This window comes from Arthrobacter sp. Y3223065, from assembly GCF_059090885.1.
Genome location: NZ_JBNHGC010000005.1, coordinates 56,513 through 170,128, shown reverse-complemented (window position 1 = coordinate 170,128; position 113,616 = coordinate 56,513). Strand labels below are relative to the sequence as shown.

The 113,616-nt window shown below is 65.4% G+C and carries 97 protein-coding genes, 2 tRNA genes, 5 pseudogenes and 2 riboswitches (1 of these 106 running past the window's edge); of the genes and pseudogenes, 44 read left to right on the top strand and 60 right to left on the bottom strand.

Translation table 11 applies throughout. The features are described from left to right. Positions 1-731 carry the 5' portion of a pyruvate dehydrogenase (acetyl-transferring) E1 component subunit alpha gene (pdhA, locus tag AC5RUK_RS14110; protein ID WP_494152558.1) on the bottom strand. It extends 454 nt beyond the left edge of the window, so the window shows 731 of its 1,185 coding nt (coding positions 1-731); the start codon lies at positions 729-731; its stop codon lies off the left edge, out of view. 150 nt (positions 732-881) lie between these two features. Beyond that, positions 882-2,036, bottom strand: a complete 1,155-nt coding sequence (locus tag AC5RUK_RS14105) for a histidinol-phosphate transaminase (protein ID WP_494152557.1) — start codon at positions 2,034-2,036, stop codon at positions 882-884. A gap of 72 nt (positions 2,037-2,108) precedes the next feature. On the opposite strand from AC5RUK_RS14105, the gene AC5RUK_RS14100 reads away from it, so the two are divergent. Next, on the top strand, positions 2,109-2,510 hold the full coding sequence (locus AC5RUK_RS14100; RefSeq protein WP_494152556.1) for a phage holin family protein: 402 nt from the start codon (positions 2,109-2,111) through the stop codon (positions 2,508-2,510). A 13-nt stretch (positions 2,511-2,523) separates the two neighbouring features. On the opposite strand, the gene AC5RUK_RS14095 is transcribed toward AC5RUK_RS14100, so the two are convergent. Together AC5RUK_RS14095 and AC5RUK_RS14090 are read right to left on the bottom strand one after the other, a co-directional pair. After that, positions 2,524-3,996 carry a hypothetical protein gene (locus tag AC5RUK_RS14095; protein WP_494152555.1) on the bottom strand — a complete coding sequence of 491 codons (1,473 nt, stop codon included), beginning with the start codon at positions 3,994-3,996 and terminating at the stop codon, positions 2,524-2,526. A gap of 37 nt (positions 3,997-4,033) precedes the next feature. Next, positions 4,034-4,348 carry a hypothetical protein gene (locus AC5RUK_RS14090; RefSeq protein ID WP_494152554.1) on the bottom strand — a complete coding sequence of 105 codons (315 nt, stop codon included), beginning with the start codon at positions 4,346-4,348 and terminating at the stop codon, positions 4,034-4,036. A 155-nt stretch (positions 4,349-4,503) separates the two neighbouring features. Between AC5RUK_RS14090 and purB the strand changes: the two genes are divergently transcribed. Together purB and AC5RUK_RS14080 are read left to right on the top strand one after the other, a co-directional pair. Then, positions 4,504-5,916 carry an adenylosuccinate lyase gene (gene purB, locus AC5RUK_RS14085; protein WP_494152553.1) on the top strand — a complete coding sequence of 471 codons (1,413 nt, stop codon included), beginning with the start codon at positions 4,504-4,506 and terminating at the stop codon, positions 5,914-5,916. A gap of 161 nt (positions 5,917-6,077) precedes the next feature. Then, positions 6,078-6,151 (top strand) — tRNA-Met (locus AC5RUK_RS14080). Positions 6,152-6,388: 237 nt separating this feature from the next. Here the strand turns inward: AC5RUK_RS14080 and AC5RUK_RS14075 are convergent. Beyond that, complete coding sequence (locus AC5RUK_RS14075) at positions 6,389-6,709, bottom strand: hypothetical protein (protein ID WP_494152552.1); 321 nt, start codon at positions 6,707-6,709, stop codon at positions 6,389-6,391. Between the two features lie 466 nt (positions 6,710-7,175). Between AC5RUK_RS14075 and AC5RUK_RS14070 the strand changes: the two genes are divergently transcribed. Continuing rightward, positions 7,176-7,832, top strand: coding sequence for a 4a-hydroxytetrahydrobiopterin dehydratase (locus AC5RUK_RS14070; protein WP_494152551.1), 657 nt, complete (start codon positions 7,176-7,178; stop codon positions 7,830-7,832). Positions 7,833-8,359: 527 nt separating this feature from the next. Here the strand turns inward: AC5RUK_RS14070 and AC5RUK_RS14065 are convergent. Then, positions 8,360-9,058 carry a maleylpyruvate isomerase family mycothiol-dependent enzyme gene (locus AC5RUK_RS14065; RefSeq protein WP_494152550.1) on the bottom strand — a complete coding sequence of 233 codons (699 nt, stop codon included), beginning with the start codon at positions 9,056-9,058 and terminating at the stop codon, positions 8,360-8,362. A gap of 315 nt (positions 9,059-9,373) precedes the next feature. Here AC5RUK_RS14065 and AC5RUK_RS14060 point away from each other — a divergent pair, with 315 nt between their 5' ends. From AC5RUK_RS14060 to catC, 4 genes are all read left to right on the top strand, one after another. Next, on the top strand, positions 9,374-10,759 hold the full coding sequence (locus AC5RUK_RS14060; protein ID WP_494152549.1) for an MFS transporter: 1,386 nt from the start codon (positions 9,374-9,376) through the stop codon (positions 10,757-10,759). A gap of 129 nt (positions 10,760-10,888) precedes the next feature. After that, the gene (locus AC5RUK_RS14055; protein ID WP_494152548.1) at positions 10,889-11,833 is read left to right on the top strand and encodes a LysR substrate-binding domain-containing protein; all 945 of its coding nucleotides are present in this window, start codon (positions 10,889-10,891) and stop codon (positions 11,831-11,833) included. Further along, entirely contained in the window at positions 11,830-12,933 is a 1,104-nt protein-coding gene (locus tag AC5RUK_RS14050) for a mandelate racemase/muconate lactonizing enzyme family protein (RefSeq protein WP_494152547.1), read from the top strand. The genes AC5RUK_RS14055 and AC5RUK_RS14050 overlap by 4 nt, the downstream gene beginning before the upstream one ends. 23 nt (positions 12,934-12,956) lie before the next feature. Next, on the top strand, positions 12,957-13,235 hold the full coding sequence (gene catC, locus AC5RUK_RS14045) for a muconolactone Delta-isomerase (protein WP_494107236.1): 279 nt from the start codon (positions 12,957-12,959) through the stop codon (positions 13,233-13,235). Here the strand turns inward: catC and AC5RUK_RS14040 are convergent. The 6 genes and pseudogenes from AC5RUK_RS14040 to benA all read right to left on the bottom strand — a co-directional run bounded on the left by AC5RUK_RS14040 (position 13,228) and on the right by benA (position 20,637). Then, entirely contained in the window at positions 13,228-16,104 is a 2,877-nt protein-coding gene (locus AC5RUK_RS14040) for an ATP-binding protein (protein ID WP_494152546.1), read from the bottom strand. The two genes, catC and AC5RUK_RS14040, sit on opposite strands and share 8 nt — an antisense overlap. Positions 16,105-16,162: 58 nt before the next feature. Next, on the bottom strand, positions 16,163-16,990 hold the full coding sequence (locus AC5RUK_RS14035) for a 1,6-dihydroxycyclohexa-2,4-diene-1-carboxylate dehydrogenase (RefSeq protein WP_494107234.1): 828 nt from the start codon (positions 16,988-16,990) through the stop codon (positions 16,163-16,165). Then, positions 16,990-18,033: an FCD domain-containing protein gene (locus AC5RUK_RS14030; RefSeq protein ID WP_494152545.1), complete on the bottom strand. Its 1,044-nt coding sequence runs from the start codon at positions 18,031-18,033 to the stop codon at positions 16,990-16,992. The genes AC5RUK_RS14035 and AC5RUK_RS14030 overlap by 1 nt, the downstream gene beginning before the upstream one ends. A 65-nt stretch (positions 18,034-18,098) precedes the next feature. After that, positions 18,099-18,485, bottom strand: a pseudogene (locus tag AC5RUK_RS14025) (2Fe-2S iron-sulfur cluster-binding protein); the annotation flags it as partial. A gap of 196 nt (positions 18,486-18,681) precedes the next feature. Beyond that, the gene (gene benB, locus AC5RUK_RS14020) at positions 18,682-19,218 is read right to left on the bottom strand and encodes a benzoate 1,2-dioxygenase small subunit (protein WP_494107232.1); all 537 of its coding nucleotides are present in this window, start codon (positions 19,216-19,218) and stop codon (positions 18,682-18,684) included. Positions 19,219-19,254: 36 nt separating this feature from the next. After that, on the bottom strand, positions 19,255-20,637 hold the full coding sequence (gene benA, locus AC5RUK_RS14015) for a benzoate 1,2-dioxygenase large subunit (RefSeq protein WP_494107231.1): 1,383 nt from the start codon (positions 20,635-20,637) through the stop codon (positions 19,255-19,257). Positions 20,638-20,967: 330 nt separating this feature from the next. Here benA and catA point away from each other — a divergent pair, with 330 nt between their 5' ends. Together catA and AC5RUK_RS14005 are read left to right on the top strand one after the other, a co-directional pair. Then, positions 20,968-21,852 (top strand): catechol 1,2-dioxygenase, encoded by an 885-nt coding sequence (gene catA, locus AC5RUK_RS14010; RefSeq protein WP_494152544.1) that lies wholly within the window; start codon positions 20,968-20,970, stop codon positions 21,850-21,852. Between the two features lie 111 nt (positions 21,853-21,963). Continuing rightward, positions 21,964-23,247 carry a benzoate/H(+) symporter BenE family transporter gene (locus AC5RUK_RS14005; protein WP_494152543.1) on the top strand — a complete coding sequence of 428 codons (1,284 nt, stop codon included), beginning with the start codon at positions 21,964-21,966 and terminating at the stop codon, positions 23,245-23,247. Positions 23,248-23,764: 517 nt separating this feature from the next. Here the strand turns inward: AC5RUK_RS14005 and AC5RUK_RS14000 are convergent. Further along, positions 23,765-24,175, bottom strand: a pseudogene (locus tag AC5RUK_RS14000) (acyl-CoA dehydrogenase family protein); the annotation flags it as partial. A 111-nt stretch (positions 24,176-24,286) separates the two neighbouring features. Here AC5RUK_RS14000 and AC5RUK_RS13995 point away from each other — a divergent pair. The 3 genes from AC5RUK_RS13995 (at position 24,287) to AC5RUK_RS13985 (ending at position 27,503) form a co-directional block, all read left to right on the top strand. Then, positions 24,287-24,360, top strand: a tRNA-Met gene (locus tag AC5RUK_RS13995). Positions 24,361-24,721: 361 nt separating this feature from the next. Further along, a complete protein-coding gene (gene betT, locus AC5RUK_RS13990; protein WP_494107228.1) occupies positions 24,722-26,986 on the top strand; it encodes a choline BCCT transporter BetT in 2,265 nt (754 codons plus the stop codon). A gap of 82 nt (positions 26,987-27,068) precedes the next feature. Then, positions 27,069-27,503 (top strand): acyl-CoA thioesterase, encoded by a 435-nt coding sequence (locus tag AC5RUK_RS13985; RefSeq protein WP_494152542.1) that lies wholly within the window; start codon positions 27,069-27,071, stop codon positions 27,501-27,503. 128 nt (positions 27,504-27,631) lie between these two features. Here AC5RUK_RS13985 and rlmN read toward each other — a convergent pair whose 3' ends face one another. Next, positions 27,632-28,849, bottom strand: a complete 1,218-nt coding sequence (rlmN, locus tag AC5RUK_RS13980) for a dual-specificity RNA methyltransferase RlmN (RefSeq protein WP_494152541.1) — start codon at positions 28,847-28,849, stop codon at positions 27,632-27,634. A gap of 148 nt (positions 28,850-28,997) precedes the next feature. Between rlmN and AC5RUK_RS13975 the strand changes: the two genes are divergently transcribed. Beyond that, positions 28,998-29,480 carry a pyrimidine dimer DNA glycosylase/endonuclease V gene (locus AC5RUK_RS13975; protein WP_494152540.1) on the top strand — a complete coding sequence of 161 codons (483 nt, stop codon included), beginning with the start codon at positions 28,998-29,000 and terminating at the stop codon, positions 29,478-29,480. Positions 29,481-29,584: 104 nt separating this feature from the next. Here AC5RUK_RS13975 and AC5RUK_RS13970 read toward each other — a convergent pair whose 3' ends face one another. The 3 genes from AC5RUK_RS13970 to AC5RUK_RS13960 form a co-directional block, all read right to left on the bottom strand. Then, entirely contained in the window at positions 29,585-30,805 is a 1,221-nt protein-coding gene (locus tag AC5RUK_RS13970) for an aminotransferase class I/II-fold pyridoxal phosphate-dependent enzyme (protein ID WP_494152539.1), read from the bottom strand. Between the two features lie 7 nt (positions 30,806-30,812). Further along, a complete protein-coding gene (locus AC5RUK_RS13965) occupies positions 30,813-31,238 on the bottom strand; it encodes a universal stress protein (RefSeq protein ID WP_494152538.1) in 426 nt (141 codons plus the stop codon). 104 nt (positions 31,239-31,342) lie between these two features. Beyond that, a complete protein-coding gene (locus tag AC5RUK_RS13960; protein WP_493989905.1) occupies positions 31,343-31,546 on the bottom strand; it encodes a hypothetical protein in 204 nt (67 codons plus the stop codon). Positions 31,547-31,759: 213 nt separating this feature from the next. On the opposite strand from AC5RUK_RS13960, the gene AC5RUK_RS13955 reads away from it, so the two are divergent. Beyond that, positions 31,760-32,218, top strand: a complete 459-nt coding sequence (locus AC5RUK_RS13955) for a VOC family protein (protein WP_494152537.1) — start codon at positions 31,760-31,762, stop codon at positions 32,216-32,218. Between the two features lie 229 nt (positions 32,219-32,447). Next, the gene (locus AC5RUK_RS13950; RefSeq protein WP_494152536.1) at positions 32,448-32,888 is read left to right on the top strand and encodes an arsenate-mycothiol transferase ArsC; all 441 of its coding nucleotides are present in this window, start codon (positions 32,448-32,450) and stop codon (positions 32,886-32,888) included. 53 nt (positions 32,889-32,941) lie between these two features. On the opposite strand, the gene AC5RUK_RS13945 is transcribed toward AC5RUK_RS13950, so the two are convergent. Together AC5RUK_RS13945 and AC5RUK_RS13940 are read right to left on the bottom strand one after the other, a co-directional pair. Beyond that, positions 32,942-34,243 carry an MFS transporter gene (locus AC5RUK_RS13945; protein WP_494152661.1) on the bottom strand — a complete coding sequence of 434 codons (1,302 nt, stop codon included), beginning with the start codon at positions 34,241-34,243 and terminating at the stop codon, positions 32,942-32,944. A gap of 298 nt (positions 34,244-34,541) precedes the next feature. Beyond that, complete coding sequence (locus AC5RUK_RS13940; RefSeq protein WP_493989909.1) at positions 34,542-35,081, bottom strand: TetR/AcrR family transcriptional regulator; 540 nt, start codon at positions 35,079-35,081, stop codon at positions 34,542-34,544. A 102-nt stretch (positions 35,082-35,183) separates the two neighbouring features. Here AC5RUK_RS13940 and AC5RUK_RS13935 point away from each other — a divergent pair, with 102 nt between their 5' ends. The 4 genes from AC5RUK_RS13935 to AC5RUK_RS13920 all read left to right on the top strand — a co-directional run bounded on the left by AC5RUK_RS13935 (position 35,184) and on the right by AC5RUK_RS13920 (position 39,976). Further along, positions 35,184-36,689, top strand: a complete 1,506-nt coding sequence (locus AC5RUK_RS13935) for an MFS transporter (RefSeq protein ID WP_494152535.1) — start codon at positions 35,184-35,186, stop codon at positions 36,687-36,689. Positions 36,690-36,776: 87 nt separating this feature from the next. Beyond that, a complete protein-coding gene (locus AC5RUK_RS13930) occupies positions 36,777-37,133 on the top strand; it encodes a metal-sensitive transcriptional regulator (protein ID WP_494152534.1) in 357 nt (118 codons plus the stop codon). Positions 37,134-37,173: 40 nt separating this feature from the next. Then, positions 37,174-37,398, top strand: coding sequence for a heavy-metal-associated domain-containing protein (locus tag AC5RUK_RS13925; RefSeq protein ID WP_493980104.1), 225 nt, complete (start codon positions 37,174-37,176; stop codon positions 37,396-37,398). Positions 37,399-37,525: 127 nt separating this feature from the next. Beyond that, positions 37,526-39,976 (top strand): heavy metal translocating P-type ATPase, encoded by a 2,451-nt coding sequence (locus AC5RUK_RS13920; protein ID WP_494152533.1) that lies wholly within the window; start codon positions 37,526-37,528, stop codon positions 39,974-39,976. 69 nt (positions 39,977-40,045) lie between these two features. Here AC5RUK_RS13920 and AC5RUK_RS13915 read toward each other — a convergent pair whose 3' ends face one another. Together AC5RUK_RS13915 and AC5RUK_RS13910 are read right to left on the bottom strand one after the other, a co-directional pair. Further along, a complete protein-coding gene (locus AC5RUK_RS13915) occupies positions 40,046-40,321 on the bottom strand; it encodes a DUF2277 domain-containing protein (RefSeq protein WP_493989913.1) in 276 nt (91 codons plus the stop codon). A 181-nt stretch (positions 40,322-40,502) separates the two neighbouring features. Next, a complete protein-coding gene (locus tag AC5RUK_RS13910; protein ID WP_494107220.1) occupies positions 40,503-41,858 on the bottom strand; it encodes an MFS transporter in 1,356 nt (451 codons plus the stop codon). A gap of 347 nt (positions 41,859-42,205) precedes the next feature. Here AC5RUK_RS13910 and AC5RUK_RS13905 point away from each other — a divergent pair, with 347 nt between their 5' ends. After that, the gene (locus tag AC5RUK_RS13905; protein WP_494152532.1) at positions 42,206-42,883 is read left to right on the top strand and encodes an NADPH-dependent F420 reductase; all 678 of its coding nucleotides are present in this window, start codon (positions 42,206-42,208) and stop codon (positions 42,881-42,883) included. Here the strand turns inward: AC5RUK_RS13905 and AC5RUK_RS13900 are convergent. Continuing rightward, a complete protein-coding gene (locus tag AC5RUK_RS13900; RefSeq protein ID WP_494152531.1) occupies positions 42,867-43,871 on the bottom strand; it encodes an EamA family transporter in 1,005 nt (334 codons plus the stop codon). The genes AC5RUK_RS13905 and AC5RUK_RS13900 overlap by 17 nt on opposite strands. A 108-nt stretch (positions 43,872-43,979) precedes the next feature. On the opposite strand from AC5RUK_RS13900, the gene AC5RUK_RS13895 reads away from it, so the two are divergent. Beyond that, positions 43,980-44,528, top strand: a complete 549-nt coding sequence (locus AC5RUK_RS13895; protein ID WP_494152530.1) for a CGNR zinc finger domain-containing protein — start codon at positions 43,980-43,982, stop codon at positions 44,526-44,528. A gap of 47 nt (positions 44,529-44,575) precedes the next feature. On the opposite strand, the gene AC5RUK_RS13890 is transcribed toward AC5RUK_RS13895, so the two are convergent. The 5 genes and pseudogenes from AC5RUK_RS13890 to AC5RUK_RS13870 form a co-directional block, all read right to left on the bottom strand. Next, the gene (locus AC5RUK_RS13890) at positions 44,576-45,457 is read right to left on the bottom strand and encodes a DUF4261 domain-containing protein (protein WP_494152529.1); all 882 of its coding nucleotides are present in this window, start codon (positions 45,455-45,457) and stop codon (positions 44,576-44,578) included. 43 nt (positions 45,458-45,500) lie between these two features. Beyond that, a complete protein-coding gene (locus AC5RUK_RS13885; RefSeq protein ID WP_494152528.1) occupies positions 45,501-45,929 on the bottom strand; it encodes a hypothetical protein in 429 nt (142 codons plus the stop codon). 102 nt (positions 45,930-46,031) lie between these two features. After that, positions 46,032-46,643: a hypothetical protein gene (locus AC5RUK_RS13880; RefSeq protein WP_494152527.1), complete on the bottom strand. Its 612-nt coding sequence runs from the start codon at positions 46,641-46,643 to the stop codon at positions 46,032-46,034. Positions 46,644-46,652: 9 nt separating this feature from the next. Continuing rightward, positions 46,653-48,185, bottom strand: a complete 1,533-nt coding sequence (locus tag AC5RUK_RS13875; protein ID WP_494152660.1) for an MATE family efflux transporter — start codon at positions 48,183-48,185, stop codon at positions 46,653-46,655. Between the two features lie 105 nt (positions 48,186-48,290). Then, positions 48,291-49,175, bottom strand: a pseudogene (locus AC5RUK_RS13870) (MFS transporter); the annotation flags it as partial. A gap of 189 nt (positions 49,176-49,364) precedes the next feature. Here AC5RUK_RS13870 and bcp point away from each other — a divergent pair. Beyond that, the gene (bcp, locus tag AC5RUK_RS13865; RefSeq protein WP_494152526.1) at positions 49,365-49,829 is read left to right on the top strand and encodes a thioredoxin-dependent thiol peroxidase; all 465 of its coding nucleotides are present in this window, start codon (positions 49,365-49,367) and stop codon (positions 49,827-49,829) included. 125 nt (positions 49,830-49,954) lie between these two features. Here the strand turns inward: bcp and AC5RUK_RS13860 are convergent, their stop codons facing one another. Next, on the bottom strand, positions 49,955-51,223 hold the full coding sequence (locus AC5RUK_RS13860) for an MFS transporter (protein WP_494152525.1): 1,269 nt from the start codon (positions 51,221-51,223) through the stop codon (positions 49,955-49,957). Positions 51,224-51,318: 95 nt separating this feature from the next. Between AC5RUK_RS13860 and AC5RUK_RS13855 the strand changes: the two genes are divergently transcribed. The 3 genes from AC5RUK_RS13855 (at position 51,319) to AC5RUK_RS13845 (ending at position 53,036) form a co-directional block, all read left to right on the top strand. Continuing rightward, entirely contained in the window at positions 51,319-52,416 is a 1,098-nt protein-coding gene (locus AC5RUK_RS13855; protein ID WP_494152524.1) for a WD40/YVTN/BNR-like repeat-containing protein, read from the top strand. 12 nt (positions 52,417-52,428) lie between these two features. After that, on the top strand, positions 52,429-52,731 hold the full coding sequence (locus AC5RUK_RS13850; RefSeq protein WP_494107213.1) for a MoaD/ThiS family protein: 303 nt from the start codon (positions 52,429-52,431) through the stop codon (positions 52,729-52,731). 83 nt (positions 52,732-52,814) lie between these two features. Further along, on the top strand, positions 52,815-53,036 hold the full coding sequence (locus AC5RUK_RS13845) for an Rv3202a family protein (RefSeq protein WP_494152523.1): 222 nt from the start codon (positions 52,815-52,817) through the stop codon (positions 53,034-53,036). Between the two features lie 83 nt (positions 53,037-53,119). Here AC5RUK_RS13845 and AC5RUK_RS13840 read toward each other — a convergent pair whose 3' ends face one another. Then, complete coding sequence (locus AC5RUK_RS13840; RefSeq protein ID WP_494152522.1) at positions 53,120-53,659, bottom strand: DinB family protein; 540 nt, start codon at positions 53,657-53,659, stop codon at positions 53,120-53,122. A gap of 36 nt (positions 53,660-53,695) precedes the next feature. Here AC5RUK_RS13840 and AC5RUK_RS13835 point away from each other — a divergent pair, with 36 nt between their 5' ends. Beyond that, a complete protein-coding gene (locus AC5RUK_RS13835) occupies positions 53,696-54,280 on the top strand; it encodes an LOG family protein (protein WP_494152521.1) in 585 nt (194 codons plus the stop codon). A gap of 113 nt (positions 54,281-54,393) precedes the next feature. Here AC5RUK_RS13835 and AC5RUK_RS13830 read toward each other — a convergent pair whose 3' ends face one another. The 3 genes from AC5RUK_RS13830 to AC5RUK_RS13820 form a co-directional block, all read right to left on the bottom strand. Beyond that, positions 54,394-55,380, bottom strand: coding sequence for an ABC transporter substrate-binding protein (locus tag AC5RUK_RS13830; protein WP_494152520.1), 987 nt, complete (start codon positions 55,378-55,380; stop codon positions 54,394-54,396). Positions 55,381-55,596: 216 nt separating this feature from the next. Then, entirely contained in the window at positions 55,597-57,288 is a 1,692-nt protein-coding gene (locus tag AC5RUK_RS13825; RefSeq protein ID WP_494152519.1) for a long-chain-fatty-acid--CoA ligase, read from the bottom strand. Between the two features lie 115 nt (positions 57,289-57,403). Beyond that, positions 57,404-58,090 carry a transglycosylase family protein gene (locus AC5RUK_RS13820; protein ID WP_494152518.1) on the bottom strand — a complete coding sequence of 229 codons (687 nt, stop codon included), beginning with the start codon at positions 58,088-58,090 and terminating at the stop codon, positions 57,404-57,406. A 370-nt stretch (positions 58,091-58,460) separates the two neighbouring features. Here AC5RUK_RS13820 and AC5RUK_RS13815 point away from each other — a divergent pair, with 370 nt between their 5' ends. Beyond that, on the top strand, positions 58,461-58,655 hold the full coding sequence (locus AC5RUK_RS13815) for a DUF2795 domain-containing protein (RefSeq protein ID WP_494152517.1): 195 nt from the start codon (positions 58,461-58,463) through the stop codon (positions 58,653-58,655). Here the strand turns inward: AC5RUK_RS13815 and AC5RUK_RS13810 are convergent. Both AC5RUK_RS13810 and AC5RUK_RS13805 read right to left on the bottom strand, forming a co-directional pair. Then, on the bottom strand, positions 58,652-59,173 hold the full coding sequence (locus tag AC5RUK_RS13810; protein ID WP_494152516.1) for a metallophosphoesterase family protein: 522 nt from the start codon (positions 59,171-59,173) through the stop codon (positions 58,652-58,654). The two genes, AC5RUK_RS13815 and AC5RUK_RS13810, sit on opposite strands and share 4 nt — an antisense overlap. Positions 59,174-59,195: 22 nt before the next feature. After that, positions 59,196-59,816 carry a LysE/ArgO family amino acid transporter gene (locus AC5RUK_RS13805; protein WP_494152515.1) on the bottom strand — a complete coding sequence of 207 codons (621 nt, stop codon included), beginning with the start codon at positions 59,814-59,816 and terminating at the stop codon, positions 59,196-59,198. A 70-nt stretch (positions 59,817-59,886) separates the two neighbouring features. Here AC5RUK_RS13805 and AC5RUK_RS13800 point away from each other — a divergent pair, with 70 nt between their 5' ends. From AC5RUK_RS13800 to AC5RUK_RS13785, 4 genes are all read left to right on the top strand, one after another. Beyond that, a complete protein-coding gene (locus AC5RUK_RS13800; protein ID WP_494152514.1) occupies positions 59,887-60,786 on the top strand; it encodes a LysR family transcriptional regulator ArgP in 900 nt (299 codons plus the stop codon). Positions 60,787-60,952: 166 nt separating this feature from the next. After that, positions 60,953-62,473, top strand: coding sequence for a succinyl-CoA:acetate CoA-transferase ScpC (gene scpC / locus AC5RUK_RS13795; protein ID WP_494152513.1), 1,521 nt, complete (start codon positions 60,953-60,955; stop codon positions 62,471-62,473). A gap of 145 nt (positions 62,474-62,618) precedes the next feature. Further along, positions 62,619-62,728: riboswitch (TPP riboswitch) on the top strand. Between the two features lie 29 nt (positions 62,729-62,757). Continuing rightward, complete coding sequence (locus AC5RUK_RS13790; RefSeq protein ID WP_494152512.1) at positions 62,758-62,895, top strand: hypothetical protein; 138 nt, start codon at positions 62,758-62,760, stop codon at positions 62,893-62,895. Next, the gene (locus AC5RUK_RS13785) at positions 62,879-64,255 is read left to right on the top strand and encodes an NtaA/DmoA family FMN-dependent monooxygenase (protein WP_494152511.1); all 1,377 of its coding nucleotides are present in this window, start codon (positions 62,879-62,881) and stop codon (positions 64,253-64,255) included. The genes AC5RUK_RS13790 and AC5RUK_RS13785 overlap by 17 nt, the downstream gene beginning before the upstream one ends. Before the next feature lie 18 nt (positions 64,256-64,273). Here the strand turns inward: AC5RUK_RS13785 and AC5RUK_RS13780 are convergent, their stop codons facing one another. The 3 genes from AC5RUK_RS13780 to AC5RUK_RS13770 all read right to left on the bottom strand — a co-directional run bounded on the left by AC5RUK_RS13780 (position 64,274) and on the right by AC5RUK_RS13770 (position 66,465). Then, positions 64,274-65,101, bottom strand: coding sequence for an oxidoreductase (locus tag AC5RUK_RS13780; protein WP_494152510.1), 828 nt, complete (start codon positions 65,099-65,101; stop codon positions 64,274-64,276). A gap of 10 nt (positions 65,102-65,111) precedes the next feature. Next, complete coding sequence (locus tag AC5RUK_RS13775) at positions 65,112-66,185, bottom strand: hypothetical protein (RefSeq protein WP_494152509.1); 1,074 nt, start codon at positions 66,183-66,185, stop codon at positions 65,112-65,114. A 136-nt stretch (positions 66,186-66,321) separates the two neighbouring features. Continuing rightward, entirely contained in the window at positions 66,322-66,465 is a 144-nt protein-coding gene (locus AC5RUK_RS13770) for a hypothetical protein (protein ID WP_494107199.1), read from the bottom strand. 206 nt (positions 66,466-66,671) lie between these two features. Here AC5RUK_RS13770 and AC5RUK_RS13765 point away from each other — a divergent pair, with 206 nt between their 5' ends. After that, positions 66,672-67,484 (top strand): SGNH/GDSL hydrolase family protein, encoded by an 813-nt coding sequence (locus AC5RUK_RS13765; protein ID WP_494152508.1) that lies wholly within the window; start codon positions 66,672-66,674, stop codon positions 67,482-67,484. A 261-nt stretch (positions 67,485-67,745) separates the two neighbouring features. Then, the gene (locus AC5RUK_RS13760; RefSeq protein WP_494152507.1) at positions 67,746-69,323 is read left to right on the top strand and encodes an amino acid permease; all 1,578 of its coding nucleotides are present in this window, start codon (positions 67,746-67,748) and stop codon (positions 69,321-69,323) included. A 57-nt stretch (positions 69,324-69,380) separates the two neighbouring features. Here the strand turns inward: AC5RUK_RS13760 and AC5RUK_RS13755 are convergent, their stop codons facing one another. Both AC5RUK_RS13755 and AC5RUK_RS13750 read right to left on the bottom strand, forming a co-directional pair. Then, complete coding sequence (locus AC5RUK_RS13755) at positions 69,381-71,843, bottom strand: zinc metalloprotease (RefSeq protein ID WP_494152506.1); 2,463 nt, start codon at positions 71,841-71,843, stop codon at positions 69,381-69,383. 13 nt (positions 71,844-71,856) lie between these two features. Further along, entirely contained in the window at positions 71,857-72,618 is a 762-nt protein-coding gene (locus tag AC5RUK_RS13750; RefSeq protein ID WP_494152505.1) for a peptidoglycan-binding protein, read from the bottom strand. A 303-nt stretch (positions 72,619-72,921) separates the two neighbouring features. Further along, positions 72,922-73,023, top strand: a riboswitch (glycine riboswitch). Between the two features lie 148 nt (positions 73,024-73,171). On the opposite strand from AC5RUK_RS13750, the pseudogene AC5RUK_RS13745 reads away from it, so the two are divergent. From AC5RUK_RS13745 to AC5RUK_RS13730, 4 genes and pseudogenes are all read left to right on the top strand, one after another. Continuing rightward, a pseudogene (locus AC5RUK_RS13745) lies at positions 73,172-73,569 on the top strand (glycine dehydrogenase (aminomethyl-transferring)); the annotation flags it as partial. A gap of 46 nt (positions 73,570-73,615) precedes the next feature. Continuing rightward, positions 73,616-74,002 (top strand): glycine cleavage system protein GcvH, encoded by a 387-nt coding sequence (gene gcvH, locus AC5RUK_RS13740; protein WP_494152504.1) that lies wholly within the window; start codon positions 73,616-73,618, stop codon positions 74,000-74,002. Between the two features lie 8 nt (positions 74,003-74,010). Next, the gene (glyA, locus tag AC5RUK_RS13735; protein ID WP_494152659.1) at positions 74,011-75,324 is read left to right on the top strand and encodes a serine hydroxymethyltransferase; all 1,314 of its coding nucleotides are present in this window, start codon (positions 74,011-74,013) and stop codon (positions 75,322-75,324) included. An 8-nt stretch (positions 75,325-75,332) separates the two neighbouring features. Further along, positions 75,333-76,748 (top strand): L-serine ammonia-lyase, encoded by a 1,416-nt coding sequence (locus tag AC5RUK_RS13730; RefSeq protein WP_494152503.1) that lies wholly within the window; start codon positions 75,333-75,335, stop codon positions 76,746-76,748. 56 nt (positions 76,749-76,804) lie between these two features. Here AC5RUK_RS13730 and AC5RUK_RS13725 read toward each other — a convergent pair whose 3' ends face one another. The 8 genes from AC5RUK_RS13725 to AC5RUK_RS13690 all read right to left on the bottom strand — a co-directional run bounded on the left by AC5RUK_RS13725 (position 76,805) and on the right by AC5RUK_RS13690 (position 88,371). After that, the gene (locus tag AC5RUK_RS13725) at positions 76,805-77,839 is read right to left on the bottom strand and encodes an AAA family ATPase (protein ID WP_494152502.1); all 1,035 of its coding nucleotides are present in this window, start codon (positions 77,837-77,839) and stop codon (positions 76,805-76,807) included. A 568-nt stretch (positions 77,840-78,407) separates the two neighbouring features. Continuing rightward, complete coding sequence (locus tag AC5RUK_RS13720) at positions 78,408-79,559, bottom strand: thermonuclease family protein (protein ID WP_494152501.1); 1,152 nt, start codon at positions 79,557-79,559, stop codon at positions 78,408-78,410. Between the two features lie 560 nt (positions 79,560-80,119). After that, positions 80,120-81,307, bottom strand: a complete 1,188-nt coding sequence (locus AC5RUK_RS13715) for an acetyl-CoA C-acyltransferase (RefSeq protein ID WP_494152500.1) — start codon at positions 81,305-81,307, stop codon at positions 80,120-80,122. Positions 81,308-81,444: 137 nt separating this feature from the next. After that, complete coding sequence (locus tag AC5RUK_RS13710; protein ID WP_494152499.1) at positions 81,445-81,621, bottom strand: hypothetical protein; 177 nt, start codon at positions 81,619-81,621, stop codon at positions 81,445-81,447. A 216-nt stretch (positions 81,622-81,837) separates the two neighbouring features. After that, entirely contained in the window at positions 81,838-82,866 is a 1,029-nt protein-coding gene (locus AC5RUK_RS13705) for a beta-keto acid cleavage family enzyme (RefSeq protein WP_494074412.1), read from the bottom strand. Positions 82,867-83,199: 333 nt separating this feature from the next. Next, positions 83,200-84,351 (bottom strand): saccharopine dehydrogenase family protein, encoded by a 1,152-nt coding sequence (locus AC5RUK_RS13700; protein ID WP_494152498.1) that lies wholly within the window; start codon positions 84,349-84,351, stop codon positions 83,200-83,202. A gap of 118 nt (positions 84,352-84,469) precedes the next feature. After that, positions 84,470-86,296 (bottom strand): hydantoinase B/oxoprolinase family protein, encoded by a 1,827-nt coding sequence (locus AC5RUK_RS13695; protein WP_494152497.1) that lies wholly within the window; start codon positions 86,294-86,296, stop codon positions 84,470-84,472. After that, positions 86,293-88,371 (bottom strand): hydantoinase/oxoprolinase family protein, encoded by a 2,079-nt coding sequence (locus AC5RUK_RS13690; protein WP_494152496.1) that lies wholly within the window; start codon positions 88,369-88,371, stop codon positions 86,293-86,295. The genes AC5RUK_RS13695 and AC5RUK_RS13690 overlap by 4 nt, the downstream gene beginning before the upstream one ends. Positions 88,372-88,570: 199 nt before the next feature. Here AC5RUK_RS13690 and AC5RUK_RS13685 point away from each other — a divergent pair, with 199 nt between their 5' ends. From AC5RUK_RS13685 to AC5RUK_RS13675, 3 genes are all read left to right on the top strand, one after another. Then, a complete protein-coding gene (locus tag AC5RUK_RS13685) occupies positions 88,571-90,091 on the top strand; it encodes a class I adenylate-forming enzyme family protein (protein WP_494074415.1) in 1,521 nt (506 codons plus the stop codon). Positions 90,092-90,215: 124 nt separating this feature from the next. Continuing rightward, positions 90,216-90,788, top strand: coding sequence for a TetR/AcrR family transcriptional regulator (locus AC5RUK_RS13680; protein ID WP_494074416.1), 573 nt, complete (start codon positions 90,216-90,218; stop codon positions 90,786-90,788). Between the two features lie 116 nt (positions 90,789-90,904). After that, positions 90,905-91,312, top strand: a complete 408-nt coding sequence (locus tag AC5RUK_RS13675) for a nuclear transport factor 2 family protein (protein ID WP_494074417.1) — start codon at positions 90,905-90,907, stop codon at positions 91,310-91,312. A gap of 152 nt (positions 91,313-91,464) precedes the next feature. Here the strand turns inward: AC5RUK_RS13675 and AC5RUK_RS13670 are convergent. The 5 genes and pseudogenes from AC5RUK_RS13670 to AC5RUK_RS13650 form a co-directional block, all read right to left on the bottom strand. Beyond that, positions 91,465-91,744, bottom strand: a pseudogene (locus AC5RUK_RS13670) (IS110 family transposase); the annotation flags it as partial. 249 nt (positions 91,745-91,993) lie between these two features. Then, positions 91,994-93,199: a cytochrome P450 gene (locus AC5RUK_RS13665; RefSeq protein WP_494074418.1), complete on the bottom strand. Its 1,206-nt coding sequence runs from the start codon at positions 93,197-93,199 to the stop codon at positions 91,994-91,996. A 616-nt stretch (positions 93,200-93,815) separates the two neighbouring features. Then, on the bottom strand, positions 93,816-95,042 hold the full coding sequence (locus AC5RUK_RS13660; protein ID WP_494152495.1) for an alkene reductase: 1,227 nt from the start codon (positions 95,040-95,042) through the stop codon (positions 93,816-93,818). Positions 95,043-95,192: 150 nt separating this feature from the next. Continuing rightward, entirely contained in the window at positions 95,193-96,365 is a 1,173-nt protein-coding gene (locus AC5RUK_RS13655; RefSeq protein ID WP_494152494.1) for a cytochrome P450, read from the bottom strand. Positions 96,366-96,441: 76 nt separating this feature from the next. After that, positions 96,442-97,983 (bottom strand): APC family permease, encoded by a 1,542-nt coding sequence (locus AC5RUK_RS13650; protein WP_494152493.1) that lies wholly within the window; start codon positions 97,981-97,983, stop codon positions 96,442-96,444. 379 nt (positions 97,984-98,362) lie between these two features. Here AC5RUK_RS13650 and AC5RUK_RS13645 point away from each other — a divergent pair, with 379 nt between their 5' ends. Both AC5RUK_RS13645 and AC5RUK_RS13640 read left to right on the top strand, forming a co-directional pair. Beyond that, the gene (locus AC5RUK_RS13645) at positions 98,363-99,133 is read left to right on the top strand and encodes an SDR family NAD(P)-dependent oxidoreductase (RefSeq protein ID WP_494074421.1); all 771 of its coding nucleotides are present in this window, start codon (positions 98,363-98,365) and stop codon (positions 99,131-99,133) included. 138 nt (positions 99,134-99,271) lie between these two features. Beyond that, positions 99,272-100,129, top strand: a complete 858-nt coding sequence (locus AC5RUK_RS13640; RefSeq protein ID WP_494074422.1) for an SDR family NAD(P)-dependent oxidoreductase — start codon at positions 99,272-99,274, stop codon at positions 100,127-100,129. A 293-nt stretch (positions 100,130-100,422) separates the two neighbouring features. Here AC5RUK_RS13640 and AC5RUK_RS13635 read toward each other — a convergent pair whose 3' ends face one another. The 4 genes from AC5RUK_RS13635 to AC5RUK_RS13620 form a co-directional block, all read right to left on the bottom strand. After that, positions 100,423-101,151 (bottom strand): glucose 1-dehydrogenase, encoded by a 729-nt coding sequence (locus tag AC5RUK_RS13635; RefSeq protein WP_494074423.1) that lies wholly within the window; start codon positions 101,149-101,151, stop codon positions 100,423-100,425. Beyond that, a complete protein-coding gene (locus AC5RUK_RS13630; protein ID WP_494074424.1) occupies positions 101,144-101,578 on the bottom strand; it encodes a hypothetical protein in 435 nt (144 codons plus the stop codon). The genes AC5RUK_RS13635 and AC5RUK_RS13630 overlap by 8 nt, the downstream gene beginning before the upstream one ends. 305 nt (positions 101,579-101,883) lie before the next feature. After that, on the bottom strand, positions 101,884-102,726 hold the full coding sequence (gene purU, locus AC5RUK_RS13625; protein ID WP_494152492.1) for a formyltetrahydrofolate deformylase: 843 nt from the start codon (positions 102,724-102,726) through the stop codon (positions 101,884-101,886). Between the two features lie 2 nt (positions 102,727-102,728). After that, positions 102,729-103,844, bottom strand: a complete 1,116-nt coding sequence (locus AC5RUK_RS13620; RefSeq protein WP_494074426.1) for an aminomethyl transferase family protein — start codon at positions 103,842-103,844, stop codon at positions 102,729-102,731. Between the two features lie 397 nt (positions 103,845-104,241). Between AC5RUK_RS13620 and AC5RUK_RS13615 the strand changes: the two genes are divergently transcribed. Then, complete coding sequence (locus AC5RUK_RS13615; RefSeq protein ID WP_494152491.1) at positions 104,242-105,765, top strand: APC family permease; 1,524 nt, start codon at positions 104,242-104,244, stop codon at positions 105,763-105,765. Between the two features lie 1,538 nt (positions 105,766-107,303). Here the strand turns inward: AC5RUK_RS13615 and AC5RUK_RS13610 are convergent. The 4 genes from AC5RUK_RS13610 to AC5RUK_RS13595 form a co-directional block, all read right to left on the bottom strand. After that, the gene (locus AC5RUK_RS13610) at positions 107,304-108,842 is read right to left on the bottom strand and encodes an APC family permease (protein ID WP_494152490.1); all 1,539 of its coding nucleotides are present in this window, start codon (positions 108,840-108,842) and stop codon (positions 107,304-107,306) included. A gap of 843 nt (positions 108,843-109,685) precedes the next feature. Further along, on the bottom strand, positions 109,686-110,918 hold the full coding sequence (locus tag AC5RUK_RS13605) for an NAD(P)/FAD-dependent oxidoreductase (protein ID WP_494152489.1): 1,233 nt from the start codon (positions 110,916-110,918) through the stop codon (positions 109,686-109,688). A 12-nt stretch (positions 110,919-110,930) separates the two neighbouring features. Continuing rightward, positions 110,931-111,248, bottom strand: a complete 318-nt coding sequence (locus AC5RUK_RS13600) for a 2Fe-2S iron-sulfur cluster-binding protein (protein WP_494024041.1) — start codon at positions 111,246-111,248, stop codon at positions 110,931-110,933. A gap of 521 nt (positions 111,249-111,769) precedes the next feature. Next, positions 111,770-113,317: a purine-cytosine permease family protein gene (locus tag AC5RUK_RS13595; protein ID WP_494152488.1), complete on the bottom strand. Its 1,548-nt coding sequence runs from the start codon at positions 113,315-113,317 to the stop codon at positions 111,770-111,772. Positions 113,318-113,616: the final 299 nt, after the last annotated feature.

The following is a 113,616-nucleotide window of genomic DNA, read 5'->3' as shown; positions in this document are numbered from 1 at the left end:
CGGATACCCGGGAAGCCGTAGCCGGTGGCACGGTTGGAGAGCGGAACGCGGGACTGGACTTCCGTGGGAACGGAAATGGCCCAGTGGTTGTTCTGGCAGAAAAACACCACCGGTGACTGGTTGGAGGCGGCGAACACCATCGATTCGTGCACGTCGCCTTCGGAACTGGCACCGTCGCCGAAGTACGCAACAGCCACGCCGTCGTCGCCGTCGCGCTGGATGCCCATGGCGTAGCCCACCGCGTGCAGCACCTGGGCGGCCAGCACCAGCGTGTAGAGATGGAAGTTGGCCTCCTGCGGGTTCCAGCCGCCCTGGCTGACACCCCGGAACAGCTTGAGCACGTGTGACAGGTCCAGCCCGCGGGTCAGGGCGACGCCGTGCTCCCGGTAGGTCGGAAACACGTAGTCTTGCGGTTGCATGGCGCGCCCTGAGCCGATCTGCGCCGCCTCCTGGCCGAGCAGAGGAGGCCAGAGCAGCAACTGCCCCTGCCGCTGCAACGCGGTGGCTTCCTGGTCGAACCGGCGGATCAGCGCCATGTCGCGGTACATCCCGCGGAGCGCTTCGCCGTCGAGGTGGGACGCGTAGGGGCTGAACTTGGCGTCCTCGCGGATGGTCCCGTCCGGGGCCATCAGCTGCACCAGCGGGGGCGCGTCCGCAGGGTCGCTGGCCACCAGCGACTGCTCCAGTTCTTCGATGTCGAATTCCGAGGCGGGCAGGTGCTCAGCGCCCATACGAACTCCTCGCCGATCCGCTGCCCTGCGGCAGAGATCTTCGCTGTTCATATATGCCGGACCGGGAATACATTCCTGGCCCGGCATATATCTGTCGTTTATCTCGTCCTAGCCTAATGGCAGGTGCGGCGCCGGCCGGTGATATTACCGTTAGGAAACGCCCGGTCCGTTTGTATAGTTCTCACAGAGCGCCAGGAAGCGGCTGTTGGCTTCGACTTCGCCGATGCTGACCCGCACGCCCTCGCCTGCGAAGGCACGCACGGACAGTGCCTGCCGACCGGCCAGCTCTGCGAACTCCTGCGCCCGGTCACCCAGCGGCAGCCAGACGAAGTTGCCCTGCGTCTCCGGGATCTTCCAGCCGAGCATGTTCAGCCCGGCGACCACGCGGTCCCGTTCGTCGACGAGGCTTTGTACCCTTTCTACAACTTCGTCGTAATGGCGCAGCGAAGTGATGGCCGCATGCTCGGCCAGGCTCGACACCGCGAACGGGGTGGCCGCTACGCGCAGATGCCGGGTGATCTCCGGCTGCGAAATGGAATAGCCCACCCGCAGGCCGGCCAGTCCGTGCGCCTTGGAGAAAGTCCGGAGCACCACCACGTTGGGGTACTTCTTGTACATGGCTACGCCGTCCACCACCTCGGGGTCGCGGACGAATTCCGTGTAGGCCTCGTCGATCACCACGATGATGTCGTCCCGCACGCTGCGGACGAAGCCTTCCACGTCCGCCGCGGTCAGCGCCGGTCCGGTGGGGTTGTTCGGCGTGCACAGCAGGATGACCTTGGTCCGGTCGGTCACGGCCTCCAGCATGGCTTCCAGATCATGCGACCCGTCGGACCGGTTTGGGATCTGCACGCTGCGGGCACCGGAGAGTCCGACCATGATCGGGTAGGCCTCGAAGGACCGCCACGCGTAAATCACTTCGTCCTCGGTGCCGTCCTCGTGCTGTCCGGCAAACGTCTGCAGGATCTGCACCAGGGCGCCCAGGCTTCCGGCGCCGGTGACCACGTCGTCGGCGGGGACATCCAGGAACCGGCCGAGTTCGGTCCGCAGCGCCGTGCACAACGGATCGGGGTAGCGCATGATGACCGCCGTCTGCGCGTTCACGGCTTCCAGCACTGCGGGCAACGGAGGCAGCGGGTTTTCGTTGGAGGACAATTTGTAGGACTGCAGTCCTTGGATTGCAGCCGGCGGTTTGCCGGCAGCATATTTGGGCAGCCTGTCGAGCACCGGCCGGGGGTGGATCCGGACCGACGCACCTGCTGCCGGAACCGCAGCTTCCTTGATGGGGTTCTCAGGAGGAGTCATGCCTTAAAGGATACGTGCGCCGGTGACGGGGTTTTCCGCGCCACGGCGGGCCGGATGTGGCAGCATACACGCATGGGAAAGTTCATTGTGCGGGTCGCCGTTAACGCGCTGGCGCTCTGGGTGGCAAGCTGGATCCTGCCCGGCCTGGCCATCGAGGCCTCCGCTGCGGCCGACGTCGCAGGCAACGAGTCCTTTGGCACGGTGCTGGCGTACCTGTTCATCGGCCTGATCTTCGGTTTGGTCAACGCCATTGTCCGGCCAATCATTTCCATCCTCTCGCTGCCCGTCACCATCCTGACGCTGGGCCTGTTCACCATCGTGATCAACGCGCTGATGCTCGTGCTGACGGCCTGGCTGTCAAGCTTCACGCCGGTTGAGTTCGTCGTCGATTCCTTCTTCTGGACGGCGATCCTCGGCTCGCTGATCATCAGCTTGGTCTCGCTGGTGGTGGGCACGCTGACCCGCACCCGCTGATTCCCGGCAGCACTTACCCGTGCCCGCCCCGACCCTCCGCCGGCGGTGCCTTCCGGTTGCCCGGGGCGCCCGGGCGGGACGGCTTTGACCCGTTCGGCTGCGAACGGCGCAGGGTGAACAGATGCTGCCTGGCGGTGCCGCCGGCGAGCGCTGCGCCAAGGAATGCTGTTGCGTCGCGCACCGACGGATCCGGACTCGCGTCGATGTTTCCGGCCGCCCGCACATAGTTCCCGAGATCATGCCCGGGTCCCAGCCCGGCGCCCTCGCCTTCAGGGGTGGCCACAGGGTCGGTCAGGGTCACGGTGACCTGTTCGCGACGGTCCGGATTCGGTCTGGCGTCGGCGCCCGGCACCCAGTCCTGGGCGTGCTCCAGGTGAACGCTCCGGACGCCCGGGCCGGCGTTGATGCCGGCCACCGGCGAGCCGGCCGTGAGGACGAAGCCCACGTTGTGGTCGGCCAGGAAGGCCGGATCGGCGGCAAGGTTCATGGCGTGGATGCCGCCTTGGCTGTACCCGACCAGCACCACCAAATCCTCCGCGCCGGCGCCGGCTCTCTCGAGGGCCTGCGACACTGCGGTCGAGACAAACGGGCTCCCGCCGGCGACCGCTTCGGCGATGCCGGTCTCATCGAACGGGTTGGCTGTTGCCTCGGCCGAGCCTGCGGCCTGGGTGCCCGGCAAGGCGACCACCCACCGCTTCCGGCCGCCGGGGGAGGACACTTCGAGCACCTCTACGGTGCCCTCGCCGGCGCGGTCCGCGATAGCTGTCCGGTGGAGCAGCCCTGCCAGGGAAGCCGGTGCGGGATCGATGTCTACGGCCGCTGCGGCCGCGCGTTCAACCTCGATGTCGCTGACCCGGAGCAGTCCGGCCTGCTGCGCCGCGGAGACCAGCAGCGGGGCCACGTGTTCCGTGGCCGGGTTGTTCCACGGGCCGCCCTGCCGGCCATCCCGCAGCAGCATCCCCGCTGCCGGGCCTCCCAGCGCTCCTGCCAGGGCTGCCGGGAACTGGCCGAGCAGCCATTCGCCTCCCGCCCGGGTCGGCCGGCCCTCGTTGGCGGCAAGGCCGAGGGGAACTGTCAGCCACCAGGTGGCCGAGTCGACCGCCTGCAGTCCGGCGGAGACGGCCTGCTCGGTGGCCAGGTAGGTTCCGTGTGCCAACCGCACCTTTCCGGCCAAAGCTCCGGCGCTGTCCGCAAGGGCCGCCAACGATCCCGCAGCGGTTGAGACGGCCGCTTCAGCCGCCAGCCTCTCCGGCAGCAATGTCCAGCGCGGATCGGCCAGCAGCATTTGCACCGACAGGAGCTGGCGCCACAGGTCGCCGATGGTAGCGGCAGCCGACTCCAGTCGGATTGCTGCAGACGTCAGCTCCTGCCACTCAAACGCGACGCCGCCGATGCCGCCGGCAACCCGATAGCCGGCGTACCGGCGGTGCCCGGTGCCGCCTTCCCACCACCGGGCTCCTTCGGGCAGCCAATCGGCGTCAGCCACCGGGCGTCACCAGCACAGTGCGTCCTGGTCCCGGCAGTCACGGCCGGGGGCCGCACAAAGCGGCGGCCGCCGTTTGTGCCGCGCCGGCAGCCGCTTCTGCCGCGCGGACCGCGGCTGCCGCGAGCCTCAGCAGTTCTGCCGCCTCCGCCATCCCGGTGCGGTACTCGTACAGCCGCGCCCTGAAGGCCTTGCCGGCCGGCGAGACCCATGCAGCAGCTGCGCCGGCCAGATCCGCCCGTACGGCCAGCAGTTCCTGCTCACAGGAAAGCAGCCGGCCCGGGGCCAGCCCCCATTCCGGGTCCGGCGGGCCGCCTAACCCGGCCTCCGCCGTCGCCGTTTGCCAAAACATCACCGTGGCCTCCTTTGCTCCTCGACTTCCGACGCTAGGTCCGGCGTCGCCTGCGATGCCCGACGTAGGACGGCCATGTGCACGAGGGAGGTCGCAGCGCCGCTGTGCAGGCGAAGTCACGCAGGAAGCGGCGGCAGTGGACATGGAAGAATGGGGCCATGGCTGAAACTTCCCGTGTTCCCTTGGCAGAAGTCACCCCCGCTATCGCACTCGGTCCGTTGGACGGGCGGTACCACCAGGCGGTTGCGCCCCTGGTCGATTACCTCTCCGAAGCCGCGCTGAACCGCGACCGCGTGCATGTTGAGGTGGAGTGGCTGATCCACCTGGCCGGCCAGTCCGTCCCGCCGGGGGCGGGACCGCTGACCGAGGAGCAGCAGTCGGCGCTGCGCAAGATCGTCACCGACTTCGACGGTAATGCCGTGCGCGAACTGGCCGAGATCGAGGCCGTCACCGTCCACGATGTGAAGGCCGTGGAGTACTTCATTGGCCGCCGGCTTAGCCAGATGGGCATCGAGAACCTCACCGCCATGGTGCATTTCGGCTGCACGTCGGAGGACATCAACAACCTCTCCTACGCCGTGGGCGTCAAGGGAGCCGTGGAACAGGTGTGGCTGCCGGCCGCCCGCGCCCTGGTCGAGCAGTTCTCGGCCATGGCCCGGGAATATCGTGACGTGCCGATGCTCTCCCGCACCCACGGACAGCCTGCCACCCCCACCACGCTCGGCAAGGAGTTGGCGGTCACCGCCCATCGCCTCACCCGCCAGCTGGACCGGATCGCGCGCACCGAGTACCTGGGCAAGATCAACGGGGCCACCGGCACGTACGCTGCGCACTACGCTTCGGTTCCGTCGGCGGACTGGCAGGCCGTTGCGAAGACCTTCGTGGAGGGCCTGGGCCTGACCTGGAATCCGCTGACCACGCAGATCGAGTCGCACGACTGGCAGGCCGAGCTCTACTCCGACATGGCCCGGTTCAACCGGATCCTGCACAACGCCTGCACGGACATCTGGAGCTACATCTCCATCGGCTACTTCGCGCAGATCCCCGTGGAGGGAGCCACCGGCTCGTCCACCATGCCGCACAAGGTCAACCCGATCCGCTTCGAAAACGCCGAAGCCAACCTGGAGATCTCCAACGGCCTGCTGGACACGCTGGCGGCCACGCTGGTCACCTCCCGCTGGCAGCGCGACCTCACCGACTCGTCCTCGCAGCGGAACATCGGTGTCGCCTTCGGGCACTCGCTGCTGGCCATCTCCAACGTTGCCAAGGGCCTGGACCGGCTCAGCGTGCCGGCAGACGTGCTGGCCGCGGACCTGGACCAGAACTGGGAGGTGCTCGGCGAGGCCATCCAGATGGTCATGCGCGCCGAGGCCATCGCCGGGGTCGAAGGCATGGAGAACCCCTACGAGCGGCTGAAGGAGCTCACCCGCGGCCACCGCGTCGACGCCGAGCGCATGAAGGAGTTTGTCTCCGGCCTCGGCCTGTCCCCGGATGCCGAGAACCGCCTGCTCGCGCTGACCCCGGCCAATTACAACGGCATCGCCGGCAAGCTGGTGGACCACCTGCACTGACCCTCCGCTGGTTCTGCCAACGACGGCGGCCGGTCGCCTTCCGCGGGGAAGGCGACCGGCCGCCGTCGGGGCTCAGGAGCACGGCCGATCCCCCGGGTCTAGTGATCCGTCTCACCAAATTCGTCGTTTGTTCACCGGGGGGTCTAGAGTCGTTACTACGCCGCGGGGTGGAGCAGTTCGGTAGCTCGCCGGGCTCATAACCCGGAGGTCGTAGGTTCAAATCCTACCCCCGCAACGAATGAAGGCCCTCTGACTAGGGATTATCCCGGTCAGGGGGTCTTTCTTTTTGGTTGGATACTATTCGCCTCCGGTCTAGACTCCGGTCAGGTTTGAGTGGCCCAGCAAGGCGCTGTATCAAAATGCTCGGCGACCTTGTGTATGCGGAGATGCAGCAATAAGAATCAGGCTCGGTTCCTAATGACGACGATCAGGTCTAGGAACAGGGCTGAGGGTGCGTGGTGGCCGCCATGACCTACCGCTCCGGTAGTTTTGTCTTCCAAGGGTGCCCCTCGGGCAGTCCTACCCTCGGGTCGACGGCGAGTTCGCGGTACTGCCTCGGGAGCATCACAGGGATACTGTCCGTCGGCGTGCCAAGCATATCCCAGCGGTCCTCATAGGACAGGACTGTCTCAAACCGGACACGAGCCTGACCAAGCGGCGTATTGCGCGTCCCGGGACGCGCACTCGGGTCAATAAGCCAGTTCATGTGCCCGATCCAGGCCGCGGCTGCCACATGATCCCTCGGGACGATGAAGGTCCGGGGCGCCGCGGTCGGGACGTCCTGATCGAGCATGACCAGTGCGTACCACTCGTGCTGGGAGAGCAATGGCTGCTGCGAGTTCACATGAGTGGCCATCGCTCACCGGCGGCCTTTGATCTGATCGACTTGACCTGCATCTCGATGGTCTGCCGCTCGGGCCCTTCTGTCTGGACTGCGAGGATGTCGGTCCGCTCCAGCCCGTCGCGTGTGAGCGCTGCCGCCCAGCCGTGCCGCGAGAGCACCGAGCAGGCCCAAAGCTCCCCCGCGCTCTTGGCTCAACAGTGCATACGTGCGGGTCGCCCGGCGATGGTCCGGACACCTGTCTTGGACCGAGTAGGTGAATCACCATAACTACAGGCGCCCGATATCGTTGCATACAGCAAGCCTCTGACCGAGCTGAATACCGCAACCCGGGCAAGTCGGAGAGGTCGGATTCCCTCGGCATTCCAGATACTTGGGGAGGCCCCAACCCATAGCTCGAAACCCAGAGGAGAAAGTTATGCCAGCAAGAGAGGTTTTGAACCAGGAGCAAATCCAAGCAAATCTGACCCAGTTGCCGGAATGGCGCTACGGTTTGGGTGCTTTGCGGACCGCAATTAGATGTGAATCATCCGCAGCTGCCTTGGACTTGCTTTCCACCATCGGCGAGCTGGCACAGGAATCCGATCACCACCCTGATGTGGACTGGCGGTACGACACATTGTTCATCACGCTCACTTCGCACGATGCCGGAGACAGGGTGACGGCGCGTGACGTGACGCTGGCCCGCTCGATATCGAGGCACGCCCAAGCCACTGGTGTCACGCCCCTCCCGGAACTCTTGCGTACGGTGGAGATAGCCATAGACACAGATGCCCCGGAAGCCATCTCGGAAGTTTGGCGAACTGCACTGGGCTACAAGATGCATGAAGACGGAAGCCTGATCGATCCCTATGGCAGGGGTCCGGCCATTTGGTTTCAGGAGTCCCAGAGTCCCAGCGTGAATCGTTTTCACCTGGACGTCACTGTCCCCTTTAGCGAAAGCGCCCCGACTCTGGATGCTTTGGTAAGCGTTGGTGCAACACTCGATGATGAACATGCGCCCATGTGGGTGGTGGCCACTGATGCCCAAGGCAACCGGCTATGCATCAGTACTGAGGCCGGACGCGGCGACTAGAGGGGGTAAACCCACCCTGCTTCGGCCAGGGGCCGCAGCCTGACCCGGCCACCCCGGCAGCTGCCCGCGCCGCCGTCGATCGCCCGGCTGCTGAGAATCGGGGCAGGACCAGGCCGTCACCCGAAAACAAAGCCGTGCAGAGATTGCAACGAAGTGGCGTGAGGCAACTAGCTTCCATGACGTCGGATATCAGCGTTTGGACAGGGGCCTCGAAAGGGGCGCAGCGATTTGCCGCTTGAAGGGGTCCCCTGCCCGTGATGGAGGAAAACGGAGCGCCCTGACACCCAGGCATCACTGCCGTCCGCCTCCTTACGCACGGCTGACAGGAGCTGGCGCCGGACGTCGATGCCCTACCTAATGGATGTGAAAGACGACCTGGATCACCTGATTCACGTCCGGAACTTACGCGACAATCCTGGGCGGCCACGCTTTGGAGAGGTCCGGAAGTCGGGCTTAACCCGGCGGTTCTACCACTATGTAGCCTGCCGAGCAAAAGGTAATCCCCGCCGCGCTCAGGCTCAGCCTGCTCACCAGGACGGCAGTACCGGCACCGGTCCGTCCGCCTGAATGTGTTCGGGGTTTCGGCGAGCCAGCCACTGGAGTAGTCCCTCGCGGTCCGATACAACGCGAAGGCCGCCGTCACCGATCACCCATTCGTCGCGCTCTTCGGTCACCAGCGTCATCCCCGGCGCATCCTTAGCGCGCAACGAACGCACCACAGCTTCGAGGGCATTCAACAGCGAGTCTGGGTCAGCCTCCTCGAGTGTCCACGCAGTATCCAAGTCGTGGTGATGCACTACCACCTCGGCGATTCGAAGCGCCACGATGGACGTGGCAGGGATTACCTTGCCGTTCACCTGCACTTCAAGGGCAGCTAGCTCCCCGCCCAGATGCTGGGCCTGCTCCGCGAAGTTTCGAACGGACTCTCGCAGCTCCCAGATGAGCTCATCCCTCGGCAGGGCCGCCAGAGCGGAGATAGCGGCGGAGCGGTCCTCGCTTGAGGCGTACATCTGGCGTTCCTCACCGGATATGGCCCAATCAATGAGCTTCGCCAGGGCCCGGCCGTTGGATGCGACGTGCGCGACGACATCAGCCCGGGTCCACCCCTCGCACAGCGAGGAAACAGTCATCTCCTCGTCAGAAAAGGACGCGACGGTAGCCAGGAACATGTCGGTTTCCCTGCCCAGACGCGACAGGTCGGAGTGCAGGCGTGCGGGATTGATCATCCCGCCAGCCTAGCCGTGGGCTCGTATTCAAAGCCACCGTCCTGTTGCGCTGTTCCATATCAAGATCGTATGAATTGATTCGGCCGGTGTGGGCACCCCGCCCAGCCCAGCGAAGCCGCCAATACATAAGAATTTGCAACCTAGAACACCTTTCTAAGACCGCTGGAGATATAAATACCCCCCGGGCGGAAGTCCGGGCATTTACCTCATATGTCCTGGGTCACACCTCTGTCAGGCTGAAGATGCCCGGAGGGGGCTGTCGGTTGAACCTGCGCCGGCGCCTCCGCACTTGACCCAGAGAGGACTTGGGGACCAATGACGCAACCGCATGCCGTTATCGCCGAAAATCCACGAAAAGAGGCACGCACCGCAAATTGGGTAGCCTTCATCATCTGCACAGCCCTATTGTTCGACGGGTACGACCTGGTCATTTACGGCACGGTACTGCCGGGGCTGCTCGCTGACTCCAGTCAGATCGGATCGTTTGATGCAGCCACAGCGGGTGTCCTCGGGTCCTGGGCCCTCATTGGGGTACTCGTAGGCTCACTGATCTGCGGTGCCATTGGCGACTTCTTTGGCCGGCGCCGGTTGATGCTGTTGGGCATCGCCTGGTTCTCACTCGGCATGTTCATCACAGCACTGACCACGACCGTGCCTGCTTTCGGCGCCATGCGCTTTGTGACCGGGCTCGGCCTAGGCGTGGTCATCGCCACCGCCGGTGCCACCATGGCTGAGTTCGCACCTGCAGGAAGGCGGCAGTTTTACAACGCTATTGTGTATTCCGGAATCCCGGCAGGCGGAGTCTTCGCATCCATCATGGGCATACTGCTCCACAACAGCATCGGCTGGCGCGGACTGTTCATGATTGGCGCCCTACCGCTCGTTATCCTCCTACCCATTGCTTGGTTTAAGCTCCCTGAATCGCCGCGCTGGCTGCTGGCCCGGGGCCGCGAACAGGAAGCCCTCGCCGCCTCGCAGCGCACCGGTGTCCCCCTCCTCGAAGAGCGGGTGATCCTGGAAGTTGGTGCCGCACCCCAGAAGTCCGGCTTTGCGGCGGTCTTCTCCCGGCAGTTCATTGTGGCTTCCATCCTGCTGGGCCTGATGTCATTCTGCGGCCTCCTGCTGACCTACGGGCTCAACACGTGGCTGCCTAAAATCATGGAGGGCTACGGCTATGGGCGGACCTACGCCCTGTTCTTCCCGCTTGCGCTGAACCTCGGTGCAGTGGTGGGCGGACTGCTCGCTTCTCGCCTGGCGGACAAGAGCCACCCCCAGCGAATCATTGCCGCCACATTCGGACTTGCTACCATCTCGCTGGCACTGATGACATTCAACTTTCCGTTGCCGATGCTTTTTGCCTTCATCGCTGTTGCAGGCGTTGGAACTTTGGGCACCCAGGTGCTCGTGTACGGATTCCAGTCCAACTACTTCACCACAAATGCCCGGGCGGCCGGCGTCGCATGGTGCGCCAGCGTGGGCCGGCTCGGCGGAGTGCTGGGTCCGATCATCGGTGGCTGGTTGGTCGCTGCGGGCATCGGCGGGTCCACCGCCTTCTATCTCTATGGTGCGGTGGCTCTCATCGGCGCCGTCGTTACCGTCCTGGTCCCCCACCAGCGCCGGCTGGAGGAAGCTGAGCACAAAGTAGAGGAGATCGCCGGAGGCCGGCGGGAGCCAAGCCTGACTTCGAACCCGCGCAAGTAGCTGGCTCTGGCCACCTAGCCCGATTGAGCTTTCAAAATGTACCAGTAAGGCTTTTTATGGCTATTCTATGAATCAATCTTCGTTCAGGGCAGCGGGCAGGAACGGTCAACGCAGAAGGGTGGCACTACGGTGGAAATCCGGCAGCTCAGCTACTTCATTGCGGTTGCCGAGGAGCGGCATTTCGGCCGGGCGGCCAAGCGCCTGCACATGGCACAGCCACCCCTTTCGCAGCAAATCCGCCAGCTGGAAGATCAGCTCGGAGTGCGGCTTTTCAACCGCACCACGCGCAGGGTGGACCTCACGGCAGCGGGACAGCTCCTGCTTGACCGCGGACGACAGATCGTCAATGACGTTGAGACGCTGACGGCGGACGTCTACCAGGTAGGCAAGGGTGCCACCGGCGTCCTCCGGGTGGGCTTCTCGGGGTCAGCAACCTACGGTGTCATGCCTCAGATTGCCCGCCTTGCCAATGAGGTCCTCCCAGGCTTGTCCCTTGCCCTCAACGGCGAAATGCTCACGCCCTCTATGGAGGCAGGCTTGCGCGACGGAACGCTGGACGCGGCGATGCTGCGACCCCCGGTCGCTTCCCAGGAGATCGACTACCGCGTCGTAGCCCAGGATTCGCTCGTCGTTGCCCTGCCTTCGTTCAGCGCCCTGGCAGAAGACAAGACCGTGGCGATGCATGAACTGCAGGACCAGGATTTCATCTCCTATGCGCCAGAGTCCGTGCTCTTCCGCATTACGTCAGACCTGTGCCGCCAGGCAGGCTTCCAGCCACGGATCACCCAAGTTGTAGGTGAGACCTCCACGATGCTGGCATTCGTGGCTGCCGGGGGCGGTGTAGCGATCATGCCGTCCAGGGTGCGGGCGTTCCAGCTCGATGGGGTTACTTACCGGGAGATCGAAAACGCCCCGCCCGTGGAGCTCGCTGTCGCTTGGATGCGCGGGCACCGCTCAGCACTGTTAAACAACTTTCTGGACGTCGTGGTGGCCGCTACTGCGGGACCGTCGACGGCCGCTGCATTGCCCGACCCGGTGTCGTTTCCCACTGATGAAAGGCTTTCCTCTCCATGAAGATCGCAGCCATTGATGCGATTCCATACTCGATCCCCTATCGCCATCCGCTGCATTTCGCGTCCGGTTCCGTTAATGACGCAGACCATGTCCTCGTCAGGCTTCGCACGGACGACGGGGTGGTGGGGACCGCCGACACGCCACCGCGGCCCTACACCTACGGTGAGACGCAGAAGTCCATCGTTGCGGTGGTGCAGGATGTTTTCGCCCCGCAACTGATCGGCGTCGACATCTTTGACCGGGAGAAAATCCAGGAGATCCTTTACCGGACGATACACAACCAGACTGCCAAGGGCGCGGTGGACATCGCGCTGTGGGACGTTATTGGCAAGACCCTCGGGCAGCCGGTGACGAAACTGCTGGGCGGATACACCGACTCATTGCGGGTTTCCCACATGCTCGGTTTTAAGCCTGCACAGGAATTGCTGGCGCTGGCCCTGCAGTTCCGAGAGATGCACGGAATCAACACGTTCAAGCTTAAGACCGGCCGACGTCCGCTTCACCTCGATATCGAGGCCGCACGGGTTTTGCGCGAAGGCCTTGGTGAAGACGCAGAGCTGTACATGGACGCCAACCGGGGCTGGTCAGCCAACGAGGCGGCCGAGGTACTGCGCCGCACGGCGAACCTGGGTTTTCAGTTCCTTGAGGAACCGGACGACGCCCGCGAAGTCCTGGGCCGGCGCCGCCTCGTGACGAACTCCCCCATACCCATAGCCGCTGATGAATCTGCCCCCAACCTCGGCGAGGCCGCCCGGGAAATCCTTACCGGCGGGGCAAACCTGCTGGCGGTAAAGACGGCCCGTTCGGGTTTTACTGAAGCCGCCAAAATTGTTGGGATGGCCGAGGGCATGGGCGTCGACGTCTACATTGGCAATCAAATTGATACCCAGGTCGGTACGGTCGCCTCGGTGGTCTTCGGCGCCGCATTCGCGCATACGGCCAAACGGGCCGCGGAGCTGTCAAACTACCTGGACATTGAAGATGACCTGCTGGCCGAGCCCTTGACCATTACTGGCGGGCGCATCCATGTCCCCGAAGGCCCCGGGGTGGGTACCGCCATTGACGAGGACAAGCTTGCGCTTTACCGCACCGATCGATAGCCCCCTTCCACAGAGAGGAACCCGTGAAGTACCTGGTCCACATGGACGTAACACTGCCCGCCGACCTGCCTGCCCCTGAAGCCGCCGAGATTAAGGCCAAGGAAAAGGCGTACTCCCAGCAACTGCAGCACTCGGGCAAATGGCCGGAAATCTGGCGCGTGGTGGGCGAATATGCCAACTATTCCATCTTCGACGTCGATTCCAACGACGAACTCCATGAGATCCTGCAGAACCTGCCCCTGTTTCCCTACATGGACATTTCGGTAGTGCCGCTCGCCAAGCACCCCTCAGACGTCAAGTAGGCACCCGAGTAGGCATCACCGCAGGCCGGGTTTCCGGGTCAGTCCTTGTCCGGAACCCGGCGGCGAGTTCGCTGCGGGAACGGATGCCCATTTTCCGGTAGAGCCGCGTCAGGTGGTACTGCACCGTCTTCTCCGCGAGGAACAGGGCACGGGCTGCCTCCTTATTGGTGGCCCCGGCCGCTACCAGCTCAGCCACCGCGTGCTCTTGGGCAGTGAGCTGGACGTGGTGATCGCTGACGGCACTGAGCACGGGGTCGGCCGGGTCGGGCAGGTTCCCGACGTCCAGACCGGTCGCCTTGAGCTCCCGGTCGCAGCGTTCCACATAGGTTGCCGCCCCAAGGGAGTCGTAAAGATCCCGGGCCGCACGCAGCACGGAGGAGGCCAGGCGCCGTTTGCCGGCCCGGCGCATGCTCTGCCCGAAGGCAAAACTTATCCGCGCCCGCAGATACGGCCGGTTCAGCCCGCGGATGTGTCTCAGGGCCGCCTCAAAGTGTTCCCTGGCCGTGTCGGGGTCCCCCTGTGCGGCCAGCAGCCGCCCCCTCGCCCACTCCATCCTTGCCAGGTCAGAGGGAACTTCCCGCTCGCGCTGCACGCCCTCGAAAGCCGTTAGGAAGGATTCTGCGGCGTCGAGCTGGTCAGTCATGACGAGGGCGTTGACGTACGTATCCTGCCACGGCCAGAAAGACACGCGGTTCTCCGTCCACGGGTCCAGCTCCGTTAGCGGCTGCAGAACGGCCAAAGCGCTTTCATAATCCGCCCTCGCCTCGTGGAAGCGGGCCCGGGCCAGGCTTGCCGGAACCTGCATGGCGCGGTAGGTCCCCGGCTGAACCGCCGCCTGCGAGACGTAGTATCGCGCCCGGTCCCAGTCGCCCCGCATGGACCAGAGCTCAGCGGCGGTCCAGTACAGCAGGGGTCGTATCAGCGGCATCCGCGATGTTTCAAGGCGCACGCTTGCGCGCGCTACTGTGGCGGCGGCCGCATCCCAGTTTCCTAGCACGAGGTGCGTGCGGGCCAGCCATGCCTCAGCCCACAGGGAAATCCGCAGCGATCCGCCGCGGTACTCGGTGGGGGCGGCGGACTCGAAATTCACCAGTGCCGACTCAACATTGTCGAGGCGCAACGCCAACCAGCCTGCCCCCATTTGAACCCGCTGCTTCTGGGCGTTCTCGGCAGCATGTGCAAAAGCCCGCTGGTAGGAGGCCTCCGCCTCTCCGATCCGACCCCGGGCATACAGGCCCAGGCCGTAGATGGCTTCTGACTCTATGTGGGCAGGGGTTCCCGGCTGCGTGAGCGCCATGGCGCGCTCGGCCCAGCCGGTGATCAGCGGGCCATCCCAGGACGCTACCCCGTGGAGGACGAGACGTTGTGCCACCTGCGCCGCGGCGGCGGGTTCACGTTGAGGGTTGCTGGTGCGCCAGGCCATTTCCAGCTGGGTCTGTGCACTGTCATTTTGGCCAGACACCGTGGACAGGTATCCCAGCACGGAGGAGCGGAGCGGCGAGGATGGCAAAGCATCCACGGCGGCGGCCCACATCTGCGCCTGGGCGACATTGCCGGAGCCAACGAGGGCATCCACAGCCCTGAGGAGCCGGTCGTTGCGGGAACGGATATCCAGTGAGAGCCGGGATGCGGAGAACAGCGCCGTTGAGACGTCCTGCCAGGCCCCCACCGTGGCCTGGCGGCGCGCGAAGTCCTCCAGCTCCACGGCCATGGACTCATCTGCGACGGGGGTCGCCGAGACCCGGTGGCCCAACCGTTCGCCCTCTAGTTCGACGGCTTCGGCAGCCAGCTGATGAAGCGCAATACGCCGGCTGGGAACAATTTGTTCGTAAATTGCTTCTGCCGAGCCGGGTTGAACGAATACTATGGCGGAACGCGCCTGGTCAACGGACAGTTCCAGCAGCCCGGCGCGGTGGCCTTCGTCGAGGACTTCCATGACGGGCGCAACCCCGCTGACCTGGGATACCTCGGCCAGGCCGGCGCTTCGCCCGAGCACGGACGCGGCCTCCGCGACGGATACGAGCCCGGGGGACGCCGCATTCAGGATGCTGCGCACCCTGGCTCGCACCCGGGACGTCGGCGGCAGGGTTGGAAACCACGACAGCCAGGTTTCTGCCGGCAGCTCGCGCAGCAGTTCCACGATTGGTTCCGGCAGGCCTTTGGTGTGCTGGACCAGACCGTGGGCTGCCGTCACGCTGAGGTCTATACCGAGCAAGCGCCGGGCGACTTCCTGGACCTGCTGCGGGGAAAGCGGCTCCAGGGGGATGCGCACCACTTGGTGGCCGGTGAGGAAATCGAGCACGCCAGCGGGGATGCGCGGAGCGTCGGCAGGGTTGAGTGTCAGCAGGAACAGGATTCGTTTGCCGTGCAGCCGTCGCATGACGAAGGTGAGGATGCGCAGGCTCTCCACATCCAGTTTGTGGACGTCATCGACGGCGACAACCACGCTCCCGTGGGACTGCAGCCCTTCGAGGTGTGTGCTGAGAGTCAAGGCGTAGTTGACCATTTGGCCGGTGGTGAGAGCTGCGACGGGCGCCGCAGGCAAGGCCGGGCCGCTGTCGTAACCCTTCGCCGAACGCAGCGGCGAAGTGAGCATGAGCTGGGAGTAACCGGCGAGGGCAAACTGTGCCTCCCATTCATCCCCCATAGCGGACAGCACCCGGATTCCACGCGCCACAGTATGGCAGTGTTCCACGAAGGAATTCAGCACGGCGGTCTTTCCGGACCCTGATGGGCCTGTGAGCACCACTGTGCCGACGTTGCCTTTGCGCACTGCGCGGAGGATTTCGAGGAGTTCCTCGAAGACCCGGGCCCGACCCACCAGCGGCGAGTCCTCCGTTATTTCGCCTTGGATGGACCCGGCAGTCATGCCGGCAAGTCTACCGGAGGGGGCCGTCTGGCCCTTGAAGCGGGGATTCAAGAGTGTCTTATCCCAAGTCCCCGCCGGCGACCGGCAGGATGCTCCCGGTCAGGTATGACGCTTCATCTGATGCGAGGAAGACAATGGGCGCCGCCTGTTCGTCCAGGGTGCCATAGCGCTTCATGAAGGAGGACTGCACGGTCTGGTCGACGATCACCTGGTACCAGGCCTTTTCCACCTCAGTTTCGGCGTCCGGCCCTCGCTTGACCTGGCGGGGAGGCGCCTCGGTACCGCCCGGGGCGGTCGCGACCACTCGGATGCCGCGCCCGGCAACTTCCATCGCCAACGCTTGGGTCAACGCATTGACGCCGCCCTTCGCCGCCGCGTACGGCACGCGGTGCAGCCCGCGGGTAGCCACCGAGGAAACGTTGACGATCGTGCCCGATCCCTGCTCCAACATTATTGGCAGCACGGCCCGGCAGCTCCAAAGGGTGGGAAAGAGCGAGCGGCGGATTTCCTTCTCAATCTTGTCTGCGTCGTATTCTTCGTATGGGCGGGCCCAGATGGTGCCACCGACGTTGTTTACCAGCACGTCCACCCGCCCGTGGGCGGCGACCGCCGCCTCCACGGCCTGCCACGCTCCCGCGAAGGTCTCAAGGTCAGCGGTCACGGACGTGGCCGAGCCTCCGGAACCGGCAGCCTGTGCGGCCTCATCGATACCGCTTGCCACCTCGTGGACGAGCTCGGCCCGGTCCACAAGGACGACAGCTCCGCCCTCGGCACCGATGCGCTGGGCAACCTTCTGGCCGATGCCTTGCGCGGCTCCTGTCACTACGGCTACCTTGCCGGAGTACCGGCCCGGGGTAAGGAATTGTCCCGCATATGGCGCTGCCATTAGCGGGCAGCCTTTGCGTCGATCGCACCGGCCATGGTCTCCTTCGCGTCACGTGCATGGTCGGTGATGACCTCACGCAGGCGCGCCCTGTCCTGGCGCTCGAAGGCGTCGACGATGTCAAGGTGGTCCTGGGTGACCCGGTTGAAAATCCGGGATCCTTCTTCTAGCGCCGCGGCCATCTGGGCGTGGACGTCGAGCCGGCGGTAGGACTCGAGAAGCATGGGGTTATCGCAGATCATGAAGAGGTATTCGTGGAACTCCTCGTTGGTGCGCGCGAACTCCTCCGGTTCCTTGATGGCCCCTGCATCGATTGAGCGTGTTGTCGCCTCGGCGAGCCGCCGGAACTGGCGTAGCTGCTCCTCGCTGAGCCGGCCCAGCATCAGCTCGCTTACTGCAAGCTCCAAACCCATGCGGGCATCCAGCTGGGCGAAACTGTCCTCCTTGCGGAAATTCACACGGCCGGTCTCCAGGGAAGAGACGGCCTCGCCGCGGCTCATCGTGTCGCCCTCGGTCTCGATCTTCTCGGCGGGTGCTGGTGCGCCCGTCTCGGCATCGCCGCCGGTGGTCTCCTTCGGGGCGAACCGCTCGAAGTAGAAGTTGGCAGGCTGGATGCCTTCGGCGTCCAGCCACTTAGAGACAGCATTGACCATGGGGGGCGGGCCGCACAGGTAGATGTCTACATCGCCCTCATTGAGGTGGGCGGGCTCGATGATCTGGGTGACATAGCCCGTGTGGGGGGCGGAGGTGCCAGGTTCGGAGGCAATGTAATCCCAAGTGAATCCCGGTAGCTTCGCCTCGTACTCCCGCAGCCAGTCCAAGCCGACGATATCTGCCTCCCGGGTTAGGCCGTAGATGAGATGGACCGGGGTGGCAGGCGGATTGCTGGAGAGCTTCTCGAGCATTGACAGCAGCGGGGCCAGGCCCGTGCCGCCTGCCAGGAGCAGCAGGGGGCGCTTAGGCTCACGCAGGAAGAATGAGCCGTAAGTGCCCGTGAATTCGATGGTGTCGCCCACTGCCGCCCTGTCGCGTAGGTACTCCGACATTGCGCCTGCGGAGTCACCCGCACCATGAAGGACGCGTCCTGCACCTCGGGGCCGCTGCTAAAGGAATAGGAGCGTTCGGCGTCAGTTCCAGGGACCTTGAGGTTGACGTACTGGCCCGGAAGGAAGGCCAGCGCGTCCCGGTTCTGCACCTCGAGGGTGAAGGACACTGTGCTATCCGAGTGCTTGTTGAGTTCCTTTATGGTTGAGGTGAAGGTGGTGGCGGCCGTTTTCGCGGATTCCGACGTGGCAGGGATCTGGATGGCCAGGTCTGACTCCGGCACAGCCTGGCATGTAAGCAGATAGCCCTTTTCGAGCTCCTCTTCGGTCATCGCGTCGTCAATGTAGTCCCCCGGGTCGAAGGAGCCGGAATCGCAGAATGCCTTGCAGGTGCCACAGGCACCGTCACGGCAATCTGACGGGATGTTGATGCGTGCCTTGTACGCGGCGTCCATGACTGTTTCGTAGTCGCCGACCTTAATGACTTTGGTTACGCCGTCCTCGAAGCTGAGGGCTACCTCGTGGCCCATGATTCCTCCTGTCTGAGCGGGCGCGTCGTCGCTACCCGGGAAAGTTGTTGTGTGAACGTTGGGCACAGCTTGCGAACCAGTCGGGGCCGGCGCCCGGCCGGTGCCGGCACCGGCGCGGCCCTCAGATCATGTAGACATCCACCACGTGGTGGATGTAGTCGTTCTTCAGGACGACCTTCTTCTTCAGAATCACTGGCTCCTCGGCACAGAGATCGATCGTGTAGTAGCTGGTTCCGAAGTACGTATCCGTTGTGTTGTAGCGGAAGTACAGGGTGAACCAGTTGAAGCGCACCTGCACCCGGCCGCGGTCGTGCTCCAGGATTTCGATATCAGTGATGTTGTGGCCGGTGCGCGGCTCCGGCAGTGAGGTGGCAGAGGACCGGTCCGTCTTGATCCGGAACACGCGGTCCTCGATACCGCCGCGGTTGTCGTAATAGATAAGGGAGATTTCGTTCTGCGGATCCTGGGTGAGCCGGTCGTCGACGTCCCACGCAGGCATCCAGAATTCGGAGTCCGGGTGGTAGCACTCGAGCCACTCGTCGAACTGGCGGTCATCCAGCAGGCGTGCTTCCTTGTACAGGAAGGCCCGGACGGTTTCGAGCGTGGCAATCTCCTCGGCGGTCTTGAGTGCCGTGGCGGTTTGGGTCGGGTTGGTCATAGTGTTATCCACTCTTTCTGGCTCCACGTGGGCTGGTCAGGCGGTGACGGGAACTGCGTCCAGGGCGGAGCGCTCCTCCTCTTTCAGGGCCCGGTCCATGACTTCCTTCCAGTACCCGTGCTGGATCGGGTACAGTCCTTCATCCTCTGTGCGCACGCCGGAGGCGATCACCCTGGACATGCCCAGCGCCCGCGCCTGTTCGTCGGGGCCGGCGATCTCATGGGTGGAGCCACGGGTCATGTCGTTCCAAGGTGCTGCAGTGGCCCAGTAGGTCTTGTTGCAGGACCTGAATTCCTCAAGGTCGTCGGGAGTGGCCATGCCGGTGGCGTTGAAGAAGTCCTCGTACTGGCGGATGCGCTTGGACCGGTTCTCTTGGGATTCGCCCTTGGGGGCTATGCAGTAGATCGTGACCTCGGTCTGGTCCGCCGAGATGGGGCGGAAGTGGCGGATCTGCGAGGAGAACTGGTCCATGATGTAAACATTCGGGTACAGGCAGAGGTTCCGGGAGATGTTGATCATGAAGTTGGCCATCTCCTCGCCGTACTTCGCGCACAGCTCGTCGCGACGGTCCCAGAGCGGGCGATCCTCCGGGTTGGTCCATTCCTGCCAGAGCAGCAGGTGGCCGTGGTCGTAGGAATAGAAACCGCCCTTGACCTTGCCCCATTTGCCGGCGTCCATGGCCTTGGTCTTGTTGGCGGAGTCGCCGGCGCTGCGGCGGGCGGTGGTGGCAGCGTAGTTCCAGTGCACGGCTGTGACGTGGTAACCGTCGGCCCCGTTCTCCGCCTGCACCTTCCAGTTGCCGTCATAGGTGTAGGTGGACGACCCGCGCAGCACCTCCAGGCCCTCCGGGGACTGGTCCACGATGGAGTCGATTACTTTGGTGGCGTCGCCCAAGTGCTCTTCGAGCGGGAGGACGTCAGCTTTCAAGGAGCCGAAGAGGAAGCCGCGGTAGGACTCGAAGCGGGCGACTTTGGTGAGATCGTGGGAGCCTTCTTTATTGAAGGTCTCCGGGTAGCCGGCATTGCGCGAGTCTTTTACCTTCAGCAACTCCCCGGAGTTCTTAAACGTCCAGCCGTGGAACGGGCAGGTAAACGTGGTGCGGTTGTCCGTCTTGCGGCGGCACAGCATCGCACCGCGGTGCGAACAGGCGTTAACGATGCAGTTGAGGTTTTCGTCCTTGTCACGGGTAATCACCACGGGAGTGCGACCGATGTAGGTGGTGAAGTAGTCCCCCACGTTGGGAATCTGGGACTCGTGGGCAAGGTAAACCCAGTTCCCCTCGAAGATGTGTTTCATTTCCAGTTCAAAAATGTCCTGGTCAGTGAAGATTTCGCGCTTGGCCCGGATGACGCCGTTCTCACGGTCGTCGATTACAGCGTCGGCAAGGACCTCGCGGACATGGGTCAGGTTCTCGGTCATGGCGTGCTCCTCCATTGGAGAGTGCTGGACGGATGGGCGGAGATCCGGGGCGAGGCTGAGGCGCCTGCGGCGGACGTTGTCAGCCAATTCTTGCGCCTCGTGACTGTCCTCACATCAGGCAAACACCTAGGGTCGACCAAGGGTGCATTTATGTATCGATAATGACAAAAAACTACCCAAATCAATATTTGTAGCGTCCTTATGCCAAGCCTACGATGAGACAGACGTCACGTGATGCCGCGTCGCCGCAGGTGCATGCTCCGCCTGCGCTACGCGGCGGGTGCAGGAACCCTTCCTGTCCCCTATCTGATGAGGAAGGTGAATACCACCATGACTGAGACCCAAGCGGATACCCGTAATGAGAACGAGGGAACTGCCGTTGAGGCCGGCTCAAAGGCGACCGAGCGCTTCGCCACCTCAGGCAAGCTCGCGCAGCTGGATGTGCCGAAGGAAAGAGTGAGCCTCCTGGCGGGGGCGCTGATCAGGGCCGCCAACGACATCGTCGTCGAGCACCAGGTCACCTATGAGGAGTACAACGCGCTCAAAGCTTGGCTGATCAAGGTGGGCACGGACGGGGAGTGGCCCCTGTTCCTCGACGTGTGGCTCGAGCACACTGTGGAGGACGTCAATTCACAGGACCGTCCCGGCACCGTGGGCACCATCGAAGGCCCCTACTACGTGCCCGGCTCCCCGGAACTCGAATCTCCGGCCACCGTCCAGATGCGCGACGATGAGGAGGGCACCCCGTTACGCTTCAGCGGCCGCTTCACAGACACGGCCGGCAACCCCATCCGGAATGCGCAGGTGGAGATCTGGCACGCTGACGCGGCCGGGTTCTACTCCCAGTACGCCCCGGGCCTGCCTGAGTGGCTTTTCCGCGCCACGGTAAAGGCAGATGACGATGGCCGCTTCGAAATCAACACGATGCGCCCTGCGCCTTACCAAATCCCTACGGACGGGGCCTGCGGTCAGCTGATCAGTGCAGCAGGCTGGCACGCATGGCGCCCAGCCCACATCCACATTAAGGTTTCGGCGCCCGGCTTCCAGTCTGTCACCCAGCAGCTGTACTTCCCCGGGGACCCCCACAATGCCGACGACATCGCTTCGGCAGTCAAGCCTGAGCTGATGCTCGACCCCCAGCCGCGTACGGACGGCGGCACTGGCGAGGAAGTCGTCTATGACTACGTCCTCGCCAAGGAAGGCCAGACCAAGTAACAAGCACCGCTCATTACCGGTGCAGGGGCCATGGCCCCTGCACCGAAGGCGCTCTGGGGATGCAAAACTCTGGGGCGCCTGTCTTTTTTGCCCATGCCGCCAGGAGCCAGAATGCCCCGATTCCGCCGTAACCCGCCCTTAACGACGTATGTGGCACACGCTGCGGCGCTGGCGCCCCAGCCTCTGCTGGAACGTCCGGAGTTCCGCCCGGCAGGGCCTCGCCAGGTCCTCCGCGACGTGAGCGTGCCCTACGCCGTTAACGGGCTAATCGGGCTCATCTTCACAGCCTCCGGGCCCATCGCGGTCACCCTGGCCGTCGGTGCCGCGGGGGGACTCACCCAGGGGCAACTCGCATCCTGGGTGTTTGGCATCCTTTTCTCCGGCGGCGCAGCGACCCTAATCATGTCACTCCTCTACCGCCAGCCCTTGGGTTTCGCGTGGTCCATCCCCGGCACGGTGCTCCTAGGCCCGTCACTTCAGCACCTGTCCTTTGCGGAGGTGGTTGGAGCGTTTTTCACCTCAGGTGTGCTTATCCTCGCGCTGGGCACCACTGGCGTGGTTCGCAGGATCATGGCTGCGGCCCCGATGCCGATCGTCATGGCGATGGTTGCCGCCGTGTTCCTGAGGTTCGGCACAGACATCGTTGCTTCGACCCAAGCGAATCCCGCAATAGCCGGACCGATGGTGGTGGCATTCTTGCTCCTCACCGCCGTACCCGCCCTAGGAAGGTTCCTTCCGCCGGTACTCGGCACCCTTGTCGCAGGGTGCCTGGCTGTGGCGGCAAGTGGCCAGTTCACCCCCGGAGAAGCCGGGCCGCTCCTGGCCGCCCCGATTTTCACCCCTCCCGAGTTCACATGGGCAGCCCAGCTCGAGCTGGTTGCTCCCCTGGCGCTCACAGTGCTGTTCGTTCAGAATGGCCAGGGCATTGCCGTTCTCCGCACTGCCAATCACCAGCCGCCCGTCAACGTTTTTGCTATTGCCTCCGGCGCTTTCTCCGTGCTCAATGCCGCATTCGGTGCGGTATCGGCGTGCGTGACCGGGCCCACCAACGCGTTATTGACTTCTTCGGGAACCAGGGAGCGCCAGTACACGGCCGCCGTTACGTACGGTGTTCTTGCCTTGGCCTGCGCCGCCCTGGCTCCCACCCTCACCAGGCTGATGCTCGCAACTCCCAAGGAATTTGTCCTCGCCCTGGGCGGCCTCGCCATGCTGCGGGCACTCCAGCAGGCCTTCGTGGCCGCCTTCGCCACCACCTTCACTTTGGGATCTCTGGTGACGTTCGTCGTGACCATCTCCGGCCTGAGTCTCTTCAACATCCACGCGGCCTTTTGGGGCCTGGTCATCGGCTACACCGTGTCCCGGCTACTCGAACCAGCAGACCATGTCAGGTCCTAGTGGGTGCCGTACCCCCAACTCCGAAATGACCAGCCAGCAATACCGCGGTCTCACAGTGCTCGCTCCAACACTTCAGCACCTGCCTTGGTGCATCAGGTCCGCGACGCTTCCCGGCGCTGCAGTGACAGGGCAAATGCACGCACCCGTGCTAACAGTAGCGGGACGTTCCCTCGCCGGCTTGGTGCCGAGCGCGACGGAAGTCTTCAGTCAGGGCGACATAGCTACCTCCGGGTGAGCAGCACAGTATTCCTAGAAGCCGCTCGTGCATTCCAACCCAGGCTTCGGGCACGTCTCAAGGAAGAGCTCTTCCACCGCGTCCGATTCCTCAGCACCGATGCATTGGGGGCGTCACCACGAATACATCCGCCTGGAACACCACCGAAAGAACCTCCATAAAGCTCGATGGCCTGCGCGCGGTGCAATACCGTGCTCAGGCCCTCGCGGCCTAGTTCTTACTCAGCCAGTCCGCCTTCCGGAACCCAGTTCAGCCTTCACGAAGCCCATCCATCAGATGTCCTTAACGGAAGGCCGGGATGCCCGTGAGCTTGTTGCCCAGGATCAGGGCATGGACCTCGTCGGCACCCTCATAGGTGCGCACCGATTCGAGATTGTTGGCGTGGCGCAGCGGTAAATAGTCCAAGGTAATACAATTGCCACCCAGGATGGTGCGCGCTTCCCGGCAGACCGCGATCGCCTCGCGGCAGTCGTTCAGCTTGCCCACCGAGATCTGATGGATATCCAAGATGCCGGCATCCTTCTTACGGCCAATGTGCAGGGCCAGCAGGAATCCCTTATTGATCTCCAAGGCCATGTCGACCAGCTTCTGCTGAGTCAGCTGGTAGCCGGCAAGGGGCTTGTCGAATTGCAGACGCTCCTGCGAGTACTTCAGGGCGACCTCGAAGGCGTCACGGGCAGCGCCCATGGCTCCCAGATGATGCCGTTCGCCGTCGTGCTTGAATGACAGGTTTCCTGGCGCGTGCGGTGACGCCCCTCACCAAATTTGTCGTTTGGAAACTGGGGGGTCTACAGTCAGAAACGCCGCAGGGTGGAGCAGTTCGGCAGCTCGCCGGGCTCATAACCCGGAGGTCGTAGGTTCAAATCCTACCCCCGCAACTACTAGTGGGACCCTTGCCTGTTTCAGGCCAGGGTCCCACTTTTTTGGCATACTCCCCTCGCTGGGGCGCCACCCGGACCACCGGACAGCGCCCGACTAGCGGGCCGAGGGCAACACGGGCAGCAGCCCTGGCCGCCGGCGCCAGGAGCACCGCATTGGCGGAGCCACGCCGCGGGTTTTCCCGGGAAGCAGCGTCCAGGCCGGGGTGGGGAGACGGAGTCGGGGGACCGGAAAAAATTGCTCCCCCACAGGTGGGCACGGACAGGCTTGGGAGGTCTACGCTGTTCACCGCCACGGTTTTTTGGGCGACGTGCCGCTGACGAGAGCGACAGGCGCCGCCCGCGAGAGAAGGAGAATCCGATGGCTAACGCCGAAGACGACGGCATCTCGAACAATGAGGCGCTGAAACCACTCGTCGAACGCAGTCGCTTCGGCGTGGCGGAACGGCGTAAATCCGCTGACGCGGATTCCGAGGGCAAGCGCCCGCCCATATCCAGCACGGAACTGAGCAAGGGGCCGGCCGAACTCACCGAGAACCGCGGCCCCCGGGTCAACTGGCGGGTCTTCATCATCTCGTCGGCGATCGTCCTGGCCTTCTCCATCTGGGCCATCATCGCCCCGGGCAACGCGGCCGGCACGATGCACACCATGGTCGGCTGGATCGCCACCAATCTGGGCTGGTTCTACGTCCTGACCGTCACCCTGGTCATTCTTTTCGTCCTGTGGGTGGCCCTCTCCAAGGAAGGCAGCGTCCGGCTCGGCCCCGACCATTCACGCCCCCAGTACAACCTGTTCACCTGGGTCGCCATGCTCTTCGCCGCCGGCGTGGGCATCGACATGCTCTTCTACTCCGTCACCGGCCCGATCACGCAATACATTTCTCCTCCCACCGCCGCACCCGAATCGGCGGAAGCCGCGCAGGACGCCGTCGTCTGGACGATGTTCCACTACGGCGTGGCCGGCTGGTCGATGTATGCCCTTCTCGGCATGGCGATGGGGTATTTCGCCTACCGGTGGGGCATGCCGCTGTCCATCAGGGCCGCGCTCTACCCGCTGCTGGGTAAGCGGGTGCGCGGTGCGACCGGCGACGTTATCGACATTTTCGCCTTGGTAGGCACCGTCTTCGGCGTAGCCACCTCGATGGGCATCGGCGTCGTCCTGCTCAACGTCGGCTTCAGCTGGTTGTTCGGCCTGCCGGAGGGGCTGGCCCTGCAGATTGCCCTCGTGCTCGTCGCCGTCGTCATGACTGTAGCGGCCTGTACTTCCGGCGTGGACAAGGGGATCCGGTGGATTTCCGAACTGAACCTGTGGGCTGCCGGAGCGATGATGCTCTACATCCTGGTCACGGGCAAGACCTCGTTCCTGCTGAACGCGATGGTCGAGAACATCGGCCGCTTCATCTTCTCGCTGCCGGAGCGCACCCTGCAGACCCTGGCCTACGAGGAGGACGGTTCGGCGTGGATGGCCGGCTGGACCCTCTTCTTCTGGGCTTTTTGGCTGGCCTGGGGCCCGTTCGTCGGCCTTTTCCTGGCGCGGATCTCGCGCGGCCGGACCCTGCGGGAATTCGTCATCGCGGCCATCACCGCTCCGGTCCTCTGCGACTTCTTCATCGTCTCGATCTTCGGCAACAGCGCCATGAGCGAGGTGCTCGCCGGGAATACCGAATTCGCGCAGGAGGCCATCAACAGCCCCGAGCACGGGTGGTATGCGTTGCTGGAAATGTTCCCGGGCGCGCCGTTCCTGATCGGTCTGGCCACCCTCTCGGGCCTGCTCTTCTACCTCACCAGCGCCAATTCCGGTGCCATGGTGATGTCGAACTTCTCCTCCATGATTCCCGATCCGGCGATGGACGGGGCCAAGTGGCTGCGCATCTTCTGGGCCCTGGTCACGGCGTTCCTCACGGTGGCCATGTTGGTGGCCGGCGGCGTGACGACCATGGAATACGCCACCCTGATCTTCGCGTTGCCGGTGACCGTCATCGCGTATCTGGTAATGGCCTCCTTCTCGAAGGTGCTCAGGATGGAACGGGCCGAGCGCGAGGGGCAGGTGCTGCGACGGCGCACTGCTGCCGCCCATGGCGGGCAGATACCGGAGAAGACCTGGCGGCAACGTCTGGCGCGGCTGCGGTCCTACCCGTCGAACAAGGCCGTGGCACAGTTCGCCGAGCGGGTCGTGCAGCCGGCGCTGCAGGACGTCGCCAAGGAATTCACCGAACTCGGCTACGAGGCGGAGATGACGACGACGCCGAACCCGAAGACCGGCATCGACGAGCACACGCTCGTGGTGAACATGGAGGACCACCGCAACTTCCATTACCAGGTGGCCGCGGTCGAGGCCCCCGTGCCGACATTCGGCGGCCGCAGCATGCCCCGCGAAATCGACACGTACTATCGGCTCGAGGTGTTCACCCAGACCGGCAGCGAGGGCTACGACCTCATGGGTTTGACCCAGCAACAGGTCATCAACGATGTCCTCGACCGGTACGAGGCGCACTTGGCGTTCCTCAAGTACTCCAGCGAACACGCCTACGCCTCGGTGCTCACCCCCGTGGTGCCGCCGACGACGGAGTCGATTCCGCATGTGCCCAAGAAGGCCGACGACGTCGAGAGGCTCGACGAGTCCTAGGACCGCGGGCCGGCGTCTCGGCGGGCGGGCTGTTCCGAGACGCCCCGGCCGAGCCGCCGGCCCATTCCGATACAGTCGTCCCATGGGCACCGACGACCTTTCCTTCCATACCCGCAAGTGGGTGCGCCCCGAAGATCTCAACGCCAACGGCACCCTTTTTGGTGGCAGCTTGCTGCGGTGGATCGACGAACAGGCGGCCATCTACGCCATCGTCCAACTGGGCAACGGCAAGGCAGTGACCAAGTACATGTCGGAGATCAACTTCGTCAGCTCGGCCCGCCAGGGTGATCTGATCGAGATGGGCCTGAAAGCCACGCATTTCGGCCGGACGTCCCTGACGATGCGGGCGGAGGTGCGGAACATGTTCACCCGCCAGTCGATCCTGACGATCGATAAGATCGTATTCGTGAACCTGGGCGAGGACGGCAAGCCCGCACCGCACGGCTACACCGAGATCACCTACAGCCGCGACAGGGTCCCCCGGCAACATCTGGATCCCTCGGCGGTCCCAGACTAGCGGGCAGGCCTCCCGCCGGCGGCGACGAGGGGTCCGGCCGCGGCGACGAGGGGCCCGAAAGCGGCGCCGAAACAGGCGGCGGGCCGGATCCGAGGACCCGGCCCGCCGCCGTCGTTATTTCTGAGGGGTTACTCCGTCGCCGCCAACTGGCCGCAGGCGCCGTCGATCTCCTTGCCGCGGGTGTCGCGCAGCGTGGTGGGGACGCCGGCGTCGTTGAGCCGGGCCACGAACTCGCGGGTGACGTCCGGGTCGGACGAGGTCCAGATGGAACCCGGGGTGGGGTTCAGCGGGATGGGGTTGACGTGCACCCAGCCGCGGCCGCGCTTGTTGAGCTTCTTGGCCAGCAGGTCGGCCCGCCACGCGTGGTCGTTCATGTCCTTGATCAGCGCGTACTCGATGGAGACGCGCCGGCCGGTGCGCTGGTAGTAGCCGTAGGCGGCGTCGAGCGCCTCGTCGACCTTCCACCGGGAGTTCACCGGGATCAGCTCATCGCGCAGCTCGTCGTCCGGGGCGTGCAGGCTGAGCGCGAACGTGAAGGGGAGGTTTTCATCCGCCAGCTTGTTGATCGCCGGCACCAGGCCCACGGTGGAGACAGTGATGCCGCGGGCGCTCATGCCCAGGCCCTCGGGCGCCTCGTCCACCATGCGGTGCACGGCACTCATCACGCGCTTGTAGTTGGCCAGCGGCTCACCCATGCCCATGAAGACAATGTTGGTCACGCGCTCGGCGTCGTGGCCGGCGTCCTTGCGCTTGCCGCCCAGCCCGCCCTCGGCGATGACCCGGTTGGCCTGCACAATCTGGTCCAGGATCTCCGCGGTGGACATGTTGCGGGTCAGGCCGGCCTGGCCGGTGGCGCAGAACGGGCAGTTCATGCCACAGCCGCACTGACTGGAAACGCACAGCGTGATGCGGCCGGGGTAGCGCATCAGCACCGACTCAACCAGGGAGCCGTCGAAGAGCCGCCAGAGGAACTTGATGGTGTCGCCGTTGTCCGTGGCGAGCCGCTTGACCTCCGTGAGGAGGGTGGGGAAAAACGCCTCCGCCAGCTCAGCGCGCCGCTCCTTGGGCAGGTCGCTCATCCGCTCGGGATCGGTGGTGTAGTGCTGGAAGTAATGCGTGGACAGCTGCTTGGCACGGAACGCCGGCAGTCCCAGCTCCTTCATCTTTTCCTGCCGCTCGGCCAGCGGCATGTCGGCAAGGTGGACCGGCGGCTGCGTGACCCGCGGGGACTTGAACTGCAGCAGCGGGCGGCCCTCGCTGGTGACGGCCTGGTTCCAGCCCTCGGCGGCGGGACGCACTTGGGGCCGGTCGGAAGTTTTTTGGGGGGAAGAAATCTGCGAAGACATTGCCACCTATTGTCTCACAGGCACGATATAGTTCTCCCTCCGCCGCCGCCAGTTGCCCGGACGGCCGCCGCAGCCGGCTGGGGGGCTGCCGCCCAGCCGGCTGTGGTGGCCGCAGCCCCGAACGCCGCGGTGTGCTTATTCTGGTCCAATGCGGATATGGAGCCTGCACCCCCGGCTGCTCGACCGCAGGGGGCTGGTGGCCTGCTGGCGGGAGGCCTTGCTGGCGCAAAAGGTTCTCGCGGGCGAAACCAAGGGCTACCGCAACCACCCGCAGCTGCAGCGTTTTCGTGCCGCGGAGGATCCGATGGCAGCCATCGGCGCTTACCTGGAGGGGCTGGCAGCCGAGGCGGCGACCCGCGGATATGCCTTCAACACCGGCCTGATCCGGTGCCCGGGAACCTCGGCCGCCGGCGCTGCCGCAAGGGAACGGCAGCCTCTCCTGCCGGTTCATTCGGAACAGCTCAGCTTCGAACTGGGCCATTTGATCGACAAGATCGCGGTCCGGGATCCGGCCCACGCCGTGGTCCTGAACCGTGGGCTCGAGCAGCAAAGCCCCGGCTGGGTCCCCGACCCGCATCCGCTGTTTACCATGGTCGAGGGGCCGGTGGAGGATTGGGAACGGCCGGTGTGACCGCTTCCGGCTCGCCGGCGTAACCCGTTCCGGCGCAGGCGTGGGCTCTCCGGCGCTAGCGGCTCCTTGAGGGCGCCCGGGCCCAAGCGTGAGCGGCCCGGGACCTAAGCGTTCCGGCCGTGGTTCTCCTGGAAGCGGACAATGCGCTCGATGGCCGAGGCCACGGCGTCCGCGCCGGCGGCAAAGGACAGCCGGACGGAGCGGGTGCCGTGGACGGCGTCGAAGTCGGCGCCGGGGACCAGGGCCACGCCCTCTTCCTCCAGCAGCGCCCGGCAGTATTCGGCCGAATCGGCGAAGCCCTTCAGCTGCTGTCCGAGGTCGGCGTAGAGGTAGAAGGCCCCGTCTGCCGGTGCCGCATTCCCCCACCGGAGCCGGCCCAGGTTCTGCAGCAACAGCGCGCGCACCTCGGCGAAGGCGGCCACCGCCGCATCGGCCTCCGTGTAGGAGTCGGCGCTGAACGCCTCCAGTGCCGCCAGCTGGGCCGGCGCCGGCGGGCACAGCGCCACGTTTCCGGCGAGCGCATCGAAGGCCGGCGCCAGGTCGCCGGGCATCAGCGCCCAGCCCAGCCGCCACCCCGTCATCCCCCAGTACTTGGAGAAGGAAGAAACAACGACGCCGGTGCGGTCCAGTTCCCAGGCGCAGGTTCCGCGGGAGTCCGGTTCCGTGGGATCTGCCGGATACGTGATGCCGTGGTAGATTTCGTCGCTGACCAGGCGGACCCCATGCTCCGCGCACCAGGCCGTGAGCGCGGCAAGCTCGCTGCGCGACACCATGGTGCCGGTGGGGTTCGCCGGCGACGCCAGCACGAGGCCAGCCAACGGCCCGTGGGTCGACTCCGCCGCGGCCAGCAGTTCCGGCGTCGGCTGGTAGCGGACCTCGGGACCGCAGTCGATCTCCACCACCTTGCAACCGAGCGCCCGCAGAATGTTCCGGTAGGCCGGATACCCGGGCCGTGCCAGCGCCACGCGGTCCCCCGGGTTGAAGGCGCTCAGGAACGCCAGCATGAAGGCTCCGGATGAACCCGTGGTCACGGCCACTTCTTCCGGCGCCACGTCCAGCCCGTACCAGCGCCCGTAATGACCGGCGATCGCTGTCCGCAGCTCCTGGACGCCCAGCGCGCTGGTGTAGGTCAGCGGCTGGCCGGAGGCATGGATCTCGGCGGCCCGCGCGGACACAGCACGCGGGGCGCCGCCGGACGGTTCCCCCGCACACAACGAAATAACGTCCCGGCCGGCAGCGCGCATCTGCGCCACCCGGTCCAGGATGCTCATCACTTGGAACGGCGGAACCTGGGCACGGCCGGCCACCTGCAGTTCGTTCACCATCCCGGAATCAGCCGGCGGTCTTGGCGATGTACACGTCACAGGCCGCCTTGTGGGTGACCGAACTGGCCACGCTGCCGAGCACCCGGCCCAGCCCCTGCATGCCCACGTTCCCGACGACGATCAGGCGGGCGTTGACGCGTTCCGCCTCTTCCACCAGGGCGTCCTGGGGCTTGCCGAGCACGGCCGTGAAACTGGTCCGCAGGCCCTCCGCACCCAGTTCCGACGCAACGTCCCTGGCAACCTTTTCGGCCCTTTCGGACTCGTGGATGTACCACTTGTCGTTTCCGATCGACACCACTTCCGTCGCATCGGACTCGTGGGCCGTAACTACCCGGAGCTCGGCACCCATTGATGCGGCGAGTTTCGCCGCGGTGCGCGCCGCCTTCATGGCGGTTTCGCTGCCGTCGACTCCTACGATGATGATTCCGGCCATCGGGCCACCCCTTCGAGCACGTCGTCTGGCGGCCACGTGGGCCGTTTCACACCAACTTACCCGCCCCGGGCCCGACCGGCCGGGAGCGCCGCCCGCCGTCGGCGTCAGTCCACGAACTCCGACTGGGTCTCGATGAACTCCCAATCTTCTTCCGGCAGCGTGGCCTCCTTCAGGTCGGGCCCGCCGGCCTCATAGACCGCCGCCGCCGCGTCTGCGTCCACCACGTCGGCCCGCAGGTTCTCCCGGAACCACTGCTTGTGCCCGGTCGCCAGCTTCAGCCACCACTGTTCAATCCGCAATTCCGCCATCTCGCGCCTCCTTCGCCTCGCCGCTACTACTCCCACCGTAGGTCTGCGGTTTCCCGCGGACAAGGGAGGCCCGCCCGCAGGGCCGCCGACCGGGACGGCAAACTACCTCTGCCGATAGCTCTTGGCTCGTACCGGCCGCAGTGCCACAGTGGACCTCGTCCCACTCCCGTCGCCCCGCGCCGGCCGGCGGGCCCCTCCTGGAAGGAACAGCCCATGGACCGCATGGTTTTCATCAACTTGCCCGTCAGCGACCTCAAAAAGGCCACCGATTTCTACACCGGGCTGGGATACACGCTGAACCCGGACTTCTCCTCCCCCGATGCCTCCTCGGTGGTCATCTCCGACACGATCGTGGTGATGCTGCTGACGCAGGAGCACTTCGGCAAGTACCTCCGCGACGGCGGCACCCCGCATCTGGGCTCGAACGCCAAGGAAGTGCTGGTGGCCCTCAGCGCGGACTCCAACGAGGAGGTCGACCAGTTCGTGGCCAAGGCCGAGGCCGGCGGCGGTGCTGTCTACCGGCCCGCCGAGGCCGAGATGCCGGGCATGTACGGGGCCGCCATCACCGACCCGGACGGACACGTCTGGGAGATCATGCACATGTCACCCGAGGCGATGCAGGCAGTCGCGGAGCAGAACGCTGCGGCGGGCAACCCCGCGGAGGCCCAGTAGCTTCAGCGCCGATCCGGTTTCCTTGGCGGACCAGGCCGCATCCACCGAAAGCCTTAATCCACCACCGGGAGGCGTCGTATGCCCCGGATTATCGGCCGGTCAGTTCCGGGTACACCCGCCTGCAATTATTGCCCACGCACCTATGGGTCTGCCCGAAGTTCTGGCACAGTGAGGAGAAGCAGCCGGCGCCGCTAGCGGGGCCCGGAGCCGAACGACGCGGAGGGCCGCCATGACTGCCTCAACACCGGGCACTACCCGTCCGACCGTCCTGTTCGTGGGCGTGCGGGATGCCGGCCGCTCACAGATGGCCGCGGCCTACCTCTCCCAGCTTGCCGAGGGCGGCATCGAGGCCCGCTCGGCCGGAACCCGGCCCGGAGGACGGCTCGACGCCGCCGTCGTGGAGGTTATGGCAGAAGAGGGCATCGACCTGTCTGCGGTGCGGCCCACTGCGGTCACCCACGAGTCGGTCAACAAGGCGCAGATGGTGGTCACCCTGGGTTCCGGCGACGAATGCCCCGTGGTCCCGGGCCGGCGCTACGAAGACTGGGAAGTGGACGACCCCGCCGGCCGGGACGCGGCCGGAGTCCGTGCGGTCCGTGACGACATCAAGCACCGGGTGCAGCAATTGCTGTCCGAGCTGCAGCCGGCGCTGCACCCGGACGCGCAGTAGAGCCCTCGCTTGGGCCGTCACGGGCTGGATGCGGGAGCTGCCCGCGGCGGGAATCAGGTCCCCGACGCTCCGGTGGCCGCCTCCGCGTACGAGGCCGAGACCCGACGATAGACCGGGGCCACGAAGGCCAGCAGTGCGGCGACGATCATGATGATCCCAGCCACCAAGAACACCAGGGCGATACCTCGGGACGTGCCCTCGCCCAGGAGCGGTGCGAGCTGGGCCGAGCCCTCGACCGACCGGGCATATGGAATGATCCAGACTTGGGCGATCGGTGCGATGAGGAACGCGGTGATCGGCGCAGCCGCGGACTCGAGCGCCATGGCGAATCCGAACACCCGGCCCTGCCGTTGAAGAGGAACCACCTGTTGGATGACCGTCTGCTCGGCGGCCTCCACCACAGGCACCAGGACCAGATACAGCCAGATCCCTGCGACGTACAGCCAGGCCCACTCGCGCAGCGTGAACACCGCACCGAGGGCCCCCATCACGATCACCGCGATGAGCATGGTGCGCAACGGATTGCGCCCCAGTCCGAACTTGCCGATCATCGCGCCGCCGACGATGAATCCCGTGGAGCCGAGCGCAAGGTACGCGCCCCACAACTCCACGGGGAACAGTTCCAGGCCATAGGGATCCATGAGCGCCATGTAGACCCCGCCGATGAAGTTGTTGAAGGTGGAGAACAGGATCAGCGCGAACAGTCCGGCAATGGCCAGCACGGCGGCCAGGGAACCGCGCAGGTCGAAGCTGCCGTGCGCGTCCGTGGCGGCCGCGCGCACCTCCTCCGGCATGCGCAGGGTCAGTAGGTGCAGAAATGCCAGCGCTGTGAGCACCAAGGCGACGACGATCGTCGCGCCCATGCCCAGCAGCCCGACCGAGAGGCCGGAGAGCACCGAGGTGACGATGAACATGAGTCCCTGGACCATGCCGACCAGCCCGTTGGCATTGGCCCGCCGGTCCGGCTCGATCAGGATAGTGACAGTGGTGGAGAGGGCAATGTTGCGCATGTTCTCCACCACCGCGCCGATCAGAATGATCAGGGAGAAGACCCAGAACCACGGCCGGGTGAGGTCCAGCAGCCAGGCTTGGGGTGTCAACAGGAACATGGCCCCGGAAAGAAGGAACATCACCAAGGTGAAGGCGGCGGCGAAGCGCATCACGACCAGCTTGCGGTAGCGGTCCACGAAGGTGCCGAAACTGATGCTGGAAAGGGCTATCAGCAGCATGTACGCGCCGCCGATCACCCCGGTGGCGATCACGTTGCGCGTCTCCAGGTACACCCAAAACGTCAGGGCGAACCACAGGTAGCTGGTGGTGATGTTGGCCAAGGCCGTATTCACCAGAATCCCCATGAAAGTGCGGTACCGCTGTGCAGGGCTGCGCAAGGCCGTGTCGACTGCGTCCGGAGTTGCCAGGCCCTGCCCTTCGCCGGCCCCGCCCGGCACCGGAACAGCGGCCGCCCGCGGGGTGAAACCCGCGACCTCTTGTTGAGCCGGGGGCCCGGTCGGGCCCGGTTCCTGCTCGGTCATGCGTCCCAGTGTAGTGATCGGGCGCCGGCACGGACACAGCCAAATACCGACGATGATCCCCTGGTCCTGCCGGGAACGGATTTTCCGGGAACGGGCTGACCCTAAGCCTGCCTGCCGCGAATCAGCCCCGGCTCACCAGCGTGTCGACCTGTTCCAGCAAGGCATCCATCTCGCCGTCGGCCAATTGGTAGCGCTGCGCATCCGGCGAGAAGAAGGTTGCGCTGTAGTAGAGGCCGTCGCCGATCAGCTTCACGGCCTGGGCCACTGGCCGGCTGCCCAGCGCCTGCTCCAAGGCATCCAGCCACAGCTCCTGGATTCCGGCAAAGGTCCTGGCGGCGGACGGGTGGCCCTGCTGGACCAGTCGCGCCACGGCCACGATCGCCCGATCCAGCGGCGAACCGACGAACTTGGACGTGCGCACGTAGTAGCGGGCCGCTCCTTCCGGGGCACTGAGGATCTGCTCCGCGTCTGCTGCAGTCAGTGCGGACAGCCGCTCGCACAGGGCCTCGACCATGGCCTCCTTGGACGGAAAGTGGTACAGCAGCCCGCCCTTGGACACCCCGGCCGCCGCCGCGACGGCATCCATCGTGGCGGCTCGTTCGCCCTCTTTGATCAGGATGTCCTCGAAGTTATCGAGGATCCGGTCTCTCGCACTGGCCATCCACCCATCCTAGAACCCGCTCTCCGACGGAGCTGCCACTTTGCAGGTAAACCGTCCAGACGGTACAGTAAGTCGAACTTCCCCGATCCTGAAAGAGCCACCATGCTTACCGTCACCCAGCGCGCCGGGCGCCGAGAATGGACCGCCCTGGCAGTCTTGATGCTTCCGGTCCTGCTGGTCGCCGTCGACAACACCGTGCTCAGCTTCGCGCTGCCCGCGATTTCCCTGGCCTTCAGCACCAGCGGAACCACCCTCCTGTGGATCATCGACATTTATCCCCTGGTACTCGCCGGCCTGCTGGTGGCCATGGGCAGCCTGGGCGACCGGTTCGGCAGGCGCAGGATGCTGATGATCGGCGCGGCCGGTTTCGCCGCATTGTCCGCGCTGGCCGCCTTCTCCCCCAGCGCCGAACTGCTGGTTGCCGCACGCGCCGGCCTGGGCATCTTCGGGGCCATGCTGATGCCGGCCACCCTGTCCCTGATCCGGAACATCTTCACGGACCGGGCGCAGCGGCGCCTGGCGATCGCCATCTGGGCCGCCGGCTTCTCCGCCGGCGCCGCCCTCGGACCGCTGCTGGGCGGCCTGCTGCTGGAGCACTTCTGGTGGGGTTCGGTCTTCCTGCTCGCGGTCCCCATGCTGCTGCCGATGCTGGTGCTGACGCCGGCGTGTGTGCCGGAGTCGCGCGATCCTGAGCCCGGGCCGGTCGATGCGGCCAGCATCCTGCTCTCCGTCGCCGCCCTGCTCCCCGTTGTGTACGCCATCAAGCAGCTGGCCGGCGGGGGAAATTTGGCCGTCGCGGCAGCAACGTTCGCCCTCGGCGTCCTGGCCGGCTGGCTGTTCGTCCGCCGCCAGTTGGGCCGTGCCAACCCGATGCTGGATGTCCGGCTGTTCCGCCACCGCCCCTTCACCGGCGCCGTGCTGGTCAACCTGTTGGCCGTGTTCTCCCTGGTCGGCTTCCTGTACTTCGTGTCGCAGCATCTCCAGTTGGTCCTCGGACTCAGCCCGCTGCGGGCCGGCCTGGTACTGCTGCCCGGCCTGGTGGTCACCATAACGGCCGGCTTGCTCGCGGTGTCGCTGGTGCGCCGGATTGCCCCGCACCGGGTGGTGGCTTGCGCCCTGTTACTGTCCGCGGCGGCCTACGCCCTGGTGGCGTCGACCCCGGACGCGTCGGCGGTGACCCTGATGGCGGCCTTCGCGCTGCTCGGCGCAGGAGTCGGGGCCTCCGAAACGCTCTCGAATGACCTCATTTTGTCCAGCGTCCCCGCAGCCAAGGCCGGGGCCGCCTCCGCAGTGTCGGAGACGGCCTACGAGGTGGGCTCTGTCTTCGGGACCGCCGTGCTCGGCAGCATCCTGGTCGGTGCCTACCGGCGGAACATCGCCCTTCCCGCAGGACTGACCGCCGAACAGCAGCAAGCTGCCGGCGAGACCCTCGGTGGAGCCATCACCGTCGCCGGACAGTTGCCCGAACGCACCGGGGCCTCCCTGCTCGACTCCGCGGTCCATGCTTTCGATAGCGGTGTGACCGTCACCGCCGGGCTGGCCGTGGTTCTCATGGTCGCGGCAGCGTGGCTCGCCTTCCGAACGCTGCGCATCCCGCAGCACCAGTGACCGGACGCAGCCGGCCGCCCGCCCACCCTTGCGTCATACCCCTAGGGGGTATAGATTGGTTGACGTAGTCCACCGATTGAGGAAGCCATGAGCCACACAGCACTGCCCGCGGAAACCGATCCCGTCACCGCCGCCGCCGACGAGCACATCGGCCACGCCTACACGTCGGACAAGGAAGCGTACCTGCGCCGGCTCAAGCGCGTCGAGGGCCAGGTCCGCGGCATCGCCCGCATGGTGGAGGACGACAAGTACTGCATCGACATCCTCACCCAGGTCGCCGCCGTCAACAAGGCCCTGCACGCGGTGAGCGTTGGCCTGCTCGAAGACCACATCGGACACTGCGTCGTCGGCGCCGCCAAGGAATCCGAGCTCAGCGGCGACCGCCAGATCGTCCAGGACAAAGTCAGGGAAGCCTCGGACGCCATCGGACGGCTGCTGCGCTGACCTTTACGCCCAACACATACCCCACCCCTAGGAGACTGTCATGAGCACCACCACCATCAGCATCGACGGCATGACCTGCGGCCACTGCGTGGACGCCGTCACGGAAGAACTGCAGGCCCTCGACGGCGTCCGGGACGTCAGCATCGAACTCAACAAGGGCGGAATCTCCACGGCGACGGTCGATTCCGAGGCGGATCTTGACCCGGCCCAGATTGGCGAGGCCGTCGCCGAAGCCGGGTACACCGTCGTCGCGCAGAACGCCTAGGGCCAGACCGCCTTCGGACTGTACGACGGCGGCGCCCTCCGGCCGCCGTACGCCCCTCTCGCGCGCCATCGGACGCGCTGCCCCGCACGCCGCCCGTCACCACACGCAGAATCGAGTCGACCAACCGATGGCCTCCCATTCCGGCACCATGGATCCTGTAGCCGAGCCGAACCCGACCAGAACCGTTGAACTGGCGATCGAGGGCATGACGTGCGCCTCCTGTGTAAACCGGGTGGAACGCAAGCTCGGCAAGATCGAAGGCGTCCAGGCAAGCGTTAATCTGCCCCTGGAGTCCGCCGTCGTGCTCGTCCCGGACGGTGTCACCAACCAGCAGTTGGTGGACACGGTGAATGCCACCGGCTACAAGGCCCGGGTGAAGCCGCAGCCGCACTCCGCGCCCGCCCCACTGCACGGGGTCACGGGCCACGGGCACGACGGGAACCCTGAGTCGGACCACGGCACCGGCCCCGGCGGCCGGGACCGGCACGACCACTCCGGACCCGCCGGCCACGGTGAGGACGGCGAGCACGCCGATCACGTGGAGGGTGAGGACCACATGGCCCATGGCGGCACCGCCGGCCAGCTGCGGCCGCGCCTCTGGACGGCCGCCGTCCTGACCTTGCCGATCTTCATTATTTCGATGATCCCCGGCGCGCAGTTCCCGCACTGGGGCTGGGTGGCCTTCGCGCTCAGCATCCCGGTGGTGTTCTGGGCGGCCTGGCCGTTCCACCGCGCCGCGGCGATCAACGCCCGGCATTTGGCCTCCACGATGGACACGCTGGTGTCCCTCGGCGTGCTGGCGGCCTTCTTCTTCTCCGCCTGGCAGCTGGTCATGGATCCGATGATGACCGAACACGTGCACAGCAATATGGCCGAGCACGAACTGTACTTCGAGGTGGCCGCCGTCGTGGTCACGTTCCTGCTGCTGGGCCGCTATCTGGAAGCCAACGCCAAGCAGCGGGCCGGCGACGCCCTGAAGTCCCTACTCAACCTGGGCGCGAAGGACGCTACCGTGCTGCGAAACGACGCCGAGGTGAAAGTGGCGGCCGCCGACCTGGTGCCCGGGGACATCATGGTGGTCCGGCCGGGCGAAAAGATTCCCACCGACGGCTACGTGGTGGACGGGCACTCCGCCGTCGACACCTCCCTGCTTACCGGAGAATCCGTGCCGGTAGAAGTGGATGTGGACGACACCGTCACCGGTGCCACCATCAACACCTCCGGCCGGCTGCTGGTCCGCGCGACCCGGGTCGGCTCGGACACCACGCTGGCGCAAATGGGCCGCCTGGTCAGCCAGGCGCAGGCGGGCAAGGCCCCGATTGCCCGGCTGGCCGACCGGATCAGCTCCGTCTTCGTCCCCATCGTGCTGGTCATCGCCGTCGTCACTTTCACCCTCTGGATGGTCTTCACCGGCGACCTGCAGGCGGCGTTCACCGCGGCCGTCACCGTGCTGGTCATCGCCTGCCCGTGCGCCCTGGGACTGGCGACGCCCACCGCACTGCTCACCGGCACCGGCCGGGCTTCCCAGCTGGGCATCCTGATCAAGGGGCCGCAGATCCTCGAGGACACCCGGCACGTGGACACCATCGTGCTGGACAAGACCGGCACCGTGACCACCGGGCAGCAGGCGGTGGAGGGCGTGCTGGCCCTGGCGGACCGCAGTGAAGACGAGGTCCTGCTGCTGGCCGGCGCGGTCGAGGCCGGCTCGGAGCACCCGATCGCCCTGGCCATCGTTGAAGCAGCCCGCAAGGTGGCGGCACGCACCGCCACGCCGTCCGGGGCGACGGCCGGCAAGGATGCCGGACTGCCGGCCCTCTCCGATTTCCACAGCACGGCAGGCGGCGGCGTCCGCGGCACCATCACCGAACGCGACGGACGAGCCAGCACCGTCGTCGTCGGCCGCAACAACTGGATGGACGAGAACGGCATCGCCCTCACCGACACCCATCGCCGGGCCCTGCTGGAGCAGCAGCAGGCCGGGTCCACGGCGGTCTGGGTCGCCGTCGACGGCACCATCGCCGGGATTGTCAGCCTGCAGGACACCGTGAAGGAGAACTCGGCGGCCGCCATCGCACGGTTCAAGGACCTGGGGCTGCACCCCATCCTGCTCACCGGCGACAACGCAGCGGTGGCCGCCGAAGTGGCCGCCGAGGTCGGCATCGCCGCCGAGGACGTCTTCGCCGATGTGCTCCCCGAGGAGAAGGTGGCCGCGATCAAGCGGCTGCAGGACGAGGGCAAGACGGTGGCGATGGTGGGCGACGGCGTGAACGACGCCGCCGCGCTGGCCCAGGCCGACCTGGGCATCGCCATGGGCGCCGGCACCGACGTGGCGATCGAAGCCGCGGACCTGACCGTGATGGGCAGCGACCTCGGTCAGGTGGTGCAGTCCATCGAGCTCAGCCGCCGGACCCTCTCCACCATCAAGTCGAACCTGTTCTGGGCCTTCGCCTACAACACGCTCGGGATCCCGGTGGCAGCGCTCGGGCTGCTCAACCCGATGATCGCCGGCGCCGCGATGGCCGCCAGCTCCGTGCTGGTGGTGGCCAACTCCCTGCGCCTGCGCCGCTTCGGGCGGTAGCGGGCGGGGGCTGCAACCCGCCGGGCGGCACAGCAGCGTCCCGGCGGGCCGGCGTTCCCGGCGCCGGGCCTAGACGGTGGCCCCGTAGCGGACGGCGGCGCGGGCGCGGGCCTTCGCGGCCTCTTCCTCACGGTTCTTCGGGGGCGCCGCGGTCACCAGGTCGTCGAGCAGGTGGGCGGTGATGTGCGCGATCTCGTGCACGGCCTGGTTGAATGCTTCCTCGTTGGCCTTGGACGGCTTGTTGCTCCCGCTGACCTTGCGCACATACTGCAGCGCCGCTGCCTCGATTTCGGCATTCGTCGCGGCGGGTTCGAAGTTGTGGAGCTGGCGGATATTCCGGCACATTTCGGGCCTCCGGTTCGGATGGTGGGTGCTGGCTGGTTCCAGTTTGCTCCCCCGCCGCGGCGTCGCACCACCCCCGCACAGCACGGCCGCGGGCCCCACACTTTCCCACGCACGACGGCGGGGCCCGGCACCGTGCCGGGCCCCGCCGTCGTTCCAAGGTTCTAAGCCGAACTGCTGCCGGTTAGTGCTTGCCGGCTGGTTCCCGCTCCCGGTCCGCTGCGCCTTCCGGGGCAACCGAGGCGAGCACCGGCTTGCCCAGCATGGAAATCACCACGGCGCCGATCAGCATCGGGATGATGAACAGGAAGTACAGGTCGGTAGGCTTCCAACCGCCGTCCATCAGTGCGCCGGCAATGATCGGCGAGGCGATCGCACCCACGCGGCCCATGCCGATGACCAGACCCAGTGCGGTGCCGCGCACGTCCGAGGTGTAGTACGTGGGGCTGATGGCCAGCATGCCGGCAATCGGGGCGTTGGAGCCGAAGCCGACCAGCGCCGCGGCAAACAGCGCGCCGGCCAGCGATCCGGTGGAGAGCGAGAACGCGCCGAAGGTCAGGCCGCCGATCACGAAGAACACCGCGAGGACCTTGCGCATGGGGAAGCGGGCACCGAAGACGCCCAGCACGACGGCACCGATGATCGCGCCGACGCTGAAGAGCACGCCGGCGGTGATGCCGTCCTGCTGGCTGAAGCCGCTGGCGGTGACCAGCTTGGGGGTCCAGGAGTTGGCGAAGTAGAAACTGGCCATCAGGATGAAGTAGGCCAGCGAAATCAGGATGGTACGGCGCGCATTGACCCCGGTGAGCACGTCGGCAAAGCGGGACTTCTTCTTGGCCGGGGCCTCGGGCAGGGCCGGCAGTTCTTCCACGACCGGCTGGCCGATCCGGCGCAGCACCTTGTTGACGCGCTGCAGGGCATTCTCCGGGCGGCGGACCAGCAGGAAGTCGACGGACTCGGGGACGGCTTTCATGATGAACGGGATCATGACCACGGTGATGATGGCGCCGAACAGGAAGGCGGAGCGCCAGCCGAACGCGGTGATCAGGGCGCCGGTGGCCATGCCGCCGAGCACACCGCCGATGGGCTGGCCGATGCTGACCAGGGCCAGCGCGGTGGAGCGGCGCTTGGCGTTGGAGAATTCGGAGGCCAGCACGTTGGCGGTGGCCTGCAGGGTACCCACGGCCAGGCCCGTGATGAAACGCAGCACGACCAGCACGGCGTAGCCGGGCGCGAAGGCCGAGACCAGCATGCCCACGGCGACGACGGCGGCGCCGATCACCAGGGTTTTCTGCCGCCCGATGATGTCCGCGACGCTGGAGACGAAGATGGAGCCGATCGCCATGCCGATCAGCGCGGAGCTCAGGAGCACACCCAGCTGGCTGCCACTCAGGCCCCAGTCCTCCATCACGGCATTGGCGCTGAACGCCATCACCAGGACATCGAAACCGTCGATCATGTAGAGCGCCATGCAGATGGCGATGACGCCGACCTGCGTGCGCTTCATGGGGGCTGCCTCGATGCGGGCTCTGATATCCATAGCGGACCTAACTTGTTGCTGATGCAGCCGCTCGGCAGCGGCTACAGACTGAACGACCGGTAAGTTCGGTTGAGCAATCAACTCTATGACCCGCGCGACCCGCTCCTGTGCCACACACCATAGATATGTGAGCAAGCTCTCGTGGCGGGTGTTACAGCACCTGCAGCCGAGCCTCGTTGAGATAGACGCCGGAGTTGCCGCCCAACCGCGGGCGCCGCCCAAAGCTCAGGGCGGGGAAACCCCTGCGACTTCCTCGACGGACTGGCTCGCTCCCGGCGGAAGGAGCACAGTGAGTGGTGAAGGGAGTCACACTCGACCGGGTAGCCCGAACCGAACAGGAAACCATCATGAAAACTGCAGTCCTCGGAACCGGCAGGGCCGGCCGAACCATCGCAGCACGCCTGGCCGAGCTCGGCCACGCCGTCACCATCGGAACCCGCGATCCCGAAACCACCCTGTCCAGGACCGCGGCTGACGCCATGGGCACTCCGCCCTTCGCCGCCTGGGCCGCCGACAACCCAGGCATCGGTATCGCCCGCTTCACCGACGCCGCGGCCGGCGCCGAGCTTATCGTCAACGCAACCAACGGCGGCGCCTCCCTGGACGCCCTGGCTCAGGCCGGGGCCGAAAACCTTGAGGGCAAGGTCATACTCGACATCGCCAACCCCTTGGACTCCAGCAGCGGAATGCCCCCGACCCTCTTCGTCAAGGACACTGATTCCCTGGGCGAGCAGATACAGCGCGCCTTCCCGGCCGCGCGCGTCGTGAAGTCCCTCAACACGCTCACCGCCGACCTCCAGGCCCGCCCCGCACTGCTCTCCGACCCCGGAACGGTCTTCGTGTCCGGCAACGACGCCGATGCCAAGATCACAGTCACCGAACTCCTGAAAGATCTCGGCCATCGGGATGTCATCGACCTCGGCGACATCACGACCGCCCGTGGTGCCGAAATGATCCTGCCCATCTGGCTCCGCCTCTGGAGCGCGCTCGGCACGCCCCAGTTCAACTTCAAGATCGTCCGCTAGCCCTCTGGAGCTGCTTGGGTTTCAACGCCGGCTTGGGGCCGCGCAGTTCGTCGGCGCGGACCAGCACCACGCCCGCCACGATCAGTGCGCCGCCGACCAGTTGGATGGCCGCGGGAAGCTCGCCCAGCAGCAGCCAGGCCCAGATGACGGCGAAGAGCACCTCGGTCAGCGAGACGAAGGAAGCCACCTTGGTGCCGAGCGCCCTGGCGGCCATGATGCCGGTGACATAGGACAGCACCGTGGACAGCAGTACCAGTCCGACCAGCGGCACCCACCACTGGGTCTGCCAGCCGGCCAGCTCGACGCCGGCCGTGCTGAAGGCCATCGGCAAGACCTGCACCGCGCCCAGGACGACGATGGCCGCACCGCCCACCAGCAGTCCGCCGGCGGCCAGCACCAGCGGCGGCAGCGAGTCGTTCTGCTTGGCGGTGATGAAGAAGTAGACCACCAGGCACACGGCGGCGCCGAGCCCCCACAGCACGCCGGCAACATCCAGTTTCACCGGCCCGAAGACGTCGAGGACGAGCATGAGGCCGGCCACCGCCAGCACGGTACCCGCGATGGTCGCGGGCCGCGGCAGCCGGCGGCTGGTCAGCCAGAGCCACAGCACGATCAGCACGGGCGCCAGGAACTCCAGCAGCAGCGCCACCCCCACGGAGAGGGTGGCAACGGCATTGAAGTAGAAAAGCTGGCAGCCGGCCACGCCGATCAGCCCGAACAACACGATGGTCTTCCAGTTTTGCCGCAGCTGGCCCCACCGGCCGCGCAGCATCAAGGCGGCGGGCGCGAACAGTACCAGCGCCGCGCCCACCATCCGCACCGCCACCGCAGACCCAGGCGTCCAGCCGGCCTCAAGCAGCGACTTGGCAAAGGGCCCCGAGAGTCCGAAGATCGCCGAGGAAACCAAGGCGATGCCGACGCCGGCCACGGCGGAACCCGGGGGCGGCGGGGCTGTCTGGGTGCGCTGTTCGGCGGCGGTGGAGGCCATGACGGATCCTTGGGGAAGTGCGGATTCGCTCCCGGCGCAGAACGGGTCTGTCAGGAGTCATGAGAGGTATACTCCTGACAATAACGCTGCCACTGTTCAGGAGTCAATGTGGTCTTTGCTCATGACACGGAGTACTCGCTGGTGGACGCGGCCCGGCTGATCAATACGGCCGAGGTCCACCCGGACACCCTCGCCAGCGTGGCGGATCTCGATGCACTCGTGGACGACTTCGGTTTCACCGGCTCGCGCACGCATACGACGGCGGAGCTCGAGGCGGTCCGCGCCCTGCGCCCGGTGCTCAAGGAGGTCTGGTCCGCGCCGCAGGACCGCGCCGTCGTCATTGTCAATACAATCCTGGCCGACGCCGGCGCCATCCCGCAGCTGGTCAAGCACGACCAGTGGGACTACCACTTGCATGCCACCCGCCCGGACGCGCCGCTGGAGGTGCGCATGGCCGTGGAGGCGGCGATGGCGCTGGTGGACGTGATCCGCGAGAAGCAGCTGGACCGGCTGCGGATCTGCGCCGCGGACGACTGCACCGCGGTGCTGGTGGACCTGTCGAAGAACCGGTCGAAGCGCTTCTGCGATACCGGCAATTGCGCCAACCGTACCCACGTGGCCGCCTACCGGGCGCGCAAGTCGGCTGCCGCCCGCTGACCGGCGGGCCGGTGCCCGGCCTGGTTGGTTGAGCGCCCGCCGCGGCCCTAGCGGCTGCCGGCCGAGTAGGGCGGGCCGGGGTCCAGGTCGATGACCGTCCGCAGCGGCGGCAGCAGCGAATCTTCCCAGCCGGCCGTGAACTTCATGCCCTCCGGACCGTTCAGCTGGCTCTTGGACTGGATGACGGGACCGTGTTCGAACAGGTAGGCGGCCACGTTAAAGGCAAGTTCCACCATCTGGTTCGGATCCTTGTCGCGGAAGTGCACCTGCACGTCCGGCAGGCCCAGCTGGTACATGCCCAGGCTGTCCACCACCATGGCGCCCTCGTCGTTGCTGACCAGGAAGAACCGCATATTCACCGGGCCGGCCAGCGGGTGGGCCGCCTCCAGCTCCGCGGGGTCGCGCCAGTGGGAGTTGTGCAGCCACCGGACCGCGGCCGGCCGCGTCTCGGCGGCCAGCAGGCGCAGCACCCGCTGGAAGGACTCGACCCGCGGCTTGGGTTCGAAGCCGCTGGCCACCACCTCCGTCACCAGGATGCGGTGGGTGCAGCCGGGCACCTGCTGCTCGGCGTCCGGCCAGGACCAGCTTTGGTCCGCGGGGGTGGCCTCCAGCGCCTCGGCCGCGGACAGCGGCCCGCGGGGAACGGCGACGCCGGTGCTCAGCCGGATCGTTTTCACCCCGGAGGCGCCGTTGATGTCGAAGGAGTGCGCGGCGTGCGGCAACAGGGCAACGCCGTCGGAAAAGGAGGCGCCGGGGAATTCCGCCGTCAGGCGCGCCTGAAGATCCTCGCTGAAGAGTCGGGGATCCGCCCGGTACCACAGCTCCGCGGCCAACGTGGTCTTGGCCTCGGGCGCTTGTCCGCCGGACGCGGCGGTGTCGCCGGGACCTGCCGGGAGGGGCAGGTGCGGGGAAGGCTGGCCGGACGTCATGCTGCCAGCTTGTCAGGCCCGGCCGGGCCGGCGCCAGCGCACATCAGCGGCGCGCGCCGCCGTCGTCGTCGTTACCCGAAAGACGGTTGGTGGCCTGGTCGGGATTCGCGGCGGACTCCGCCGCCTCTTGTTCTTCCACCTGGGCCCGGCTCTGCGGCGTGCCCGGGGCCGGCACGGTGCCCGCGCCGCCCGGGATCTTCGACGAGACGCGATGGATCCCGGAGCCTTGGCTGAGGTGGCTCGGGTTCTCCTTGGTGGACATGGTCAGCACCGCCACGATCAGCAGCGAGGCGATGAAGGCGATGCCGGCCGCCGTGACGCCGAGGTCCCAGCGCAGCAGGTTTCCGGACCCGCCGGTGGCGAAGACCATGGTCAGGGAGCCGGCGACCACGGCCAGTACAGCCGAGAAGATCAGCGGGCCCTTGACGGACATCCGTCCTTCGTCCGGACGGCCAGACGCGTTCTTGCCCACGATGATTTCCTCCTGCTGACGGATAAAGCCTGCATCCAGTCTACCGACTGTAGAAGTTGCCGCGCAGGCGCCGGTGGCGGGGACCACACGCGCGGGCGGTATTCAGCCGGCCGCCGGCTGCCTGGCGTCGTGGCGCAGGCTGAGGGCGGCAATCAAGAGGACGACGGCGATGATGATCGCCGCCCCGCCCAGCACCCCCAGCAGCGCGTGCGGGCCCAGGTGCGCGAAGAACGGCAGCGCGACGCCGAAGCCCACGGACACGGCGCCGGTGATCAGCCAGTCGCGGGCCAGCACGGAGCCCGCCACACCGGTCGCGGCCGGGATACCCGCGGGCTTCCCCGGGATGTCGCCGCGGGAGGGCCGGTTGCTCCACCAGAGCATCAGCTCGGCCCCGCCGGAGACCAGCAGCGCCGCGGTGGCCAGCACGGTGAACATCGGGACCGTCTGCAGGGCGCAGGCCAGGATGCCGGCCATGGCGAGCACGGCGGCCTGCAGGAGCAGCAACTGGCGGTGGGCCGCAGCGGCCGGCTTGCGCGCCAGCAGCCAGACCGCCCCGCCGCTGAGCAGCAGGAACAGCCCGCCGGCCAGCGCCATCACGGTGCGGTCGGGGTCCTGCCAGAAGATGGTGGTGGCGCCGAAGGCGGCGGCCACCAGGGCGCGGATCAGGACCGGCTGCCAGAATACGGCCGCCTGGGTAGTGCTCGGGATCGTCACGGTTCCAGCCTAATGTGCCCCGGTGACCATCCACGCATCGTTGCGGACCCGCCAGCCGAGCGTGACCGCGCGCGCCGCGGTGTAGCCGAGCCCGAAGGCCGCCCACAGCCAGACGAGACCCGCTGCGCCGGTCAGCCCGGCCGTGGCCACCCACATCAGCAGGGGCACGTAGGCAACCAGATTCACGACGCCGGCAATCGCCAGGTAGCGCGCGTCGCCGGCGCCGATCAGCACGCCGTCCAGGACGAAGACAAGCCCGCAGATCGGCTGGCTCAGGGCCAGCAGCCAGATCGCGGCCGTGAATGCCTGGTGGACGGCCGGGTCGGAGGTGAAGACCCAGCCGAGCACGGGGGCCACCGCCGCCAGCAGCAGGCCGGTCACCACGCCGAATCCGACGCCCCAGACGATCATCCGGCGGGTCAGCGAGTGTGCCAGCGCCTTGTTCGAGGCGCCGAGTTCCTTCCCGATCAAGGCCTGGGCGGCGATCGCGATGGCGTCCAGCGCGAAGGCCAGGAAACTGTACATCGTCATCACCAGCTGGTGGCCGGCCAGGCTCACCGGGCCCTGCGAGGTGGCCACGAAGACCGTGGCGAGCAGGGCGATGCGCATGCTCAAGGTCCGGAGCATCAGCCACGACCCCACGTGCGTGGTGGCCCTCAGGCCGACCCAGGTGGGCCGCAGCCGCACGCTGTGTTTGACCGCCCCGCGGTAGACGATGACGAGGTAGACCGCCGCCATCGCCCACTGGACCAGGCTGGTGCCCATGGCGGACCCGGCCACCGAGAGCCCCATCCCGTAGACCAGCAGGAAGTTCAGGCCGATGTTGGCCAGGAAGCCCACGCCGGCGACGAGCAGCGGGGTCTTGGTGTCCTGCAGGCCGCGCAACACCCCGGTGGCCGCCAGCACGATCAGCATGCCCGGCAGGCCGGGCATCGACCAGCGCAGGTAGTCCACCGCGAAACCCTGCACCTGCCCGCTGGCCCCCATCGCCGCGGTCAGGTCCGGAGCGAAAGCCCAGCCGGCGGCGGCCAGCACCACGCCGACGGCGAGCGCCAGCCAGATGCCGTCCCGCCCGACGCCGTACGCGTCCGAAACCCGGCCGGCCCCCAGCAGCCGCGCCACCGCCGGAGTGGTCGAGTAGGCGAGGAAGATCATCAGTCCGACGACGGTCTGCACCACGGTGGCGGCCAGGCCCATCCCGGCCAGTTCCGCCACGCCAAGGTGTCCCACGATGGCCGAATCGGCCGCCAGGAAGAGCGGCTCGGCGATCAAGGCGCCGAAGGCGGGGATGGCGAGGGCAAGGATTTGCCGGTTCAGGCTCCGTCCCTGCCGCTGCTCGGCAATCTTCTCCGGGTTCACGCCCTCCAGCTTAGGCGCCTTGCAGTGGCCAACCTCACTCCCTGCCGCCGCGCCCCCGCAGGGCGGGCACCGCCGTCGCCCCCGCCACGGCGGCGAGCGCGGCGGTAAACACAACGACACCGGTCCAGCCGAACCGGCCGAAGAAGAGGCCGCCGGCCCAGCCGAACACGCTGGAGCCCGCATAATAAGCAAGGTTGTAGAGGCTGGACGCCTGACCGCGCCGACCGTCGCCAGCCGCGGCGTCCAGCCCGACGCGACCGAATGCGCGGCGAAGAATCCGGCCGTGAACACCAACAGTCCCAGCAGGATCAGCGGGAGCGAATCGGCCAGCGTGACCGCCAGCCCGGCGATACTGACGAGGATCGCGCCCAGCAGCACGGGCAGCCGGCCGGTCCGCGCCGTCAGGCCGCCGGCTACCCGGGAACTCACCGTTCCGGCCAAATAGGCCAAAAACAGCAGGGAGGCCAGCGAGGCGGGCAGGGAAAACGGCGGCGCCTCCAGCCGGTAGACGGCGACGAAACCGCCCATCAGCAGGAAGCCCTGGGCATACAGCGCCAGCAGCGGCGCCGAGCGCAGGTTGGCCAGGATGCGCTGCCCCAGCCCGGGCCCCTGCCCGCGCGCCACCGGCCGGAAGCCGCGCGGGGCCGGTGCCAGCCGGACGAACAGCACGGCGGCAAGCGCGGCGGCGGCGCTGACCGCCAGCACGCCGGCGCGCCAGTCGGCCCACTCCCCTACCGGCCCTGCGATGAGGCGGCCGGCCAGGCCGCCCACCGTGGTGCCCGCGACGTAGGTGCCCGCCGCTACCGCCGCGTGCAGCCGCTGCACCTCCTCGTTCAGATAGACCAGGGCGACGGCGGGGATGCCGCCCAGCGCGGCGCCCTCCAGGAAGCGCAGCGCCAGCAGGGCGGGGAAATGCGGCGCCAGCGGCAGCGCCAGGCCCAGGATCACGGCGGCGCTGATCGCCCACGTCATGGTGCGCTTGCGGCCGGCGCGGTCCGCCACCGCGGACCAGGGGATGACGGCCAGGGCCAGGCCGATGGTGGCGGCGGAAAGACTGAGCGCGGCATCGGCTGCGCTGACATGGAAGCTTCGGGCGATGCCGGGCAGCACCGCCTGCACCGAATACAGCTGGGCGAAGGTGGCGAAACCGCCGAAGAGCAGCGCCAGGAGCATGTTGCGGTATCCCCGGGTGCCTTTCGGGTGGCCTGCCCAGGGATGCTCCGCGTCACTCACGCCTTCGATGCTAAGCCTGCCGCACGCAATGGTTGACCATGCCGTACAGGTGCGGCGCAGGCCGCGCCACTACACTCGGATCAGTAGCGAAGCTTCGCAACTGGTACGTTTCGATGAAAGAGGATCTTCGTGTCCCAGCTCCAGCCCGGTATGTCCGCCCCCGAGTTCACGCTCTCCGACGCCGACGGCAAGAATGTCTCGCTGTCCGACTACGCCGGCGGGAGCGTGGTGGTCTACTTCTACCCCAAGGCCGCCACCCCCGGCTGCACCACCGAGGCCTGCGACTTCCGCGACAGCCTCAACTCCCTGCAGGCCGCGAACTACGACGTCATCGGGATCTCGCCGGACGGTCCCGAGGCCATCCAGGCGTTCAGCGACGCCGAGGGCCTGACGTTCCCGCTGCTCTCCGACCCCGATTTCGCCGTGGCCAAGGCATACGGCTCCTACGGCGACAAGACCTTCGGCGGAAAGGTCATCACCGGCACGCTGCGCAGCACCTTTGTGATCGGCCCGGACGGAACCATCAAGCACGCCGAGTACGACGTGGACGCCAAGGGCCACGTCGCCCGCCTGCGCGAAACCCTCGGGGTCTGATTAGGGGGCTTCCCAACATCCCAAGCACGACGGCGGTGCTCATCCATCGCCGTCGCGCTCCGTTTCGGGTCCCTGCTCCACTAAACAACCGGAGCAGCCGCCCGAACCGGAGCGCCAGGCCGGCTTTAATCGGCCGGCCGCCGCCCGCCGCCGCCACCGCCGGTGCGCACCGTCAACCGTGCCGCGGCCGCACCACCCAGCACCGCGCAGGAGAACCAGATCGCGCCGCCCGGGCCGAGCGGCGCGGCCACCAGGCCCGCGGCCAGCGGCAGCACAACCTGCCCCACCCGGTTGCCCAGCAGCCGCAGGGCCAGCGCCGAGCCCCGGGACTCCGGCCGGACGGCGTGGCTGATCAGCGTCATGGTCAGCGGCTGGCCGAGACCCAGGAGGAAGCCGCCCACGAACAGCGCCGCCGCGGCCACCCAGAACGGCTCCAGGACGAACGGCGCCACCGCGATCGCCGCGCCGGAGCCCAGCAGGCTGGCCACCAGCAACTGGATCCGGGTCCATCGGTGCACTAACCAGGGCAGCAGGATGCGGGAGATGATCGACGCGCCCGCCCGCACGGCCAGCAGGACGCCGACCCAGAGCGGCGGCACCCCGAGCTCCTCGCCGACCAGCGGCAGGAACGCCACCAGGATGTCGATCACCGAGAGCAGCGCCATCGACGCCAGCATGTTCCAGGCCACGCCGGGCCGCCGGAGGATCTGCAGCACCGGCTCCTTCACCACCGGCTCCCGCGCGGCGCCGCCGTCGTTCTGGCCGCGGCGGAACCGCCGGGCCGCCGCGCCGGGATGCGCACCGATCAGCATCACGGGCGCCCCGGCGGCGGCAATGCCGGCCGCCAGCAGCAGGGCCAGGTTGATGTCGCCGAGCCAGCTCGGCCCCACTCCCGCCGTCCCGCTGCCCAGCAGCAGCCCGGCGAGCAACGGACCGAGCAACTGACCCAGCGAAAACGCCGCGGTGAACCAGCCGAAGCCGGTGTCCATCTGATTCAGCGGCGCATACCGCCCGATGGCGGACTGGCCGGCAATAGTGAACACCAGGTGCCCCACCCCGAGCAGGGCCATGGATACCGCGATGACCACGAATCCCTGCGCCAGGGCCAGCCCCAGCGTGGCCACCGCCAGCAGGGCCGCACCCAACGCGACCATGCCCTTGAGCGAAGGAATACGGTCGCTCACCCGCCCGAGCCACAGCGCCGCCACCACCGGCAGCACGGCGTAAACGGCGGTCACCACGCCGATCACTGCAGCGTCTCCGCCCAAGGCCAGCAGCTTGTAGGACACCACGGGCCGCGACACGTTCAACGACGTCTGCGTTAGCACGGCGGCCGCCATCAGGACCCAGAGCCAGAGGCGGGACCCGGGCTGGTGCGGCGGCTGCGTGCTCATGTCCTCGTTCCTGAAGTAAGGTCGGCCTCCCCATTCTGCCCCGCGCCCGGCCGTTCGCCGCAAAACCGTTGCGCAGCCGGTGCCTCGGTGGTCGAATGGGTGGCATGGCTACTGGGGAGACCGTCCTGGCGATCGGGACCAAGAAAGGGCTGTGGCTGGCTACCAGCCGCGACCGGACCAATTGGTCCCTGTCCGGCCCGCATTTTTTGATGAACGAGATCCCCAGCATCGGGATCGACCAGCGCGACGGCTCGACCCGCCTGTTGGTGGGCGCCCGCTCCGAGCACTGGGGCCCCACGGTCTTCCGTTCCGAGGACCTCGGCGAGACCTGGACGGAACCGGAGAACGGCGCCATCCGCTTCGGCGACGACCACGGCGCGGCGCTGGAGCGGATCTGGCAGATCCAGCCCGATGCCGCGGACCGGCCGGGCGTGGTCTGGGCCGGCTGCGAACCGATTTCCGTCTGGAAGTCCACCGACGGCGGCGAGCACTTCGAACTCAACCGCAGCCTGTGGGACCACCCGGACAAGGACCAGTGGGGGGCCGGTTACGGCGGGGCGGCCGTTCATTCGGTCCTGCCGAGCCCGCAGGATCCGGATACCGTGCACGTGGCGATGAGCACCGGGGGCGTGTACCGGACCACTGACGGCGGCGCCAGCTGGCAGGCCCGCAACCACGGCATCAGCGCCTACTTCATGCCCGACCCGAATCCCGAGGTGGGCCAGTGCGTCCACAAGATCGCGAGGGATGCCGCCGAACCGTCCACCCTCTTCGCGCAGAACCACCACGGTGTCTACCGCTCTGACGATTCCGGCGACAACTGGCAGTCCATCGCCGACGGGCTGCCCACCGATTTCGGCTTCGTCATGCTCACCCATCCGCGGAAGTCCCGGACCGCCTGGGTGGTCCCGATCAAGGCCGACGGCGAACGGATCCCGCCGGACGGGCATCTCGCCGTGCATCGGACCGACGACGGCGGCGCCACCTGGGCGCGTTTCGCCACCGGATTGCCGGACTTGGACTACAACGTCGTGCTGCGAGACGCCGCTGCCGTGGACACCGGCGATCCGGCCGGCGTCTACTTCGGCACCCGCGGCGGCTCGGTGTACGCCAGTGCCGACGAGGGCGAAGTCTTCGTGGAAGTGGCCTCGGGGCTGCCGGACGTCCTGTGCGTCCGCGCGGCCAACCTGTAAGGAGGGATCCCCGTGGTGGGTGTGGCAGAAAAGGCCGTCACCGTCGTCGTGCCCAGCCTGCTGGCCAAGGTCACCGGCGAGCAGCGCGAGCTGACCGTGCCGGCCTCCGGCCCGCAATCCGTGGCGGACATCCTGGACGCCTTGGCCGGCGACTACCCGGTCTTCAACCGCCGGGTCCGCAACGAAACCGGTGCCATCCGCCGCTACGTCAATCTGTACCTCGACGGCGAGGACATCCGCACTTTGGACGGGCCGGCCACGCTCGTGGAACCGGGGCAGGAACTGCTCATCATCCAGTCAGTGGCCGGAGGGTAGGAACCGCGCCGGAGCGAGCGCCCGTTGACACATTTGACCGTATTGACCGACCGAGACCGAACCAGACAACAGGAGGGCCCGCGATGACCAGCACCGGCAACCACGAAGCAGACATCCCGGCAGCGGATGAGGCCGACCGCGCCTGGCAGGAGCGCCCGGTCGACGAGGATGTCCCGGACCACGTGGAATCCCCGCCGGTGCCGGTCGAGTGGGAGGCGAACGAGGCCGACCTGCAGGAGCAGTTGGAAGCGGTCAAGCCCGACGAGGACGAAGAGTATCCGCGCGACGATTCGGAGCAGTACTAGCCGGCAACCCCAACCGGGAACACCGGAACTGACCGGACCGGATTGCGTGGCCGGCGCTGCTGACAGGTGTGGCGACCGGCAGCCTACTCCCCGACCAGTCCGTCCACTGCCTCGCGCAGCAGGTCGGCATGCCCGTTGTGCCGCGAGTACTCCTCGATCATGTGGACCAGGATCCATCGCAGGCTGGGAACCCCGGTGTTGGACCCGGCCGTCGAGCCGATCCTGTCCAGGCCCCCATCGGCCAGGGCGCCATCGGTGAGGGACCGGGAGCGTGCGACGGCGGCTTTCCACATCCGGCGGAGCTGTTCCGGCGTGTCTTCGCCCGCGGATTGCCAATCCCAGTCCGGGCTGGCCTTCCAGTCCACCGTGTCCCAGGGCGGCTGCGGTTCCAGTCCGTGCAACCGGTGGGAGAACCAGTAGTCCTCCACGAACGCCTGGTGCTTGAGCATGCCGCCCAGGGTCATGCGGGACGGCGCCAGGGTGGCGGCCAATCCTTTCGCGCCCAGGCCTGCGCATTTCCATTCCAAGGTAGCGCGGTGAAACTCCAGGAAACCCAGCAGGGTTGCGGCCTCGCCGGCGGCCATGGGCGGTTCCGGGCGGCCTTGCCCGTCCATTTCGGTCATGGTCAGCGAGTCTAGCGGCACTGGAATAATAGCCGCATGCGACTTGCAGTTTTCACCGGATCGGCCAGCGGCACGGACACCGTCTACGCGCGGGAGGCGGAGCGGTTCGCCACCGAACTCGCCTCCCGCGGCATCGGGATTGTGTATGGCGGCGGGCAGGTGGGCCTGATGGGCGTCGTCGCCGACAGCGCGGTGGAGGCCGGCGGCGACGTGGTGGGCGTGATCCCGGAGTCGTTGGACAAGACCGAAGTAGGGCACGTCGGGCTGAGCACCCTGCACGTGGTGGACTCCATGCACGAGCGCAAACAAATGATGGCGGACCTGGCCGACGCCTTCGTGGCGCTGCCGGGCGGCATTGGAACGCTGGAGGAGATTTTCGAAGCCTGGACGTGGCTTCAGCTCGGTATCCACGAGAAACCGGTGGCCTTCCTGAACATCAACGGCTTCTGGGACCAGCTGCTGGCGACCATCGACGGCCTGGTCGCCGGCGGCTTCCTCAAACAGGACTACCGGGATGCGGTCATCGTGGCCGGCTCCGCGGCTGAGCTGCTGGACGCCATCGAAGGCTGGACGCCTCCGGTCCGCAAGTGGCGGGACCCCGGCGAGCGCAGCCGCATCTAGCAGCCCGGGACTGCAGCGGAACGCAGACAGCGCCCCTCCCGTCCGGGAGAGGCGCTGTCGGGGGTAGCAGACGTCGGGAGGCCCCGCCGTCGTACCGGGTGTGGGGTTGAAGCTTACGGGAAGAACTTGTCCAGTTCCGCCGGCTTCTGCAGCGTGCCGTATTTCAGTGCCGCGTCGGCGAGCTTCTGCGCCGCCTCCATGTTGAAGTCCTTGCGGAAGGTCGGCAGGGCCATCTTTGCGCGGGCGTCTTCGTCGATCTTGGTGTAGGTGCCCACGATCTCGCGGACCTCGTCCGGGTTCTCCTGCGCGTACTCCAGCGAGCGGTTCATCGCAGCCTGGAACTTCTTCACCAGTTCCGGATCGCCCGATACCGTCTCGCCGGTGGCGAAGTAGCCCGAGATATCCAGGTTCTTGTCGAAGTCGGCGAAGTTGTAGGAGACCACGCGGCCGCCGTCTTCGACCGACTGGGACAGGAACGGATCCAGGATCCACGCGGCGTCCACCTGCCCGTTGGCCAGGGCGGCCGGGGCGTCCGGGAAGCCGACCTCGACGAACTTCACGCTCTCGGGGTCGCCGCCGTCTGCCTCGATCACGCTGCGGATAGTGGTGTCGCCGATGTTGGAGAGGGTATTCACCGACACGGTCTTGCCAGCCAGGTCCTTGGGCGACTTAATGTCCGAATCGCCCTTCACCACTACCCCGCCGAAATCGTGCGAGGTGTCTCCCGACGTGGAGTTGCCGTTGGCCACCAACTGGATGTCCAGGCCCTTGTCGTTGGCCACCATGACCGACACGACGTTGCCGAAGGCGAAGTCGAACCCACCGCTGACCACGGCGGGGATGGCCGCCGCGCCGCCGGCGACATTCTGGATGTCCAGGTCCAGGCCCTCTTCTTCGAAGAACCCCTTCGAGTCGCCGAGCCACAGCGGGGCGGTGTCCACAATCGGAATCACGCCGACCGTCACCTTGGTCAGGCCCCCGGGCGCGGCGGATTCGTTCCCGCCGGCCTCGTTGCCGCCGCCGCTGGGCGATCCGGATCCGCAAGCCGCCAGTCCAAGCGCGGAGACGCCGGCCAGCAGGGTCAACAATGTTCGCTTCATGTCACTTCTTTCAGTTCGAAAAAATCAAGTGCCAGCGCCCGCGGTCTCCCCCAACCGGAAAGCGCGGCCATTGCGCTGCCACCGGGGACCACTATGTCACGGCTCACACCGCATGCTCGCCGCGCGTCCGTAATGTGACGCGTCACCCACCTTGTCCACGTCACCCCCTTTGATCGCGTCATCCACTTTGTTGCCGGAACCGCAAGGGACGCGCCTTCACCGGGCGGCGAGTTGCTCCTTGACCTGCTTGCGGAGCACCTTGCCCAGGATCGACGTGGGCAGCTCCTGGACTGCGACGATCCGGCGCGGCACCTTGTAGGCCGCCAGCCGGCCGCGGCAGTAGTCCCGCATCCCCTGTTCGTCAAGCCTGACGTCGCCGCCGGGGCGAAGTACGACGGCGGCCGCCACCTCCTCGCCACCCTCCGGCCGCGGGATGCCGACCGCCGCGGCCTCCATCACGTCGGGGTGGGAGCGGAGGGCGTCTTCGACTTCGGACGGCGAAACATTGAAGCCGCCGGTGATGATCAGTTCCTTGACCCTGTCGACGATCCGTACGTTGTGCTGCCCGTCCACGGTGACGATATCGCCGGTGCGCACCCACCCGCCGTCGAGCAGGACCTCCGCCGTTTCCTCCGGCTTGCCCCAGTACCCCTGGAAGACCTGCGGGCCACGGATCAGGAGTTCGCCCGGCTCGGCCGGCGCGACCTCGTTCGACGGGTCCTCCGGATCGACCACCCGCATCTCCGTGCTGGGGAACGGAACACCGATCGTGCCGTTCTTCCGCGTGGGCGCGAACGGGTTGCCCAGGGCCACCGGCGAGGTCTCCGTCATCCCGTAGCCCTCCACCAGCAGGCCGCCGGCGGTCTCCTCCCACAAGTCCACGGTGGCCTGCGGCAGGTTCATCGCGCCCGAGATGGCGAACCGCACGGAGCCCAAATTCACCCGGCGCTTCCTGGCTTCCCGGGCGGTCCGCTCGTAGATGGGCGGCACGGCGCAGAATATGGTGGGCGGGGTCTTCTTCGCCGCCGCCAGCACCAGGTCCACATCGAACTTGGGGAACAGGACCACCCGCGAACCGATGAGCACCCCGAACGTCAGGTGAAGGGTCATGCCGAAGGCGTGGAACATCGGCAGGATGGCGTACATGACCTCCTTGCCCTCGGAGACGCCGTGCATCCAAACGCGGCCCTGCTCCGCGTTGGCCAGCAGGTTCCGGTGCGTGAGCATGGCGCCCTTGGGCTGTCCCGTGGTGCCGGAGGTGTACTGGATGGCGGCCAGGTCGGTCACCGCGGGCCGGGGATGCGACTTCTTCAGCGGCCTGGCCTGCAGCAGCCTCTCCCACGTGACGGTACCCTTCACCGGCGCGGTCAGCGCTTTGCGCGCCTTCCTCGCGGCCGGGACCGGCAGCCGCAGGGCCACGCGCTTCGCCCGGGGCATCGCACGGGTCAGGTCCACAGACACGATCGCCTTGACCTCGATGTCCGGCGGGAACCCCTGCACTTTGGCCACCACGTTGTTCCAGACAATGGCTACCGTCGCCCCGTGGTCCTCGAACTGGTGGCGGAGTTCGCGCTCGGTGTACAGCGGATTATGTTCGACGACGACGGCGCCCAGGCGCAGCACGGCGTAGAAGGCCACCACATGTTGGGGGCAGTTCGGCAGGATCAAGGCGACGCGACTGCCCGGGCCTACGCCGAGCCGGCGCAGGCCTTCCGCTGCCCGGTCTATCTGGCGGCCCAGCTCCCGATAGCTCGTCGTGGCGCCGAAAAAGTCGAGGGCCGTCTGCTTCCTGAACCGCCGGACCGAGGTTTCCACCATGTGGGACAGGGATTCGGTGGGAAATTCGATCTCGGCCGGCACGCCTGGCTGGTAGTTCTGCAGCCACGGGCGGTTTTCAACGGTGGACACAGCAGTGGCCCGTCCTCTCACTCGGTTGATACCAGTCTAGGGCGCGTCTTTTGGGCCCAACCAACAAGGCCCCGCCCTCCTGTCGGAGAACGGGGCGCTGTTGGTACAAGCCGGATTACTGCGCGGGCAGCTGCAGAACCTGGTCCACGAAGATCAGGTTCGGATCGGCAACGGTGTCCGCATTGGCCGCGAACAGATCCTGCCATCCGCCCTGAAGGCCCAGGGATTGGGCGATCTTGCCCAGGGTGTCGCCGGGCTGGACGGTGTAGGTTTCGCCGCTGACCGCCGGGGCCTGCACCGCGGGCGCGGCCGGTACCGGGGCCGGAGCCTGCGCGACCGGGGCCTGCAGGACCGGCGCCTGGGCGACCGGGGCCTGCTGGACGGGTGCCTGCTGGACGGGTGCCTGCTGGATCTGGGCCGACTGGCTGCTCACTTGCGAGCCTCCGCCGCCGCCGGACAGTCCCAGCTTGGACGAGCAGGCAGGCCAGGCACCCCAGCCCTGGCTGTCCAGGACGTTCTCTGCCACGGCAATTTGCTCGGCGCGGCTCGCGTCAGCGGCAGAACCGCTGCCGCCGTTCGCCGCCCACGTCCCCGGGGCGAACTGCAGGCCGCCGGAGTAGCCGTTGCCGGTGTTGATGTTCCAGTCGCCGCCGGACTCGCACTGGGCCAAGGCGTCCCAGGTCGCCCCGTCGGCCGCGTTCGCGGCCGGTCCGACCAGCGCAACGCTGGCTCCGGTCAGGGCGACGGCGGCGAGGCCGCCACGCAGGGCACGGCTGAGGTTCAGGTTTTTGTTTGGATTCACAATGCTCCGGTTAGGCCGCCTTGTGCTCAGTCCGTCCCCGAACGTCTCCACACCGCCGTCAGCCACTCGCATAATCGAGGTCATGTGGACGTCTGCCATTCTGACGGCGAAAGGCGTGGGCAGCGTCCGGGCATTCCATGGGTAGTTCATGCCGGAAGTTCCGGCATCCCCTGGCGCGGTCATCTCGCCCGCGCACGGACTGCACGTTACCGTAAAGTAACCAACGTTGCAAAACCGTGATCTACCAACGGCGTGTCGTTGCGCGCGGCGGCTCGAATCCCGGCTAGGCGCACCCCCGCCCCTTTGGGCTCTTCCCAGTGCCCGGCCCAGCACGTAGCGTGGGGATTCCCATTCGATCGGAAGGTTTCCCATGGCAGAGAATCCCAGTCCCATTGACATCCAGAAGGCGCTGGGCGGCGTCGACTACCCGGCATCCGCCGGTGACTTGGTGAAGAAGGCGGAAGAATCCGGAGCCGGGGACGACGTCCTCTCGGCGCTCAAGAATCTCCCCGACAAGGAGTACGAAAACCCGGCCGAGGTCAGCAAAGCGGTAGCCGGGAACTAACGCGCTCGGCCGGCAGTCCTGTCCACCGGCACCAACTCGACGTCGAAGAGGCGGCCGGCGTCGGCCGTCGCGGTCATGTACGTGCAGACCGGCTGGCGGCGGCGGTCGGTCGGCGACCCCGGGTTCAGCAGCCGCAGGCCGCCGGGCGACGTGGTGTCCCACGGGATGTGGCTGTGCCCGAACACCAGCACGTCAACATCGGGGAAGCGGGCCTCGCACCGTTGTTCCCGGCCCTGCGCCGCCCCCGTTTCGTGGACCATGGCGAACCGGACGCCGTCGATGGTGGCCTCGGCAATTTCCGGCAGCCGCGAGCGCAGGTCGTCGCCGTCGTTGTTGCCGTACACCGCGACCAGCCGCCGGCTCCGCTCTTCCAGCTCGTCGAGCAGGTCGGCGGTGACCCAATCGCCGGCATGGAAAACGACGTCGGCCGCCTCCACCGCTTCCCACACCTGGTCGGGGAGGCGCCGCGCGCGTTTGGGCACATGCGTATCCGCCAGCAGCAGCAAGGTGGTGGCCATACCGGCATCCTCGCATATCCGGTCAGAGATCGAAGGCCATCCGCAGCCCGAGCGCCAGCATGACGACGGCGATCAGTCCGTCGAGCAGGCGCCAGGAGCCCGGCCGGGCGAAGAAGGGCCGCAGCAGCCGGGCGCCGAAACCGAGGGCGCTGAACCAGATGAGGCTGCCTGCCACGGCGCCGGCGCCGAAATACCAGCGCAGGTCCGGCCCCTGGGTGTTGGCGATGGAACCAAGCAACAGGACCGTGTCCAGATAGACGTGCGGGTTCAGCCAGGTCAGGGCGAGCGCCGTGGCAGCCACCGCGGCCAGTCCCCCGCCGGAGCGATTGGCCGAGGCGGTCAGCACGCCCGGCCTGATCGCCCGTCTGGCGGCGAACACCGCGTAGGCCAGCAGGAACGCCGCCCCGCCCAAGCGGATGACGTCGACAACCGCCGGGGCAGCCTGGATCACCGCACCGATGCCGGCGATCCCGGCGGTGATCAGCAGGGCGTCGGAAACCGCGCAGATGACTACGACGACGCCGATGTGCTCCCCGCGGATGCCTTGGCGCAGCACAAAGGCGTTCTGCGCCCCGATGGCGACGATCAGGGCCAGCCCGGTTCCCAGGCCGAGCAAAACTGTGGGAGCAATAGCGGTAGTCACAACAGTCGACGCTACTGACAACGCGTGCATCAGTACAGCTAAAGAATTTTGGGGTCCGTAAGCTGGGCTTATGCAGCCGTTCCAATTCGACCATCTGGCGACCTTCGCCGTCGTCGTCCGGGAGGGAAGCTTCGATGCCGCCTCCCGTGCGCTCCACGTGACGCCTTCGGCGGTGTCCCAACGGATCAAGGCCATGGAGCAGGCGGCGGGGCAGGTCCTGTTGCAGCGCACCGCCCCGGTGCGGCCGACTGCTGCCGGAGATGTGGTCCTGCGGCTGGCGCGGCAGGTGCGGGTCCTGCAGGACGATGCGCAGCGCGAACTCGGCGGCAACGGTGACGGCGTGGCCCTGCCGTTGGTGGTCAACGCGGATTCGCTGGCCACTTGGTTCCTGGGCGCGCTGGCCCGCATGCCGCGCGAGCGGGGCGTGTTCTTCGAAGTCCACCGCGAAGACGAGCAGCATTCAACCTCGCTGCTGCGGGCCGGACGGGTGACGGCGGCGGTGACGGCGACGCCGGAGCCGGTCCAGGGCTGCTCGGTGGAAGCGCTCGGCTCGCTGCGCTACCGGGCGGTGGCCAGCCCGGCTTACCTGGAGCGCTGGCGGCCCGCCGGGGCAGGGGACGCTGGCCTGGCGTGGCTGGCGGCCGCGCCCGTGCTGGATTTCGACCGCAAGGACGACCTGCAGGAGCGCTTCTACCGGGAACTGACCGGCGCTGCCCTGGCGGCGCCGCGCCATTATCTGCCGGCCTCGGCGGAGTTTGCGGCAGCCGTCCGGCTGGGCTTTGGGTGGGCGCTGCTGCCGGAGCAACAGTGCCTGGCGGACGTGCGCAACGGGACGCTGCACGAGCTGGCCCCGGACCTGCCGGTGGACGTGCCGTTGTACTGGCAGCGCTGGAAGATCAGCTCGCCGGTGCTCGACGAACTGACTGCCTGCGTGCAGCAGACCGCCCTAGAACAGCTGCGCCAGCCCTAGCCTCACCCGCCGAAGAACAGCTGCGCCAGCCCTAGCCTCACCCGTCGAAAATCAGGCTGCGCGCCACGGCTCCGCCCGTCAGCAGGGCCCGTTTCTCCCGCCCCGTAGCCCCGGCGCCTGCGCCCGACCCCTAGAGTGGAAGGGGAGATCCAGACGAAGGGGCACGATGCAAGACCGCATTCGCAACGCCCGCCTGCTCGAGCGCGTGATGTCCGCGGAGCAGGCGGCTGAACTGATCAAACCCGGCATGACGGTTGCCATGAGCGGCTTCACCGGGGCCGGTTATCCGAAGGCCGTGCCGCAGGCGCTGGCGGCGCGGATGGAAACCGCGCATGCGGCCGGGGAGCAGTTCAAGATCCGCGTGCTGACCGGCGCCTCAACGGCCCCCGAGCTCGACGGCGCCCTCGCCAAGGTCGACGGGATGCAGCTGCGGCTGCCCTACCAGTCGGACCCGGCGCTGCGCGAACGGATCAATGCCGGCGAGCTGGACTACATCGACATGCACCTTAGCCACGTCGCCCAGCACACTTGGTTCGGCTTTTTCGGCGACGTCGACCTGGCCGTGGTCGAGGCCGTGGGCGTGCTCGAGGATGGACGGCTGATCCCGTCCACCTCGGTGGGCAACAACATGACCTGGCTCCGGGAGGCCAGCCGGGTCATCGTGGAAATCAACAACGCCCAGCCGCTCGGCCTCGAAGGCATGCACGACGTCTACCACGGCACCGCCCTGCCGCCGGAGCGCAAACCCATCCGGCTCGTGAATCCGGACGACCGGATCGGTGAGCCCTACCTGGAGGTGGATCCGGACAAGATCGTGGCCATCGTGCATACCGACGCGCCCGACCGGAACTCCCCCTTCAACCCGCCCGATGAAAACTCGCAGCAAATCGCGGGCCACCTGCTGGAGTTCCTGGACCACGAGGTCCGGCGCGGGCGCCTGACCGAGCAGCTGCTCCCGTTGCAGTCCGGGGTCGGTAATATCCCCAACGCAGTGCTGGAAGGCCTGGCGGCCGGCGGCTACCGCGGCCTGACCGCCTACACCGAGGTCATCCAGGACGGCATGCTGCAGCTGCTCAAGGAGGGCGTGCTGCGCATGGCCTCCGCCACGTCCTTCTCGCTCAGCCGCACCGGTTTGGAGGAGTTCAACGCGAACGTCGACTACTACCGCGAGCGCATCATCCTGCGCACCCAGGAGATCTCCAACCACCCCGAACTGGTCCGCCGGCTGGGCTGCATCTCGCTCAACGGGATGATCGAAGCGGACATCTACGGCAACATCAACTCCACCCACGTTGCCGGCACCAAGGTGATGAACGGCATCGGCGGCTCCGGCGACTTCGCCCGGAACAGCTACCTGTCCGTCTTCATGTCCCCCAGCATGGCCAAGGGCGGGAAGGTCTCCAGCATCGTGCCGATGGCCAGCCACGTCGACCACACCGAGCACGACACGATGATCGTGATCACGGAGCAGGGTCTGGCCGACCTGCGCGGCCTCGCGCCGAAGCAACGGGCGCGCAAGATCATCGAGACCTGCGCCCACCCGGACTACCGGCCGATGCTGCAGGACTACTTCGATCGTGCCTGCCGGGACAGCTTCGGCAAGCACACCCCGCACCTGCTCGGTGAGGCCTTGTCCTGGCACCAGCGCTTCGTGGAAACCGGCAGTATGCGCCCCGCGCAGCCGTAACGGAGACCGCTTCTCGCCCTTGTTGGCCCGGGCTGTTCCGGACGGGCCGGGCTCGCCCACACCGGGCGGCGGGTCTGTCCGCCCAGAGTATGACGCCGTCGCACCGGTGCCCTTTCGCCGCCCGGTGCGGCTGCCGGTAGGCTGCTGGCTTGTACACGGGAGTCCGGTGAGCCGGGCTGAGAGGAAGCTTCTCAAGTTTCGACCGTTGAACCTGATCTGGATCATGCCAGCGCAGGGAGCAACCTCACACCCGTGCCCTGTTCACTCGACAGAAGGGCGCGAAGATGCCGACATCCGATGCTGCCGTCCCACTCACCGTCACCGACTGGCTGATCGCAGCAGCCGACCCGGCCCTGCCCGGCGGGAACCTGTACGCCCGCCTCCTTGGGTTTGTGGAAGGATACGATGCGCTCTTCAGCTGACGGCATGCACCTGGTGGCGATGGTCAACCCGCCCACCAGCCAGTATTCGGAGAACTGGCGGCATCCGCTTTCCCGGCGGGACTGGCTGAGCGCGGAGTTTTATCTAGATCTGGGCAGGACGCTGGAACGAGGCTGCTTCGACATGCTGTTCCTGCCCGACGCGCTTGCCGTCCCGGAGGACAACGCGGGCGACTTCGCCACCACGCTGGTCACGGGCGGCAAGGGGGCCATCTATCTCGACCCCTTGGTCACCCTGTCACTCGTTGCCGGGGCGACCCGGCACCTGGGGTTGGCCGCCACCATCTCCACTACCTTCACCCCGGCCTACACCATCGCCCGGAAGCTGCTCTCGCTGGATCACCTCTCCGGCGGCCGGGTCGCCTGGAACATCGTCACGTCCACCACGGACGCCGAGGCCGCCAACTTCGGCCTGCCCTCCATCCCGCCCAAGTCGGAGCGTTACGACCGGGCCGACGACGTCGTCCAGACCGTGGTGGACCTGTGGGAAACCTGGGAGCCCGGGGCGCTGACACTGGATGCGCCGGGACGCCGGTTTGCGGATCCGGAGCGTGTCCACCGGATACCCGAACGGTCCCGGTCCGGCGGCGACGACCGTCTGCTGAGCCGCGGTCCGCTCACCCTGCCGCGCAGTCCGCAGGGAAGGCCGGTACTCATGCAGGCCGGGTCCTCCCCGCGCGGCATGGAGTTCGCCGCCCGCTGGGCCGAGGTCGTGTTCGCCGTCGCCGACACTCCGGACGCCATGCGCGCGGTGCGGACCGAACTGCGGGCCCGCGCCGCCGTCGCCGGACGGAATCCGGATCGGCTGGCCGTGCTCCCGGCCGTCCAGCCGATCACCGGTGCCACTCCCGCCGCCGCCCGCCAAGCCGTAGTGGGCCTGGAGACGGCGCTCGATGAGGAGGACGTTCTGACGAAATTGGGCCGGCTCCTTCACGCGGCCCGGGAGGACCTGAAGCCGGACGGCAGCGCCGAGGAGTTGCTGCTGGCCCATCGCGGGGCCACGGGCAGCGAGGGCTTTGAACAAATGCTCCTGGCGGCAGCCCGCCGGAAATCGATGACCGTCCGCGAACTGGCGACGGCGCAGGCCATGAACCAGCTGCACCCCCAGCCCGTGGGCGATCCGGCGGACATCGCCGACTACTTGTGCGAACTCTACGACTCCGAGGCGGCTGACGGTTTCGTGATCATGTCGGCCCTCTACCCGTCCTCGCTCGAAGACTTCGTCAACGGCGTGGTGCCGGAGTTGCAGGCCCGAGGCCGGTTCCGGACCGCATATTCGGGACGCACCCTGCGCGATCACCTGGGAGTTTCCCTGGAAGGCAGTCGCACCGTCGCGTCTTAGCAGCGCTTCCGCGCCGGTTCAGCGCTGGTAGACCCTGGCGAGCACGGCGTCGAAGACCCGGTCGGGCAGCAGCCGGCGAGCGCCCATGATCGTCCGCGCGCCTCTTCCGACCGGGTACCGGCTGCGCGTACGCCGGGCGGCCGCCACCCGGGCAATGCGACGCCCAACGACGTCCGGCCGCGTTCCCGTGCGTTCCGTGTAGGCCCCGGCGATTGCCCGCGCCACGCTCTCCGCCTGCTGCGCGTAGGCCGTCCCTTCCGAACTCTGCAGCAGGCTCTCCACCGCGATGGCGTCCCACTCGGTCAGAATCGGCCCGGGTTCGATGATCACCACGTCGATGCCATAGGGCTTGAGCTCCACGCGAAGGCAGTCCGACAAACCCTCGACCGCGAATTTCGCCGCGTGGTACCAGCCGCCGAGGGGTTCGTAGAACACGCCGCCGATCGAGGAGACGTTGATGATCCGCCCGGTCCCCTGGGCCCGCATGGCCGGGGCCGCCAGCTGGATGAGGCGCCCCAGCCCGAACAGGTTCACTTCGAACTGCTTCCGGGCATCATCCAGCGGCACGTTCTCAATCGCGCCGTACGAGCCGTAACCGGCATTGTTGACCAGCACGTCCAGCCGTCCCTGCTCCGAAAGGATCTGCCCCACCCCGCGCACCATCGACGCGTCGTCGGTCAGGTCCATTTCGAGGACGCGGACCCCGTGCTCTTCCAGCGGCCGCATCCGCTCCAGCCGGCGCGCGGCCGCGTAGACGATGAAGCCGCCGCGTGCCAGCTCCCGGCACGTATGTTCCCCTATCCCGGAGGACGCTCCGGTTACCAGTGCGACTTTGTCCCTCACCATCACGCCCGCCTCACTTCTCTAAAGCCACAACGACGGCGGTGCCCGCCTCGTCCGGCAACGTCCGGGCCGCGCCGTCGGGTGGGTAGAGCCGCTGACAGCCGTCGAGTTCCACGGTCAGCGGTGCGCCGGCGCTTTGCCCCTTGGCGAGCGGCCAGAGCACAGCAAACTCCGTTGCGTCGTCGATGCATTCGCTGTCAACAGGATCCTTTGCGGCCGCGTTTAAGATGGCATCTTTGGCCGTGCCTTTAATGCTTCCGCCCCTGGAAAACGTCCCGGACACGATCTCGATGACGTCAAATTCCAAGTCCGGCTGCGCTCCGGCGGGGCGCTCCTCCTCTTCAGCCGGCACCGGCTCGGTCCGGTACTGGCAGATCCTCAAGGCGTCGGCCTCGCCGGCGCTCGGCAGCAGACCGGGGGAACCCGGCTCGCCCTCGCCGCTGCCACGCGGCTCCTCGCCCACCTCGAAGGGTGCCAGCGCGGTCATGCCCGGCACTGGCTTGATGCTCCACTCGGCGGGGCAGTCAGCATCCAGCGCCGCCCTCGGCTGGATCAGTTCCATCCGGTGCTGCTTCGACTCGACCACCGTCATGCCCGCCAGAACCTCGCGGACCCCGGGTTTCGTCTTGCCGCAGGAATCCGTGGGCCACGCGGCACGCATGGCTTTGCCGGCCGCATCCACGAGCCAAAGATCGGGGACCATTTCCATGTCCGCGGTGCAGGCCTGGTTCGCCCTGGGGCCGTCGCTGGGCTGCGCCAGCGCCTTTAACAGTGCGTCAATGTTTCCGGTGAGGCGCTCTTCCGTGAACGCCGACCACAGGCCTTCCTCGTCCTCGAGGGTCGCCATCGCCATGGCGTCGCAGCGGATGACGTCGACAGGCGCGAAGGCTTCGGGCACGCTACCGGCCGCCGGCGGCGGAGGCGCGGACGGCCGCCCTGGTTCGACGATGTGCTGCACCGTGGTGCAATCGACGGCGTCGACCAGCTCGGCCTCGGGCCGTGTTTGTTCTCCGGGGTTTCCAGGTTGCTGCCCGCAGGCCGCCACGGTGGCGACGGTCAGCAATGCCGCCATCATCGGCCCGAGCAACCGCCCTCGGCCTCCCTGCCGCCGCTTATGCTTCACCGCGCCCGTCCCCCCGATCACCGTCGATGCCGACAGTGTAGCGAGGCCGCCGACAAGCATGACGAGTGCCGCGGCTGAGGGACCGGAACCGGCGGAGGGTTCAGGAAAGACGGCGGAACTCGCCTGCCCGGAGCTGGACATAAATCGGCAGTGCCAACTGGATGTGTGAGACGCCGACGGGCTCGTCAAGCAGTTCATTGATCGAGGTCTGCCCTTCCAGCTCGGTCACTTGGCGCCCATCCATGACTCGACCCTACGTCGACAGGACGCTCCCTTAACTAAGACACGCGAGCGCGTTCCACCAGCCGGTAGCCACCTGCGAGCGGATGTTGGAAAATTTACGCGTCGGGGGCTTCGCCCTCAACGGGGTCCCACCCCAATGAGGAGCGTTAGTTGCGGTTCCATTTGGGGTTGGCCTCAGGACGTGGCCCTCGTCCCAGAGGAGGTTCCGTGGGCAGCACCGTCCGGTTCCTGATCCTGGCGCTGATGTTGTTCGCGCTGCTTGCTATGCCGGGGTCCGCGGCCCTGCGATCGGATCCAAGCGCCATTGCAGGACTCGGAGATTCCATCACCCAGGCCGCAAACACCTGTTGCAAGCCCGGCAACTACCCGGCCCAGTCCTGGTCCACCGGCGACGGGCCGTCCGACGGCATTCGCAGCCATTACGAGCGGCTGGCGGCACTGCACCCGCAGACCAGCATCAGCAATTACAACAATTCCGCCGGCGGCGCCGAGGCGGCGGATCTTCCGGCGCAGGTGTCCATGGCCGTGGCCCAAAAGGCGGACTACATCACCCTCCTCATTGGAGCCAACGACCTGTGCGCCTCTTCGGCATCAGCGATGACGTCCACCACCGACTTCACCGAACAGGTCGCTACTGCTCTCGAGGCGCTGCATCACGGGCTGCCGCACGCCAACATCTACGTCAGCAGCATTCCCGATCTTCATCGCCTGTGGTCCGTTCTGCGCACCGATCAGGAGGCCAGACGGGTCTGGGCGGCCAACGGAACCTGCCCGTCCATGCTCGGCGCCGAGGTCACCGAGAACCAGCGGCAGGAAGTTGTGGCCCGCGAGCTGGCCTTCAACGAGATCCTCGAAGACACGTGTGCAAGGTATAAGAACTGCCACTGGGACCGGGGCGCCGTCTACGCCTACAGATTCTCCGCCACCGAAATCAGCACCCTGGATTACTTCCACCCCGGCCCCGGCGGCCAGGCCGCACTGGCAGAACTGACGTGGCAGGCCTTCCAGGGACACCGTTGACCCCGCCCGATATTTGGGACGGGCCGCAGCACACGGTGCCCGTAGCAGATGAACAAGAGATATTTACTCAAAAGCGCGAGTGGGTTAGCAACTCTGATGCTTTTCGGCGACTAACTCCGGTACTCGTAAGATTTTGGGGTCCTTGTCAGCAACATTCGCTTCGCATAAAAACTCTTTTTCAGCGCGTGTTAGCTTGATCACCGTCCTTTCCGGCGGGCCCACCGGAAAGCTCAACCGACGCTGCTACCTTCCGGAGGCACAATGGGAATCAGCTCCCCCTCGCACACAGACGACAGCGCTGTCGCGCCCGGACCCGCTGCAGAAACACGACGCGGGTCCTCCCCAGAAACTGGGGCAGGCCACACCTCCGGCAAGGCCGACAACGAACTCAAGCGCGGCCTGAGCAGCCGCCACCTGCAGATGATCGCCATCGGCGGTGCGATCGGCACGGGGTTGTTCGTGGCCTCGGGCGGAACAATTTCCCAGGCTGGTCCCGGCGGAGCCTTGGCCGCCTATGCGCTGGTCGGCCTGATGGTGTTCCTGCTGATGCAGTCGTTGGGCGAAATGTCGGCCAAGATTCCGGTGGCCGGCTCCTTCCAGACTTTTGCGACCCGTTTTGTCTCGCCGTCCTTCGGGTTCGCGATCGGCTGGAACTACTGGTTCAACTGGGCGATCACGGTGGCCGCCGAGCTGGTCGCCGCCGGAATCATCATGGATTTCTGGTTCCCCGGGGTCCCGGGCTGGGTGTGGGCCGGGATCTTTTTGCTGGTCTTGACCGGGCTCAACGCCCTTTCGGCCAAGTCCTTCGGTGAGTCAGAGTTCTGGCTCTCCCTCATCAAGGTCGCCGCTGTGGTGCTCTTCCTGATCGCCGGCGTGCTGATGATCTTCGGCATCCTCGGGGATAACTCCCCCGGCCTGAGCAACTGGGAAAACCGCGATGAAGTGTTCCACGGCGGTTGGGTCTCGATCATCTCGGTCTTCATGATTGCCGGGTTCTCCTTCCAAGGCACCGAACTGGTGGGCGTGGCCGCAGGCGAAGCCAAGAACCCGCGCCGCGAAGTGCCGAAGGCCATCCGCACGGTCTTCTGGCGCATCATGCTCTTCTACATTGGTGCCATCTTCATCATCGGCTGCCTGATCCCGTTCACCGATCCGAGCTTGCTGGCCTCCGGCGAGGCCGATGTCGCAGTATCCCCGTTCACGCTGGTCTTCTCGCGTGCCGGGATCGCCTTCGCCGCGGCTCTGATGAACGCGGTGATCCTGACCGCCATCCTCTCGGCGGGCAACTCCGGACTATATGCCTCCACGCGCATGCTTTACGCCATGGCCCATGACGGGAAGGCCCCGAAAATCTTCCGGCGAACTAATTCGCGTGGGGTGCCGATTCCGGCGCTGCTGGCCACCGCGGCGGTGGGTCTCTTCGGGTTCCTCTCCGCGATCGTCGGTCAGGGCGCGGCCTACTCTTGGCTGCTGAATATGTCCGGCCTGTGCGGCTTCATCGTGTGGGCGGGAATCGCTATCTCCCACTACCGCTTCAGGCGCGGCTTCGTGGCCCAGGGCAATAAGGTCAGCGAGTTGCCGTACAAGGCCTCCCTGTTCCCCATCGGCCCGCTGCTGGCCTTCGCCCTGCTAATTCTGGTGATCGCCGGACAGAACTACGAGGCCGTGCTTGCCGGCCGGGGCATGGAGGTGCTTTCCTCCTACATCGGGTTGCCGGTCTTCGTCGCTTTGTGGCTGGCCCACCGCTTCATCACCAAGTCCAAGGTGGTGCCGCTGCTCGAGATGGACCTCGGGGCACCCGAGGACCTCGAGGACGAACCCGCCGGCGCCACCCGGTGACCCTGCAGCCGCCGGGCTGCCCAGGCGCTGCGGGGCGCCCGCGGTAGCTGCCGAGCGTTATCCGCTCGGCACCGGCGCCGGTTCGTCAGCCGGAGCGGGCGGAGGGGCAGGCTCCTGCACGGGGGCGGGTTCGGGCTGCGGTGTGCCGGTGGGTGTCGGTGCCGGGGATGTCGTCGCCGTTCCGGGCTCGGGTTCACCGGCGGGTGTCTCTGCCGGGGCGGGTGGCTGCCCGCTGCCGGTGTCAGCCGGAAGTGTTGCCTCCGGAGACGAGCCCGTGTCGGAGGCCGGCTCTGTTTCGGACGCCGCGTCGGTGCCTGTGTCTACGCTGCCGTCACCGATGGCGGCGTCCTGTTCGATGATGCCGAGAATGCGCATCTTGTAGTCGTTCAGCCGGGCCTGGATTTCGTCCAGGGGAACGTCTTCGAGCGACCGGCCGTAGGCTGCGATCTCCTCCCACAGGGTTGCCAGTTTCTCCATGCCTGCGTCGCTGAGCGGACCGTCGAGGGTGAGGACCAACTGGCTGGCGAGGGCGTAGGTGAGGCACTCGACGCAGTTGTAGTTGACCGCCGCCGAAAGGTTTTGGGGCACGACGACGTCGGCCTGGCCGAGGATCAGGACAACCTGAAAGCCGACGGCGACGGCGGTGCAGCCCCGGCACGAAGCGAAGGCGTAGGCCTCGTTCGTGGCGTCTACCGGTCCACCGTCGGCCCAGACAAGGGCGAAGGCGACGTCGTAGACCACGGATCCGTCCTCAACGTTGACGGCAAGGGCCTGGTTTCCGTCCTCCTCCGGAGCCAGCGGCCGGTCGAAGGGGAAGACCCAGGCCGGCGGTGGGTCCGCGGAAGGCTCAGTAACGGTGGTGCCGGCACCGCCGTCGTTCGTCGGATCTTCGCCGATGTCCGCGGTGGCGGTCTCTTCGCGCCCAGGCTGGTTGTCACGGGGAACGAGGACCATCGCCAGTTGCGGATCCTCGGCCGTCGGCAGGTCGGTACCGGACGGCCACGCCGCCACCGTTTGTCCTGCGCGGCCTTCGGTCAGCCCCGCCGATGACACCGGGGCGAAGGAAGCTGCCGCATCGAACAGGGTTCCGCGCTCGTAGGGCTGCACCGGCCGGTAGGCGCCGTCGTCGGGCCACCAGGCCCAGGCCAAACCGGCGAGAACGGCGACGGCGGCGGCCATGGCAGTCACCCGCCGGAGCGGCCGGCCACGGGTTTTCGCCCAGGCCGCCGTGCCAAGCTGGCGGGCCAGGCGCAGCAGGATGTAGGCAATCCCGAAAATGGGAAGCGCGACGGCGGTGATCGCCAGGACACGCACGGCCATGCCGGCGAAGTCACCGTCTGAACCGGCATCGGCCAACAGCCTTTGTTGGTCCATGATGCTGGCCCAGGCCGTCCCCAGGACCCGGGGAAGCGAGACCACCATCATGAAGAGGCAGAACAGGAGCAGCGGAACGGTGACCAGGACCCAGGCGGTCACGACGGCCCTGGCCCAGGGCCTGAGCAGCTTGGCTTCGGGATCGGACCACCGCCAGGGCAGCAGCCCCATCAGAGTGGGCTTGATCCGTTGGAACAGGTCGGGAACCCCGGTTGCGTCGGCGAGAATGTGGTAGCCGTCGAAGCGAACCAGGGGCAGCAGTTGGCGCACCATCTGCAGTATCTGGGTCACCACCACCAGCAGCAGCGCGTCGAAGCTGGTGAGCCACCAAGCGCCTATCGTGCCCACCACGACGATGGCGTTGAAATACAGGCCGCCCAGATCCGTGCGGAGCCGGCCGCCGCGTCCCAGCCGGTAGGAGTCCGTGACGTCGGTGTAGAAGGCGGGCCAGATCAGGTACAGGCCGACGCCCATGGCTCCCGGCGTTGCGCCGCCGCGGCGCGCCCCGGCGGCATGGCCGAATTCGTGGAAGCCGGCCGAGAGAAGGGTGATGGCGAAAACCAGGAGCAGCAACCCGGGGTTGGCGAAGGCTTGGTGCGTTGCCGAGCCGAGGCCCTTGACCATGAGCACCCACCAGCACGCCGCCAAAAAGGCCAAAGTCACGGGCAAGGCGATCAGCGGATGGAACAGTACGGCGAACGGAGCCGTCAGCTTCCGGGTCAGCGCGGGATCCGTGACCGTGTAGCGGAAGCGCATGCCCAGCAGCGGGCTGGCCTTTTTGACCTCGGGTTGTGAGCCGTCCGCGAGCCGCAGCAGGCCCAGCGGCAGCAGCTGTTTTTCGATCAGGGTCTGCACGTTTTCGGCAGTGATCAGCCTGCCGGACTTCCCGCTGGCATGTTCGGCAATTTGATCGAGGCTTCGAGAGCCGTCCACGCCCTCCAAAACCGCATAGAGCAGCGGCGTGAGCTGGAGCGTTTGCCCGTCCGCGCGCCGGACCAGCGCGGGCGGCTCCCGGTAGCCGGAACCCTGTGCCGGTCCGAGGAGCTGCACGCCGTCGGCCAGCGCCGGGACGTCAATCGAAGGCGGTGCAGCCGACCGGCCGCCGGGCAGCATGTCACTCGCGGCCGGCGGCCGGCTCGGACCCATGCTCGTTCAGGGACTATTGTTCGAGGTCGGACTGCTGGCCGGCGCTGGCCTCGGCGCTGCCGTCGATCTGCTGGTTGATGATGGCGTCCTGCTGCGCCACCGCGACGGCATTGCTGTCGACCGAGCCGATATTCGCCGCCACCGCGGCGTCAATCGGCGCGGCAACGTTGGCGTTGGCGGCCACGGCACCGTTGATCGGGGCGGCGATATCGGCGTCCGCGGCCAGATTGACGTTGACGTTGAGCAGGTTCCCGTCGAGGGTCGACCCAAGGCCTTCCGTGACCGATCCGGTGTCGGGCAGGGTGCCCTCCGGCAGCGTGCCGTCCGGCAGCAGCGCCGGTTCAGTGGCCTCCTGCCCGGTGGCGTTCTCCAGCGGAAGGCCGGAATCACCGGCGGCGGCCGTCCCGGCAGCGGAGCCGGCCGCTGTCCCGGCGTCGTCCACGGTGTCATTGCCCTGGTCGATGGTGCTGTCCTGCGTGGACTCGGCGGTCGCGTCCGCAGTGATGCCCTGGTCGATGATGACGCCCTGGTCGGACAGGGCCTGCGCCGTGGAGCCGGTCGAGAGGATGTTGGCCGAGGCGGCGGCATCGATGGGGGCCGCGACGTTGGCGTTCGCCGCGACGGCCAAGTCGATGGGCGCGGCCGCGTCGATGGCCAGGTCGAGATCGGCATTCAGATCCAGGATGGACGCGACTTCCTTGTCCGGCAGCGCCGTTCCGGTCTGGGATTCGAGTTCCTCCGGCGACAGCGGCGTGCGTCCCTCTTCGTTGCTCATCAAAATCTCCGTCTCCGGCGCAAGGCGCGCCTTCCGTTCCAACCCGTGGTCGAAACATGTCGATTCTTGTCAACGGCCGGGCGGTACCGGCCTGATCGTTTACGCTCCTCTTCAGCACATCAACGCAAAGCATACTGATGAATCCTTTTATTGTGTAGGCGCCGGTGCTGTTCCGGGCGCGCGGCGGCCGACGGGACGGGGCCTTGGATTGGCGACCGGACTGATGTTCGGCGACCGGATTTTGATGCACCGGGCGCTGTGTGTATCGTGTGAGGCGAATCACCCACAACTTAATGTGCCTTTCGAACCGTGGCGGGAGAGTCCTCTCCGCACACCATCCGGGCAGGCGCCGTAGGAGCAAATCCTCCCCAGGAATCTCTCAGGCCCATGTACCGCCGCGGCGAGGCAACTCTGGAAAGCAGCAAGGCAGCAGCCTGGCTCACCGACGGTGCAAGCGGAACACACTCCGCGGAATCTCTCAGGTCAAATACAGAGCGGGGAGGAACCCCAGTCCCAGCCGAGCCTTCGGGCCGGCCCGATCTTGGAGTTCCTCATGACGGTTCAACCATCTTCATCAAACTTTGCCGACCGGCATATCGGTGCCCGCCGCCAAGCGGACATCGACACCATGCTCAAGATGGTCGGCTACGACAGCATGGACGGCTTGGTGGACACTGCCGTTCCCCATCCATCCGCCAGGCGAGCGCCCTCGATCTCGATGACGCCCTGAGCGACACCGCCACGCCGCCGGTGAGCCGTCGCAATGTGGTGGAGTCCCCGGCCTGGTACACCGCGTACCCGCCCTACCAGCCCGAGATTTCGCAGCGCCGGCTGGAGGCGCTGCTGAACTTCCAGGCCATGATCCAGGACCTCACCGCCCTGCCCGCCGCCAATGCCTCCCTGCTGGACGAGGCCATGTCGGTCGCCGAAGCCGTGCGGTGGCGCCGGCAGTAATTCTTTCCCGCATTAACAGCACACTTCCCAGAAAGGCATCACAGTGAGCAAAGTCAACGCCGAACTACGATACTCCGCGGAGCACGAGTGGGTGGCCGCCGACGGATCCGGCCCGGCCAGGATCGGTGTCTCTGCCGTGGCAACCGAGGCGCTGGGCGACATCGTGTACGTGGATCTCCCCGAGGTCGGTACCGTCGTGACGGCCGGCGAGACCTGCGGTGAAATCGAGTCCACCAAGTCCGTTTCGGACCTCTACTCCCCGGTCACCGGCGAGGTCATCGAAGTCAACGGCGACGCCGTGGCCGACCCCGCCGTAATCAACGATGACCCCTACGGTTCCGGCTGGCTGTTCACTGTCCAGGTGTCGGAGGAAGGCCCGCTGCTCTCCGCCGAGGAGTACGCCTCCGCCAACGGTGGTGAAGTAGCGTGAGCGCGGCAATGGCGGCGGTCGCCAGCGCCAGCCTGAACGCGGACCTGGGCGTCCTGGATCCGGAAATCGCCGCCCAGATCGACAACGAGCTGCGCCGCCAGCAGTCCGGGCTGGAAATGATCGCCTCGGAGAACCACACGTCCGTCGCCGTCATGCAGGCCCAAGGCTCGGTGGTGACCAACAAGTACGCCGAGGGTTACCCGGGGCGCCGCTATTACGGCGGCTGCGATCACGTCGACGTGATCGAGCAGCTGGCCATTGACCGGGTCAAGGAGCTGTTCGGTGCCGGCTTCGCCAACGTCCAGCCGCACTCCGGCGCCCAGGCCAACGCCTCGGTGATGCACGCCCTGATCAAGCCCGGCGACACGATCCTGGGCCTGAACCTGGCCCACGGCGGGCACCTGACCCATGGCATGAAGATCAACGTCTCCGGCAGGCTGTACGACGTAGCCGCCTACGGCGTCTCCGAGGAGGACCACCGGGTCGACATGGCCGAGGTGGAGCGGCTGGCGCAGGAGCACAAGCCGCAGCTGATCATCGCCGGCTGGTCCGCCTACCCACGCCAGCTCGACTTCGCGGAGTTCCGCCGGATCGCGGACGCCGTCGGGGCGTACCTGATGGTGGACATGGCGCACATCGCCGGCCTGGTGGCGGCGGGCCTGCACGCCAGCCCGGTGCCGCACGCCCACGTGGTCACGTCCACCACGCACAAGACGCTGGCGGGTCCGCGCGGCGGCATCATCCTGACCAACGAGGCCGACATCGCCAAGAAGATCAATTCCGCGGTGTTCCCCGGCCAGCAGGGCGGGCCGCTTGAACATGTCATCGCGGGCAAGGCTGTGGCGTTCAAGATCGCCGCGTCCGAGGAATTCGCCGACCGCCAGCGGCGCACGCTGGCGGGCGCACGGATCCTGGCCGAGCGGCTGTCGCAGCAGGACGTCGCGGAGAAGGGCATCACGGTGCTGACCGGCGGCACCGACGTGCACCTGGTCTTGGTTGACCTGCGCAATTCCGAGCTGGACGGCCAGCAGGGCGAGGACCTGCTGGCGGCCATCGACATCACGGTGAACCGCAACGCGGTGCCGTTCGACCCGCGGCCGCCCATGGTCACCTCCGGCCTGCGCATCGGCACGCCGGCGCTGGCCACCCGAGGCTTCGGCGAAGAGGCGTTCCACCAGGTCGCGGACATCATCGCCGAAGCCCTCATTGCCGGGCCGGCCGCGGACCTGTCCGGCCTGAAGGCCCGGGTGGAGGCACTGGCCCAGGCGCATCCGCTCTACCCGGACCTGGCCCCGGTTTCCACACCAACCGAAGGTCGTTAAGGAGCATCATGGCTGTCGGCGTATTCGACCTCTTCACCGTGGGCATCGGTCCCTCCAGTTCCCACACCGTCGGTCCGATGCGGGCAGCCGCAGTCTTTGCCGGGGAACTGGTGTCAACGGGTGTACTGGACCGGGTCGCCGGGCTGCGGGTGGACCTGTACGGATCCCTCGCGGCTACGGGCCGCGGCCACGGCACCTTCACGGCGGTGATGCTCGGGCTGGAAGGCTTCCAGCCCGAGCAGATCCTGCCCGACGAAGTCGAATCCCGCCTGGCAGAGATGGCCTCGACCGGCGAGCTGCAGTTGTGCTCGCGGGTCGAGGGCTCGGCCGGCCTAATCCTGGACTACCGGGTTGAGGACATGGTGCAGCATCCGCTCACCGTGCTGCCCCGGCACACTAACGGGATGAAATTCCAGGTGACCGACGACGCCGGTGCTGTCCTTCACGAGGCGACGTTCTTCTCCGTGGGTGGCGGCTTCGTGGTCCGCGACGGCGAGGAAAGTGCGGCAGCGCGGGAACTGGACGCCTCCAAAGAGGGGCTCCCCTACCCCTTCCGGACGGCGGCGGAACTGCTGGAACACTGCCGCAACACCGGCCTGGGCATCAGCGACATCATGATGCTCAACGAGAAGGCCTCACGCTCCGAGGCGGACATCCGTGCCGGCCTGATCCACATCTGGCAGGTGATGGAGGAATGCAAGGACTCCGCCATCAAGCGCGAAGGTCTCTTGCCCGGGGGGCTCAACGTCCGCCGTCGGGCCCCCGCCTGGCATGAGCGGCTGCGCAAGGAAGACAAGGACCGGGACCACAAGTACTGGCAGGAATGGGTCAATCTCGTGGCCCTGGCCGTGAACGAAGAGAACGCTTCGGGGGGCCGCGTCGTCACCGCACCAACCAACGGAGCGGCGGGCATCATCCCCGCGGTCATGTTCTACGCCACGCACTACGCGCCGGGCATGGACAAGGCCACGCAGGCGGACAAGGAAGACGTCATCGTGAAGTTCCTGCTGGCGGCCGCCGCCGTCGGGGTCCTCTACAAGGAGCAGGCCTCCATCTCCGGCGCCGAGGTCGGCTGTCAGGGCGAGGTGGGTTCCGCGTCCTCCATGGCGGCAGCGGGACTGGCCGAGGTGATGGGCGGCAGTCCCGCGCAGGTGGAAAATGCCGCCGAGATCGCCATGGAGCACAACCTGGGGCTGACCTGCGACCCGATCGGCGGTCTGGTGCAGATCCCATGCATCGAACGCAACGCCATCGGCGCCGCCAAAGCCGTGAACGCGGCCAAGATGGCGCTCTGGGGCGACGGCACGCACCGCGTCTCGCTGGACGAAGTCATCATCACAATGCGCGAAACCGGCAAGGACATGAGCTCCAAGTACAAGGAAACCGCAATGGGCGGACTGGCCGTCAACGTCGTCGAATGCTAGGCGCCCGGCCAGCCGCAGCGAACGCAGCATTCGCCTGACAGCCGCCGCGGATCCGGTCAGGCCAGCCAGCGCCGCCAGCGTGACTGCTCCGGTTCCGGCGTTGGTTCCGGCTCCGGCTCCTCACCCAAGGCCAGCGCGGCCTCGACGATGTCGTCCTCGGTGAGCGTCATGACGGCCTCACGATCGAGCGCATCGAAACTTTGTTCCCCGTCCAGCGACAGCCGCAGCGCCTGGCGGTTGAGCGCCTGCTCGAACAGCGTGCGGGCGAACCGTGCGTTGCCGGAGTCCTCGCCCGCGTGAAGCCCGGTGAAAATGCGGCGCAGCATCTGGTCCGCACCCGGCTCCAGCGTGTACTCGTGTTGGGCCAGCATCTGGTGGAAGATCGTCTGGAGTTCGTCGATGGAGTAGTCGGGGAACGTGATCTCGCGGGCGAATCGGGAGCGCAGTCCGGGGTTCGAGAGCAGGAAGGACTCCATCAGTTGCGGGTACCCGGCCACGATCACGACCAGGCGGTGGCGGTGGTCCTCCATCCGCTTGAGCAGGACCTCGATCGCCTCGGGGCCGAAGTCCGCCCGGCCGTCGTCCGGGGCCAGCGCGTAGGCCTCATCGATGAACAGGACACCGTCCAGCGCACGCCGGATCACCCGGTCCGTCTTGATGGCGGTCGCGCCGACGTACTGCCCCACCAGGCCCGAACGGTCGACCTCGACCAGGTGGCCTTTCTGCAGTAGACCGACCGCGCGGTACATCTCGGCCAGGAGCCGCGCCACGGTGGTCTTGCCCGTGCCCGGGTTTCCGAGGAACACCAGATGCTGTGATGTGGCCACCTCGGGCAGGCCGTGCGCCTTTCGCCGGGCCTGGACCTGGAGCAGTGCGACGAGGGCCCTCACCTGTTCCTTCACGGTCCCCAGCCCGACCAGCGTGTCGAGCTCGGCTTGCACCTCGGACAGCGGCCGGGCCGGCCCGGGCCTCGCACCCATGCGATCGCCGACCAGGTCGTCGACGCGCTCCGAACCGTGCAGCTTGAGCTGATCGGCCAGATGGCCGATGGTTTCGCGCAGGTCGTCGAGCGGATTGCGGCTGGGAGCCATGCACTCACTGTAGTACCAGGTTCCCGACCGGGGAGGGGTTGGCCTCACTGGTATCCCCCCTTTTGGCCGTAGTTCACGCGACACAGGAGTCTCTGTCGGATAATGCACGCACTGGCCGGAGAACAATGAGGAGATTATCCCTGCCGATCAGCTCCGTCCCTGACGGGCTTGGCTCTGTAATATCTTCAGATGTCCAAACAGGGGGAAACCCTGGACGCAGGTCGTCCGTAGTTCGCAAGCTGCCAACCACCTGCCATAGAAGTCTCCGTTATGGAGGAGCATGGTTATCGCAGTTCTAGGTCGCATTCCTTCCCTCCGCCTCCAGCGCACGCCGCGGAACTCCGCGGGAGACGAACTGAATGATTCATCAGATGAGATACGCAGAGTACCCAGTCGACATAATCTAGCTTATCGGCTTAGTAAAATGGTCGGGGAAGATGCCTGAATAGGCTCTCTCCCTTACCTCCGGATGAGGGATCTATCAGCGGGCGGCGGGACTGCCTGCAGGTCTTCGTCGATGCTGTAGATGATCTCGGATCTGTCGGTAATCCTCCCGCGGCCGGTAGCCCTAGCAGCTGTACGGGATCCGGCCGCGGTAGCAGGTGTTGGACCCCCCGGATCCGGAGCTGCCCGTGCTCGGCTGCCGCAGATTCCGCTCCCGCTCGGCCTCGTACTCACTCTGTCGTTCTTCGGCCTCGGCGGCAGCCCTGGCCTTCTCGGCCTTTTCCTCCGCGGCCTGCTTCCTGATCGCCTCTTCGGTGGCGCGCAGGTAGTCCTCCCGGTTAACGAGCTCGGCGTGGGTGGCCTTGGTCTCATCAAGGTACTCGGCCGTATCCGTCCGGAGCTTGTCCAGGTCACGAGCATTCAGGGCAGCCCACTCGAGGCCGCGGGAGGCTTCATCGGCGTCCAGTTGGGCCATGACGCGGTCGAGGGACTCAACCGCCTGCCCGGCGGCCTTTGCCGCGGCAGCGGCCTGCTTGGCCGTCCGGATTTCACGGTCGTAGTAGTCGGGGATGTCCCCCGCTTCGGTAATTGCATCGGCGACCATTCCCTGCACCGTGCAGTCGTAGGTGGCGGCGTAAAACCCCCTGAACTCGTCGCGAGCCTTTCCATTGGCCTCGTCAACTTCTTCGAAGTACCGGTCGTTGCCGCCGGAAGGTGCTGGGATGCCGAATCCGGCCTCGGTCAGGAGTGCATTCACCAGCTTCCCGTTCTCGGTGAAGACGGCGGCCAGGGTGTTGCCCTGCTCGTCAGTACGCACCTTGTCGTACCGGATCCGGACTTCAGCCCCCGGGGGAACGGCCTTCTGCATGAACCGGTACGCCTGCGGCCACAGGCATTCGTCGGCGTCCTCCGGTGCCGCCACATTGAGCAGCTGGACGGTCGCCGGTTCGCCGCCAATGTCCAAAACCAGGGTGTCCCCGTCGAGCACCTGCCGCACTGTGGCCTCCTCTGGGATCGAGGCGATACCTGTGCCCAGAAGGACGACACCTGCTACGGCTACGATGGTGCCGGCCGCGGCCAGCATGAATTTTTTCGGCAGCGGCCGGCGCTTGCGGGTATCAATGGAAAGGGACTGAGGCGGCACCGATCCCGGTTCCCCGGAGCGAATATGCCCGATCAGCTCCGGGAACCGGTGGAACAGATGCTCCGAACAGAAGCGGGCTGTTTCCGGGTACTTCGCCAGGAGCTTCTCTCCCCGCTTACTGAGGATTACCAACTCCCGTGTGAAATAGCCTTCACACTCGGCGCACTTCCCCCGGATCTTCGCCATCGGTCCCTTTCCAGTTGTTCCCGATCAATCCTAGGCGGCAAGGACCCCCGGCCTGCCAAGGCCCGCCGGTAGGCAGACGGCTACAGGGGGCGACAGCGCCCACGTGCCGGGACCGGAAGGCAGCCGGATGGGCTAGGTACGGCAACGCACCTAACCCTGTTGACTCACGTCGGGCCTCATCCGGCGCGTGCTGAATGGGACGGCGATAGCCACAGCGCTGGAAACTGAAAACCTCGAGTGAGGCGTGGAGATTGTGCAGACAGTGTTGCACCGTTGCGTGAGGCAATTACTTTACGTAACGTCGGTTATCGGCATTTTAAACTTGAAAGGGGCGGACTACCGCCCGGCATGAGGAAAGGCACGATCAAGTCGGCCAAGATCAGAGCGGCATGCGGCGTGCGGCACCGGTCCAATGCCGCTGAGTTCACGATGCACAGGCCATCTAAGGGGCCAAGCATGCAAACTCCTTTTTGGCGAATGTCGTCGTCGGCATTTGAAACCGCTTCTCACCGAGACAGCAGCAGCGCTTCGCCTTGGCCGCCGCCGCCGCACAGTGCCACGGCCGCTTTGCCGGTGCCGCGGCGCATGAGCCCGTGTACGGCGGAGACGACGACCCGGGCGCCGGAGGCGCCGATGGGATGGCCGAGTGCGATCGCTCCCCCGTTGATGTTAACCATGTCCATGCTGAGGCCGAGTTGTTCCGCTGAGTGCAGGGCAACGGAAGAGAAAGCCTCGTTGATCTCCACGAAGTCCAGATCCGCTACTGTCCATCCCGCTGTTTTGAGTGCTTTGCTGATCGCGCGGGCCGGTTTGTCTGGCAGAGAGGTGTCCGGGCCCGCGCTCTGTCCCGGGGCACCGAGCGTGGCAAGAATCCTAAAGCCGTGGGTCTCCGCATAGCAGCGGGTGGTGAGGACAACAGCTGCGGCACCGTCACTGAGTGGGGAGGCATTACCGGCGGTCACAGTGCCGGTTGGGGAGAAGGCTGGCCTGAGCCTGCTGAGTGACTCCTCGGTGCTGTTGGCGCGCACGCCCTCGTCGACTTCGGCGAGTTCGGCCGCCCCTCGGCGCTGGGGCACCTTCACGGGGACGATTTCAGAGTTGAAAAGCCCGAGGGACTGACCGGCCGCCACGCGGCGATGGGAATCGGCGGCGGCTTTGTCCTGGTCGGCGCGAAGGATGCCCAACGCATCATTGGCACGGTCGGTAGCCAGACCCATGCTTTCCTGGTCGAAGGCGTCCGTGAGGCCGTCATGAGCGGCGGAGTCTATTAGCGCAGCGTCCCCATAAAGGTGCCCGCGGCGGGAATCCCGCAGCAGATGCGGGGCGTTGCTCATGGATTCCTGCCCGCCGGCGACCACGACTTCGGCTTCTCCCAGCCGCAACAGGCGGCTCGCCTCGATGATGGCGCTCAGCCCGGACAGGCAGATCTTGTTGACGGTGGCCGCGTGGGCACCGAGCGGGACGCCTCCGGCGACGGCGGCCTGACGGGCAGGATTCTGTCCGGATCCCGCCTGGAGCACTTGTCCCATGATGACCGCTTCGACGGCGTCCGCCCCGATCCCCGCCTGGCCGAGCGCTCCTGCGATTGCTGCGCCACCGAGCTCAACGGCGGACAACGCTGCCAGCTGGCCCATCAGCTTGCCCTGCGGTGTCCGGGTGGCGCCGACAACGACTACGTCCGTGCTGTTTTTCATTTTTCTCCTAGAACGGGCGTTGGCCGAGAGCCCGGCAGCTGGGGCAGTTAGCCCTGGGTGTGGGTTGGCGGGAAGCAGCAAGGGCACGCGCAGCCCCGGATGGAATGCGGTGCCGGTTTCCCTGTCCAGTAACGGGGTCAAGCCCCGGTATCGAAGGGGTAGTTGGCGTCGAGGATCATGAACAGGTCGATACGCTCTGGCCCAGCCAGCACACCCCCGTCCAGCATTGCGGCGGTTTCCACCGCCAGCGCGGCCAGAATCCGGGCCCGGACGGGCACCGGCATCTGCTGCAACGGATGCCGCGAGCCGCCCAAGGTGAGATGCGGCCGCCGTCGTCTAGATAACCGGGGAGTCCCGCAGCCACGATCGTGAGGCTGCTGCTACTGACCATGAAGCGCTGCGGATGGGGCTGGGCATCTTCTCGCAGATGTACAGCTGAACGGTTCCTGCGCACACGTTCTCCGGGTTCGATCAGTTAAACGTCGTGCAGGCCGGCATTTAGCCGACCTGCACGATTCCTGAGAAGGACGTCAGCTGGTCGTTGAGACTGCCTCGCGGGACTTCAGACCCATGATGGCGCGGGTCTCCGCGGGAGTGGCGACCCGGCGACCGACGACCTCGGCCAGCTGCTGGGCGAGCCGGAATGCCTCGAGGTTGCTGCTGATCCGGTCATCGCGGTGGGGCCACTTGAAGTACGTGTCCTCCATGCCGACGCGGATGTGCAGACCCATCAGAGCGGCCAGAGTCGCTAGGTGAGTCGAGGCCCGACCCGCGGCACACACCATGATGACCGCCTCGGGGTCGACATCGCGGATGGCTTCGACGGTTCGAGTCAAGCCTGCCACCATCTGTCGCGGGTTCTCCATCGGGCTGCAGCCCGGCAGCGCCGGCAGGACCAGCCATACGGCGCCGCTCTTGATGAGCCCAGACTTAAACAGGTACCGGTCGGCGTTGGAGACATCCGCATCCGTGTAGACCGCGATCTCCGGAACCGAACCGGCCTCCAGAATCTTGCGGGTCTTCTCCAGCAGGATCGGGGTCGGTTTCACGAACAGAGAATCACCTACGTAGGTGGCGGTACTGTTGATCGGAGCGGCGTCCAGCAGCCCGGACTCCAGGACTTGCTGCATCTTCTCCCACTCGCCGTCCAGAGCCGGAACCAAGCAGGCGTCCACGGGAACTTCGGGGAATTCCTCGTGCAGCGGCGCAATGACCGCCTCGAACCGCTCCGGAGAAAGCACGTTGTAGCCATCCTCATCCCTGACGTGGATGTGGATCGCGCTGGCCCCGGCAGCTGCGACTTCCCGTGCCGATGCCAGAATCTCATCGGGGGTGATGGGCTGGTTCGGGTTCTGGTCGTGACGGAAGAAGGCCCCCGTGATCGCCACTGACACGATCATCTGCTCCGGGATCTCCTCCCACGGCTCCGAGATCGGAGCGTCGTGGTAGCACGTACTCTCCAAGTCCATCACGGTCGGGATGCCGTACGGGCGCCAGATCATCTTCTGGTTCTCCCTGGCTACGCCCTTGGAAACCCGGTTCCAATCGATGTTCGTCATGATGCTCCTTTGGTTTCTTCTCTGAAGTGGGACGCACCGGAGAACCTCCACACAGGTTCCCGTACACGTCCCGACTGCTCTTTATTGAACATTAATTAATGAGTGTGGGTCAAGAGCTTGGTGGTCCATTGCCGACTGCTTACTCCCCTAGGCTGCCCGTAGATCTTGCAACAACTTCGATGCGCCGACTGCACGCGGGCATAACCCTCCGCTCCCGACGTGCCTCAGATAATGCGTGCAGATGCCGAGCATCGGAAGATCAGCCTCTCCTTCGTCGAGCGGATCGCTCCGTTTGATGGCGACGAACGGATCTTCCTGGTGATTCTCAGCCGCCTAATGAGCGCTTACGGCGGTGGCAGCAAGCAGGTCGCGGATTCTGGCCGGTTCTACGATTTCACCGTTCAGCGTGCGGTAGGCTGTCATTCCTCCCCCACCCGCGGACACCTTCCGCAGTGCAGTGAAGAAGTCACTAGGTCGTAGCACCTCAGGCGAGACCGTGCCGGGGCCCGGCACCTGGCCGGCCAGGGCGATCAGCGCGCCGGCGGCGGCTGGTGTGCCCGTGGCATCGTCCTGCGGCATTTGGCCGCCTGATTTGAAGACGATCCCCTCCGCTCCGACGCGAACGTCGACGATTAGGCCTGACCCGACCGATGGCCGATCGCGGTACTGGGCCAGGAACGTGTTGAACGTGTCCGACATGACTTTGCCACTGTCTGCGGTGTCGGGCAGCCTGGACAGGAGCCACCCAAGGTGGGTGAAGTCCTCGGGGATGAGACCGCCTCGATTCACCACGCGTGTCGCGCGAGTAAACAAGGGAAGGGTGAGTACCTCGGGATGGCTCAATGTCAAGACCAGCTGCTCGCCAATCGGCTCGGGGAACTCGACGCGTTGCGGATTTAGCGCCTCCCATGCCGGTGTTCCCCCGAACTCGGGGACTGCTGTCGCGAATGAATGCGCGAAGTGCGGCACGACCGCGCCCGACATGTCGTTGGCATCGACACACCAGGTGATGTCTACACTCGCTTCGCCCGGGGGGAGTGCGTCGAGTGCGAGCCGGACCAGCACGTTCGTCGTTCCCGGGGCGGATCCCATGCCGATGAGGGCAGTCACTCCGGCCTTCACTGCTGCATCGTTCCGCTGGAGCAGCAGGGCTGTTGCGTCTGCGTCGTCGCAGATATCAACGTAGTCCGTGCCGGCCGCGATGGCTGCGTCGAGGATGATCGGGCCGAGCTTGAAGTATGGACCCGTGCAATTCAGCACCAGATCAGCGTCTGCAAGAACACGGTGCAGCACGTCTGCTTCCGCTATCAGATCGAACTGCCGCAGCTCTACTGGATGGTTTCCGGCGACGATCGCCTCTGGATCGCGGAAGGCGCGGTCGCAGGCGATGATGCGGATCGCTTCCCTTGCTCGTCCTAGTCCCCGCAGCACTCCGGATGCCTGTGCACCAGCGGCGCCGAGAAGGACAATTCGTTTTTCTGACATAGCCCTACCTTTGGTTTGGTGTTGACCCGCAGAGGGGCAACGGTCGTACATTTGTCGGCTGATTCCGGATCGTTCCGGTTCAGGCCCGGAACTGCCTCGTCCGGGTTGTTGAGCGAGGTCAGGAGGTTGCCGCGGCGCGCAGTGCAGAGGTAGCGGCCTCGTCGACAGCCAGCCCATTTGGCCCGTCGGTGAAGACGACTCCGTAGGTGGCGGTGGCGTGCTCGCGAGTCTCCCATCGCTCGTTGACATCGTGGAGGACCAGGGCAGGGTCCCGGTCGAGGGGAGAGCCGTAGCCTCCACCGGAGGCATCGATCCCGATGATAGTCTCGCCCGGCTGAAGGTGGACCGTGGCGGCGTTTGGCAGGCGTTCCCGGGTACCGTCGGCCCGCTCAATCCACGACTCGGCGCGGCGGCCATTCTGCCCGTTGGCGACCCCCTTTGCGGGCTCGACCTGGCCGTCGCAGAGGTAGATCACGGTTACCGGCCCGTTCGTCGGCGTGTAGGCGAGTTCGAACGCGGGGCCGCCGCGGAACCTTCCCGCCCCGGCCGAATCGGGAAGGATGCGCATGTAGCGGTGTCGGATCGGCATCTTGATCTCATCGATCTCCACCGAGTCTCGGTACATGAGCCCGCTCACGCACGGAACGCCGTAGGTCAGCCACCCGTCGGCGAACGGACTTGCCGGCCCGCCGTTTGCGGTCACGCACACCTGATTCACGAAGGCGCTGTCCGTTCGATGGTCCATGCCCGAGAGAGTTGCGTAGCCAACACCGACACCGACGGCGCCTTCCGCTACACCATGGTTCCCGCCGAGCTGCACGAACGCCGCGCCGACGGCGTTGATGAGGCGATCGGTGACGTTCGTGGTCGCGACCGAGCAACTGTGCGGGAACTTCGGCTTGCCGACCGCCGAACCCTCATTCATCGCGATCCGTACCCGGCGAAACGCACCAGAGTTTTTCGGGATGTCCGCCGTTAGTGCGTTGAAGATCCCGCCAAACACTGCCGCTGCCGTCGTCGACTCGGTCAGGTTCAAGCCGCAGTCGACGTTCGGTCCGTTCTCGGTGAGATCGACGTCGATCATCCTGTCGTGAGGATTGATGTCGATGATCACGGAGAAGTCGAGGCCGTCGGGAAGGTATGGCTCGAAGGCGTCGTGCCGGCCGGTGTTGCGAATCGTCGCCGCCGGCAGTTCGGCGATGGCTGAGGCCATAACCGTTTCCGAATAGTCCAGCCAGTCCTTGATGAACTGCTTGACCCGATCCATGCCGTACTTGGCAACGAGTTCCTTCAGCCGACGCTCGGCGACGCGGGCCGCGCCCAGCTCCGCCAAGAAGTCTCCATACCACTGGGACGGCACCCGGATGCGCGAACGGCACATTCGGATAACGTCGTCGATGTTCTCGTAGCCCGACTGCACCTTGACGACGGGGAATATTACCGCGCCCTCTTCGTAAACGTCCCGGGCGGCGGCGTGGTATGTCGTCGGAATCGAGTTTCCGACATCGGCCTGATGGGCCTTGGCGACGGCCGTGAAGAGATGCTCACCGTCGATGACAACCGGGACCAGGACGGTGTGGTCGGCCGCGTGCGAGTTACCGGTGTACGGGTCGTTGTCCAGGAAGGCATCTCCCGCGCACAGATCGGGATGCGCCCGGCGCATTGCCGCGGCTTGGAGTTGGGTGCCGTAGATGTGCACCGGCAGGCCCTCGGCGGCGGCCAGCAGTTCGTCGTCGCTGGTCAGGATGGCGCACGAAAAGTCGCGCGCACTGTTGATCACCGCAGACCTGGCGGAGCGCAGCAGGGTATTGGTCATCTCGCGGACAATGCCGTCGATCTTGTTTGCCATGATCGCGGTTTGCACGGCGTCGAAGGTCGGCGGTGCGGTCAGTCCCTTGCCTGCCGAACCTTGGGTTTCCGTGGCTTCGAATGCGGGGGCGCTCATGCTGCTCCCTCCTCAATCTGCAGTAGGTAGTTGCCCGCGTCGGATACCCGGGCAGCCATGCCTGGGAAAATGACAAGGGTGGTGGTGGGTTCTTCGACGATCGCGGGGCCCAGCACTCGGGCCCCGGGACGGAGGTCGTCCGGCTTGTACACGGGTGTGTCCACCGATCCGTGCTCACCGAAGTAGCACGTGCGCGAGCGGGTCGACACGGCCTCGTGGTCTTCACTGGACTGGCGCGAGTCCTTCACGCCGGGCAGTTCAATCGTGATACGTGCCGTCCAGTTGAGGAACTCGATATCACTGCCGATGTCGCGTACGGCATAGACGCGTTCGTGTAGATCATGGAAGGCGGCGAAGAGCGCTTCTTGGTCCTCATCGTTGTAGAACTGGTCGCCCGGCAGCGGAACATCGATAGACCAAATCTGGCTCTGGTAACGGGCTTCGACGCTGTACTCAACACGGTAGTACGGGTAGTGGTCCCCGAAACCGGCAGCGAAATCAGTCAACGACTCGGTGAGGCCGTTGAGCACTCCGTTGACGCCCTGGGCGTCAAAGCCGTGCGCAGTCGTGATAAGTGCTGCGGATTGCTCCTTCACAATGTCGGCGAAGTGCATGCCGGATGCCGACAGCGCCGAGGCTAGCTTCGGCAGCACGACGCGCTTGCAGCCGAGCTCCTGCGCGATCTGCATGATGTTGAGCCCGGCAGCGCCGCCGCCTGCGACGAGGGTGCTCTCCTGCGGGTTGAGCCCCTGCCCGATCGTGATCTCGTGAACGGCCTTGACCATCGACTGGCTTGCGATGGTGATGATGCCCCACGCTGTCTCCTCGATCGTCAGGTCGAGTTTGCCCGCCACCTGGCCCACAGCTTCGCGGGCCGCAGCTGCATCGAGGGTCATCCGGCCGCCCAAGAAGTAATCCGGGTCGAAGAAACCGAGAACACAGGCCGCATCTGAAACCGTGGGCTCAAGTCCGCCGTTGCCGTAGCAGGCGGGGCCGGGCTCGGAACCCGCGGACTGCGGGCCGACGCGCAGCAACCCGCCGCTGTCGACCCAGGCGATGGATCCACCGCCGGCTCCGAGCGAACGGATGTCGACGGAGGAGATACCGAGCAGATCGCCTTCCCACTGGGGACCGATCCAGGTGTCGCGTGTCTTGACCACGGCCCCGTCTCGGGAGATCCCCACATCGAAGGTCGTTCCGCCCGTATCTGCGACGATGATGTCCGCGCCGAGATCCTCAGCCCCGGAATAGTGCAAAGCTGCCAACGGTGCCATGGAGGGGCCGCTGCGCGCCGCGTGGATCGGGGACTTAATGACCTCCTCAATGCTCATGACACCACCGAGGCTGGTTGAAACGAGGATGCGATCGGTGTACCCGAACGCACGCAGGTCCTGTTCCAGTTCCCGGAAGTGCCGCTGCATTAGCGGCTTCAACGAAGCGTCGATCGCCGCAGCCGAGGTACGTCGGTATTCCCGAATGATCGGGGCGATTTGGTGGGACAGGGTCACCGGAACATCGGGAGCCAGCTCCTTAATGATCTCGGCAGCACGCAACTCATGGGCGGGATTGACCACGGACCACAAGAACGCGACAGCGATCGCCTCCATACCGGCAGTCAGGAGCTGCTCGATGGTGGCGCGCAGGTGCACCTCGTCAAGCTCATCCACGACGTTTCCATCAGAATCGATGCGTTCGCGAACCCCCGCGGTGCGGCGGCGAGGGATGTACGGCTCCGGGTAGGGCTTCGAGAAGTCGTGGCCATCGTGCTTGCCACCCTCCTTGAGCACGAGCACGTCCTCGAACCCCGCCGTGGTCAGCAATCCCGTCTTGGCGGTGTTACGTGTCACGATGGCGTTTGTTGCCCGAGTCGTCCCATAAATGAACAAGTCCGTGTCGGCAATGAGTTCCTTCGCCGTCAATCCCAGCTGCTCCGCAGCGAAGCCCAATGCCTGCGACATGCCCGTAAAGACCCGATCATGCGTCGTCAGAGACTTCCCGATCAGCGGTTGAGGGCCCCCTCGCACGACGACATCGATGAAGGTTCCGCCCGTGTCTGCCGATATCTGGTATCCCATCCGGCACTCCTTCGTCCTAATGGTTTGCCACGCCATCTCCGACGTGTTTGAGCCTATTCTTTAACGTTAAGTAAGGAAGTGTCAAGGAACACACTGAGATCGCTGTTCCGCGATACTGATGCTTGACGGCGCCCCCGTCCCGTACAATATTGAATAAGAGTTAAACGTGATGAATGTGTAGCGATGCCAAGGAGGCGCCGTGAGCCTGTTGGACGAATCAGCGATGCCGATGCCGTTCCCTACCCTGCCCGAGGCACTGGAACATTGGGCGGTTAAGAGTCCAGGGCGGATGGCTTTGACCGCCGGCCCCGAGGAACTGACCTACGCCCAGCTTTCCGAACTTGTCGGCCGGTGCCGGTCCTGGCTGCGCGCGCAGGGTGTCTCTGCCGGCGATCGCGTCGTCATCGTGGGATTTAATACGACTTCGTGGGTCGTCCATTATCTCGCGGTGCTGGGTCTGGAGGCGGTCATCGTGCCTGCGAACAACCGCCTAAGTCCCAGGCAGTTCGCGGATCAGGTCGCAACGCTCGGTGCCACACTTGTTCTGCGGGACGAGGACCATGCTGAGCTCTCCTCTGGCGTCGTCGGGGTTCCCGTGCATGATCTGCACCATGAGCTGCCTGGAGAGCCGTTGCCGCTGACGAGCCCATCGCCGAAGGCTGCCGCATTGATCAGCTTCACTTCGGGAACCACGGGTCGTCCGAAGGGTGCGACTCTGACGCACGACGCGCTCGCTCAAGCGTCGTGGGCGTTCGTGCGGGTTATGTACACCGGGCCGGAGGAATCGACCCTCGTTGTGGTTCCGCTCTTTCACAACACGGGTTTTGTAGACCAGTTAGGTCACATGCTGTTGGTGGGCGGTCGAACGGATCTGTTGCGGAAGTACAAGACCGCCTTGGTGATCGAAGCACTTCGGGCCCGCCCGGTGACTTATCTGGCGGCGGTGCCGAGCATCCACCGGCTCATCATGCTGGCCGAGGGCGCCGATGAGGCGCTCGAGCCTATGCGGATTCTGCTATATGGTGGCTCGCCCATGCCGGCAAGCTGGATCCATGAGTACTTGGAACGGTGGCCGAAACTGCGCCTGTATCACGGCTACGGCTTGACAGAATATGGGTCGGCCATTTCGTTCCTCGGGCCTGAGCACGCCGCTTCGCGGGGAGAGTCCGTCGGCCATGCGGTCCCCGGCACGAGCATCCGCATCGTGGGCGAGGACAACCAGGACGTCGCGCCCGGCGAAGTCGGCGAACTGCTTGTTCAGGGCCCGACCATGATGAAGGGTTACTGGCAGCAGCAAGAACTGACCGCCGCGAAAATCACGGACGGCTGGCTCCGCACTGGGGACCTGGCCCGCGTCGATGAGGAGGGCTTTTACTACATCGAAGGCCGGGTCGACGACGTGATCAATCGGGGCGGCGAGAAGATTCTTCCCACTCACGTCGAAGGGCTAATTGCGGAGGACGCCGCGGTGGCTCAGAGCATCGTCTTCCCGCTGCCCGACCCCATCCTGCAGCAGCGCGTCTACGCTGCCGTAGAGAAGAAGCCCGGCCAGCACTTCGATGAGGATCGAATCATGCGACATGTCCAATCCGCCCTTCCGGACTACGCGGTGCCTGAACGGATTTTCGTCTCCGACGCATTGCCGCGGACGGCAAGCGGCAAGATTGACCGCCGTGCAACGGCGGAGCATTTTTCCGCGCTCGTGATAAACGTAAAGTAAGGCAACACCAAGGGCCGCCCTGGGAGGGGACAACATGACGACGACAACCCAACGTCGGGTACCGAAAAAAACACCCGGGCGAACTAACGGTGATGCACGGGGCCAGGTCGGACGGGACCGCGTCATGGCCGAAGCGACCAAGATGTTCCTCACTGTCGGGTACGCAGGCACGAGCTTGAAACGGATCGCCGCCGAACTAGGTGTTTCCGCTCCCGCCCTGTACTGGTACTTCCCGTCGAAGGAGGATCTATACATCGAAGTCATCGAGGCTTCGATGCGCGATTTCGTTGATTTCGTCCGGGCGGCCACGACATCGACGGATCCCGCCGAGCAGCTCGAGCAATTGGTGCGAGCTCACGTGATTTGGCAGCTTGACCAGACGGAGTCCGCTCGTGCGTTCGACCTAAGCCGCGTTCAGAGCCCAAATATCCCGGCCGAGCGGTTCGAGCCGACGCGCCAACTCCAAATCGAGTATCGCGGCGACGTGCGACTTCTGTTGCAGCGGGGCCAGACCCTCGGTGTCTTCGACATCGACGATCTCAAGGTGACGGCCTCGGCGATCATCACCCTCTGCGAGTACTCCCACACTTGGTTCAACCCCCAAGGGCCGCTGACCAGCGCCCAAGTGGCGGACAAGATGGTCGACCTCGCCCGCAGGATGGTCGGGGTCAAGGCCATCGAGCATGAGGCCGGCTAAGCTAGCCGGCTCCCGTATACGAGCTCTATTTAGCACCACAGTAAATATACGATCAATCAACTGCCTTGGGTGGCCGTGGCCACCAACTCAAGGCCAGGACATCACCTGGAGGATATATGAGCACCGAATCCACACGGCAACTGCTGCGCGAATACCACGAGGCGTGGGGGCGCGGGGACCAAGAGGCCGGCATCGCTTTTTTTGCCGATGACGTCGTTGTCCACATGGGTGGGAACGGGCCGCTCGCTGGCAAGTACCACGGCCGTGACGCCTTCGTAAACGACTGGATTGGCCGTGTGAATGACTACGTGGATCGCTGGGAAGTCGGGGACGAGGACGAGATCCTGCTCGTCGGTGATGACGGTGTGCTCATGATGGTTCATGAGGTCTGGGGTAAGGGCGATCGGTCGGTCAAGACGGATCGCTTGGGCTTTTATCGCTTCAAAGAAAATAAGATCGTCGAGTGCTACTTCAGCGACATGAACCAGCCCGAAGTAGACGCCTTCTTCGGTGACCTCAGCTGAACTGAGGCTTTCGCTCGAGAACACTTGGTGTAGATGTAGCCCGGACCTCGCTCCGGGCTACATCTTCGCTTTAGGGGTCGCCCGGATCCACCCAGGGGTGACTCATATTTCTTCCGCAAGGGATCCGGCCGCCTTAAGTGGCGTGTCTCGACTGTCAGGTCGCGGAGCATGGCGAAGAGGGCAGGGCAGCGGCGTCTGGCCAAGGGAATCAACGCCTGTTTGCTGCGTTTCCCCTCGGCGCGTTTCCGGCCTTAGCACCCTTCTGACTCGAAGGGATGGCTGCCGAGGATTGAAGTAGTCGATCTCCCGGTCACCGGTGCGGATCCGGAGTAGAAATCCATCTCCTGCGGAGGCGAAGTCCTTGCCGACGGTCGCGGTGACGATATGAACTTCCGTCCTGAGGCTGCCCGCCGGCGTGAGGGCAGGACGAAGAGTAGAGCCCTAGAGGCCCACTGCGTGGTAACTATCCTGAGCTGGGAAGGCCGTACTGCTTCCAGTCACGTCAGCAGTTGGGTGGACCGGTTCGAGCCAGCCCCGTCGGCCTTGATGTTTCTGACGGGAGGCGAGCGATCCGGGTGCGCGAGTTCTTGGCCGCAGGACCTGCCATAGCCGCGGCGCAGATGACGGCGCCGAGGAGTGAGAGGCGGCCGCCATGATGTCAAGACGGCCGCCCCCGACTGGTCAGGAAAGCCGTACTGTAAGTCCCTCGCAGTTGCGATGCCGGTCGGAAAAGACCCACTCCGGCTCTCCGACGATCTCGATTTTCTCGGCCCGCTCGGCGAGGACATCGAGCACAGCACGCATCTCAATCCGTGCGACGGCTTGCCCGCAACAGCTGTGGGTGCCCGCTCCGAAAGCGATGGCCATGCTGGCTGACGGTGGGCGAGTCCAGTCGAATCCATCAGGATCGCGAAAGACCTCCGGATCGCGGACTGCTGCCCCAAGAATGAACCGAACCATGGTGTTGGGAGGAATCATGAATCCCCGGATTTCGTAGGGTTCAGTGGTGTATCGATCGACGAGCACCTCTGGCAGGGCACGCCGGAACGCCTCGTTGATGATTGCGGTACGCGTGTCAGGGTCTTCCCGATAGGCCTTCCATGCCTCTGGATAAGCGGCCATGTCGGCCAGTGCCGAGGCCATGGTGTAGCCCGGGTTGTGGGCGGCGGATCCCCACAGAATCTGCAGCGATTCTTTGAGCTCCCGATCGGTCAGGCCACCCTCGTCCGTGATCCTGATCATCTCGTCGAGGAGCCCTTCACCGGGGTTCTTTCTCTTCTCCTTGATCAAGCGATCCGCGTTGAACATCATGAACCCGAAACCGTCCCAGGCGCGGGTCTTCTCCTCGTCCGTCGGTTCCCAGCCGAGCGCGTCCATCGTCTGGTTGGTGGCCAGGATGTAGGGCATGCCGTCCTCACGGGGAATCCCCAACACAGCGGCCATGGCGTCCTGGGCCGGCTGCACGCCAAGCTCTCGGTGTGCATTGATGATGCCGTCCGGGCCTACTCTGTCGAGCGCCGCCCGAGCTGTCTCAGCGGCGACATCGCCCATGCCCTTAGCGGCCTTGGGCGTGAGCCACTTGCGGAAGGACTTATGGATCCGGCTGTGCTGCTCCCCTTCGGTGAGCAGCACAGAGTGGAGGTTGGAGGCCCACGGACTGTCACCGATGCCGGCCGGCGGCACGGCCACCAGCGACGTGCTCTTGAGGTGTTCGGTGACGTCCTCGTACCGCGTGATGACAAACGAGCCGTCCTCGAGCTTCAGAACCGGGTACTCTTCGCGCACTCGTGCGAACCAAGGCCAGGGCGCCTTGATGAACTCCGGGTCGCGCCAGGGCAGGAGGTCTTCGTCGGCGGATGGTGTGATCGCATGCTGCGTCGTTGTCACAGTGTCTCCTCTATCGGTGTTTTGATCTGCGGGACTGTGCCGGACGCCCGCGGGCTGCCCGTGTGCCAGTTGAACGCACAGACCGTCGCGTCATGCTCAACGCTGGCCACCGTGGTGCGTGGCTTGGATGGGCGTCGGCGCTGATGTCGTCAGCCGGGCATCTCACCGGCACCTCTTGAATACATGTTAAGTGGATCACATGCCTTTCGTCAACGGACAAGCATGCGATCGATTCTTGCGTACACAGCAATGTTGCGGCGTTGTCGCCGTTCTCCATGGGATGTTCAAGACCATCCCCTAACAAGCGATAACGAGTGGCTGGGTGTCGTCTTGAGAGTGCCGGAGCGTACGCGAGTCCATAATCACTCGAGGGCGATGCTCCCGAGCCGCAGTGGCGGCCCCGCCTCAGCTGCCGTGGCAGGGGTGGTGCCAGCACTCGACCTAGTACCGCGTCAGGTAACTCTTACGCGTTTGATGGTTGCGGCCCGGGTGATGACCTTGCGAAGTCGTGGGTCGGTGGCATGGCGGCTGCCCCAAGCGATGTAGCGACGGTGCCATCCAGGGCGAAGTAGCTCAGCCCGGTCAGCCGGAGGCGCCCGGCATGCTGGGATCTGGGTCAGACCCGGGCCGGCAGGTGCTGTTGCGCCCAGGCTAAAGACCAATCCTTCAGTGGTGTCTGGAAGTCGAGCTGCAAGCCGGGAGCCAGTGCCATGCGTCCTTCGCGCAGATCGTCGAGGAGGCGTTCGGCTTCCAGCGAAGGGTAGTCGAGGTAGCCGCGGTCATCGCCGCCATAAAAGGTATCGCGCCGCCACTTATTGAGCGGTGCGTTGGCAGCAAAGCGGGCCGGTAGGTCTGGGTTCGCGAGGAAGGGGCGGCCGAATGCCACGGCATCGACGCTGCCCTCCTGCACGACGCGAAGGGCGCTCTCCCGGTTGTAGCCGCCTGCACCGATCAAGCGGCCGCGGTATTTCTTGCGCGCCCACGAGCTGTCGATGATCGGTGTCTCACTAGACTCGGCTGCCGCTTCATCTCCTGCGATGCGCGGCTCGACAAGGTGGACATAGGCAAGGGCGCGCGGAGAGAGGGCTTCGAACACGTAGGTGTAGAGCCCGATCGGGTCGGTGTCGAACATGTCCTGAAAGATGCTACTGGGTGAGAAACGGACACCGACCCGATCTGCCCCCACTACGTCGATCAACGCGTCGACAGCCTCTAGCAGCAGACGCGCGCGGTTCTCGATGCTGCCGCCGTAGCGGTCCGTGCGCTGATTGGCGCTGTCGTGGAGAAACTGATCGATGAGGTAACCGTTGGCTGCATGCAGTTCCACACCATCAAAGCCTGCTGCCCGAGCGTGACGAGCAGCCACCGCGAATTGTTCCACGATGGCTGGGATCTCATCGGTTTCGAGCGCACGAGGCGTGACGTAGGGAACGGGCCCCTCATGGCTGGAGGTAAAGCCCGACGCGGCGATCGACGACGGGCCGACAGGGATCTTGCCTTCTGGCTGGAGGGTGGGGTGAGAGGCCCGTCCCGAGTGCCACAACTGGGCGACAATGCTCACGCCTTCCTCGTGCACAGCCTCGGTGATAGGTTTCCACGCCTGTGCCTGGGCGGTCGTCCATAGGCCCGGGATGTCCGGATCGGCCACACCTTCGGGAGATATCGCAATCCCTTCCGAAATGATCAACCCCGCCGATGCTCTCTGGGCGTAGTACAGCTGGGCCGAGGGGCCGGGACGGCCGTCGGCCAGGGCTCGGCTGCGTGTCATGGGCGACATGATGATGCGGTTGGACAACGAGAAGGCACCGAGGTCTATCGGTTCAAAAAGCGACTTTTCATTCATGTCAATCTCCGTTCACGTGCAGTTGTGGTGTTTGCCCGACGATGCTGCCCGTCGACGTCAGTAAGAGGGCCGGAGCCGGTAAATCGGCGTTACTAGATGTGTTCATCGTCTTACTGGATTCCGGCCGTGGCCCACGGGCGACCTTGACCCTCAGTTGTTCAAGCGGAGGGGCAGCTTGGTGAAGTGGCGGGAGAAGTCGGCGTTGTTCATTTCGAAGGGACCGGCCAACTCGATGGAGGCGAACCGGGACGCGACCGCCTCGAAGATCATGCGTGCCTGGGCGCGCGCATAGCCTTGGCCAGCGCAGGTGTGCGGACCGAGGCCGAAGGAGAGGTTCTTGCTGTGTTCCTGCGGCCGTCGGAAGTCGAACCGGTGCGGGTCCTCGAAGAACTCCGGGTCACGGTTCGCGGCGCCGATCATATACCGGATGCGGGACCCGGCCGGGATCTGCACGCCGCGGATGGTGACGTCCTCCAGCGTAGTGCGATAGAAGGACAGCTCGGGCGGGTCGTATCGGACGACCTCGTTGATGATGGCGTCCCGGGTCTCTTCGTGGTCCCGGAACGCCGCATAGACCTCGGGTAGTTCCGCGAAGACGCGCAGGCCTGCGGCGATGAGGTAGCCGATGTCCATGTGGCCGAGGCTATAGAACATGAGGGCGGTGGCCCGCATTTCCTCGGCTGACATCTTGCCCTCGCGTTCGGCTTCCAGCAGGGCGTCGGTGAGGCTGTCGGAGGGTGTACTCCGTCGGGCTTCCAGGAACGCGTCCGTGCGCTGGCCGAGCTTGTCGAAGCCTTCTGCGGCCTGTTCGAGCGTTCCCGGCCGTGGCCGTGCCGAGAGCATCGGCATCGTGTCCGCCATCTCGGTCATCACCTCGGTGGCGTCCGCGTCGTCGACCTGCAGCACGCGGCACATGGTGCGGTGGGTCGGCAGGATCGACAGGTCGAGCCAGCCGTCGAGGGTGTTCTCCTGCATCTGGTCGAGGATCTCGTGGGTGACGGAGGCTGTGGTGGTGACCCATTCGCGCACGGCCTTCGGGGCGAACCACTTGGTCGTCAGGCGCCGCAGGCGGGTGTGATCAGGAGCGTCCCTGCCAATGATCGTGGAGCTGGCCACCGACCATGGGCCCGCCGCATCCCAGCCGGGTTCGACGGACATGCAGGCCATCGGCCCAAACTCCATGACGTCGTCGTAGCGCGAGACCACATAGTCGCCCGTGTCATCGAGCAGTACCGGCACCTCGGCCTGTGCCCGTGCATACCAGGGGTTCGGATCCCGTTCGAACTCGGGATCGTCCCATGGGTAGTACTCGTAGGCGGACAACTGCCCCTCCCCCGGTGGGAGGGTTCGGCACCCGTTCAGTGCCACCCCGCCGAATCGGTGGGCTGAGCGGTCCTCGCTAACGGATTGAGTGAGTGGTGCTGTGTTTTCCATGGATGCCTCCGGATCCTGTGTTCTCGATGTCACCGGGTTTGAGTGTCCTCGTTGACGCGGCCTGCCGGCGTTGCTGCGCTCGGGTCATCGGAGTCATTGGGCCGGTCACTGGCGGAGGTGCGGTCGCAGCGTGGCGCCCAAGCGTCTGATATCGTGCCGGGTTCTTGCTTCGTAGGATCAGTGCCTCGATCACCCCTGCGACGAAGGCACCGCCGGAGACCAGCAGCAATCCGAGGTTTTCGCCGGGCTGGCCGCCCACGACGAGATCGAAGTTCATCATCGCGAAGATCGTGAGGGCCGCGAGGGCGCACCCGGCAATCGTGGGGGCGATGAGGATGTTCCAGATGTTCTCCCCTTCGGCACGACCTTCGCGACGGAACCAGGCGATCACCGAGAAGCTCACCAGCGACATGAGGACGAACACCCCCATGTTTCCGAGGCCGGCCATCTGTGCGTAGAGGGTCGACGGGTCACTGCCATTGAGCGCAAAGAAGAGCAATCCGAGAGCCGCAACGACTGAGATGGCGACAGATGCTCGCGAGGGTGAGCGGAAGCGCGGATGCGCGCGGGCGAAGTATCTGGGCAGGGCTCCGTCGGCGCTGAGGTTAAACAGGTAGCGCGTCGAGGTGTTGTGGATTGACAAGATGGCCGCGATGGCCGCGGTCAGGATCAGGACGCTGACGGTGTTGGTGAACCAGGGACCGATGAATCGATCGGCGGCAACCGCGAACATCGATTCGGGTGCGGTGCCGGCGACCTGCTCTGCTTCATCACCGAAGGCCAGCACCATGACCCAGACCGTGACGGTGTACAGCACGCCGATGAAGATGACGGCGATGTAGGTGGCGCGGCCGATGGTCTTTTCCGGATTTTTGACCTCATCGCGGTAGAGCGCCGTCGCTTCGAAACCCACGAAGACAAGGAGGGCAAACAGGAGTGCGACCGACGCCTCACCGCCGGTGAACTCTGCAAGGTTGAACGGCTTCAGGTCGATGCCATCAGCACCGCCCTGGCCGAGGACGGCTATGTCGAAGATGATGGTGAGTCCGACCTCGACCGCCATGACCCACATGAGCACTTTGGCCGAGACATGCACATTGAAGTATCCGACGAACGCCACCAGGACCCAGACCGCGAGTGCGCCAATCCACCACGGGATTTCGGGTCCACCGAACGAGGAGATCAACCCGGTGACCGTCAGGCCGGCGAAGCAATACACGCCCATGCCGATGATGGTGTAGGAGACGCCGGCCAGAAAGGCGCTTCCCAGCCCCATCGGACGGCCCAAACCGCTGGCGATGTAGGCATAGAAGGCGCCGGGCCTGGACATCCGCCGAGTCATGACGACATAACCGGCAGCAAAGATCAGCACCAGCACGGTTACCGCAAGGAACGCCACGGGCGCAGTCGTCCCGGACACCATGATCGTTAGGGAAAAGTACCCCGCAAGGCAGACGAGCGGGGACGAGAAAGCAAGCACCGTCAGCACAAGCTGCAGGGTGGTCATCTGTCCGCTCAGGCGCCCGTGAGCCCCCATAGGGGCGGGCAACGGGCCGGAGGAGGATGCTCTTTGGGTCTTCATAGTGGGCTCGCCCTTCCGAGAACGGCCCATCCGCTCTCGCCCTTGGTTAATTAATGAACACTAAATAAAGGAGAGTGTCAAGGCTCACACTTCGGTAGGGCCTGTGGTCCAAGGGGACCGCTTCCGATCGCCTAGAAGAGTACACCACCGTCACCCCCTTTACAGACGTTCAATAGATGCGTTAGCGTCTGCCCATACGTGACACGTTCACGCAGGGGCCTGGAGGGATGTATGGGCGCGGTGATTCGTTGCTTGTGGACTCCCATGCTGATTGCGCGCTGGTCGAAATGAAAGCCGAGGAAAAATGTCTCTTGAAAACAAGGTCGTCGTCGTTACCGGTGCAGGATCGGGGATGGGACGGGCAATGGTGGAGGAGTTCACCGTCAAGGGCGCCCGAGTGGGCGCCCTTGACATCAACCTTGAGCGAGCCCGGGAGACAGTGGACAACCTGCCGGGCGGCGCAGTGGCCGCTGCCATCCAGGTCGACATCAGTGATCCAGATTCGGTGTCGCGAGCGATCGCCGAGGTCACCGAATGGGGCGGGCGGATAGATGTGCTGTGCAACAACGCCGGCATTATCGACAGCTTCCGTCCGGCCCACGAGATTCCGCTGGATGAGTGGCACCGGACCATCGCCGTGAATCTCACCGGCCCGTTCCTGGTCTCCCGGGAGGTGGTCCCGGGCATGCTCGAGCAGGGCGGAGGGGTCATCATCAACACCGCGAGTATCGCCGCGCATAGTGCCGCCGGTGGAGGCACTCCGTACACCGCCGCCAAGCATGGCGTGCTCGGCCTGACCCGCCAGCTCTCGTTCGACTACGGCAGGCGGGGAATCCGCGTCAACGCCATTTCCCCCGGTGCCACGCGCACGGGGTTGACCCTGCCCGAGGGGGGCTCCGACACGCTTCCGGACTCGGAGATCGAGATCGCCAGAACCCCCGCCCAGCGGTGGGGTGAGCCGGTGGACATCGCCAGGCTTGCAGTATTCCTGGCGAGTGAGGACTCCTCGTTCATCCATGGCACCGACATCGCGATCGACGGTGGATGGCTCACGGCAGCGCGCAACCCGATCTAGTCGTCGCGTGCCCGGTCGCGGCGCCCGATCATGCCAGGCCGGCCATGGGGGCGGCGGCTCGGTGATGTGCACGTGGACCACGGTCCCGGAATGCTTCCCCCTCCCCTATTTGATCCCCAACACAAAAGGAACTTGACCATGGACCAGACTATTTATCCCCGCCTGAAGGACCGCGTCGCCATCGTCACCGGAGCCGGGCGCGGCATCGGAGAAGCCATCGCCCACCGCCTGGCCGCTGAAGCGGCTCAGGTCATCGTCGTGGGCCGGACGGTCCAGAACATCCAAGAGACCGCATCCAACATCCAGCGGGCCGGAGGCCGTGCCGTCGCAATCAGCGCTGATATCGCCTCTCCGGCCGAGGTCGAAGGTATCTACCAGACCGTCATGGACCGGTGGGGCCAAATCGACATCCTGGTGAACAACGCCGCGGTCTTCGACGAGCCCACCTTCATGGAACTAGACCTCGGGGCGGTGGAGCGCACGTTCCAGACGAACGTCTACGGAACCTTCCTGATGTCCCAGGCGGCCGCCCGTCGAATGATCGACGCCGGCGGCGGATCGATCGTCCACATCTCCTCGATCGACGCCCTCGGCGCGGACGGGCCGGTCACGGCCTATACCGCCACGAAGGCCGCGGTGGTCAGCATGGCGCGCACCATGGCCATGGAGCTATCCCCACGGGGCGTGCGGGTCAACTGTGTGGCCCCGGGCTTCGTTAACACGGACATGGTGCACAAGACCTCGACCCCCAAGGTCCTCGATCACATGCTCAACGACTTCAAACGCGTCCCCATCCGCCGCCTGGTCGAACCCGGGGAGATCGCCTCCGCCGTAGCCTTCCTGGCCTCCGACGACGCCACCGCCATCACCGGCTCCAACCTCCTCGTCGACGGCGGAGTCACCGCCAACCTCTACGTCATGGAGACCCTCCCTGAGGAGATGATCCCGTTGGGGACGGTACAGCCTGCCACGACTGGGGCGGAGCCTGTCGTTTGAGCCAGTGTCGCGCAACGTGATTCTGTCCTGCTGTACTGTCCTGGTTCTGGTATGCGGTCGCCAGGAGTTCCGACCCCGGAAGACCGCCGCCTGGACTGAGTCAGAAGCAGATGGTGGTCACGTTTCCGCCCGGGCCATCGCCAGTCATGTCGGTATTGAGCGCCGAGCGGATCGATCTCCGCGAGCCCGTAGCTGGCCGCGTAGAGACGGAGAGGGGCCTTCCGGAGTAGTTCTTCCGGAAGGCCCCTCTCGTTGTTGCCTTGGGCCGTGGGTGATGCGGACCTGGGATCTGTTTACTTGGCGGTGTAGCCGCCGTCGATGGCGTGGTCGGCGCCGGTGGTGTAGCTGGACTCGTCCGAGGCCAGGTAGAGGGCCAGGTGGGCGATTTCCTTGGAGTCGCCGAACCGCCCGATGGGAGTGTCGGTAACGTCGAGGTCCAGCTCGGCGATCATGCTTGTGTTGACCTCACCTGGGGCGATCGCGTTGACGCGGATGCCGAAGGGTGCCAGTTCCAGCGCGGCGGCCTTCGTCATGCCGCGCACGGCCCACTTCGAGGCGGTGTAGGCGAAGTTGTCCGCTATGCCGACCATGCCAGCGGTGGAGGAGATGTTGATGATCGAACCGGTGCCGGCGCGCTTCATACCCGGGATGACGGCCTGCATGCCGAGCAGGGCGCCGAACTGGTTGACCTCGATGATCTTCCGATAGTCCTCGACGGAAACGTTGTCGACCCGGTTGAGTGTGAGAATCCCGGCGTTGTTGATGAGCACGGTGACCTCGCCGAAGCCGGCGTTGGCCGCCTCCATCGCGCTCTCCCACTGCGCAGGATCAGTGACATCGAGGGGAGCGTAGAGCACGCTGTCTCCGAGCTCCTGGGCCAGCTGCTGGCCGCGCTGCTCATTGAGATCGGCAATGACGACCTGCGCTCCGTGCTGCGACAGCATGCGCACGTGCGCCTCGCCCATGCCCTGGGCGCCCCCGGTGACGATGGCCACCTTGCCGCCCACACGACCTTCACGCATCGGCTTCACTCCTGTCTTCGGGTTGACTGGTACTGGCTACAGCGTATCGATTGCGATAGTTACGCAAGGGGGCTAGTGGATCTGGTTTCCTGCCGACTTCCCGAGCAGCAAACTCAATCAGCGCCTCTTCGTGTTCGACGACTTGCCGGCCCACGGCCGCGTGCTTGGTGTGCCGCAGGGCCGTCGCCAAGCGCTTGAAGTCGCGGAGATACTCGTCGGCGAGGTCCACGATCTCGCCCCACATCTGCTCCCACGGTTGGGCCACGAGTTTGGCAGCAAGTTCCTGTCCCTGGGCAGCAGCCGATCCAATGTCCACCGGGACCGCGTAGTGGCTGACGACGGGTTCCAGGGCGTCAGCCGTCAGATGCTCTACTTCGTAGAGCAGATGGAGGGCCCCGAGGTTCCTGTCCTGCACCTCTGAGATCATGCGCCGGTACATGGCACATCCGATGACTTCTCCCTCATACGCCCTGCGGATAAGAGTTTCGAGGTCATCACCGCCGACAGTCTCTGCGGGGCGGTTTCCACCGCGTTCTGGGTCCGATGCGCTCATCATTTCCTTTCTCTGCGATGTCCCGGGTAGTGGCTCCACACACTTGGGGAGGCTGCACTCCTGGACGACTGCTTGTCGTGAGGCCGGGCTGCAGATACCGGCAGGGGTGGCCGAATTCTCATGATGCTGATGGGCGGGGGCACGGGGGCGGGGTGAGCGGCGCGTCGGCCTCCTGCGGCTCAGGCTAGGAGCACCGTGTGGTGTCCTGAGAGGAAGACCCGGTCGTCGGCGTGGAGTTGTACCGCGCGTGAAAGGACTCTCCGCTCGACGTCACGGCCGATCACCACGAGGCCGTCGGCGTTGCTCCGGTGGTCGACGCGCACCACATCCTGCTCGATGATTGGTCCCTCGTCAAGGTCTGCGGTTACGTAGTGTGCGGTCGCTCCGATGAGTTTGACACCTCGTTCGCGGGCTTGGTGATACGGCTTGGCACCCTTGAAGCTGGGCAGGAACGAGTGGTGGATATTAATGATGCGCCCTGCGAAACGAGTGCAGAAGTCGTCAGAGAGGATTTGCATGTATCGGGCTAGGACGATGAAGTCCGCATCGCATTCCTGAACCAGTCCCGACAGTTCTTGTTCTGCCACTCGCTTAGTGTCCGGGGTGACCGGCAGGTAGCGGAACGGCACACCGGCTGCCTCAACGAGGCCGCGTAGGTCCTCGTGGTTCGACACCACCATTGGGATCTCGATGGCGAGATCTCCTCTCCGATATCGGTAGAGGAGATCGTCCAGGCAGTGATCGAGCTTGGAGACCATGATCAGTGCTCGGCGGCGGTCGCTGCGCCTCCTAAGCTCCACAATGGGATCGAAGCGTGCGAGACGGTCGATGAGCTCGTCGCGGATCGCTTCGCGGTCTACATGGGATTCGAAGTCAACCCGGACATTGAGCTGGCCGCTGTACTCGTCGGAATATTGAGCGCTGTCGAGGATGTTTCCTCCGCAGGCGGTGATACCGCCGGCCATGGTGTGGATGATGCCGGGTTGATCCGAGGCCCGCAGTCGCAGGATGTAGCGCTGCACGTTCAGCTCTTAACGCGCGTGCGCTCGGGGTCATAGGCAGGGGTCTTTCGGATGGCCGCCGGTACTGGTCCCTGTTCCGAGTCGATCTGGACGCTGGTCCCCAACCGTGCATGTGCGGAGTCGACACGGGCCAAAGCCAAGGTTTTTCCCCCAAGGGCCGGGGATGCAATGGCCATTGAGATTTTCCCGACGGGTTGTCCGTCAACGAACAGTGGCCGGCCGTCGAGTCCGGCGGCCGGGGCCGTCGTCTCGAGGCTGACGAGCCGCGCGGGCACGTTGTTTCTCTTCGCCAACAAGGCGTCCCTTCCCTCGAACGGTCCCTTCTCGAAGTCGACCGTCCAGCCCAGGCCGCATTCGAATGGAGTGGTAGACCGGTCGTATTCATACTCATTCATGACCATGCCAGCTTCCGTCCGGGCCACGAGGATCGCGTCCAGTCCCATGAGTTCAATTCCTAGGTCCTGCTGGGCCAGGATTCCATCCCACAAAGTGTCAGAGTGCTCGACGGGAACCATGACTTCATAGCCGAGCTCAGCTGTGAAGCCGAGTCGGAGGATCATGGCGGGGGCGTCGGTCACTTGTACGTCCAGAAGCGCTCCGTAGTAGGGCAGTGCCTCATTCGAAATATCGACTGACGTGAGCCGCGCCAGCAGGGTGCGGCTGTTGGGGCCCTGCAGCGAGACGGCAGCATACTCGGCGCGACGATCCGTGACGGTCGTTCCTTCAGGTGCCGCTTGCTCGAGCTGCTGCTGCGTCAGCTGCTCACCGCCGAGCACTAGGACGGCTTCCGGAGACAGCTTCAAGACGGTGACGTCTTCAATCATGAACCCCTCGGCGTCTGTGAAAACGCCATACACCACCCGGCCAAGGGGCAGGGCGCGGACGTCGCGGGAGAAGACCTTGTCGACCGCCGTGACAGCATCCGGTCCTTCCACAAACCATTTGCGGATCGTCGAGTACTCCAGTGCTACGACTGCTTCACGCAGCGCCTTGTACTCCTTGGCTGGATCACCGTAGTGGGTGGCAAAGGGCCTGCCGAACGATTCTTCCCACTCCAAAACACGGTCGGCGAAGCGCTCGGTGGTCGGATTGGGCTCGAGCCCCACTGGCATCGGCATGGCTGACTACCTTTCGCAGATTTACATGGCGTGTGCTCGCCGGCGATTTCCCTGCCGGTATGGCGCTGATTGCGACGAAGGCGAGCGGTCACAGGGATGCAAGGAGAGTATCTCTAATTTAATCATCATTCAAGAGTTCTACTCCCAGAAGGTTGCTTCCGTGAACAGTCCGCAAAATTGAGAGTAGGTTGCCATTGACGCTCACGTTGATTGAATATACATTAAGCGCTATCTTGTGATCCGAATCACAGGCACTGTTACATCGCCGCAACCCGATCCCGAAGGCCCCTTAGCGCTTGTTCCTCGTTTATTTCCGAGTACAAGCCAGGAGGTCATCGTGGTCCGAGCATCGCAGCGATATCGCCGGCCCATTCCCCTCCAGAGAACGGAGTCCCTGATGACGACATCGAATAACAGGGAGCAGTCGTCGCTTGAGACCGCAAAATCAAACGACGGGTACAACACCAAGCTCACGGGCCGCATGGGCGGCTTGTCATTGGCGCTGACGGTACTGGCCTTCTCGGCCCCGCTGTCGGTGGTTAGCGGCTTTATTCCACTCACGATCCTCTTCGGTGGTGAGGGCGCGCCTTTCGGTTTTCTACTCGCCACTGCAGTGCTGCTGCTGTTCAGCGTTGGGTACGTGACGATGACCAAGCACGTCCCAAAGCCCGGCGCGTTCTACGCATTCATCAGCATGGGATTGGGAAAGATCACCGGGCTGGGCTCTGCCTTCCTGGCCGTGATCTCCTACCTGCTCGTCTACACCGGGAACTACGCATGGTTCGGAATCACGGTGTCCGCCCTGGTGGAGAGTCTGGGCGGCCCAGCAACGCCGTGGTGGGTTTGGGCGTTGGTGGGATGGGCAGGGGTGAGCATCCTGGGCTACTTCAATATCGAACTCTCGGCCAAGGTGCTGACAATCGTGATGGCCCTTGAGGTCACGCTGGTCATGATCGTCAATGTCGTTGTGCTCGCCAAGGGGGGCGCGGAGGGGCTGTCAGCGGAGCCGTTCGCGGTAACGAAGTTCCTGGAGGGTGATTTCGGCGTTACGATGCTCTTCGCGATTCTGGTGTTCATGGGGTTCGAGGCCACGGCGCTATTCCGTGAGGAGGTTCGCAACCCAGGCAAGGTGATCCCCCGTGCAACGTTTGGTGCTGTGATTTTTGTGGGGCTGCTCTACACGATCTCGGCTTACGCCCTTGTGACCGCATTCGGCTCCGAGGCCGTGGCCGTAGCCACGGAGACTCCTACTGAAATGTTCCCGCTGTCGATTTCTCAGTACGTCGCCTCGTTCTTGGTGCCGATCGCCTTTGTGTTGATCTCTACATCCGTCGTTGCTGCTTCGCTGTCGATCCACAACGTGATCGCGCGTTATATCTACAACCTGGCCTACGACCGCGCATTACCTCACCCACTGGCGAAAGTGCATGAGAAGCATCGTTCCCCGCATCGGTCATCCAATGCGCTGGCAGCGTTGACTGGCCTGATTCTGGTCTTGATGGCCGTCCTGCCCCTGGACGAGATGCTGCTGTACGCGCAGTTGATCGGTATTGGATCAGTGGGCGTTTTGTCCCTGATGGCGGTCGTGTCGGTCTCGGTCATAGCGTGGTTCTTCGTCCGCCGCTCGAGCGTTCAGGAAAATGCCTTAAAGACGTATGTAGCTCCGGCGATCGCGGCAACCACGCTGGTCTCTGTTGTCGTGTTCGCTTGCATCAAGCTGCACCTCCTGGTTGGTGGCGATCCCGGGCAATACAACTGGCTTCTCATTCCACTCGCACTGGTGTTCCTCGTCGGCGTCGGCCTCGCCCTTTACTTCCGTCGATCCAAGCCGGAGCACTATGAGCGGCTTGGTCGCACGGACGGCGCGAGTTTGCGAGTGCGCAGTGAACCGGAGAGCGACCCGGAGAACCAGCCGGTGTAAGGTTGCCCTTCTTTATGCGTCCACTGAATGATCGTCCTGAGGCGTTGCCAACAAAGCCTGCTCCCCTGAACCTAAATGGTTCCCGGTTCGGGGAGCAGGCCTGCCCGGGGTGCCTCCCCTGCCTTCGCTTCCTTCAGGGGCGAAACCATGGGCGCCGACCGTAGATGGCGGCGAGGTAACGGCACTGCGGGCGGAAACATCGGTGCGGTCGCTGCGTTCTTCTCCTGCCCTGTCGGAGTCAGCCCCGCCCCCGGTGAGTCAATGGTCTGATTGTCCAGAAGGGGTTCCTCCTGGCTGATGGGACCGGACGCAGGAACGATTCGAAATCCTATGACTTTGAACCGCCGGGCTGCCAGCTGGGTACCCGCTGGGGCCGGCGAAACACTCGCGACGGTTGTGCTAACTTCCTCCAACTCGTTAGGCGTACGGCGCGTGCGTCCGTTTGATGGTCGTCAGGACGAGGCAGCCCGAATGGTCTGAGCCAGAGAGCACGTCATTTTCCGCAGTTGCGTCGTGGTAGCGCATGGGGGGGACTCTTCGCCCGAAATGGTCGTGGCGTCGTAGCGGGGAAAGTTGCTTAGAGATCTCGAGCCGCATGCGCGCCGAGGGAGGAAGTCGTTGAGAAGACGGTCGCATCGATCGCGGCAGTCCTGATGGATGACGGCGCAGCCCGCAGCAGGTCGAAAAGGTTCGGCATCGTGGGATGCTCGCACTTGCCGTCCGGGAGGATGTCTTTGCTGTAGGTCAGTGGGACGAAAAGGCGCCGGTACAGCCTCAGCTGTCTCAAGAATTAGGCGAAACGTCGGTCGCTACCGCCGGTGTTATCCCCGAGGTCCGATAGGCGACAGAGGATCGCTAATGGTGAAAAGACCAGCAGCGGCTTTGACCGTGGCAGGTCGGCTGTAACGTGAATTCCGCACTCTGCTGCCACAGGACACTGCCAGCACTCGTACGGGGATGGTCTCCGCACGCCCCGGATCATGAACGACTGGGGCAGACATCATACCGGGGCCGACAGACCAGCAACCCTGATGCTTGCCTATTCAGGGCTTACGAGAAGACATCTGATGGGCTTAGTCAAGCAGCGGCGCCCATCGCAACTATGTAGGGGAAGGCCGCTGATTCATCGTAACTGGAGCCGGTTTGTAGGTAGTAATAGAGGCAGCAGAGCAGGCGGTTGAAAAGGTTGCGCTGGGCTGCCGTGTGTCTGTCGCCCGAGCCTTTTCGCCGATCGTAGTGGTTGCGGCCCCGGTTGAGCTGCTTAGGGCGGAGAACCTCCAGACGTAGCCGGCGGCGGCGAGCCTGTTGTTCTTCACTCGTCTGGCCTGGACCGTGTGTGAGAACTCTGGGTTCGCGTTCATGTCGAGACGTTGGCCGGCAGCAAGCCCCCGGAAGTCAACCTACGTTCCATGGCGTGAGGAGCCAGAGGAAAAATCCTTTTCGACGGCTCGAGGACACGGTAACGGGAAGTCCTCATCTGGCTCCCTCACATCCCATACATCCCATAGGTAACTGGGCGACTCCGGGGGTTCAGTCAGTCAGGGACCGTCGGACGAAGTTCCGAGCTTGCTGGCTTCTACGTCAGCAGCAGTCGTGGTGTCGAGCTGGGGGCCATCGGCACGACCCAACCGCTCAAAGAGAGCGGGCTTTGACCGACGGAATCGGATGGCGATGCCGACGCCGATGGCAAAAACGATGGGGAGAGGCAGCAGCAACCAGGTGTACTGCCCCGGTTCGCCGCCGATGACCAACTCGAAGTGGAGGCAGGCGAAGACTGTCACAACCAGCAACGACAGTGCAGCGATTGTGGGTGCGACATAGGTCTTGAAAGGGTGCGCACGAACCTCGCCGCGCGGCACGGCGAACCAACCCACCACCGCGACAGAGGCCAGGGCCATGAGAGTGAGAACACCAACTGAGCCCAGGCCCACCATCTGGGCGTACAACGTGCCTTCCTCAACGCGCATCACGGCCATGAGCACGATGATTAGCAAGGCGACCGCGGACATGGTGATAGATGCCCATATCGGCGAGTGATGCTTAGCGTGAACTCGCGCCAGGAAGTAGGGCAGGGCGCGGTCATGACCGAGGTTGTAGACGTACCGCGCTACGACATTATGAATGGACAGGCACGCGGCGAAGATTGAGGTGGAAACGAGGATGTAGGCGATCTGCACGAACCACGGAACAACGAACTGAGCCACGGCCCTGGGGAACATTTCCGTGGGGGCTTCACCGGCAGACGTGACTGCCTCTGAACCGTAGGCCGTGACCAGAGCGTAGGCCGAGAGCGTGTATAGCACCCCCACGAAGAGTACGGCACCGTAGGTGGCGCGCGGGATAACTCGAGCGGGGTTGCGAACTTCATCGCGGAACAGCGCTGTGGCTTCGAATCCCAAGAAGACGAGGATCGAGAAGAGCAACGTCACGCCGATGTCGCCCTTGGCAAATTCGGTGGGTAGAAGCGGGGTGATGGAGAGCCCGTCAGCGCCGCCCTTGGCCAGGACGAAAATGTTGAACACCATAATGAGTGCCACCTCGAGCACCATCGCAACGCCAAGGACTTTGGCCGATAGCTCGATATTAAAGTAACCGAGGACTCCTGTGGCAATTACGATGAGGATCGTCCAGGCCCACCATGGCGTGCTCGGGCCACCGATGCTCGCCATCAGGGCGGCCACGCTGATTCCGAAGAATGCATAGGTGCCGGTGAGCACGAGCAGGTAGGACAGCACGGCCAGGAAGGCAGAGCCCAGTCCGGTGACCTTTCCCAATCCCAAGCTGATGAACGCATAGAACGCGCCGGGCTTGGGGACGTACTTGGTCATCGTCACATAACCGATGCTGAACAGCAGCAGTACCGCGGTGGCCAGCACAAAGCCAAAGGGCGCACCCTCACCACCGAAAAGTATCGTGAATGGAATAAAGCCCGTGACCACGGCGAGTGGGGCCGAGAAGGCCAGCACTGTCAGCGCCAGTGACAGGCCGCCCATCCCCCCGGTCAGCTTGCTGCTGGCTGATGAGGACAAGGCATTGTTGGAATCAAGGCCCGGCTGTTCGTTAGTTGGTGTGATCAAGGCACACTCCCATCAGGATGTGGAGAACCCATACGCTGCCTCGCCGAAGTCAGTCCGACGAACCTTCCGTTAGCGAGACAGATTGAATGATAGATAAAGAGGGACCAATCTACGCTTGGAGAACCTAATCAGATGCTGCACGAAACCCCAAGTCGCACCTGTTGAGGTGTGTTTATTTTCCATTCATTAAAGGCCTTTGTCAACGGTCTGGTCGGGACCTGATTTATACCGGCATCCTCGCTTCTTCTTGGGTCATTGCTTAGAGCCACTACGGCCGCTGGGGCGGGCTAATCCCCGGCGCCGCTTCATCAGCAAGACCGGTGCTGCTTCCGGTGCCCTTTTTGGCGATCGGTCCGATGGTGTCCAGCAGGTTGACTGGTGTAGTGGTCGAGGAGACTTGGGAAGCCGGGCGTCGAGGCGGTGATCTTCCGCGATTCACGTTGCATGCTGGCCAGGGACGTCTGTCGTTGTGGACAGGACTGGTGCCGGTCCGGGACGATGGGCCGCTTTCTTGACGTCGTCCTTGGTTCCCATGCGCGCGAGCCGGCGGCAGCGATGATGATATCGCTGCCGCCGGTCGTTTCCGCCTTCACGTCCGCCCCTTGGAGTTGCACAGCAGTGAGCCAAGTTCCCCGGAGACCAAGGCGGCCAGCCGGGTTTCATCGAATGAAGCCCGCCGGTGTCTCTGGCAGGTTGATGCGCGCGAGCAGCGGCAGCTGGACGATGTAGCCGATGCAGGCCGGATTCACGCCGGGTCAGGATCCGTCGATGGCCCTTGAATGGACGTCGGTATCCGCAGGTTCCCGTGATCGCCGGTGGGCTGGTACGGTCAGGCAGCGGTCCTCACGCAACCGGCAGGCTTCGCGCGTAGGCCTTCAGGTTGAAGCCTGAGTCGCGGGCCTGATCCATCGTGATGCCGGTGTCGTGCTCGAGGAGCTTGCGGGCTGCGACATGGTCTGCCGGCGCGTTGACCGATTCGACAGCGACGAGTTGCCCATCGCGAAAGAGGAACTGACTGAACTTACCCGCCGAACGGTTACCACGTTCGATCACCACATCGCCTGGATTGGCCAGTCCGGCGATCTGGAGCTTCGCAGGGCCCTGGCTGGACCAGAACCAGGGGGCGATGTCGTAACGGGTGGGATCGGCTGTGATAGTTCTTGCGACGGCCTTTGCCATATCGGTTGCGTTCTGCACTGACTCGAGCCGCAGGTTCCCGCCGAAGTGGCGTGAGGGGAAGACGGCCACGTCGCCGATGGCGTACACATGCGGCACGTTCGTGCGCAGGTACTCATCCACGAGAATGCCGCTATTGCAGGTTATATTCGCCGTCGAAGCGAGGACGTGGTCGGTCACTACGCCAAGGCCGACCACCGCGAAGTCGCACGTGTAGGTGGCCCCCGAGGTGCCTACCACGGCGGTGACGTGGTTTTTCTCCCCGATGAAGTGATCGAGTCCCTCGTCGAAGTGCAGCTTCACTCCCAGGCCGGCGTGCACCTGTGTGAAGTGATCCGACATGGACGGTGACAGCACCCTCTGCATGGGTCGCTGGGCGAAGTCGATGACCGTGACATCGAGCCCGCGTTCTGCGGCGACAGCCGCGAATTCAAGGCCGATGAATCCGGCCCCGACCACCAGCACCCGGCCGTGGCCGTAGTCGAGCTGCGCCCGCAGGGCTTCTGCGTCCTCGACGGTGCGCAGGTATCTGATGCCTTCCAGCTCGGTTCCAGCGCATGATGCGCGACGGGCTTCGGCGCCCACAGCGATGATGAGATCGTCGTAGGGAATGGGTTCACCGTCTTTTACGTGCACTAGACCAGCTGCACTGTCGATGCTGGTGACTTCCACTCCCGTCCGCAGATCGATGTCATGCTCACTGTAGAAGGCGGCACCACGCAGTGGCATGGGCGTCGGATCGCCGCCCTGCTTCATGTAGTCCTTCGACAGCGGCGGGCGCTGGTAGGGCAGGTGCTCGGCCTTGTCCAGCAGGACGATGGGGTCGGTGAATCCCTCCATGCGGAGCGATTCGGCAGCCTGCACGCCGGAGTGTCCGGCGCCGATAATGACAACGGTCATGTCACACCCCAATCAGCTCTGGCTCTCGGGGATGTTGACCTCGAGAGCATCGAAGTCACGGCCGGCCAAGAGCTGGCAGCTTAGACGAGAGCTTTCGAGGCGGTCTTCGGCCGTGCAGTCGAGCATCTCGTCCTCGTCATCTGAGACTTCGGGCAACTCGACCTCGCCGCGCACGTAGACGTGACATGTGGCGCACATGGCTTGTCCCCCACACTCGCCGATGATGCCATCGACGCTGTTGGTGAGTGCGGCGCGCATAACGGAGACGTTCTCGGCGACCTCGACGGTGTCGACGGTGCCGTTGGGGTGGTGGTAAGTGATTTTAGGCATCAGGGATCTCCTCACTCTGTGCAGCTTGTTGGATTCTCTTTAGTTAACGTTAAGGAAGGGGAAAGGTCAAGGGCTTGCTGTGGACTGCACCACGCCCTAGTGGCCTGGCGACACTGGCTTCGGGATACGGAGCCTACGGGCGGGCTCCCCAGGCGGTCCGCAATATGGAGTCGGAGGGATCTCTAGTCCGGCCGCATCGCGCTAAACAGCTTGCGGTGTTGGGTCCACCTGAGGCCTCCACTTCGGGCGCGTCAATGGTTCCGTCGCGCGGACCCTCAGCGGTCCACCCCGAGTTACTCGCGGCGCTCGATAGGTCACTTGCGCCTTGTTCGAGCAGAGCCTCGATGAACAGGATGGGACTTTCCGGATAAACCGAGGCCCCAAAAGGCCCGTAGGGCAGGCACGCGATGCCGGTGGACGCCCCGCGGGTCGCGCGAGCCACGGCCACGGCCCTCGGGTTTGTTGAGCTCAGCCGGGGCGCCCTCCACAGTTCACTTTCGGAACCCCCGGCTCCTTCTGGTCTAGTCGTCCCGAGACTGGCAGTCGAGGCAGAGGACCCGGCTCCCCTCTCGGGCTGTGTTGGCCTCGAAGGCAACATAGCTCAGGTCGCAGACATCGCATTTGACCCGCACATTCCAGAGATCCTGAACCTCGGAGCGGACGAGATCCGGCTGCCGAGCCTTACGCGCACTGAGTCCTGCAGCACGGATGATCCAGTAGAGCAGCATCGAGATTGCCAGCGAGACAATCGGGGCGAGCGCTGACAAGGTGGGAAGCTGAGTTGGCAACTGGAGAAGAACGATTCCCACGGCTGACGACACTACCCAGACCACAAAGCCTGGGGCCACCGCCCGCAGACGTGCTGGCCTGAACTCCGGTTCTGCGTCCCTGTCGATGATCCAGTGGGTGATCATGATGCCGACCCAGGAAACGAGCAGAACTGCCTGCCAGGCCAGGGCCAGAGCGATATAGCTGAACACGTTGGTGAACATGAGGCCGAAGACCACTGCCAGCAGAACGATGACCCAGGCTCGGCGGGAGAGGTTCCGTCGGCTGAAGTGGGCGACGAATCGTTCCAGATTCACGCTGGCGAAGTAGAAGTTCGCGGAGTTGATGCGCACCTGGCTGACAATGATGACGATCAGCCCGACAGCGCCGATGGAGGTGATGATCCCCTGGACGACCCCGGATTCGGAGCTGGCGTCGGGCGCGGCCAGGGCGACGATGAAAATGCCTACGAGTCCGTTGAAGAGGAAGGCGATGCAGTAGAAAACCCAGCCGAAGCTGACGAAACGGTGGAACTTCGTGTCTTCCTTGCGGCCGAAGCGGGCCGCGTCCTGGGTGTCGGGGAAGAGGAGCCAGACACCCATGTAGAGGACGAACACGGTCAGCCATCCCGGAACCGCCGTGGTCGGCTCAGCGGGCTCGAATGCAGACCAGTCACCTTCCCTGCCGAACCGTACGCCGGCTGCAATGACCGCGATGATGAGACCAAAGAAGTAGATGGGCAGCGAGATGCCATTGAGCTTGCTCAACCATGTCTGCATGCCTCCGAGCATCAAGGGCCACATCCCTGCGATGACGATGGCGTACCACACGCGGATGTCCCACACCTGGAAGAACGACTGCAAAGCGACAGCGAGCACGCTACTTTCGAAGACCGCGTAGTAGATGGCTGCCGTGGCAATCAGGAACGGGGCCAGGGCGGCCCCGCGGAAACCGAAGAGATCGCGGGAGAGTAACGTGGAGTTCAGCCCCCACTTGATGGCTTCCCTAGCACTCTTGGCGCCAAGTACTGAGTACACGACAACCGTCAAGACTATTCCGATGATGGCCTGCTGCACGCCGACAAGGCTTGCCGAGAGGGCTCCGTAGTAGACGAACGCCAAGGCACTGGCGATCGATGACCATCCGCTGAAGACGGCCCACTTATTGAGGCGAGCGGTCGGTGGGACGACGTGGTTCGTGTACTCTGCCTGGCGTTGCTCCTCGACCACGCGGGGATCGTCCGAGCCGCGAAGCTCGAGCGTTGGACGAGGCTGTGCGTGGATTTCGTCTGGGGTGTTCATTTCCGTCACCTTGCTTTGTTGATGGAGTGCTTTTCTCTTGCTCGGGCACCGCAGGCTGCCTATGCAACTCTTTGCCGTGGGCGAAACCCAATGGTGCGGAACTACTCTCGGAGCAGGGCGAGTCCTTGGAATCGTCCCTGTGGAGGCGCTTGGCTAGGAAATGACTGCTGACGCGACAACAATTACCAGTCCTGCTTCTTCGCCCGCTTGATACGTCCCCTGACATGCGCTGCCCCATCCCCCGCATATCCGGGAACGGTTCTCCGCTTCCGGCTTGAATTCGGCACTCGATTCGGTAT

What these genes read in the sequence shown, in the direction of transcription:
- AC5RUK_RS14105 (WP_494152557.1), bottom strand. Translation starts at nt 2,036, where the DNA reads ATGACTCCTCCTGAGAACCCCATCAAGGAAGCTGCGGTTCCGGCAGCA.
- AC5RUK_RS14100 (WP_494152556.1), top strand. Translation starts at nt 2,109, where the DNA reads ATGGGAAAGTTCATTGTGCGGGTCGCCGTTAACGCGCTGGCGCTCTGG.
- purB (WP_494152553.1), top strand. Translation starts at nt 4,504, where the DNA reads ATGGCTGAAACTTCCCGTGTTCCCTTGGCAGAAGTCACCCCCGCTATC.
- AC5RUK_RS14075 (WP_494152552.1), bottom strand. Translation starts at nt 6,709, where the DNA reads ATGCTCGATCAGGACGTCCCGACCGCGGCGCCCCGGACCTTCATCGTC.
- AC5RUK_RS14070 (WP_494152551.1), top strand. Translation starts at nt 7,176, where the DNA reads ATGCCAGCAAGAGAGGTTTTGAACCAGGAGCAAATCCAAGCAAATCTG.
- AC5RUK_RS14065 (WP_494152550.1), bottom strand. Translation starts at nt 9,058, where the DNA reads ATGATCAATCCCGCACGCCTGCACTCCGACCTGTCGCGTCTGGGCAGG.
- AC5RUK_RS14060 (WP_494152549.1), top strand. Translation starts at nt 9,374, where the DNA reads ATGACGCAACCGCATGCCGTTATCGCCGAAAATCCACGAAAAGAGGCA.
- AC5RUK_RS14050 (WP_494152547.1), top strand. Translation starts at nt 11,830, where the DNA reads ATGAAGATCGCAGCCATTGATGCGATTCCATACTCGATCCCCTATCGC.
- AC5RUK_RS14040 (WP_494152546.1), bottom strand. Translation starts at nt 16,104, where the DNA reads ATGACTGCCGGGTCCATCCAAGGCGAAATAACGGAGGACTCGCCGCTG.
- AC5RUK_RS14035 (WP_494107234.1), bottom strand. Translation starts at nt 16,990, where the DNA reads ATGGCAGCGCCATATGCGGGACAATTCCTTACCCCGGGCCGGTACTCC.
- AC5RUK_RS14030 (WP_494152545.1), bottom strand. Translation starts at nt 18,033, where the DNA reads ATGTCGGAGTACCTACGCGACAGGGCGGCAGTGGGCGACACCATCGAA.
- benB (WP_494107232.1), bottom strand. Translation starts at nt 19,218, where the DNA reads ATGACCAACCCGACCCAAACCGCCACGGCACTCAAGACCGCCGAGGAG.
- benA (WP_494107231.1), bottom strand. Translation starts at nt 20,637, where the DNA reads ATGACCGAGAACCTGACCCATGTCCGCGAGGTCCTTGCCGACGCTGTA.
- catA (WP_494152544.1), top strand. Translation starts at nt 20,968, where the DNA reads ATGACTGAGACCCAAGCGGATACCCGTAATGAGAACGAGGGAACTGCC.
- AC5RUK_RS14005 (WP_494152543.1), top strand. Translation starts at nt 21,964, where the DNA reads ATGCCCCGATTCCGCCGTAACCCGCCCTTAACGACGTATGTGGCACAC.
- betT (WP_494107228.1), top strand. Translation starts at nt 24,722, where the DNA reads ATGGCTAACGCCGAAGACGACGGCATCTCGAACAATGAGGCGCTGAAA.
- AC5RUK_RS13985 (WP_494152542.1), top strand. Translation starts at nt 27,069, where the DNA reads ATGGGCACCGACGACCTTTCCTTCCATACCCGCAAGTGGGTGCGCCCC.
- rlmN (WP_494152541.1), bottom strand. Translation starts at nt 28,849, where the DNA reads ATGTCTTCGCAGATTTCTTCCCCCCAAAAAACTTCCGACCGGCCCCAA.
- AC5RUK_RS13975 (WP_494152540.1), top strand. Translation starts at nt 28,998, where the DNA reads ATGCGGATATGGAGCCTGCACCCCCGGCTGCTCGACCGCAGGGGGCTG.
- AC5RUK_RS13970 (WP_494152539.1), bottom strand. Translation starts at nt 30,805, where the DNA reads ATGGTGAACGAACTGCAGGTGGCCGGCCGTGCCCAGGTTCCGCCGTTC.
- AC5RUK_RS13965 (WP_494152538.1), bottom strand. Translation starts at nt 31,238, where the DNA reads ATGGCCGGAATCATCATCGTAGGAGTCGACGGCAGCGAAACCGCCATG.
- AC5RUK_RS13960 (WP_493989905.1), bottom strand. Translation starts at nt 31,546, where the DNA reads ATGGCGGAATTGCGGATTGAACAGTGGTGGCTGAAGCTGGCGACCGGG.
- AC5RUK_RS13955 (WP_494152537.1), top strand. Translation starts at nt 31,760, where the DNA reads ATGGACCGCATGGTTTTCATCAACTTGCCCGTCAGCGACCTCAAAAAG.
- AC5RUK_RS13950 (WP_494152536.1), top strand. Translation starts at nt 32,448, where the DNA reads ATGACTGCCTCAACACCGGGCACTACCCGTCCGACCGTCCTGTTCGTG.
- AC5RUK_RS13945 (WP_494152661.1), bottom strand. Translation starts at nt 34,243, where the DNA reads ATGGGGATTCTGGTGAATACGGCCTTGGCCAACATCACCACCAGCTAC.
- AC5RUK_RS13940 (WP_493989909.1), bottom strand. Translation starts at nt 35,081, where the DNA reads ATGGCCAGTGCGAGAGACCGGATCCTCGATAACTTCGAGGACATCCTG.
- AC5RUK_RS13935 (WP_494152535.1), top strand. Translation starts at nt 35,184, where the DNA reads ATGCTTACCGTCACCCAGCGCGCCGGGCGCCGAGAATGGACCGCCCTG.
- AC5RUK_RS13930 (WP_494152534.1), top strand. Translation starts at nt 36,777, where the DNA reads ATGAGCCACACAGCACTGCCCGCGGAAACCGATCCCGTCACCGCCGCC.
- AC5RUK_RS13925 (WP_493980104.1), top strand. Translation starts at nt 37,174, where the DNA reads ATGAGCACCACCACCATCAGCATCGACGGCATGACCTGCGGCCACTGC.
- AC5RUK_RS13920 (WP_494152533.1), top strand. Translation starts at nt 37,526, where the DNA reads ATGGCCTCCCATTCCGGCACCATGGATCCTGTAGCCGAGCCGAACCCG.
- AC5RUK_RS13915 (WP_493989913.1), bottom strand. Translation starts at nt 40,321, where the DNA reads ATGTGCCGGAATATCCGCCAGCTCCACAACTTCGAACCCGCCGCGACG.
- AC5RUK_RS13910 (WP_494107220.1), bottom strand. Translation starts at nt 41,858, where the DNA reads ATGGATATCAGAGCCCGCATCGAGGCAGCCCCCATGAAGCGCACGCAG.
- AC5RUK_RS13905 (WP_494152532.1), top strand. Translation starts at nt 42,206, where the DNA reads ATGAAAACTGCAGTCCTCGGAACCGGCAGGGCCGGCCGAACCATCGCA.
- AC5RUK_RS13900 (WP_494152531.1), bottom strand. Translation starts at nt 43,871, where the DNA reads ATGGCCTCCACCGCCGCCGAACAGCGCACCCAGACAGCCCCGCCGCCC.
- AC5RUK_RS13890 (WP_494152529.1), bottom strand. Translation starts at nt 45,457, where the DNA reads ATGACGTCCGGCCAGCCTTCCCCGCACCTGCCCCTCCCGGCAGGTCCC.
- AC5RUK_RS13875 (WP_494152660.1), bottom strand. Translation starts at nt 48,185, where the DNA reads ATGCGGGCTCCAGCGTGTTCGGCTGGGCCGGCGGCCTCTTCTTCGGCC.
- AC5RUK_RS13860 (WP_494152525.1), bottom strand. Translation starts at nt 51,223, where the DNA reads ATGAGCACGCAGCCGCCGCACCAGCCCGGGTCCCGCCTCTGGCTCTGG.
- AC5RUK_RS13855 (WP_494152524.1), top strand. Translation starts at nt 51,319, where the DNA reads ATGGGTGGCATGGCTACTGGGGAGACCGTCCTGGCGATCGGGACCAAG.
- AC5RUK_RS13845 (WP_494152523.1), top strand. Translation starts at nt 52,815, where the DNA reads ATGACCAGCACCGGCAACCACGAAGCAGACATCCCGGCAGCGGATGAG.
- AC5RUK_RS13840 (WP_494152522.1), bottom strand. Translation starts at nt 53,659, where the DNA reads ATGACCGAAATGGACGGGCAAGGCCGCCCGGAACCGCCCATGGCCGCC.
- AC5RUK_RS13835 (WP_494152521.1), top strand. Translation starts at nt 53,696, where the DNA reads ATGCGACTTGCAGTTTTCACCGGATCGGCCAGCGGCACGGACACCGTC.
- AC5RUK_RS13830 (WP_494152520.1), bottom strand. Translation starts at nt 55,380, where the DNA reads ATGAAGCGAACATTGTTGACCCTGCTGGCCGGCGTCTCCGCGCTTGGA.
- AC5RUK_RS13815 (WP_494152517.1), top strand. Translation starts at nt 58,461, where the DNA reads ATGGCAGAGAATCCCAGTCCCATTGACATCCAGAAGGCGCTGGGCGGC.
- AC5RUK_RS13810 (WP_494152516.1), bottom strand. Translation starts at nt 59,173, where the DNA reads ATGGCCACCACCTTGCTGCTGCTGGCGGATACGCATGTGCCCAAACGC.
- AC5RUK_RS13800 (WP_494152514.1), top strand. Translation starts at nt 59,887, where the DNA reads ATGCAGCCGTTCCAATTCGACCATCTGGCGACCTTCGCCGTCGTCGTC.
- scpC (WP_494152513.1), top strand. Translation starts at nt 60,953, where the DNA reads ATGCAAGACCGCATTCGCAACGCCCGCCTGCTCGAGCGCGTGATGTCC.
- AC5RUK_RS13790 (WP_494152512.1), top strand. Translation starts at nt 62,758, where the DNA reads ATGCCGACATCCGATGCTGCCGTCCCACTCACCGTCACCGACTGGCTG.
- AC5RUK_RS13785 (WP_494152511.1), top strand. Translation starts at nt 62,879, where the DNA reads ATGCGCTCTTCAGCTGACGGCATGCACCTGGTGGCGATGGTCAACCCG.
- AC5RUK_RS13780 (WP_494152510.1), bottom strand. Translation starts at nt 65,101, where the DNA reads ATGGTGAGGGACAAAGTCGCACTGGTAACCGGAGCGTCCTCCGGGATA.
- AC5RUK_RS13770 (WP_494107199.1), bottom strand. Translation starts at nt 66,465, where the DNA reads ATGGATGGGCGCCAAGTGACCGAGCTGGAAGGGCAGACCTCGATCAAT.
- AC5RUK_RS13760 (WP_494152507.1), top strand. Translation starts at nt 67,746, where the DNA reads ATGGGAATCAGCTCCCCCTCGCACACAGACGACAGCGCTGTCGCGCCC.
- AC5RUK_RS13755 (WP_494152506.1), bottom strand. Translation starts at nt 71,843, where the DNA reads ATGGGTCCGAGCCGGCCGCCGGCCGCGAGTGACATGCTGCCCGGCGGC.
- AC5RUK_RS13750 (WP_494152505.1), bottom strand. Translation starts at nt 72,618, where the DNA reads ATGAGCAACGAAGAGGGACGCACGCCGCTGTCGCCGGAGGAACTCGAA.
- glyA (WP_494152659.1), top strand. Translation starts at nt 74,011, where the DNA reads ATGGCGGCGGTCGCCAGCGCCAGCCTGAACGCGGACCTGGGCGTCCTG.
- AC5RUK_RS13730 (WP_494152503.1), top strand. Translation starts at nt 75,333, where the DNA reads ATGGCTGTCGGCGTATTCGACCTCTTCACCGTGGGCATCGGTCCCTCC.
- AC5RUK_RS13725 (WP_494152502.1), bottom strand. Translation starts at nt 77,839, where the DNA reads ATGGCTCCCAGCCGCAATCCGCTCGACGACCTGCGCGAAACCATCGGC.
- AC5RUK_RS13715 (WP_494152500.1), bottom strand. Translation starts at nt 81,307, where the DNA reads ATGAAAAACAGCACGGACGTAGTCGTTGTCGGCGCCACCCGGACACCG.
- AC5RUK_RS13705 (WP_494074412.1), bottom strand. Translation starts at nt 82,866, where the DNA reads ATGACGAACATCGATTGGAACCGGGTTTCCAAGGGCGTAGCCAGGGAG.
- AC5RUK_RS13700 (WP_494152498.1), bottom strand. Translation starts at nt 84,351, where the DNA reads ATGTCAGAAAAACGAATTGTCCTTCTCGGCGCCGCTGGTGCACAGGCA.
- AC5RUK_RS13695 (WP_494152497.1), bottom strand. Translation starts at nt 86,296, where the DNA reads ATGAGCGCCCCCGCATTCGAAGCCACGGAAACCCAAGGTTCGGCAGGC.
- AC5RUK_RS13690 (WP_494152496.1), bottom strand. Translation starts at nt 88,371, where the DNA reads ATGGGATACCAGATATCGGCAGACACGGGCGGAACCTTCATCGATGTC.
- AC5RUK_RS13680 (WP_494074416.1), top strand. Translation starts at nt 90,216, where the DNA reads ATGGCCGAAGCGACCAAGATGTTCCTCACTGTCGGGTACGCAGGCACG.
- AC5RUK_RS13675 (WP_494074417.1), top strand. Translation starts at nt 90,905, where the DNA reads ATGAGCACCGAATCCACACGGCAACTGCTGCGCGAATACCACGAGGCG.
- AC5RUK_RS13660 (WP_494152495.1), bottom strand. Translation starts at nt 95,042, where the DNA reads ATGAATGAAAAGTCGCTTTTTGAACCGATAGACCTCGGTGCCTTCTCG.
- AC5RUK_RS13650 (WP_494152493.1), bottom strand. Translation starts at nt 97,983, where the DNA reads ATGACCACCCTGCAGCTTGTGCTGACGGTGCTTGCTTTCTCGTCCCCG.
- AC5RUK_RS13645 (WP_494074421.1), top strand. Translation starts at nt 98,363, where the DNA reads ATGTCTCTTGAAAACAAGGTCGTCGTCGTTACCGGTGCAGGATCGGGG.
- AC5RUK_RS13640 (WP_494074422.1), top strand. Translation starts at nt 99,272, where the DNA reads ATGGACCAGACTATTTATCCCCGCCTGAAGGACCGCGTCGCCATCGTC.
- AC5RUK_RS13635 (WP_494074423.1), bottom strand. Translation starts at nt 101,151, where the DNA reads ATGCGTGAAGGTCGTGTGGGCGGCAAGGTGGCCATCGTCACCGGGGGC.
- AC5RUK_RS13630 (WP_494074424.1), bottom strand. Translation starts at nt 101,578, where the DNA reads ATGATCTCAGAGGTGCAGGACAGGAACCTCGGGGCCCTCCATCTGCTC.
- AC5RUK_RS13620 (WP_494074426.1), bottom strand. Translation starts at nt 103,844, where the DNA reads ATGCCGATGCCAGTGGGGCTCGAGCCCAATCCGACCACCGAGCGCTTC.
- AC5RUK_RS13615 (WP_494152491.1), top strand. Translation starts at nt 104,242, where the DNA reads ATGACGACATCGAATAACAGGGAGCAGTCGTCGCTTGAGACCGCAAAA.
- AC5RUK_RS13605 (WP_494152489.1), bottom strand. Translation starts at nt 110,918, where the DNA reads ATGACCGTTGTCATTATCGGCGCCGGACACTCCGGCGTGCAGGCTGCC.
- AC5RUK_RS13600 (WP_494024041.1), bottom strand. Translation starts at nt 111,248, where the DNA reads ATGCCTAAAATCACTTACCACCACCCCAACGGCACCGTCGACACCGTC.
- AC5RUK_RS13595 (WP_494152488.1), bottom strand. Translation starts at nt 113,317, where the DNA reads ATGAACACCCCAGACGAAATCCACGCACAGCCTCGTCCAACGCTCGAG.